Annotated in this window: 106 protein-coding genes and 3 pseudogenes (1 of these 109 only partly in view); 42 read left to right on the plus strand and 67 right to left on the minus strand. The window is 72.3% G+C overall.

Annotated features, from left to right (window positions below; translation table 11 throughout):
- Positions 1-108: 108 nt before the first annotated feature.
- From ACIQWX_RS45815 to ACIQWX_RS45845, 7 genes are all read right to left on the minus strand, one after another.
- Positions 109-1,224 carry a family 2 encapsulin nanocompartment cargo protein terpene cyclase gene (locus ACIQWX_RS45815; protein WP_400885368.1) on the minus strand — a complete coding sequence of 372 codons (1,116 nt, stop codon included), beginning with the start codon at positions 1,222-1,224 and terminating at the stop codon, positions 109-111.
- A 25-nt stretch (positions 1,225-1,249) separates the two neighbouring features.
- Positions 1,250-2,101 carry a geranyl diphosphate 2-C-methyltransferase gene (locus tag ACIQWX_RS45820; protein WP_400885370.1) on the minus strand — a complete coding sequence of 284 codons (852 nt, stop codon included), beginning with the start codon at positions 2,099-2,101 and terminating at the stop codon, positions 1,250-1,252.
- Between the two features lie 248 nt (positions 2,102-2,349).
- Complete coding sequence (locus tag ACIQWX_RS45825; RefSeq protein ID WP_400885372.1) at positions 2,350-3,174, minus strand: carbohydrate ABC transporter permease; 825 nt, start codon at positions 3,172-3,174, stop codon at positions 2,350-2,352.
- Complete coding sequence (locus ACIQWX_RS45830; protein ID WP_400885374.1) at positions 3,171-4,076, minus strand: carbohydrate ABC transporter permease; 906 nt, start codon at positions 4,074-4,076, stop codon at positions 3,171-3,173. The genes ACIQWX_RS45825 and ACIQWX_RS45830 overlap by 4 nt, the downstream gene beginning before the upstream one ends.
- Positions 4,073-5,401 carry an extracellular solute-binding protein gene (locus ACIQWX_RS45835; protein WP_400885375.1) on the minus strand — a complete coding sequence of 443 codons (1,329 nt, stop codon included), beginning with the start codon at positions 5,399-5,401 and terminating at the stop codon, positions 4,073-4,075. The genes ACIQWX_RS45830 and ACIQWX_RS45835 overlap by 4 nt, the downstream gene beginning before the upstream one ends.
- Before the next feature lie 63 nt (positions 5,402-5,464).
- Positions 5,465-6,241, minus strand: a complete 777-nt coding sequence (locus tag ACIQWX_RS45840) for a DUF3152 domain-containing protein (RefSeq protein WP_400885376.1) — start codon at positions 6,239-6,241, stop codon at positions 5,465-5,467.
- A gap of 973 nt (positions 6,242-7,214) precedes the next feature.
- A complete protein-coding gene (locus ACIQWX_RS45845) occupies positions 7,215-8,213 on the minus strand; it encodes a polysaccharide deacetylase family protein (RefSeq protein WP_400885378.1) in 999 nt (332 codons plus the stop codon).
- Positions 8,214-8,407: 194 nt separating this feature from the next.
- Between ACIQWX_RS45845 and ACIQWX_RS45850 the strand changes: the two genes are divergently transcribed.
- The gene (locus tag ACIQWX_RS45850; protein WP_400885380.1) at positions 8,408-9,343 is read left to right on the plus strand and encodes a hypothetical protein; all 936 of its coding nucleotides are present in this window, start codon (positions 8,408-8,410) and stop codon (positions 9,341-9,343) included.
- Between the two features lie 139 nt (positions 9,344-9,482).
- On the opposite strand, the gene ACIQWX_RS45855 is transcribed toward ACIQWX_RS45850, so the two are convergent.
- Together ACIQWX_RS45855 and ACIQWX_RS45860 are read right to left on the minus strand one after the other, a co-directional pair.
- On the minus strand, positions 9,483-9,953 hold the full coding sequence (locus ACIQWX_RS45855) for a hypothetical protein (RefSeq protein ID WP_400885382.1): 471 nt from the start codon (positions 9,951-9,953) through the stop codon (positions 9,483-9,485).
- A gap of 1,268 nt (positions 9,954-11,221) precedes the next feature.
- On the minus strand, positions 11,222-11,587 hold the full coding sequence (locus ACIQWX_RS45860) for a WGxxGxxG family protein (RefSeq protein ID WP_400885384.1): 366 nt from the start codon (positions 11,585-11,587) through the stop codon (positions 11,222-11,224).
- A gap of 267 nt (positions 11,588-11,854) precedes the next feature.
- Between ACIQWX_RS45860 and ACIQWX_RS45865 the strand changes: the two genes are divergently transcribed.
- The 3 genes from ACIQWX_RS45865 (at position 11,855) to ACIQWX_RS45875 (ending at position 13,528) form a co-directional block, all read left to right on the plus strand.
- Complete coding sequence (locus ACIQWX_RS45865; protein ID WP_400885386.1) at positions 11,855-12,181, plus strand: hypothetical protein; 327 nt, start codon at positions 11,855-11,857, stop codon at positions 12,179-12,181.
- Positions 12,182-12,486: 305 nt separating this feature from the next.
- A complete protein-coding gene (locus tag ACIQWX_RS45870; RefSeq protein WP_400885388.1) occupies positions 12,487-12,855 on the plus strand; it encodes a hypothetical protein in 369 nt (122 codons plus the stop codon).
- 322 nt (positions 12,856-13,177) lie between these two features.
- Positions 13,178-13,528 (plus strand): hypothetical protein, encoded by a 351-nt coding sequence (locus tag ACIQWX_RS45875; RefSeq protein ID WP_400885391.1) that lies wholly within the window; start codon positions 13,178-13,180, stop codon positions 13,526-13,528.
- Between the two features lie 47 nt (positions 13,529-13,575).
- On the opposite strand, the gene ACIQWX_RS45880 is transcribed toward ACIQWX_RS45875, so the two are convergent.
- Complete coding sequence (locus ACIQWX_RS45880) at positions 13,576-14,673, minus strand: AI-2E family transporter (RefSeq protein WP_400885394.1); 1,098 nt, start codon at positions 14,671-14,673, stop codon at positions 13,576-13,578.
- A gap of 129 nt (positions 14,674-14,802) precedes the next feature.
- Here ACIQWX_RS45880 and ACIQWX_RS45885 point away from each other — a divergent pair, with 129 nt between their 5' ends.
- Positions 14,803-15,744 carry a glycoside hydrolase family 43 protein gene (locus ACIQWX_RS45885; protein WP_400885397.1) on the plus strand — a complete coding sequence of 314 codons (942 nt, stop codon included), beginning with the start codon at positions 14,803-14,805 and terminating at the stop codon, positions 15,742-15,744.
- Between the two features lie 83 nt (positions 15,745-15,827).
- Positions 15,828-17,042 carry a hypothetical protein gene (locus tag ACIQWX_RS45890; protein ID WP_400885399.1) on the plus strand — a complete coding sequence of 405 codons (1,215 nt, stop codon included), beginning with the start codon at positions 15,828-15,830 and terminating at the stop codon, positions 17,040-17,042.
- Here ACIQWX_RS45890 and ligD read toward each other — a convergent pair.
- From ligD to ACIQWX_RS45905, 3 genes are all read right to left on the minus strand, one after another.
- The gene (gene ligD / locus ACIQWX_RS45895; RefSeq protein WP_400885401.1) at positions 17,039-19,021 is read right to left on the minus strand and encodes a DNA ligase D; all 1,983 of its coding nucleotides are present in this window, start codon (positions 19,019-19,021) and stop codon (positions 17,039-17,041) included. The genes ACIQWX_RS45890 and ligD overlap by 4 nt on opposite strands.
- A gap of 72 nt (positions 19,022-19,093) precedes the next feature.
- The gene (locus ACIQWX_RS45900; protein WP_400885404.1) at positions 19,094-20,626 is read right to left on the minus strand and encodes an FUSC family protein; all 1,533 of its coding nucleotides are present in this window, start codon (positions 20,624-20,626) and stop codon (positions 19,094-19,096) included.
- A 715-nt stretch (positions 20,627-21,341) separates the two neighbouring features.
- Positions 21,342-21,899: a TetR/AcrR family transcriptional regulator gene (locus ACIQWX_RS45905; protein ID WP_400885407.1), complete on the minus strand. Its 558-nt coding sequence runs from the start codon at positions 21,897-21,899 to the stop codon at positions 21,342-21,344.
- 123 nt (positions 21,900-22,022) lie between these two features.
- Between ACIQWX_RS45905 and ACIQWX_RS45910 the strand changes: the two genes are divergently transcribed.
- The gene (locus ACIQWX_RS45910) at positions 22,023-22,721 is read left to right on the plus strand and encodes an alpha/beta fold hydrolase (protein WP_400885409.1); all 699 of its coding nucleotides are present in this window, start codon (positions 22,023-22,025) and stop codon (positions 22,719-22,721) included.
- A 74-nt stretch (positions 22,722-22,795) separates the two neighbouring features.
- Here ACIQWX_RS45910 and ACIQWX_RS45915 read toward each other — a convergent pair whose 3' ends face one another.
- Genes ACIQWX_RS45915 through ACIQWX_RS45945 form a run of 7 tightly spaced genes read right to left on the minus strand, consistent with a single transcriptional unit; the run spans position 22,796 to position 29,439 of the window.
- Positions 22,796-23,752, minus strand: coding sequence for an NAD(P)H-dependent flavin oxidoreductase (locus ACIQWX_RS45915; RefSeq protein ID WP_400885411.1), 957 nt, complete (start codon positions 23,750-23,752; stop codon positions 22,796-22,798).
- A complete protein-coding gene (locus tag ACIQWX_RS45920; RefSeq protein ID WP_400885414.1) occupies positions 23,749-25,329 on the minus strand; it encodes an AMP-binding protein in 1,581 nt (526 codons plus the stop codon). The genes ACIQWX_RS45915 and ACIQWX_RS45920 overlap by 4 nt, the downstream gene beginning before the upstream one ends.
- Positions 25,326-26,072, minus strand: coding sequence for an enoyl-CoA hydratase/isomerase family protein (locus tag ACIQWX_RS45925; RefSeq protein ID WP_400885417.1), 747 nt, complete (start codon positions 26,070-26,072; stop codon positions 25,326-25,328). The genes ACIQWX_RS45920 and ACIQWX_RS45925 overlap by 4 nt, the downstream gene beginning before the upstream one ends.
- Positions 26,069-27,253 (minus strand): CaiB/BaiF CoA transferase family protein, encoded by a 1,185-nt coding sequence (locus ACIQWX_RS45930; protein WP_400885420.1) that lies wholly within the window; start codon positions 27,251-27,253, stop codon positions 26,069-26,071. Before ACIQWX_RS45930 ends, ACIQWX_RS45925 begins: the two co-directional genes overlap by 4 nt.
- Complete coding sequence (locus ACIQWX_RS45935) at positions 27,250-27,969, minus strand: enoyl-CoA hydratase/isomerase family protein (protein WP_400885421.1); 720 nt, start codon at positions 27,967-27,969, stop codon at positions 27,250-27,252. The genes ACIQWX_RS45930 and ACIQWX_RS45935 overlap by 4 nt, the downstream gene beginning before the upstream one ends.
- The gene (locus ACIQWX_RS45940) at positions 27,966-28,895 is read right to left on the minus strand and encodes a hydroxymethylglutaryl-CoA lyase (protein ID WP_400885423.1); all 930 of its coding nucleotides are present in this window, start codon (positions 28,893-28,895) and stop codon (positions 27,966-27,968) included. Before ACIQWX_RS45940 ends, ACIQWX_RS45935 begins: the two co-directional genes overlap by 4 nt.
- Before the next feature lie 52 nt (positions 28,896-28,947).
- The gene (locus tag ACIQWX_RS45945) at positions 28,948-29,439 is read right to left on the minus strand and encodes a MarR family winged helix-turn-helix transcriptional regulator (protein ID WP_400885424.1); all 492 of its coding nucleotides are present in this window, start codon (positions 29,437-29,439) and stop codon (positions 28,948-28,950) included.
- Between the two features lie 98 nt (positions 29,440-29,537).
- On the opposite strand from ACIQWX_RS45945, the gene ACIQWX_RS45950 reads away from it, so the two are divergent.
- Positions 29,538-30,872, plus strand: coding sequence for an MFS transporter (locus ACIQWX_RS45950; protein WP_400885425.1), 1,335 nt, complete (start codon positions 29,538-29,540; stop codon positions 30,870-30,872).
- Here the strand turns inward: ACIQWX_RS45950 and ACIQWX_RS45955 are convergent.
- Positions 30,869-31,747 carry an RNA polymerase sigma-70 factor gene (locus ACIQWX_RS45955; RefSeq protein ID WP_400885426.1) on the minus strand — a complete coding sequence of 293 codons (879 nt, stop codon included), beginning with the start codon at positions 31,745-31,747 and terminating at the stop codon, positions 30,869-30,871. The two genes, ACIQWX_RS45950 and ACIQWX_RS45955, sit on opposite strands and share 4 nt — an antisense overlap.
- A 146-nt stretch (positions 31,748-31,893) precedes the next feature.
- Here ACIQWX_RS45955 and ACIQWX_RS45960 point away from each other — a divergent pair, with 146 nt between their 5' ends.
- Together ACIQWX_RS45960 and ACIQWX_RS45965 are read left to right on the plus strand one after the other, a co-directional pair.
- A complete protein-coding gene (locus ACIQWX_RS45960; RefSeq protein WP_400885428.1) occupies positions 31,894-32,367 on the plus strand; it encodes a carboxymuconolactone decarboxylase family protein in 474 nt (157 codons plus the stop codon).
- Positions 32,368-32,423: 56 nt separating this feature from the next.
- The gene (locus ACIQWX_RS45965; protein ID WP_400885430.1) at positions 32,424-33,041 is read left to right on the plus strand and encodes a class I SAM-dependent methyltransferase; all 618 of its coding nucleotides are present in this window, start codon (positions 32,424-32,426) and stop codon (positions 33,039-33,041) included.
- On the opposite strand, the gene ACIQWX_RS45970 is transcribed toward ACIQWX_RS45965, so the two are convergent.
- The gene (locus ACIQWX_RS45970; protein WP_400886214.1) at positions 33,034-33,741 is read right to left on the minus strand and encodes an HAD family hydrolase; all 708 of its coding nucleotides are present in this window, start codon (positions 33,739-33,741) and stop codon (positions 33,034-33,036) included. The genes ACIQWX_RS45965 and ACIQWX_RS45970 overlap by 8 nt on opposite strands.
- An 89-nt stretch (positions 33,742-33,830) precedes the next feature.
- On the opposite strand from ACIQWX_RS45970, the gene ACIQWX_RS45975 reads away from it, so the two are divergent.
- Positions 33,831-34,472 carry a hypothetical protein gene (locus ACIQWX_RS45975; RefSeq protein WP_400885432.1) on the plus strand — a complete coding sequence of 214 codons (642 nt, stop codon included), beginning with the start codon at positions 33,831-33,833 and terminating at the stop codon, positions 34,470-34,472.
- Between the two features lie 22 nt (positions 34,473-34,494).
- Here the strand turns inward: ACIQWX_RS45975 and ACIQWX_RS45980 are convergent, their stop codons facing one another.
- The 3 genes and pseudogenes from ACIQWX_RS45980 to ACIQWX_RS45990 all read right to left on the minus strand — a co-directional run.
- Positions 34,495-34,950, minus strand: a complete 456-nt coding sequence (locus ACIQWX_RS45980) for a DUF4383 domain-containing protein (RefSeq protein WP_400885434.1) — start codon at positions 34,948-34,950, stop codon at positions 34,495-34,497.
- A gap of 225 nt (positions 34,951-35,175) precedes the next feature.
- Positions 35,176-35,346, minus strand: a pseudogene (locus ACIQWX_RS45985) (DUF2188 domain-containing protein); the annotation flags it as partial.
- 27 nt (positions 35,347-35,373) lie between these two features.
- Positions 35,374-36,201: pseudogene (locus ACIQWX_RS45990) on the minus strand (manganese catalase family protein); the annotation flags it as partial.
- Positions 36,202-36,323: 122 nt separating this feature from the next.
- Here ACIQWX_RS45990 and ACIQWX_RS45995 point away from each other — a divergent pair.
- Positions 36,324-37,049, plus strand: a complete 726-nt coding sequence (locus tag ACIQWX_RS45995; RefSeq protein WP_400885436.1) for an ATP-binding protein — start codon at positions 36,324-36,326, stop codon at positions 37,047-37,049.
- A gap of 114 nt (positions 37,050-37,163) precedes the next feature.
- On the opposite strand, the gene ACIQWX_RS46000 is transcribed toward ACIQWX_RS45995, so the two are convergent.
- The 6 genes from ACIQWX_RS46000 to ACIQWX_RS46025 form a co-directional block, all read right to left on the minus strand.
- A complete protein-coding gene (locus ACIQWX_RS46000; protein WP_400886215.1) occupies positions 37,164-37,385 on the minus strand; it encodes a DUF2188 domain-containing protein in 222 nt (73 codons plus the stop codon).
- Between the two features lie 66 nt (positions 37,386-37,451).
- A complete protein-coding gene (couO, locus tag ACIQWX_RS46005; RefSeq protein WP_400885438.1) occupies positions 37,452-38,318 on the minus strand; it encodes a 4-hydroxyphenyl-beta-ketoacyl-CoA hydrolase in 867 nt (288 codons plus the stop codon).
- Positions 38,319-38,333: 15 nt separating this feature from the next.
- Entirely contained in the window at positions 38,334-39,221 is an 888-nt protein-coding gene (locus ACIQWX_RS46010) for a 3-hydroxyacyl-CoA dehydrogenase NAD-binding domain-containing protein (RefSeq protein WP_400885440.1), read from the minus strand.
- Positions 39,218-41,098, minus strand: coding sequence for an acetoacetate--CoA ligase (locus ACIQWX_RS46015; protein ID WP_400885442.1), 1,881 nt, complete (start codon positions 41,096-41,098; stop codon positions 39,218-39,220). Before ACIQWX_RS46015 ends, ACIQWX_RS46010 begins: the two co-directional genes overlap by 4 nt.
- Positions 41,095-41,871, minus strand: a complete 777-nt coding sequence (locus ACIQWX_RS46020) for a crotonase/enoyl-CoA hydratase family protein (RefSeq protein ID WP_400885444.1) — start codon at positions 41,869-41,871, stop codon at positions 41,095-41,097. The genes ACIQWX_RS46015 and ACIQWX_RS46020 overlap by 4 nt, the downstream gene beginning before the upstream one ends.
- Positions 41,868-43,424 carry a long-chain fatty acid--CoA ligase gene (locus ACIQWX_RS46025; protein WP_400885447.1) on the minus strand — a complete coding sequence of 519 codons (1,557 nt, stop codon included), beginning with the start codon at positions 43,422-43,424 and terminating at the stop codon, positions 41,868-41,870. The genes ACIQWX_RS46020 and ACIQWX_RS46025 overlap by 4 nt, the downstream gene beginning before the upstream one ends.
- Before the next feature lie 295 nt (positions 43,425-43,719).
- Here ACIQWX_RS46025 and ACIQWX_RS46030 point away from each other — a divergent pair, with 295 nt between their 5' ends.
- Positions 43,720-44,136: an STAS domain-containing protein gene (locus ACIQWX_RS46030; protein WP_400885449.1), complete on the plus strand. Its 417-nt coding sequence runs from the start codon at positions 43,720-43,722 to the stop codon at positions 44,134-44,136.
- Here the strand turns inward: ACIQWX_RS46030 and ACIQWX_RS46035 are convergent.
- Both ACIQWX_RS46035 and ACIQWX_RS46040 read right to left on the minus strand, forming a co-directional pair.
- Positions 44,133-44,936, minus strand: coding sequence for a siderophore-interacting protein (locus ACIQWX_RS46035; protein ID WP_400885451.1), 804 nt, complete (start codon positions 44,934-44,936; stop codon positions 44,133-44,135). The two genes, ACIQWX_RS46030 and ACIQWX_RS46035, sit on opposite strands and share 4 nt — an antisense overlap.
- A 301-nt stretch (positions 44,937-45,237) precedes the next feature.
- On the minus strand, positions 45,238-46,185 hold the full coding sequence (locus ACIQWX_RS46040) for an NAD-dependent epimerase/dehydratase family protein (RefSeq protein WP_400885454.1): 948 nt from the start codon (positions 46,183-46,185) through the stop codon (positions 45,238-45,240).
- Positions 46,186-46,288: 103 nt separating this feature from the next.
- Here ACIQWX_RS46040 and ACIQWX_RS46045 point away from each other — a divergent pair, with 103 nt between their 5' ends.
- On the plus strand, positions 46,289-46,963 hold the full coding sequence (locus ACIQWX_RS46045; RefSeq protein WP_400885457.1) for a TetR/AcrR family transcriptional regulator: 675 nt from the start codon (positions 46,289-46,291) through the stop codon (positions 46,961-46,963).
- Positions 46,964-46,970: 7 nt separating this feature from the next.
- On the opposite strand, the gene ACIQWX_RS46050 is transcribed toward ACIQWX_RS46045, so the two are convergent.
- From ACIQWX_RS46050 to ACIQWX_RS46085, 8 genes and pseudogenes are all read right to left on the minus strand, one after another.
- Positions 46,971-47,900 (minus strand): anti-sigma factor RsbA family regulatory protein, encoded by a 930-nt coding sequence (locus tag ACIQWX_RS46050; RefSeq protein ID WP_400885458.1) that lies wholly within the window; start codon positions 47,898-47,900, stop codon positions 46,971-46,973.
- Positions 47,901-47,971: 71 nt separating this feature from the next.
- Positions 47,972-49,693, minus strand: a complete 1,722-nt coding sequence (locus ACIQWX_RS46055; RefSeq protein ID WP_400885461.1) for a glycoside hydrolase family 15 protein — start codon at positions 49,691-49,693, stop codon at positions 47,972-47,974.
- The gene (locus ACIQWX_RS46060) at positions 49,690-50,694 is read right to left on the minus strand and encodes an SDR family oxidoreductase (RefSeq protein ID WP_400885464.1); all 1,005 of its coding nucleotides are present in this window, start codon (positions 50,692-50,694) and stop codon (positions 49,690-49,692) included. The genes ACIQWX_RS46055 and ACIQWX_RS46060 overlap by 4 nt, the downstream gene beginning before the upstream one ends.
- A 2-nt stretch (positions 50,695-50,696) precedes the next feature.
- On the minus strand, positions 50,697-51,008 hold the full coding sequence (locus ACIQWX_RS46065; RefSeq protein WP_400885466.1) for a hypothetical protein: 312 nt from the start codon (positions 51,006-51,008) through the stop codon (positions 50,697-50,699).
- Complete coding sequence (locus ACIQWX_RS46070) at positions 51,005-54,070, minus strand: FAD-binding and (Fe-S)-binding domain-containing protein (protein WP_400885467.1); 3,066 nt, start codon at positions 54,068-54,070, stop codon at positions 51,005-51,007. Before ACIQWX_RS46070 ends, ACIQWX_RS46065 begins: the two co-directional genes overlap by 4 nt.
- A 13-nt stretch (positions 54,071-54,083) precedes the next feature.
- Positions 54,084-54,887: an enolase C-terminal domain-like protein gene (locus tag ACIQWX_RS46075; protein ID WP_400886217.1), complete on the minus strand. Its 804-nt coding sequence runs from the start codon at positions 54,885-54,887 to the stop codon at positions 54,084-54,086.
- Positions 54,866-55,171 (minus strand): annotated as a pseudogene (locus tag ACIQWX_RS46080) (mandelate racemase); the annotation flags it as partial. The pseudogene ACIQWX_RS46080 and the gene ACIQWX_RS46075, both read right to left, overlap by 22 nt.
- On the minus strand, positions 55,168-56,961 hold the full coding sequence (locus ACIQWX_RS46085) for a thiamine pyrophosphate-requiring protein (RefSeq protein WP_400885469.1): 1,794 nt from the start codon (positions 56,959-56,961) through the stop codon (positions 55,168-55,170). The pseudogene ACIQWX_RS46080 and the gene ACIQWX_RS46085, both read right to left, overlap by 4 nt.
- Positions 56,962-57,064: 103 nt before the next feature.
- On the opposite strand from ACIQWX_RS46085, the gene ACIQWX_RS46090 reads away from it, so the two are divergent.
- From ACIQWX_RS46090 to ACIQWX_RS46100, 3 genes are all read left to right on the plus strand, one after another.
- The gene (locus ACIQWX_RS46090) at positions 57,065-57,532 is read left to right on the plus strand and encodes a MarR family winged helix-turn-helix transcriptional regulator (RefSeq protein WP_400886219.1); all 468 of its coding nucleotides are present in this window, start codon (positions 57,065-57,067) and stop codon (positions 57,530-57,532) included.
- A 75-nt stretch (positions 57,533-57,607) separates the two neighbouring features.
- Positions 57,608-59,992: a molybdopterin oxidoreductase family protein gene (locus ACIQWX_RS46095; protein ID WP_400885472.1), complete on the plus strand. Its 2,385-nt coding sequence runs from the start codon at positions 57,608-57,610 to the stop codon at positions 59,990-59,992.
- Positions 59,989-60,438 (plus strand): hypothetical protein, encoded by a 450-nt coding sequence (locus ACIQWX_RS46100; protein ID WP_400885474.1) that lies wholly within the window; start codon positions 59,989-59,991, stop codon positions 60,436-60,438. The genes ACIQWX_RS46095 and ACIQWX_RS46100 overlap by 4 nt, the downstream gene beginning before the upstream one ends.
- 57 nt (positions 60,439-60,495) lie before the next feature.
- On the opposite strand, the gene ACIQWX_RS46105 is transcribed toward ACIQWX_RS46100, so the two are convergent.
- A complete protein-coding gene (locus tag ACIQWX_RS46105) occupies positions 60,496-61,806 on the minus strand; it encodes a low temperature requirement protein A (protein WP_400885476.1) in 1,311 nt (436 codons plus the stop codon).
- Positions 61,807-62,224: 418 nt separating this feature from the next.
- Here ACIQWX_RS46105 and ACIQWX_RS46110 point away from each other — a divergent pair, with 418 nt between their 5' ends.
- Genes ACIQWX_RS46110 through ACIQWX_RS46125 form a run of 4 tightly spaced genes read left to right on the plus strand, consistent with a single transcriptional unit; the run spans position 62,225 to position 66,452 of the window.
- Positions 62,225-64,777: a sensor histidine kinase gene (locus tag ACIQWX_RS46110; RefSeq protein ID WP_400885479.1), complete on the plus strand. Its 2,553-nt coding sequence runs from the start codon at positions 62,225-62,227 to the stop codon at positions 64,775-64,777.
- The gene (locus ACIQWX_RS46115) at positions 64,774-65,280 is read left to right on the plus strand and encodes a roadblock/LC7 domain-containing protein (protein WP_400885481.1); all 507 of its coding nucleotides are present in this window, start codon (positions 64,774-64,776) and stop codon (positions 65,278-65,280) included. Before ACIQWX_RS46110 ends, ACIQWX_RS46115 begins: the two co-directional genes overlap by 4 nt.
- Positions 65,277-65,669, plus strand: a complete 393-nt coding sequence (locus ACIQWX_RS46120) for a DUF742 domain-containing protein (protein ID WP_400885483.1) — start codon at positions 65,277-65,279, stop codon at positions 65,667-65,669. Before ACIQWX_RS46115 ends, ACIQWX_RS46120 begins: the two co-directional genes overlap by 4 nt.
- Positions 65,670-65,681: 12 nt before the next feature.
- Positions 65,682-66,452, plus strand: coding sequence for an MHYT domain-containing protein (locus ACIQWX_RS46125; RefSeq protein ID WP_400885485.1), 771 nt, complete (start codon positions 65,682-65,684; stop codon positions 66,450-66,452).
- Between the two features lie 55 nt (positions 66,453-66,507).
- On the opposite strand, the gene ACIQWX_RS46130 is transcribed toward ACIQWX_RS46125, so the two are convergent.
- The 8 genes from ACIQWX_RS46130 to ACIQWX_RS46165 all read right to left on the minus strand — a co-directional run bounded on the left by ACIQWX_RS46130 (position 66,508) and on the right by ACIQWX_RS46165 (position 76,338).
- Entirely contained in the window at positions 66,508-68,898 is a 2,391-nt protein-coding gene (locus ACIQWX_RS46130) for a hypothetical protein (protein ID WP_400885487.1), read from the minus strand.
- A 291-nt stretch (positions 68,899-69,189) separates the two neighbouring features.
- Positions 69,190-69,345, minus strand: a complete 156-nt coding sequence (locus tag ACIQWX_RS46135; RefSeq protein ID WP_400885489.1) for a hypothetical protein — start codon at positions 69,343-69,345, stop codon at positions 69,190-69,192.
- A gap of 72 nt (positions 69,346-69,417) precedes the next feature.
- The gene (locus ACIQWX_RS46140) at positions 69,418-70,116 is read right to left on the minus strand and encodes a GntR family transcriptional regulator (RefSeq protein WP_400885491.1); all 699 of its coding nucleotides are present in this window, start codon (positions 70,114-70,116) and stop codon (positions 69,418-69,420) included.
- Between the two features lie 221 nt (positions 70,117-70,337).
- Positions 70,338-71,861 (minus strand): beta-N-acetylhexosaminidase, encoded by a 1,524-nt coding sequence (locus ACIQWX_RS46145; protein ID WP_400885494.1) that lies wholly within the window; start codon positions 71,859-71,861, stop codon positions 70,338-70,340.
- On the minus strand, positions 71,861-72,679 hold the full coding sequence (locus ACIQWX_RS46150; RefSeq protein ID WP_400885497.1) for a carbohydrate ABC transporter permease: 819 nt from the start codon (positions 72,677-72,679) through the stop codon (positions 71,861-71,863). The genes ACIQWX_RS46145 and ACIQWX_RS46150 overlap by 1 nt, the downstream gene beginning before the upstream one ends.
- Complete coding sequence (locus tag ACIQWX_RS46155) at positions 72,676-73,617, minus strand: carbohydrate ABC transporter permease (protein ID WP_400885500.1); 942 nt, start codon at positions 73,615-73,617, stop codon at positions 72,676-72,678. Before ACIQWX_RS46155 ends, ACIQWX_RS46150 begins: the two co-directional genes overlap by 4 nt.
- Positions 73,618-73,687: 70 nt before the next feature.
- The gene (locus ACIQWX_RS46160; protein WP_400885503.1) at positions 73,688-74,968 is read right to left on the minus strand and encodes an extracellular solute-binding protein; all 1,281 of its coding nucleotides are present in this window, start codon (positions 74,966-74,968) and stop codon (positions 73,688-73,690) included.
- Between the two features lie 191 nt (positions 74,969-75,159).
- The gene (locus ACIQWX_RS46165; RefSeq protein WP_400885505.1) at positions 75,160-76,338 is read right to left on the minus strand and encodes a carbohydrate-binding protein; all 1,179 of its coding nucleotides are present in this window, start codon (positions 76,336-76,338) and stop codon (positions 75,160-75,162) included.
- Positions 76,339-76,560: 222 nt separating this feature from the next.
- Between ACIQWX_RS46165 and ACIQWX_RS46170 the strand changes: the two genes are divergently transcribed.
- From ACIQWX_RS46170 to ACIQWX_RS46180, 3 genes are read left to right on the plus strand one after another with little or no spacing between them, the layout of a single operon-like run.
- On the plus strand, positions 76,561-76,932 hold the full coding sequence (locus ACIQWX_RS46170) for a YciI family protein (protein ID WP_400885508.1): 372 nt from the start codon (positions 76,561-76,563) through the stop codon (positions 76,930-76,932).
- On the plus strand, positions 76,925-78,157 hold the full coding sequence (locus tag ACIQWX_RS46175; RefSeq protein ID WP_400885510.1) for an RNA polymerase sigma factor: 1,233 nt from the start codon (positions 76,925-76,927) through the stop codon (positions 78,155-78,157). Before ACIQWX_RS46170 ends, ACIQWX_RS46175 begins: the two co-directional genes overlap by 8 nt.
- A complete protein-coding gene (locus ACIQWX_RS46180) occupies positions 78,157-78,981 on the plus strand; it encodes a hypothetical protein (RefSeq protein WP_400885513.1) in 825 nt (274 codons plus the stop codon). Before ACIQWX_RS46175 ends, ACIQWX_RS46180 begins: the two co-directional genes overlap by 1 nt.
- Before the next feature lie 13 nt (positions 78,982-78,994).
- Here ACIQWX_RS46180 and ACIQWX_RS46185 read toward each other — a convergent pair whose 3' ends face one another.
- From ACIQWX_RS46185 to ACIQWX_RS46195, 3 genes are read right to left on the minus strand one after another with little or no spacing between them, the layout of a single operon-like run.
- A complete protein-coding gene (locus ACIQWX_RS46185; RefSeq protein ID WP_400885515.1) occupies positions 78,995-80,350 on the minus strand; it encodes an MFS transporter in 1,356 nt (451 codons plus the stop codon).
- Between the two features lie 19 nt (positions 80,351-80,369).
- Entirely contained in the window at positions 80,370-81,290 is a 921-nt protein-coding gene (locus ACIQWX_RS46190; protein WP_400885517.1) for an amidohydrolase family protein, read from the minus strand.
- Complete coding sequence (locus tag ACIQWX_RS46195; protein ID WP_400885520.1) at positions 81,287-82,312, minus strand: amidohydrolase family protein; 1,026 nt, start codon at positions 82,310-82,312, stop codon at positions 81,287-81,289. The genes ACIQWX_RS46190 and ACIQWX_RS46195 overlap by 4 nt, the downstream gene beginning before the upstream one ends.
- Positions 82,313-82,514: 202 nt before the next feature.
- On the opposite strand from ACIQWX_RS46195, the gene ACIQWX_RS46200 reads away from it, so the two are divergent.
- Positions 82,515-83,357: a hypothetical protein gene (locus ACIQWX_RS46200; protein ID WP_400885523.1), complete on the plus strand. Its 843-nt coding sequence runs from the start codon at positions 82,515-82,517 to the stop codon at positions 83,355-83,357.
- Here the strand turns inward: ACIQWX_RS46200 and ACIQWX_RS46205 are convergent.
- Positions 83,317-84,642: an MFS transporter gene (locus ACIQWX_RS46205; RefSeq protein ID WP_400885525.1), complete on the minus strand. Its 1,326-nt coding sequence runs from the start codon at positions 84,640-84,642 to the stop codon at positions 83,317-83,319. The two genes, ACIQWX_RS46200 and ACIQWX_RS46205, sit on opposite strands and share 41 nt — an antisense overlap.
- Before the next feature lie 84 nt (positions 84,643-84,726).
- A complete protein-coding gene (locus ACIQWX_RS46210; protein ID WP_400885527.1) occupies positions 84,727-85,503 on the minus strand; it encodes a DUF1932 domain-containing protein in 777 nt (258 codons plus the stop codon).
- A 93-nt stretch (positions 85,504-85,596) separates the two neighbouring features.
- Here ACIQWX_RS46210 and ACIQWX_RS46215 point away from each other — a divergent pair, with 93 nt between their 5' ends.
- The 4 genes from ACIQWX_RS46215 to ACIQWX_RS46230 all read left to right on the plus strand — a co-directional run bounded on the left by ACIQWX_RS46215 (position 85,597) and on the right by ACIQWX_RS46230 (position 89,510).
- Complete coding sequence (locus ACIQWX_RS46215; RefSeq protein WP_400885529.1) at positions 85,597-86,274, plus strand: GntR family transcriptional regulator; 678 nt, start codon at positions 85,597-85,599, stop codon at positions 86,272-86,274.
- Positions 86,275-86,822: 548 nt separating this feature from the next.
- On the plus strand, positions 86,823-87,527 hold the full coding sequence (locus tag ACIQWX_RS46220) for a 4-carboxy-4-hydroxy-2-oxoadipate aldolase/oxaloacetate decarboxylase (protein ID WP_400885531.1): 705 nt from the start codon (positions 86,823-86,825) through the stop codon (positions 87,525-87,527).
- Complete coding sequence (locus ACIQWX_RS46225) at positions 87,524-88,543, plus strand: 4-oxalomesaconate tautomerase (RefSeq protein ID WP_400885534.1); 1,020 nt, start codon at positions 87,524-87,526, stop codon at positions 88,541-88,543. Before ACIQWX_RS46220 ends, ACIQWX_RS46225 begins: the two co-directional genes overlap by 4 nt.
- Positions 88,544-88,553: 10 nt before the next feature.
- The gene (locus tag ACIQWX_RS46230; protein WP_400885536.1) at positions 88,554-89,510 is read left to right on the plus strand and encodes a catechol 2,3-dioxygenase; all 957 of its coding nucleotides are present in this window, start codon (positions 88,554-88,556) and stop codon (positions 89,508-89,510) included.
- On the opposite strand, the gene ACIQWX_RS46235 is transcribed toward ACIQWX_RS46230, so the two are convergent.
- The 3 genes from ACIQWX_RS46235 to ACIQWX_RS46245 are packed head-to-tail and all read right to left on the minus strand — an operon-like array spanning position 89,511 to position 91,515.
- Positions 89,511-90,533 carry an MAB_1171c family putative transporter gene (locus tag ACIQWX_RS46235; RefSeq protein ID WP_400885538.1) on the minus strand — a complete coding sequence of 341 codons (1,023 nt, stop codon included), beginning with the start codon at positions 90,531-90,533 and terminating at the stop codon, positions 89,511-89,513.
- Positions 90,534-90,580: 47 nt separating this feature from the next.
- Entirely contained in the window at positions 90,581-91,081 is a 501-nt protein-coding gene (locus tag ACIQWX_RS46240; RefSeq protein ID WP_400885540.1) for a hypothetical protein, read from the minus strand.
- Entirely contained in the window at positions 91,078-91,515 is a 438-nt protein-coding gene (locus ACIQWX_RS46245; protein ID WP_400885542.1) for a helix-turn-helix domain-containing protein, read from the minus strand. Before ACIQWX_RS46245 ends, ACIQWX_RS46240 begins: the two co-directional genes overlap by 4 nt.
- 417 nt (positions 91,516-91,932) lie before the next feature.
- Here ACIQWX_RS46245 and ACIQWX_RS46250 point away from each other — a divergent pair, with 417 nt between their 5' ends.
- The 4 genes from ACIQWX_RS46250 to ACIQWX_RS46265 all read left to right on the plus strand — a co-directional run bounded on the left by ACIQWX_RS46250 (position 91,933) and on the right by ACIQWX_RS46265 (position 94,881).
- Entirely contained in the window at positions 91,933-92,415 is a 483-nt protein-coding gene (locus ACIQWX_RS46250; RefSeq protein ID WP_400885544.1) for a MarR family winged helix-turn-helix transcriptional regulator, read from the plus strand.
- An 85-nt stretch (positions 92,416-92,500) separates the two neighbouring features.
- Positions 92,501-93,178 (plus strand): nitroreductase, encoded by a 678-nt coding sequence (locus tag ACIQWX_RS46255; protein WP_400885546.1) that lies wholly within the window; start codon positions 92,501-92,503, stop codon positions 93,176-93,178.
- A 42-nt stretch (positions 93,179-93,220) separates the two neighbouring features.
- A complete protein-coding gene (locus ACIQWX_RS46260; protein WP_400885548.1) occupies positions 93,221-93,868 on the plus strand; it encodes an FMN-dependent NADH-azoreductase in 648 nt (215 codons plus the stop codon).
- Between the two features lie 164 nt (positions 93,869-94,032).
- Positions 94,033-94,881: a carbohydrate-binding protein gene (locus tag ACIQWX_RS46265; protein ID WP_400885551.1), complete on the plus strand. Its 849-nt coding sequence runs from the start codon at positions 94,033-94,035 to the stop codon at positions 94,879-94,881.
- On the opposite strand, the gene ACIQWX_RS46270 is transcribed toward ACIQWX_RS46265, so the two are convergent.
- Genes ACIQWX_RS46270 through ACIQWX_RS46280 form a run of 3 tightly spaced genes read right to left on the minus strand, consistent with a single transcriptional unit; the run spans position 94,871 to position 96,759 of the window.
- The gene (locus tag ACIQWX_RS46270; RefSeq protein WP_400885554.1) at positions 94,871-95,836 is read right to left on the minus strand and encodes a LysR family transcriptional regulator; all 966 of its coding nucleotides are present in this window, start codon (positions 95,834-95,836) and stop codon (positions 94,871-94,873) included. The genes ACIQWX_RS46265 and ACIQWX_RS46270 overlap by 11 nt on opposite strands.
- Before the next feature lie 18 nt (positions 95,837-95,854).
- Positions 95,855-96,319: a hypothetical protein gene (locus ACIQWX_RS46275; RefSeq protein ID WP_400885557.1), complete on the minus strand. Its 465-nt coding sequence runs from the start codon at positions 96,317-96,319 to the stop codon at positions 95,855-95,857.
- 50 nt (positions 96,320-96,369) lie between these two features.
- Positions 96,370-96,759, minus strand: coding sequence for a helix-turn-helix transcriptional regulator (locus ACIQWX_RS46280; RefSeq protein ID WP_400885559.1), 390 nt, complete (start codon positions 96,757-96,759; stop codon positions 96,370-96,372).
- 54 nt (positions 96,760-96,813) lie between these two features.
- Here ACIQWX_RS46280 and ACIQWX_RS46285 point away from each other — a divergent pair, with 54 nt between their 5' ends.
- Positions 96,814-97,383, plus strand: a complete 570-nt coding sequence (locus ACIQWX_RS46285) for a GNAT family N-acetyltransferase (protein ID WP_400885562.1) — start codon at positions 96,814-96,816, stop codon at positions 97,381-97,383.
- Between the two features lie 2 nt (positions 97,384-97,385).
- Here ACIQWX_RS46285 and ACIQWX_RS46290 read toward each other — a convergent pair whose 3' ends face one another.
- Both ACIQWX_RS46290 and ACIQWX_RS46295 read right to left on the minus strand, forming a co-directional pair.
- Positions 97,386-99,068 (minus strand): MOSC domain-containing protein, encoded by a 1,683-nt coding sequence (locus ACIQWX_RS46290; protein WP_400885564.1) that lies wholly within the window; start codon positions 99,066-99,068, stop codon positions 97,386-97,388.
- An 11-nt stretch (positions 99,069-99,079) separates the two neighbouring features.
- Positions 99,080-99,598, minus strand: a complete 519-nt coding sequence (locus ACIQWX_RS46295) for a CGNR zinc finger domain-containing protein (protein WP_400885566.1) — start codon at positions 99,596-99,598, stop codon at positions 99,080-99,082.
- Between the two features lie 67 nt (positions 99,599-99,665).
- Between ACIQWX_RS46295 and ACIQWX_RS46300 the strand changes: the two genes are divergently transcribed.
- Genes ACIQWX_RS46300 through ACIQWX_RS46310 form a run of 3 tightly spaced genes read left to right on the plus strand, consistent with a single transcriptional unit; the run spans position 99,666 to position 101,674 of the window.
- Complete coding sequence (locus tag ACIQWX_RS46300) at positions 99,666-100,535, plus strand: DUF427 domain-containing protein (protein WP_400885568.1); 870 nt, start codon at positions 99,666-99,668, stop codon at positions 100,533-100,535.
- A 1-nt stretch (position 100,536) separates the two neighbouring features.
- Complete coding sequence (locus tag ACIQWX_RS46305; RefSeq protein ID WP_400885570.1) at positions 100,537-101,250, plus strand: SDR family oxidoreductase; 714 nt, start codon at positions 100,537-100,539, stop codon at positions 101,248-101,250.
- Complete coding sequence (locus ACIQWX_RS46310) at positions 101,234-101,674, plus strand: VOC family protein (protein WP_400885573.1); 441 nt, start codon at positions 101,234-101,236, stop codon at positions 101,672-101,674. Before ACIQWX_RS46305 ends, ACIQWX_RS46310 begins: the two co-directional genes overlap by 17 nt.
- Here ACIQWX_RS46310 and ACIQWX_RS46315 read toward each other — a convergent pair.
- The 4 genes from ACIQWX_RS46315 to ACIQWX_RS46330 form a co-directional block, all read right to left on the minus strand.
- On the minus strand, positions 101,659-102,438 hold the full coding sequence (locus tag ACIQWX_RS46315; protein WP_400886220.1) for a glycoside hydrolase family protein: 780 nt from the start codon (positions 102,436-102,438) through the stop codon (positions 101,659-101,661). The two genes, ACIQWX_RS46310 and ACIQWX_RS46315, sit on opposite strands and share 16 nt — an antisense overlap.
- Before the next feature lie 112 nt (positions 102,439-102,550).
- Positions 102,551-103,543 (minus strand): LuxR C-terminal-related transcriptional regulator, encoded by a 993-nt coding sequence (locus ACIQWX_RS46320; RefSeq protein ID WP_400885576.1) that lies wholly within the window; start codon positions 103,541-103,543, stop codon positions 102,551-102,553.
- 241 nt (positions 103,544-103,784) lie between these two features.
- On the minus strand, positions 103,785-104,471 hold the full coding sequence (locus ACIQWX_RS46325) for a BTAD domain-containing putative transcriptional regulator (protein ID WP_400885578.1): 687 nt from the start codon (positions 104,469-104,471) through the stop codon (positions 103,785-103,787).
- Between the two features lie 151 nt (positions 104,472-104,622).
- Entirely contained in the window at positions 104,623-104,829 is a 207-nt protein-coding gene (locus ACIQWX_RS46330) for a hypothetical protein (protein ID WP_400885581.1), read from the minus strand.
- A gap of 155 nt (positions 104,830-104,984) precedes the next feature.
- Between ACIQWX_RS46330 and ACIQWX_RS46335 the strand changes: the two genes are divergently transcribed.
- The 5 genes in view from ACIQWX_RS46335 to ACIQWX_RS46355 are tightly spaced (at most 19 nt apart) and all read left to right on the plus strand, a layout consistent with a single transcriptional unit that may run on beyond the window.
- Positions 104,985-105,557, plus strand: a complete 573-nt coding sequence (locus ACIQWX_RS46335) for a DUF4255 domain-containing protein (RefSeq protein ID WP_400885584.1) — start codon at positions 104,985-104,987, stop codon at positions 105,555-105,557.
- Positions 105,554-106,282, plus strand: coding sequence for a carboxypeptidase regulatory-like domain-containing protein (locus ACIQWX_RS46340; RefSeq protein WP_400885587.1), 729 nt, complete (start codon positions 105,554-105,556; stop codon positions 106,280-106,282). The genes ACIQWX_RS46335 and ACIQWX_RS46340 overlap by 4 nt, the downstream gene beginning before the upstream one ends.
- A 14-nt stretch (positions 106,283-106,296) precedes the next feature.
- Positions 106,297-108,564 (plus strand): phage tail sheath family protein, encoded by a 2,268-nt coding sequence (locus tag ACIQWX_RS46345; protein ID WP_400885589.1) that lies wholly within the window; start codon positions 106,297-106,299, stop codon positions 108,562-108,564.
- Positions 108,565-108,583: 19 nt separating this feature from the next.
- Entirely contained in the window at positions 108,584-109,042 is a 459-nt protein-coding gene (locus ACIQWX_RS46350; protein ID WP_400885591.1) for a phage tail protein, read from the plus strand.
- Positions 109,042-110,043: the 5' portion of a phage tail sheath family protein gene (locus ACIQWX_RS46355; RefSeq protein ID WP_400885593.1), read on the plus strand. It continues 471 nt past the right edge of the window; only the first 1,002 of its 1,473 coding nucleotides appear in the window; it begins with the start codon at positions 109,042-109,044; its stop codon lies off the right edge, out of view. Before ACIQWX_RS46350 ends, ACIQWX_RS46355 begins: the two co-directional genes overlap by 1 nt.

A 110,043-nucleotide genomic window follows, 5' to 3' on the forward strand; every position in this document is an offset into this window, starting at 1 on the left:
CGTGGTGGCCAGGGTCCGGGCCGCGGCCCGGCCGAGGCTCTGCGGTGCCTGGTCGGTGTCCACCGGGTCGGTGACGGTCACAGCGAAAACCACCCAATCATTTCTCGGTCAAGACTGGTAACGGGGATTGGTGGCGTGCCAGGTGAAGCCGCCGCCCATCCAGGAACGGACACCCACGAGGAAGCGCTGCAGTTCCGGCGACGGAACCGCCATCAGCTCCCGGTGGCCGTCCTCGAACTCGTGGACGATCTTGTTGTGCAGCTCGACGGTGGCCTCGACCGCCTCCTCGACCGAGCACCCCCGGTCGGCGGCGATCTGCAGCACCATGTTGCAGACCGGCTTCTCGTCGGCGGCATCCTTCGCCACCGAGTGCAGGTCGTTGACCAGCACCGACGCCGTCCCGGCCCGCATCATCGCCTCCCGCACACGCGGGTCGTAGTAGAACGGCGCGGCCAGCTCGTAGCCGCCGACGGCGTCGACGAGGGTCATCGACGTGTAGAAGCTGTCGTGCTGGCGGGCCGCCAGGTACTCCCACGCCGGCGGGTAGCGGCCCGTGTGGCGCCACGCCGCGTAGGCGTCCCAGCTGACGAACATCGAGAACGTCGCGTAGCAGACCCGCTGGACCAGCACGGGGGAGCCGTGCCGGCCCAGGTGGCCGACCGCCGAGTGCAGCCCGACGAGGATCGGGTCCGCCCGCAGCGCTTCTTCGAGGGGCGCCGAGAACTCCCCGGCCGGCGCGACCGGGTCCATGGCCGCCATGACGAGCGCCAGGCGTGGCGGCAGTTCGGTCGGCGCCGCGCCCAGCGTGCTGTCGTCGGCGTAGTAGTCGTCGGCCGCCCACCAGACCGCGTTCAGCTGCGCCGCGACGAGCAGCCGGTCCGGGTCGTCGCAGTCGGGGTGGGCGAGCATCGCCAGCCTGCCGAACCCCGCGTGGGCGATCTGGTCGAGGCCCGCGCCGGTGAACCCGCAGTCTTCGGCCCACGCGACCAGCCGCCGGTCCACCTCCCCGGCCAGGGCGTCGTCGACGCGACCGGCGACCGGGCAGTACAGCGGCGGCCCGCTGCCGTCTCCCCACGGCAGGTGGGCGTAGGCCGGGTCCTGCCCGGGCGCCGGCGCGAACTGCGTCGCGATCCGGGCCGCCGCCGTGCCGAGGCCGAACGGGCCCGCGAGCAGGCTCTCGGCGCCCCCGTTCGTCCACTGTGGACATTCGGTGCCGGTCGTCATGGGTGCTCTCCCTCGTCGCCCGGCCTCAGACGCGGTCGGCGGCGATGAGCAGGTAGTGGAAGCTGCCTTCGCGGTAGGCGGTCAGGAACGGCTTCTCGACGCCCGTGGCGACCGAGGACCGCTCCCGCAGCTCCCAGTAGGGGATCGTCGCGGCGGTCAGGTCGACGACGTTGATCGGCACGAACCCGTTGTCCGACAAGGCCTTGAAGTAGTCGCCGCGGGCGTGGATGTTGCAGATGTAGTGCTGGTCGATCTGGCTCACCGCCCGCGACCGGCCGCCGGTGACGTCGTTGTAGCACCCGGTGATGGTCACGTACCGGCCGCCGGGCTTGAGCTGCCGGGCGTGTTCGGCGAACAGCTCGTGCAGGTCGACGTACATCGTGCTCTCGTTATTCCAGATCCCCTGGAACACCCCGGATTCGAAGCCGGTGTCGAGCATGTTCTTCAGGTGGTAGCGCACCGAGCCGTCGATCCCGCGCTGCCGGACGTGGTCGTTGGCGAACGCCACCTGCTGCTCGGAGATGGAGATCCCGTCCACCTGGCAGCCGAAGCGCTGGTGCGCCATGACGCTCGTGCCGCCCCGGCCGCAGCCGGCGTCGAGCAGCCGGTCGGCGGGCCCGATCGGGCCGAGGTGGTCGAGGAGGACGTCGGCCTGCGCCGTCTCGAGCCGGTGCATCTCGGCGATGATCGCCTGGTCGCGCTGGGCCTCCGGGACCTCCAGCACGGCCGGGTCGTAGTCGCCGAGACCGTAGTGGTGGTGGTAGAGACCGTCGACATCGCCCAGCCGGAGGTTCACCGGGTCCTTCTCCGCGTTCCAGTAGTCGGCGACCGACTGCTGGTACGCGGTGCGGGTCACGGGCTGGTCGAGAGCCGTCATCGAAGAAACTCCTCGTTCGCGTTTTTCCCTGGTGTGCAAGGAACTCCCCGGACAGCCCGGTTTCGTCCCCTCCCCGTCGACGCTAGCGAGGAAAGATCCACCGGGACAAGGAGCTTCACTCGCGATACCCGGGCGTGGCCCGTCTGGCGCAGCGGCGGCCCTGCGTGGGGTGGTGGGCGGCGGGCGCGGAGGAACCCTATCGGGATCGGCCGTGACTCGTCCGGCTGACGAGACGCGACCCAGGGTCGTCAGGCCCGCCGGCTGTCGGTGGTGATCCCGGCGAGGAAGTGGCGCTGGGCGAAGAAGAAGACGATCACGAGCGGCACGGTCGTCAGGACGCTGCCGGCGAGGACGATCTCCCAGCGTTGTTCACCCGCCTGGCCGAACTGGTCGGACAGGGCCTTGAGCCCGCGCGGCAGCGTGTACAGCGCCGGGTCGCGCAGGTAGATCAGCGGCTTGAGCAGGTCCGACCAACTCGCCTTGAGCTCGAAGACGAAGCTGACGATCAGCGCCGGCCGGCACAGCGGCACCGCGATGCGCCAGAAGAGCGTCCAGTGGTTCGCGCCGTCGACCCGGGCCGCTTCGAACACTTCGCGCGGGAGCCCGAGGAAGAACTGGCGCAGCAGGAAGATGTAGAACGCGCTGCCGAACAGGTTGCCCGCCCACAGCGGAACCTGCGTGTGCGCGAGGCCGGCGCTGTTCCAGATCAGGTAGACCGGGATCATGGTCACCGCGGCGGGCAGCATCATCGTCGCGAGCACCAGGCCGAAGAGCGCGTTGCGGCCGGGGAACCGGAAGTACGCGAACCCGAACGCGACCAGCGAGCTGGTGAGCGTGACCGTCACGGCGGCGGCCAGCGACACCACCACGCTGTTGAGCAGCCAGGCCGCGACCGGCGCGGCCTGCCAGATGTCGGCGTAGTTGCGCCACGCCCACGTGTGCGGGACCAGCGCGTTGTCGAAGACCTGCCCGCCCGGCTTGAGCGACGCGCTGAGCAACCACACGAACGGGTAGAGGAACAGGACGGTCGCCGCGGCGAGCAGGGCCCACCGGACCACGCGCCGCGCGGTCACCGGTCGCCGCCTTCGTAGTAGACGAAGCGGCGGCTGAGCCGGACCTGCACCAGCGTGATCGCCAGGATGACCAAGAACAGCAGCCACGCCATCGCCGACGCGTACCCGAGGTGGAGGAATTCGAACGCTTGCCGGAACAGGTAGATGAGGTAGAACAACGCCGCGTCGCTGCTGTAGGTCGCCGAAGCCGCGGAGCCGTAGAAGGCCGTGTACGCCTCGTCGAACGACTGCAGCGCCGCGATCGTCTGGACGATGAGCGTGAAGAAGAGCGCGCCGCTGATCATCGGGACGGTGATCCGCCGGAACCGCTGCCACGCCGACGCGCCGTCGAGCTCGGCGGCCTCGTACAGCTCCCGCGGCACGCCGCGCAGCGCGGCCAGGTAGATCACCACCGTGCTGCCCACCGACCACAGGTGCATGAGCACCAGCCCCGGCTTGACCCACACCGGGTCGGTGCTCCACTGGGGTCCGTCGACGCCGAAGAAGCCCAGCACCGCGTTGACCAGGCCGGCCTGGCCGTTGAACAGGATGAGGAACAGCACGCCGACGGCGACCTTCGGCGTGATCTCGGGCAGGTAGAACACCGTGCGGAAGAAGCCGGCCGAGCGGCGCCCGGCCCGGCTGAGCAGCGCGGCGAGCGCGAGCGAGACGGCCATCGTCGACGGTACCGACAGCGCGGTGTACACGAGCGTGTTGACGAGGCTCTTGCGCACGGCCGGGTCCTCGAGCAGTTGCCGGTAGTTCGCCCAGCCGACCGCGTCCGGCGAGCGCAGCGCGTCGTAGTCGGTGAAGGACAGGACGAGGCTGGCGACCATCGGGACCGCCATGAAGACCACGAAACCGATCATCCACGGCGACAGGAACGCGTAGGCGGCCCAAGCTTCCTTCGTGCGCCGCCTCACCGGTGGGCCACCGCGGCGTCGAGCGCGCGCTGGGCCTCCTGCTGGGCTTGGCGCAACGCGTCGGCGGGCTGCTGCTCGCCGGACAGCACGCGGTTGACGGCGTTCTGCCAGGCCGTCTTGAACTCGGAGCCGGCCGGGGAGGCCGGCATGGTGAACGCGCTGTCCTGCGCGCGCAGCACGGCCTGCACGGCGGCGTCGAACGCGGGGCGGTCCTTCAACTGCACGATCGAGCCGAAGATCTCCTTGTCCGCGACGCGGTTGCCGGTGTAGACGCCGGTGAACGCCTTGCCGGCGGCGCGGCGCTTCTCCGCGCGCGCCTTCGCGGCGGCGACCCACGTCGGCGCGTCGGTCATCGTCTTGATCCAGGCGCAGGCCTGGTCCTTGTGGGTGCTGCCGGCGGGGATCACCCAGGCGCTGCCGGTGACCCAGTCGATCGGCGTGCCCGCGGTGTCGGTGAAGGGCTTGGCCGACATCCGCACGTCGGGGGAGTAGTTGGCGAGGACGTTGAGGTACCAGTCGTCCATCAGGGTCGAGGCCAGCTGCCCCTGCTCGAAGGGGTTCTTCTCGCCGAAGAAGTCGAACGAGTCGCGGAACGCCTTGACCGCGCCCCAGCCGCCCTGCGCGTCGATCAGCGACTTGGTGTACCCGAGGACCTCGGCCAGCCGCGGGTCGTCGAGGTGGGCGGTCCGGCCGTCGTCGCTCAGCATCCGCACGCCGTTCGCCTTGGCCCACAACGGGAGGAACTCGGGGATCTTCGGGTCGAACCCGATCCGCGTCAGCCCGCCGGCGGTGCGCGCGGTCAGCGTCCGGGCCGAGTCGGCGAGCTTGCCGCGGTCGGTCGTGGTGACGTCCTGCGGGCGCAGGCCGGCCGCTTCGACGGCGGCGTCGTTGACCAGCAGGACCCGGTTGTCGTAGAACTCGGGCAGGCCGTAGACGACGCCGTCGAGGGTGACCTCGCTCAGCGCGGCGGGCCGGTACTGCCCGACGTCGATGTGCTGCTTCGCGATGCAGTCCGTCAGCGGCTCGAGGGTGCCGCGGGCGGCGTAGGTGCCGAGCAGCTGCCGGTCGAGGTAGACGAGGTCGGGCGGGGTGTGCGAGGCGACGGCGGCCAGGAACTGCTGGGCGTCGAAGGCACTCCCGCCGATCTTGACCGTCGCCGGCGCGATGGCCTTCCCGGCCAGGTCGGCGCGGGTGGTGGCGATCTCGTCACCGAGGCCGAACCCCATGGTGGTCAACGAGGTTTCGCCGCCACCGCCCGACCCGACGCCGCCGCACCCGGCGAGCAGCAGGACGACCCCCGCACCGGCCAGAAGTTTCCGCACCATGGCACCCCTTCCCCGCGGCAGAGCCTGCGGTGGGTACCCGGCCGGGGGCGGTCCAAACCACGGTCAGCCGACCCAGGGGTTCGGCCGGCAGACGGCGCCGTCGGCGAGGATCTTGGTGGCGGCCCCGGGTTCGGCGCGGTTGAGCTCCGCGAGGTAGGTGTTCGAGAGACCGAAGGTCTGCTGCATCATCACCGGCGCGGGGGCGCCGGGTGCCGGGCAGCCGACGTGCCCGAAGCCGAGTGCGTGCCCCATCTCGTGGTTGACGGCGTAGGTGCGGTAGCCGGCGAGGTCGGTGCCGAAGGAGTGGGCGCCCCGGACCCACCGCGCGAGGTTGAGGACGATCCGGTGGGTCAGGTGGCACGACGAGTCGTAGGGGATGGCGAACCCGCAGAGCCGGCGGCTGGTGCCGGGGGTGGTGAGGCTGATCCGCACTTCCGGTTGCGCGTCGGCGGTGGTTTCCCGCCGGAAGGCGACTTTGCCCTGACCGATCCAGCCGCGGGGGTCGGTGAGGATGGTGTCGACCTGTTCGGCGAACCCGGGTGCGTCGACACCGTCTTCGACTTCGACGGTGTAGGTGAGTTCCTCGGCGCCTTTCCCCGCGCCGGCGAGGGTTTCGGGGCCGGGGAGGACGTGCCAGGTGCCGTCGCCGGTGGGCGTGACGGGAGGGCCGTCCGGGAGAGCGGCGGGCTCGGGTGGCCGGGTGGTGACCGGCGCGGCGGTCGGCGAGAGCGCGGTGGGAACGCCGGCGAGACGCCGCGGCTCGGCGGCGCGGGGGAGCAGGAGGAGGGCGACCGCGAGGGCGACGGCGAAGACGAGGACCGCGGGTGGCCACCACGCCATCGGTGCCGGGGATGGGGCGGGCGAGTCCAGGAGGTTCGCCGCGGTGATCTCCTTGCGCCGGGGTTTGGTCGCCAGGGGCAGGACGGTTGTGGTGGGTGGGGCGGGTTCCGGCCCGGACGGCCAGACGATGGGCGCGGGCTCCGGCGGACCGGCCGGATCGACCGGATCGGCCGCCGGTGCGACGGTGCGCGCCGAGGGTGGGTTCGTGGTCGGGAACAGCTCCGCTGTCGTCGGCGGTGGTTCGGTGGTGAGGCTCGCTCGTGCCTGCGGGGTGGGTGGTTCGGCCGCCGGAATCGGATCCGTGGGCGTGACTTCGAGCGCGGGACCCGGTTGTGCCGCTGCAGTTGGTGCGGCCGGGTGCGTGGCCGGCGGTTCGGTCGCTGGTTCAGTCCGCGTGGTTGGGTGCTCGGCCGGGGAGCCTGCTTCTTCTGCCGGCGTTCGCGGCTCAGCCGGCGCGGTCGGTTGCGCGAGTGGTGGTTCGGTGGCGAGGCTCGGTTGGGCCGCCGGGATTGGCGGCTCGACCGGCGCGGTCGGTTGCGCGAATGGTGGTTCGGTCGCGAGGCTCGGTTGAGCCGCCTGGGTCGGCGGCTCGACCGGCGCGATCGACTGAGCAGCCGGTGGTTCGGTGGCGAGGCTCACCTGCCAGACAGCTGGTTCCGCCACCGGGCTCGTCGAGGACTCCGGCCCCTCGCCCACTCCGAACAACGGCTGTCGCAGGGGTTCCGTCGGCGGCTCCGCGCGCGGGGGCACCTGCACCACCGTCGCGGGCGGCTCGGGCCGACGGGGTGCCGGGGCCTCCAGAACCACTTCGGCTTCGGGAGAACCCATGGGCCGGGGCGACCGCGGCCGGGGAACCGCACGACGGAACCGCGATCGCCGGCGGGCTCGCGGCACGCCCGCCGCCGGGGCTTCGTCCTCCACCGGGCGGCACTCCCGCGGCCGCGGCTGGGGCAGCCAATCGACGCGCGCCGGTTCAGTAGGCAAGGCCCACGCTCGCGCACGCCGGGCCCGGGGCCGTCGCCGATCGGGGGTACGACACCGTCGACGGGTCGCCGTCGGACGTGTAGCGGTGGCCGTGCGGGGTGGCCAGCACGTCGAGCCAGTGGGACGAGCCGTACTCCGCCTCCGTGCCGCTCGACTGCGACCGGATCCGCGGGATCGCCGCCGGGTCGAAGTCGTCCGAACACGGCGAAGGCGCCGGTCCCGCTCCCACCAGCAGCGCGCCCTCGTACGAATAACCCGGGCCCCGCAACGCCGACTCCGTCTGCCGCGGGCGGGTGCCGTACGGCAGCGCCAACGTCCGCGGCTGGTAACCCGTCGCGCGGATCGCCGCGTCCTCCTCCGTGATCGCCGCCGTCACCTCGCTCTCCGACGCCGTCCGCAGGTTCGTGTGGTGGCGCGTGTGGTTGCCGATCTCGAAGCCGTGGGAGGCCAGCCAGCGCAGCTCCGGCCCGTCGTCCGGCGCGCCGAACGGGTGCTCGTTGACGTACAGGCTCGCCACCGGGCGGAACCGCGGGTGCGCCGCCGCGACGTCCAGCAGGATCCGGATCGCCGTGCCCTCGGCCGGTTGTCCCTGCGGTGTCAGGGCGAACACGCTCGGGTCGCCGTCGTCGAAGGTCAGGACCACCGGGTGTGCGCCGGCGGGGAGGTCGAGCCGGCGGGACACCAGTTCGGCTGTCGTCACCGGGACGTAGTCCTCCGCCGCCAGCCGCTCGAGCTCCGCGGTGAAGTCGGCGGGCGTGCGGTCGTACACCGACCGCGGCCGCTCGACGATCCGGTGGTACATCAGGATCGGCACCCGCCCGAGCTCGTCGGCACCGACCTGGCTCGCGAGCGCGGGGGTGACGCGGCTGGGCGTGGCGGCGACGGGCGCGGGCCGGGGCGCCGGGGGTTCGACGGGCGCCGGCCCGCCGCACGCCGTCACGGCGGCCACCGCGGCGAACCCCGCGCCGAACCGGAAAAGGCTACGCATGCGGGAAGTGTGGGGGCGGGCCCGCCGCGGCGCGGCCCGGCCCACCGGGTCGGGTGAGCGCGGGTTTTCCCGCCACGGTCCGGAATTCGACGTTTCCGCAGGCCGCGGGCCTGGTCACGAAACGGCCTCGGGCACGATGCGGTGATCGTCGCGGATGGCGTTTGCCCGAAGATCACGGCGGGTATTTCCCTGCGATGGTCCCGAAAACGGCGTCCACCGCCGAACGCACCTTCGATCGACGTCTGGTCCTCCTCACCGCTCTCGCGGGTCTGGCGACGAGCGCGTGCGGCGCGCGCCGGGCGGGCCGGGCGCTCGCCGTCCCGGTCACCGCGACGCCGGCTCCGCCGACGCCGCCGCCGAACCCCCTGGAGAAGAACCTGCTCGTCGGCTTCTGCGGAGCGCCGGGCTCGCCGGCGCTCGGCCGGATGACCGGCGACCTGACGGCGGCGGGCCGCGAGCTGCGGCAACGGATCCGCGCCTTCCCGGCGGGCCGCCCGATCACCCCGGTCGTCGAGCTGATCGCGACCACCGTGCACCGCTCGCCCGGCGAGGACGGCATGTACCGCAGCCGCTGTTCGGAGGAGACCATCCGGGACTACCTCGACGCCGCCCGCGCCCTGAACGGCCTGCTGCTGCTGAACATCCAGCCCGGCCGCGCCGACTTCCTGCCCGAGGTGCAGGCGTACGAACGCTGGCTGACCGAGCCGGACGTCGGCGTCGCGCTCGATCCCGAGTGGGCCGTGGAACCGGGCGTGATCCCGGGGAAGAAGTTCGGCCGCACGACCGGTGACGAGCTCGACGGCGTCGCGCGCTACCTCGGCGGTCTGGCCGAAGCGCACCGCCTGCCCGCGAAGGTCATGGTGTACCACCAGGTGGCGTCGTCGGTGGTGCGCGACGAAGAGCTGCTGCTCGCCCACCCCGGGGTCGCGCCGGTGAAGGTCGTCGACGGGATAGGGTCGGCGTCGGCGAAGAAGGCGACGTGGAAGACGCTCATGACGACCCGGCCGGAGCACGTGCGGCCCGGGTTCAAGCTGTTCTTCGACGAGGACACCCGCCGCGGCGCGGCGCTGATGACCCCGGCGGACGTGCTGGCGCTGAGCCCGGTGCCCGCCTACGTCGTCTACGAATAGCGGCAGGCAGCGCGAAAGCCCGGTGCGGATCCGCACCGGGCTTCTTCGTGGGTCCGGCGGAAACGACGAAAGCCCGGTGCGGGGAGGTGAACCGCACCGGGCCATCGCCGGCTGTCCGTCCGGGGTCTCCGGTCGGTCCCTAACCGACCGGGACGGGCAGCCCGCCGAGAAGGTCGTTCACGAGAGCGGACAGCGAGATCAGCACGCGCTGCAGCAACGCGTTGAGGAGCGCGGAGACCGGCGGCAGGCTCTGGCGGGCCTTCAGGTCCGCGGCCAGCCGGTCGACGTCGTCGCGTGCTTCGGTGGTCTGTTGCTGGGCCGTCGCCGCCTTGTCGCGGGTTTCGGCCTGGATGGTGTACCGGTCGCCCTGGGCCAGGTCCGTGAGGACCGGGTCGAGGTTGGTCAGGGTGACCCGCGTGCCGGCGACGTCGCCGTTGTCCGCTCGCGAGACCAGCTGGTCGCGCAGGGATTGGACCTGGGCCGCGGCGCTCGTCGTGCTCGACGAGCCGCTGCCGCCGGGCCCGCCCGCCGACGCCACGCCCACCCCGGTCAGGGTCACCGCGGCCGCGGTGAGGAAAACCGTGACCGCCCGGGCCAGTGCACTTTTCATGTCGTACTCCTCCGGAATTCCGATACCGACTGGAGATCATGGTGATCTCCGCCGGCGATTACCGCGAGCGGATCCCCTGACCTCGGCGGACGCGCCGATTCCGCTCGGTGCACGGGCGCCCCGGGAACCGCGGGACAAACATCGAGTTCGCGTGAAGCCGGTGATCGACGAATCGGCACACTGGTTACTGATCGTGATCACATCACTCGGAAGTGAATGTCGATTACGATGAACGGCTGAAATGGGCCTGGTTTCTTCACGGAAGGTATGACTGGGGTGGTTCTCGCGTGGCACGTGGGTTTCACCCGATTGTGAAGTTTGTCGCGAGATTCAAGGGGTAACCATGCGCTTTTGCCTAGAGCCGGAAAGCCACTCTTAAGAAGGGTACGGCGCAAAACCACTTCTTGCGCGCTGAGCGTCTGGTTAATCTGGGTGGCGGCCGCCGGGTCCGGTTTCCGGTCCTCCGGTGGCTTCCTCGGTGCCGAGACCTGACAACTGGGCGCCTTTCGGAGAACACGAAAACGCAGAACGTCCCGGCGCCGCTGGCGCCGGGACGTTCTGTGCGGGAGAAGAGGGAACCAGGTGCGGCGCGCGAGGGCAACCCGGCCACCGGAAGCGGTGCGCGAGAAGGGTTCCACCGCGCCCGGCCGTGCCGACGCGCTTGGCGGCGCCGGCCCGGCCGACTGCGGTGGTGCACCTGGCCGGGTGGGGCCGAGCCCGCGGGAAGCCGGCGGGTCCAGTTGCGGCGGGCCGGCTGCGAGCGGGCCTCGCTGCGGTACCGCGCCTTGGTCGACACTTCGGGAAACGCGCAGCTTCGCCTGTGGCGCACGTGGCCGCGCACGGCCGAGACCTGGAGAAACAGGGGGGTTCGACTGCGTCCCGATGGCTGCGCACGCGGGCGCGATCGAGGCTGGCCGCAGTCCTGCTCTGCGGCCGAGACTGCGGGGAACCGGAGGATCCGGCCGCGGTGCGGTGATGGTCCGTGCGGTGGCTGGTGAGTGCGGCCGCAGTGCTGCTCCGCCGCCGAGACCTCGGGAAACCGGCGGATTCGACCGCGGTGCACTGATGGTCCGTGCGGTGGCTGGTGAGTGCGGCTGCTGGGTCGCACCGGGGCCGAGATCTCGGGAAACCGGCGGATCCGGCCACGGTGCAATGATCGTCCGCCCGGCGGCCAGTGAGTCCGGTTGCTGCGTCGCACCGGAGCCGAGACCTCGGGAAACCGGCGGGTCCAACCACCCCGCCGGGTCTCCCGGGTCCCGGCCCGGACCTCAGGCGCCCGGCGGGGTGCGTCGCGGCTCGGCGGGCGGGTACGTGTTCACCGGCGGCGCCTGTGCGGCCGGCGAAGTCCCCGCATGCGGTACCGCCTCCGGCCGCGCGGTCCCTCCCGCGGCGGGATACCCCGCCATCGCCCCGGTCTTCGGCCCGCGCCGCGCCAGGCCGGCCAAGCCCAGCAACCCGACCAGGCCGAGCAGGCCCCACAAACCGTTGTTGTCGTCGTTGTCGCTCCGGACGTTGTCGTCGTTGTCGGCCTGCGCCGCGACGGGCGATGCCGCCGGCGCCGCCGAAGCCGGGAATGCCCCGGTCACCGCGATGGCGGCCGCCGCGGCGGTGCCTGCCAAGAGGTTTCGAATCACTTTTCTTCCTTCCGTTCGGGCGGGCGGTCACCGGTCGCGTACCCCGGTCACCCGCGTTCACACCCGCAGTCACGGGAACGGGCGACACGACCCGGTTTCCGGGGCCCGGACGCCGTTTGTAGAATGGCCGTCGGTTCAAGCAGGAGCCGTGGAAGGACTTGTGCGTCCGCCACCGCCGTCCTTCCCCTTTTTCGCGCTGGTGCGCATCCGCATTCGGAAAACACCGTCCACTGCCGTGGACCCGGGGGAGTAATGAACAGTCAGCTCGTGGTCGCTCCGCTGGGCGCGACCTTCTCAGCCCGCTTGATCTGCACCACCGGCGACCGCCTGATCCACCCGGCGGACGGTCGCAACGACCTCGCCCGCATCGTCGTGCGCTGGGCCCGCGCCTGGGTCCCCGAAACCTGGCCCGCCCGCCAGTACTTCGCCGCGCTCGGCATCGGTGATGACGAAAACCCTTGCTACACCGACGAAGATGTCACAGGTTGGCACCTCCTCGAGCCTCGCCCCGGCTCGCTCGCGTGGCGGGTGCGGTCGGGCGAGATCGACGTGACGACCGCGCTCACCGCCGAAGCGGAGGCCTGGCCCGGCTGAGGAACACCGCGGACCAGCCCTGCGTCACCTCGAACCGAGGCGGCGCAGGGCTCTTCGTCGTGTCCGAGATCTTCCTTGCCCGACAAGCGATCCGGGCGCACCATGGAAGGCGAAGAGTTGCGGGAAAACAGGTCCGCGTAACCCGATCGGACCACTAGTAGGCCGGTCAGGGGCTTGCGGCAGCCACACGATGGTGGCATGGAGTGGAACCCGTGCGGCGACATCAGTACGTTTCCCTCACACCAGGCGGAGAACACACCTTCACTGCCGCCCATCCGACGCAATTGTCGATCGAGGAGAAATCCATGCTGAAGAAGCTCGGCTTCGTCACGGCCGCCGCCGCGGCGGGCGCTTTCCTGGCCGGGGGCGTCGCCGCCGCCGGGACCCCGGACGAGCACGACCACCACGGTCACCACCACGGCGCCTACGACTACTCGGGCCAGGTCGGCCTCGTGAACCTCAACAACACCGACGTGCTGCACAACGTCGACGTCACGCCGGGCCTCTGCGGCAACGACGTCAACGTGCTCGGCGTCCAGGTGCCGATCCGCGAGTCGCTCAACGGCATCGGGGTCCCGATCCTGTCGCCGGGCGAGCACGAGGCCGACGGCGACGCGCCCTACAACTGCGCCGCGAGCGCGTTGACCGACGGCGGCACCAGCCAGGGCAACTGAGTTTCCGTGCCGCCGCCGCCCGCTGTGTGTGCGGACGCCGGCGGCCGGCACGGAAATACGGCGATTCGCGTCGACGTCGTGACGCGGGCCCGGAACGCGGAGCGAGCTGCACACTCCGGTTCCGCGTTCCGGGACCGCCGCGACGACGGACGTCGCCGGCACGGGTGGGACCGGTCACGACCTGGAGAAGTGCGCCGGTCCCACCCGGCGTGAACCGCACCCTAACGGACTTGACGCCGCCCGGCGAACCGAAGCCGGGCGGCGGCGCCGTCCCCGATCTCCCACCGGACGGTCCGGTGGGTCGCTATAAGGAGTTCTTCAAGTGATCAAGCAGCTCGGCTTCGTCGCCACCGCTCTCGCCGCCGGTATGGCGGTGCTCGGCGGATCCGCGTCCGCGACCGGCATCACCGTCGCGGGCCAGCCGGTCGACCACAGCGACCAGGTCGGCCTCGGCAACGTGCAGAACCTCGACGCGGTGCACAACCTGAACGTGGTCGGCGGCGTCTGCGACGACAACGTCAACGTGCTCGGCGTCCAGGTGCCGGTCCAGCACGTCGCCGACGGCATCGGCGTGCCGGTGCTCTCCCCGGGCGAGCACGAGGCCGAGGGCGAGACCCCGTTCAACTGCGCCAGCGGTGCCATCTCCGACGGCGGGACCGCCCAGAACAACTGACCGGTCCTGGTCGAAGCCGCCGCGCGGTTGCCCCCCGCGCGGCGGTTTCACGTCCGGTCCAGCCGGTGCACGGCGACTTCCCGCACCACCAGGAGCACGGCGGCCGCGACCGGCACCGCCACGAACGCGCCGACCACGCCGAGCAGCTCGAAGCCGATCAGCACGGCGACGACCGTGACGAGCGCCGGGATCCGCACGGCCCGGCCGACGATCTTCGGCAGCAGCACGTAGTCCTCGAGCACGCGGTAGCCGACGAAGAAACCGGCGGTCGCGAGGCCGACGGGCACCGACACCGTCAGCGCGATGAGCGTGGTGCCGACGCCGGCCGCCACCGAACCCGCCACCGGCACCAGGTCGAGGACGGCGACGAGCAGGGCGAGCACCAGCGGGTACGGCACGCCGAAGCCCCAGAGCCAGGCGAACGTCAGGACGCCGGCGATGAGCGACACCACGACGTTGCCGACCAGGTACGCCCCCACCTTCCGGAAGACGGCGTCGCCGATCAGGATCACGCGCGGCCGCCGCGACCGGGGGGCCAGCCGGTAGAGCGCCGTGCGGACCCGCGGGAAGTCGGCGACGAAGTAGGTGCTGAGCACGACGACGATGGCGGCGTCGCCCAGCACGCCGGCGACCGACTTCGCGACGTCGGTCAGGTGGATGCTCCGGAAGGCGGCTTCGAGCCCGAACACCTCGTTGGCGCGGCCGATGAGCGTGGCGGGGTCGCGCAGCAGTGCCAGGTAGTGCGGAGCGCCGCCCCGCAACTGTCCGATCTGGTCGGACAGCGGAACGGCGGCGCCGGCGACGGCGGCGGCGAAGACGCCCAGCGCGGCGACGACGACCACGCCGGCGGCGAGCGCGCGGGGCATCCGGCGGGTGAGCCGGGCGGTCACCGGTTCCAGCCCGACCGCGATGAAGAACGCGATCCCGATCAGCAGCAGCACGTCGGACGCCGCGAGCACGACCTCGACGACCGCGACCGTGACGACCACCCCGGCCGCGGCGGTCAGCCCGGCGAAGAACGGCGACCGGCGGTCGAGCGGCTTTCCCGGTGTGCCCAGGGGTTTCTCCTGGCGGGTGGCCGCACCTTCGGCTTCCCCGACGGCGTGCCCGGCGCGGTAGGCGCCGCGGCCCTTCGTTGCGTGCATGGGACGGCGGCTACCCCCTGGTGGCCGGTCGAAATCCACCCGATCCGGGCGCGCGGGCAAGACCACGCTTCCCGGTGACCACACCCACTTGACATTGCCGTATTCCGTCTCCTGTCACCAGAATCTCCTATGAGGACCAAGCACTTCCTGTTCGCTCCGGTGATCGCGCTCGTGGCCGCGTTCGCGGTCTGCCCGGCCGCCTTGGCCGTCAGCGAACCGCGGCTGCTGATCAACCAGGACTTCCCCGACCCGGACGTCGTCAAGACCCCGGGCGGCTACTTCGCGTTCTCGACGAGCACCGGCTCGGGCCGGGTCCCGGTGGCGACCGCGACGGCGCCGGAGGGGCCGTGGCGCATCACCGGCGACGCGCTCGGCGCCGTTCCCGCGTGGGCGAAGCCGGACGGCGGCTTCTGGGCCCCGGACGTCACGCAGCTGCCGGACGGCACCTTCATCCTGTACTTCTCGGCGGCGAAGACGGCGGGCGGCGAGATGTGCCTCGGCGCGGCGACCGCGGCCAAGGCGGCCGGGCCGTACACCCCGGCCGGCGACCAGCCGCTGATCTGCGTGCCCGAGGACCACGGCGACATCGACCCGCAGACGTTCCTCGACGCGGACGGAACCCGGTACCTGCTCTACAAGAGCGACGGCGCCGCGACCGGCGCGCCGGCCGCGATCTGGTCGCAGAAGGTCGGAGCCGACGGGCGCACGCTGACCGGCCCGCGCACCGAGCTGTTGCGCGCGGACCTGAACGCGGAGAAGGCGGTCGTCGAGGCACCGTCGGTCGTGAAGACGGCGAGCCGCTTCCTGCTGTTCTATTCGGCGGACACGTTCCAGAGTTCGGGCTACCACACGTGCTACGCGTCGGCGCCGACGGTGAACGGGCCGTTCGTGAAGGCGGACGCGCAATTCCTGTCGACGGAGCTGCTCGCCCGCAAGGTGGACGCCCCGGGCGGCGCCGACGTCGTGGACGGCCACATCTACTTCCACGGCTGGCTGGGCGGCGCGCGCACGGCGCGGGGGATGTACGAGCTGCCGGTTTCGTTCCCGGGTGACGTGCCGCAGCTGGGCTGAGCTGTCACTCACACGGGTAGCGGTGGGGTTGGCGCGCGCGTGGCCGGTTATCCGAGGCGGGAGCGTGGAAAGGGAGGACGGTCATGACGGTGTTTTGGGGTCTGGTCGGCCTGATCGGGCTGCTGGGGTGCGTGGGGTTGCTGCGGAGCCGGGCGGTGCCGACGGAGACGGATCCGCTGGCCCGGTACCCGGAGGCGAAGGAACCGGCGCGGCCGAACGCGGACGCCGCGCACACGCCGCTCATGACGCCGGTGGTCACGCCGGAGATGCTCGGGTCGGAGCAGCCGGTGAACCAGGTCCGCGGGCGGTCGCCGCGGCGGGTGGAGCCGCGGGTGGAGGCGCGGGGCGAGGCCGAGTCGCAGGTGGAGGCGCGGTCCGAGGCGCAGCCGCGGGTGGAGGCGCAGCCGGAGGTGGAAGCGCAGCCCGTGCAGGTGCAGCCTGAGCCGCAAGCGCAGGCTCAGTCCCCTGCGCGGCACTATGTGCAGGCGCAGCCCGAGCCTCGAGTGCGGGCTCAGGCCGAGGCGCCGGTGCGGCCCGAGCCTCAGATGCAGGCTGAACCCCAGGCCGAGCCGCAGGTGCACGCCCGGCCCGAGCCACAGTCGTGGTTTGAGACGCGGCACGAGGTGGAGCCGGAGGTGGAGGCTCAACCCCAGGCCCAGCCTCACGTGCCGGTGCGGCCCGAGTCTCAAATGGAGGCTCAAGCTCTGCCCCAGCACCACATGCAGGTCCAGCCTGAGCCTCAACTGCAGGCTCAGCCCGAGGTGCCGGCTCAGCCCCAGCGACAGATGCAGACTGAACCCCAGGGGCGCGCGCAGCCCGAGCCTCGGTTCGCGGCCGAAGCTCAGCCGCAAGCCCAGCCTCCCACCGAGCCGCAGCCGCAACTCCACGCCCAGCCTCAGCCCGAGCCGGCCCTTCCGCCGCAGAGCTACCGAGCGGAGCCTCAGGCCGAGCCGGCCCTTCCGCCGCAGAGCTACCGAGCGGAGCCTCAGGCCGAGCCGGCCCTTCCGCCGCAGAGCCACCGAGCCAAGTCCCAGCCTGAGCCCGAACTTCCGCGACAGCCCCGTCATGCTCTGGCGCCCGCCGCCGTTCCCGCGCGGTCGGGAACCGCGCAAAGCCGCGCCGTCGAGCCGCACCCCACCCGACAGCCGGAACCCTCAGCGTCCGGGTCGGGATCCATCGCCGGTGAAATTCCCGCCCCGCGAACGGAATCCGTCGACGCCGAGCCGCCCGCGCCGAGCAAGACGAATGCCGTCCAGGGTTTGCTGACCCGGGCCAAGCGCGTCCTCAAGCGGCACTAAGGCAGCGGCGCCCGGTTCTCGGCCACGCCGGCGAGCAGGTCTCCGTGCTCGTCGACGCGGTCGAGGACCTCCTCCGCCGTGAACGTCAAGTGGTGCACGTGCCGGCACGCGCGGACTTCGTCCCACGTCAGCGGCGTCGAGACCGTCGGGTGGTCGCGGCCGCGCAGGGAATACGGCGCCACCGTCGTCTTCGCCGGGTTGTTCTGGCTCCAGTCGATGAACACCCGGCCGCCGCGCTGCGCCTTGGCCATCACCGCGGTCACCGTGCCGGGCGTTTCGCGCGCCAGTTGCTGCGCGAGCCGCTTGGCGTACGCCGACGGCGCCGCCGGGTCGTCGGTCCGGATTCCGCAGTACAGCTGCATTCCCTTCGAGCCCGACGTCTTCGCGAACGGCGTCAGGCCGTCGGTGACCAATAGGTCGTGGAGGCGTTCGGCGACGCGTGCGCAGTCGACGACCGTCGTGCCCGGCCCCGGATCGAGGTCGAACACCAGGCGGTCGGGCGGCTGCCGATCGGCGTCCACAGTGACCGTCCACTGTGGAACATGGAGTTCCAGTGCCGCCATGTTCGCCGACCAGACCAGCGCCGGGAGGTCGTCGAGGAGCGGGTAGTCGATCGTGTCGCCGCTGCCGCGCGAACCCGTGCTGGGCAGCCGGACCGTGCGCAACCACGGCGGCGCGCCGTTCGGGACGTTCTTCTCGAACCACTTTTCGCCGCCGACGCCGTTGGGGTAGCGGATGAACGTCACCGGACGACCGGCGAGGTGCGGCAGCAGGACCGGCGCGATCCGCGAGTAGTAGTTGATCACCTCGCCCTTGGTGAACCCGTCCGCCGGGTACAGCACCTTGTCCAAATTGGACAGAGTGAGCCGGCGATTGCCCGCCTGCACGGTGATCCGCTGGCCGACCGGTTCGGGAGGCGGGGGAGGCGCCGCGGCGGGTTCCGCCGCGCGCGGCGCGACGACGTCCGCCGGCTTCTTGTCGGCCCGCAGGCCGCGCCAGGCGGTGTGGCGGACGCGGCCGCCGCGCGTGAACTGCCGGTAGACGATCTCCCCGACGAGCCGCGGCTCGACCCACCGCGCGCGGACGGTGTCTTCGCGCGGCGGCGTCGTCGCGAACGGGTGGGTGCGGCGTTCGAGCGGCTGGAGCTGCGCCATCAGGTCGGCACGGGTGGCCTGGCTGAAGCCGGTGCCGACGTCGCCGATGTAGGCGAGGTCGCCGGTGCCGGGGTCGTGCGCGCCGAGCAGGAGCCCGCCGAGCGTGCCGGTGAAGCTGCGCTGGCCGGGGCGCCAGCCGCAGACGATCACCTCCTGGGTGCGGATCAACGGGTGCTTGAGCCAGGAGTCCGGCCGCTGCCCCGGCACGTAGGCGGCGCCGCGCAGCTTCGCGACGACGCCCTCGTAGCCGGCGGACGCGGCGTGGGCCAGGAAGTCCGCCGGTGTCCGGCGGTCGGCGGCGAGCTCGTCGAAGGTGACGGCGCGGACCACCGAGACCCGGTACGGATCGGGCATCGGCAGGTCGGCCAGCAGGCGGCGGCGCTCGTCGTAGGGCTCCTTCAGCAGGTCGCGGTCGCCGAGCCGCAGCAGGTCGAAGGCGAGGAACCGGACCGGGACGTCGTCGAACTCCCGTCCCTTGGGCCCGCTCTGGTGCCGGACCCAGCGGCCGCGGCGTTCCTGCATGAGCTCGAAGTCGATCCGGCCGTCCGCGCCGTAGGTGACGACCTCGCCGTCGAGGTAGGCGGCCCGGCCGTCGAGCGCGGGGGCGAGCACGCCCGCGAGTTCGGCGAACTCGGCGGTGAAGTCGATGTTGTTGCGGCTGGTGAGGACGGTGGTGCCGTCCGGCGCGATCCGCATGGCTGCGCGATAGCCGTCCAATTTGTACTCGTACGCCCACTCGGCGCCGCTGCGCAGCCGGCCGCCGTCGGCCTTGGCCAGCATCGGCTCGACCCACGCGGGGACCCCGGACGCGTCGTGAGCAGCCATGCCGAACCTCCGTGTGTGCCTTCCGAAGGTAACCCGATCGGCCTAGCCCCGCTGGGTTTGTGCAGGTGAAAGCTATCGGAACGCTTGTTCCCACTCCGGGGCGAGCGGCGTCGTCGACCAGCACGCGGCGAGCAGGTCGTAGCCGCGGTGGACGAGCTCCGCGTGCGCGGGCCAGTGCCGGCGCGTCCAGGCGAGGTCGTTGTGGGCCGAGTCGACCGCCGCGCGCGTCGTGCCTTCGAGCTCGAACTGCAGGTCGCGGCGGAGTTCCACGGCCGCCGGGCCGGCGGTGAGCAGCGTCAGCGCGGCGGTGCGGACGCGGGATCCGGTCCAGTGGAACGTCGCGCGGTGGGCGTGCGGGGCGAGCACGTATTGGGCGAGGACCGCGAGCGCGACGCCGATGAGCGTCTCGACCAGGCGGTCGCGGACGACCGGGCCGATCGCGCCGGCCGCGGCGGCGCCGCCGGCCAGCAGTGCCACCGGCGTGATGAAGACGACGGCCACCGCGTAATTGCGCGGGACGAACAGCTCGATGCAGAACTGCAGCACCGCGACGGCGGCGACCAGCGCGATCCCGGTGGGCGCGAGCAGGGAGAGGGCGGCGAAGAGAGCCAGGCCGAGGGCGGTGCCGGCGAAGCGCTGCAGGCCGCGGACGTTCGCGTGGAGGCGGTCGGTGCCCTGCTGCAGGACGACGAGCGCGCTGAGGATCGCCCAGTGCGGGCGCGCCAGGCCGAGGGAGGCGCTGAGGGTCCCGGCGATCACGCAGGTGGCGCCGACGCGCAGGGCCGTCACCGTGGCGTGGGAACGGAGGGACGCCGACCGTCGCAGCCGGTAACCGACGCTGGGCCGGGGGAGCGGCAGTGTCGCGGCTTCGTCGTCGGTCGCGGCGGTGAAGCGCCGGTGGGCGGTGATGAGGGTGGTGGCCAGGGTGGATTGCTCTTGGCCCGCGTCGTGGAGGGCGTTCCAGGCGGCCGAGATGGCCGAGCCGGCGGCGTGCCGGGTGGCGGCGCTGGGGTTTTCGGTGGTCAGGAAGGCGTCGACGGCGGTTACGGCCTTGTGGACGGCGGCGCGTTCGGGCTTGCCGCGGTCGGCGAGGGCACCGGCCATGGATACGACGGCGGAGGACGCGCCGCCGAGCGCGGTGCAGAGGAGGAGGGTGGCCGGCTGGGCGCCGCCTTCGGTGGCGATGAGCGCACCGCCGCAGACGAGGGCGAAGAAGAGGGCGCCGGGCGGCCCGAGCCGTAGGGCATCGACGGCGTAGACGGCGAGAACGGCGACGGCGGTGACGACGATGACGACGCCGGCTTGGGTACCGGTCGTACCGACGGCGGCCCCGAGCCCGGCGGCGGCGAGGAGGAGGGCGGCGGCGGTGAGGACTACGCGGGCCCGGACGCGGTAGGGGCGGCCTTCGCCGTAGAGGACGGCGAAGGCGCCGAAGGTGACGAAGAGGGCTTCGGTCGGATGGCCGACGAGGACGACGACGGTGCCGGGAAGAAGAACGGCGGCCGCGGCCCGGAGGCCGGCACTCCACCGCCGGCCGGCAGCGGGGAGAGCGAAGAGCAGCGCCCGGGGGTGGGCGATGCGGGGGAGCGGATCGTCGGGCGGCACGGCTTTCATTCCAGCACGCCGGGTGGGGTGGGATCGGGTGGACCGAGCGCTGGGGTGAGGTGCATCGCTCCGCGGGCGGGACGGGGGAGGGGGACGGGTGGCGGCGCGGAGGTGGCTGGTGCGGGGTGAGGTGCGCTGGGCGGTGGTGCGAAGGTGGCTGGTGCGGGGTGAGGTGCGCTGGGCGGTGGCGCGGAGGTGGCTGGTGCGGGGTGAGGTGCGCTGGGCGGTGGCGCGGAGGTGGCTGGTGCGGGGTGAGGTGCGCTGGGCGGTGGCGCGAAGGTGGCTCGCGCGAGGCGCGGTTCGCGGGTGCGCCGGGCTTGGTGGCGGGGCGCGGGGTGGCTGGGGTTCTGGTGATGGCAGCTCGCGGTGCGTGGCAGCGCGGGGTGTGGTGGGTTTGCGGGTGCGCCGGGGTGCGGCGGCGGGTGCGAGGGTGGCTCGCGGTTCTGGCGACAGTCGCCCGCGGGCTGCGGGCCGCGGGCCGGGCGGCGGCGGCTCGTGTGGGGTGTGGTGCGCGAGAGCGGCCGGCGTCGGGCTCCGGCTTCTGGCGATGGCGGCCGCGGCTTGTGGCGTGGTCGGCGGCGGGAGGTGGTTCGCGAGGCGTGCGATTCGCGGGTGCGCAGGGCTCTGATCGCCGGCGCGGTGGCTCGAGTTGCAACCCTCGGCGCGCGGATCGCAAGCGCCGGGCGCGCCGCCGCAGTGCGGGGCCGGATCCCGGTCAGGCCGGTAGGAACTCCTCGACCGCCCGCTGCAGCGTTGCCCGCACCGTCTCCGCGTCGTCCAGTTCGCCGCCGTGCAGAGCCCCGTCTCGTAGGAGCACCAACACTCGGGCCGCGTGGCTGGGTTCCGGGTGTCCCGCAGCCGCCGCCTCGGACCTCAGCACCTCGAAGAACCACCTGCGGTGGTCCTCGATCACCTGGCGAACGCGGCTGTCCGGGTCCGGGTACTCGGCCGCCGCGTTGAGGAACTGGCAGCCGCGGAAATCCTCTCCGCACGTTGCCTCTCCCACCACCGACAACGCCGCCGCCAGTGCCTCGCGCGGGGGCTTGCCCGCGCGGGCCGCATCGACCGCCTTGCGGATCTGGTGGCTCGTTTCCGTCAGGTACGCCGCCACCAGGTCGTCCTTCGTGGGGTAGTGCCGGTAGAACGTCGCCCGCGTCACCGATGCCTCGCCCACCAGCCGTTCCACCCCGACCGCGTGGATGCCCTCGGCGTAGAACAGCCGGGACGCGGTCGCCAGCAGCCGGTCCTTCGGGTGCACCTCGGCAGACTTCATCCCCTCAGCATAGAGAAAGACTGGTCGTTCTGCCAGGTCGGCTTCGTCACGTTGCCACGACGCCCGCCGGACAGCCAGAGTATGGAGACAGAAAGACCAGTCGTTCTTCCTGAGGAGCCAGTCATGAGCAAGCCCACCATCGTTCTGGTCCACGGCGCTTTCGCCGACTCGTCGAGCTGGACGGGCGTCGTCGCGAAGCTGCAGGAGCAGGGCTTCCCGGTCGTCGCGGTGGCGAACCCGCTGCGCGGCGTCGAGACCGACGCGGCCTACGTCGCGGACGTGGTCAAGGGCGTCGAAGGCCCCGTCGTCCTCGCCGGCCACTCCTACGGCGGCGCCCTGATCACGCGCGCCGCGACCGAGACGCCGAACGTCCGCGCCCTGGTCTACATCGCCGCCTTCCAGCCCGACGCGGGGGAGAGCGTCTTCGAGCTGTCCGGCCGCTACCCGGGCGCCAAGCTCGGCCCGGAGACCACGAACGTCCTGGTCCACGACGGCACGCCCGAGCTGTCCATCAAGCCGGCGGACTTCGCCGAGGTCTTCGCGGCCGACGTCCCGGCGGAGACGGCCGCGATCCTGGCCGTCACCCAGCGCCCGGTGGCGCAGCAGGCCCTCGCCGCCCCGTTCGAGGGGACGCCGGCCTGGTCGAAGCTCCCGTCGTGGACGCTGATCGCCAACCAGGACAACGCCATCCCGGCCGCGGCCCAGGAGTTCATGGCCGAGCGCGCGTCCTCGACGGTCCGGCGGATCGACGCCTCGCACGCCGTCGCGGTGTCGCAGCCCGGCGTCGTCGCCGAGGTGATCGCGGCGGCCGCGGCCGAGTGACCCTCCGTGCGGACCGGGCGCTGCGTTCCGGTCCGCACGCTCGGTCCGCGCCGCGGAACGCCGGGGCCGGCACCCTAACCGACCGGCGGCAGCCCCGCGCGTGCTTCGCCGTACTCGCGCACGATGTTCGCCACGATTTCGGCCGCCGGCAGCACCGAGTCGACCAGTCCGGCCGACTGGCCCGCCTCGACCTTCCCCTCCACGACGTCGCCGTGCAGTGCCGCGTCCTTCAGGGACGACGCCTGGAACGTCTTGCGCCGCAACGATTCCTCCGCGCCGGACGACTCCAAGGAAGCCATGCGTGAGGTGAAGTCGTTGGCCAGCGCCCGGATCACGCCCAGGCCGTTACCCACCGTGCGGGTCCCGTCCACATCGGACGCCACCACTGCCTCCTTGTACGCCGGGTGCACGGAAGCCTCGACGCTGGCCAGGAACCGCGTGCCGAACTGGGCCGCGCCCGCGCCGAGTGCCAGCGTCGCCGCCAGGCCGGCACCGTCGGCGATCCCGCCGGACGCGATCACCGGGAGCGAGACCGCCCGCGTCACGGCGCGCACCAGCACCGACGTCGTCACCATCGCGGGCGGCGGGTGCCCGCCGGCCTCGGCGCCGACGACCACCAAGCCATCGACGCCGGCCGAAGCGGCCTTGAGCGCATGCGAAACGCCGGCCACCACGTGCAGGCAGCGCGTCCCGATGTCGTGGAACCGGGCCAAGTAGCGCCGCGGCCCGCCTTGGGACGCGATCAGCACCGGCGGCCGGTGGCGCAGCACCAGGTCCATCACCTCGTCGATGCCGGCGCGGTACAGCGGCAGGTTGACCGCCCACGGCCGCGAAGTGCCCGCCGCCACCTCCGTCAGCACAGCGTCCAAATCGGACAGTCGCATCGGGCCCGCCGCCACGACGCCGAGGCCGCCCGCGTTCGACACCGCGAGCGGCAACGCCGAACACGACGAAGCCCACGACATGCCCGCCTGCACGATCGGCAGGTCGATCCCCAGCAGCTCGGTCACCGACGTCGGGATGCGGGTCATGCCTGCTCCAGCAGCGAACGCGCGTGGGACGCCAGCCGGTTCTTCTGCACCTTCGAGCTGGCCGTCATCCCGATGCCCTCGAAGCCGTCGACGATCCGCAGGTGCCGCGGCACCTTGAAACCCGCCATCCGTTCGCGTGTCCACGCCAGGAGTTCGGCCTCGGTGACGTCGGGCGAGGTCAGGACGACGAACGCGAACGGCACCTCGACCAGCCGCGCGTCCGGGACGCCGACGACGGCCGCCTGCCGGACCAGCGGGTGCCGGTGCAGTGTGTCCTCGATGTCCGCGGGCGCCACGTTTTCGCCGCCGACGCGGATGATGTCCTTGGTGCGGCCGGTGAAGTGGAACCGCCCCGAGTCGTCGAGCAGGCCGACGTCGCCGGTGGACAGCCAGCCGTCGGCGTCGATCGTCTCGGCTGTCTTCACGGGATCGTCGAGGTAGCCGACCATGACGTTCCAGCCGCGCACCAGCACCGCGCCCGGTTCGCCCGGGCCGCAGTCACGGTCGGCGTCGAACGCGCGGATCCGCACCTCGACCCCCGGCTGCACGGCCATCGCGCCGGACGCGCGAACCTCCGGAGGCTCCCACCACGCCGACTGCGCGACGTTCGGCGACGCCTCGGAAAGACCGTAGCCCGCAACGCATTCGGACGCGCCGAGTTCGTCGATCACCCGGCGGATCACGGTCGGCGACGCCGCCACCCACGCGCCGCGCAGGCACAATCGACGCTGAGCGCGCGAAGGGTGGTTGAGCAGCAGCAGGGCGATCGTGTCGTTGCCGGAGAAGTGCGTGCACCGCTCGGTTTCCAGCAGCCGCAACGCTTCCTCGGGCTCGAACTTCGGCATCGTCACGAGCGTCGTGGCGTGCTGGAGGGAGGAAAGCACCGACAGCGTGCTGCCGGCTACGTGGAAGAACGGCCGCGCCGAGTGGAACCGGTCGCCCGGCCGCAAGCCCATCCGCGCACCGGAGAAGAACGCGTCCGCGCACATGCTGCGGTGGGTGAGCAGGACGCCCTTCGGCCGCGACGTCGTGCCGGACGTGTACTGCACCAGCAGGATGTCGTCCGGTGAAGCGACAGCGGGAGGCGCCTCGGAAGAACCGGACAGGAAATCGTTCCACGAAGAAGCGAAGGTCGGGACATCGTCACCGAGCACGACGACCTTTTCGAGTGAAGGGATCGACGAAACGTCGAGTTCCCGCAGCATCGCCGCGAAGTCCACATTGAGCACTCGCGAGGCCACGAACAGCGTCCGCACGCGGGCGTGGTCGAGGGTGTAGCGCACTTCGTCGGCGGTGAACCGGGTGTTGACCGGCACGGCGACCGCGCCCGCCGCGCCGATCGCCAGGAACAGCGCCACCCAGTCGGGTCCGTTGCCGAGGCAGATCCCGACGCGGTCGCCGCGGCCAATCCCGGCGGCCGCGAGCCCGGCGCGGATCCGCGAAACACGTGCGGAAAGCTCGCCGTAGGTGATCCGCTCCGACGCCGTGACGACGGCTTCGACGTCCGGCGCGAGCAGGGCCGCGCGGGCGAGGACCTCGTGAGTGGTGAGGGGGCAGGCCGTGCGGAGGTCGGTCATCGTGGGTCTCCGTTGGTGAAGCGGGCGACACCGTCGCGCCAGCCGCCGTCGGCGAGGCACTGTTCGATCGCGGCCAGCTCGATCCGGATCCCGCGGTCCAGGTCGGTCTCCGAGCCGAGGTCGACCGCGCGCTTGGTGAGCGAAATGGCCAGCGGCGGCGCCTTCGCGATGCTCGCGGCCGTCTCGTCGCCGGCCTCGGCGAGCGAGCCGGCAGGCACGACTCGCGTGACAATGCCCAGGTTGGCGGCCTCGGCGGCGTCGAGCGCGCGGTTGGTGAACAGCAGCTCCTTGGCCCGGCGCTTGCCGATGGCGCGTTGCAGGCGCTGGGTCGCGCCGACGGTACCCCAGTGCGGCTCGGGGAACCGGAAGACCGTCCCCGAAGCAGCCAAGGCGAAGTCCGCGGCGAGGGTGATCTCGCCGCCCGAACCGACGACCGCGCCCTGCACCAGGGCGACGACCGGCACCGGGCACGCCTCGATGGCGGCGTAGGCGGCGAAGGACGCGAGACGGCGGCGGCGCACCCACGCCGCGTCCTTGCCCGTGCGCTCCTTGAGGTCGGCGCCCGCGCAGAAGACCGGCCCGCGCCCGCTGAGCAGCACCACGCGGACGTCGTCGGGCAGCGACTCGAACGCCTCCCGCAGCTGGTGGCACATCGGCAGGTCGAGGGCGTTGCGGGCCTCGGGCCGGGCCAGCTCGACCCGGGCGATGCCGTCGGCCACGGAAACGCACACGCGCTCGGTCATCGGATCACCCCTTCGGCGCGCAGGTCCCCGATCTCGGCCGGGGAGAGCCCGAGCTCCGCCAGGACGTCGTCGGTGTCGGCGCCGAGCAGCGGCGGCACGCCGAGGTCCGGTGGCTCACCCGCAGTCTCGCGCAACGGTGTCCGCAGGGCCGGGAACGTCCCCTCGACGGGGTGGGTGAACTCGCCGACGACCCCGCGCGCGGCGGCGTGCGGATCGGCCAGGGCTTCGCGCACCGAGCGGACCGCGCCGGCCGGGACGTCGGCGGTGCGCAGCTCCTTCACGAGCGGGTCGCGGTCGTGCTGGGCGATCGCACCACGCAGCGCCTTCATGACGCGGGCGCGCTGCTCGACGCGGCCGGAGTTGCCCTGCAGTGCGGGATCCGCGGCGAGATCGTCGAGGCCGAGGACCGTACACAAAGGACGCCAGTGCTGGTCGCTGCCGCTGATGTGCAGCCATTCCCCGTCGCCGGCCTGGAACGCCGCCGACGGCACCCGCCCGGGGTGCTCGGTGCCGGTGCGCACCGGGTCCTCGCCGAGCGCGAAGAGCCGGGCCGCGTTGAGCGCGTGCAGGCTCAATTGGACGTCCATCATGGACACGTCGAGGTGCCGGCCCCGCCCCGAAGCCGCGCGTCCGGCCAGCCCGGACAGCACCGCGATGACCACCCATAGCCCGGACGTCATGTCGGCCACGGGAATCCCGGTCTTCGACGGCGGCCCGTCCGGCTCGCCGGTCATCGCCATCACGCCGGACAGCGCCTGGAAGACGGTGTCGTAGCCCTTGCGGTCGCGGTTCGGGCCGGTCTGCCCGAACCCGGTGGCCGACACGTAGACCAGGTCCGGCCGCGCGAGATCCGCGTACCCGAGGCCCATGCGGTCCATCGCGCCGGGCAGGAAGTTCTCGACGACGACGTCGGCACGGGACGCCAACCGTCGCGCCACCTCTCGGCCGCGCGGATCCTTGAGATCCAGGGTCACGGACTTCTTGCCCCGGTTGAAGGCGAAGAAGTACGCGCTTTCGCCGTGGGGCAGGCGGGGTTCGAAGCCGCGGGTCTCGTCGCCGGACCCGGGCCGCTCGACCTTGACGACGGTGGCGCCCAGCTCGGCGAGGACCTGGGTCGCCAGGGGAGCGGCCAGGACGCGGGAGAAGTCCAGGACGGTGATCCCGGTGAGCGGGCCGGTCATGCGCGGAACCCCCGCATCAGCGCGTTGACGTCCTGCCCGGCGCGCATCGCGGCGCCGGTCGGCAGGTCGGCGACGCGGTAGAAGAGGTCTTTCGCGGCGGCGATCGCGCGCGGCTCGACCTTCGCCCAGTGCTCGGCGATCTCCAGCGCGGCCGGCAGCACCTCCTCGGGGGCGACGACCCGGTTGACCAGGCCGTGTTCGAAGGCTTCGGCGGCGGTGAGCAGCCGTCCGGTGCTGACCAGCTCGAACGCGAGCTTGCGGCCGAGGTGCTGGACGAGCCCGGTCATCACCAGCGCGGGGACGATCGAGTGCTTCAGCTCGGGGTAGCCGAACTTCAGGTCCGTGCCGGCGACGACCATGTCCGCGCCGATCGCCAGCCCCGCGCCGCCCCCCACGGCCGCGCCGCGCACGGCACTGACCACGGGGATCCGCAGCTGCCGCGCCTGAACCTGCAGTTTCGCGGTCAGCGCGGCCCGCTCGAGGACGGCGTCGGCGTGGCCGGGCGTCAGGTCGGCGAACTCGCCGAGGTCCGCTCCCGCGCAGAAGCCGCGGCCAGCGCCGGTGAGCACCAGCGCGCGGACGTCGCGGTCGGCGTCGGCCGCGGTGAACGCGTCGCTGAGCGCGCGGGTCAGCGCGGTGTTCAGGGCGTTGAGCTTGTCGGGCCGGTTCAGCGTCAGGACGCGGACGGGGCCGTGGTCCTCGGCGATGACGGTCACGGGGTCTCCTGGTTCGGGGTCGGGGTGAAGCCGGCGCGGGCCACCATGCTGTGCAGGGGACGGCCGAGCGCGTCCTCGCAGGCGGCCGAAGCCTTGGCGAGCAGGTCCAGGTCGAGGCCGGTGTCGACGCCCATCGCGGCGAAGAGGCTGACCAGGTCCTCGGTGCAGACATTTCCGGTCAGGCCGGCGCCGTACTGGATGGTCGAGGGGTGGCCACCGACGCCGCCCATGGCGGTGTCGAAGTTCCGGCAGCCGGCGTCGAGGGCGGCGACGGCGTTGGCGATGCCGGTGCCGCGGGTGTTGTGGAAGTGCGCGACGACGGGGACTTCGGTGTTCAGCCGCTTGAACAGTGCCTTGACCGAGCGCGGAGTGGCGACGCCAGTCGTGTCGCCCAGGGTGACGAGGCCGGCGCCGAGGTCGGCGAAGCGGGCGACGTCCTCGGCGACGCGGCCGGGGTCGACCACGCCCTCGAACGGGCAGCCGAACGCCACGGAAACGACGCCGACCAGCTTGAACCGGCCGCCGGCCAGCCGGACCATCTCCTCGACCCGCTCCCACTGCCCGGCTCTGGACGTCCGCAGGTTGCGTTCGGTGTGGGACTCGCTGGCCGAGACCAGCAGGCTCAGCTCGTCGGCGCCGTGGCCGGCGTCGAGGTCGGCCAGCGCCCGCTGCACGGCACGCGGGTTGGGGCAGGTCGCCTTGAACGCGACGCCCGGGCGGCGGCCGACTTGCGCCAGCACCTCGGACGCGTCGGAGAAACCGGGCACGCGCTCCGGGTGGCTGTAGCTGGTCGCCTCGATCCGCCGGAACCCCGCGTCCGCGAAGGCGTCCAGCAGCGCGACCTTCGTCGCGGTCGGCACGAACTCCGGCTCGTGCTGCAGCCCGTCGCGGGCGAAGCACTCGCAGATCGTGACGGCGTCGGGCATCGGGCCACCTCCTGTTCGGTGGCTCCAGAACTACGCGGCTCTGTTGATAAAGTCAACAGCCATCGGTAGCGGGGTGGGCGCGCTCACGTTCCTCGACGGTCAGCGCCAGGTCGGCGAGCTTGTCCAGCGCCCCGCTGAGCGTCGCCGCCTCTTCCGGGGTCAACGCGGCCAGGAACTCGGCGTCGCGTTCGTTGGCCGCGGCGATCAGGCCCCGGTAGACGCGGGTGCCCTCGGTGGTCAGGGCGAGCTGCGAGGTGCGGCCCGAGCCGGCCGTCCGGTCGACCAGCCCGCGCTCGGTCAGCCGGGTGACCACCCGGCTCATCTGCGCTTTGTCCAGGCCGGCGCGGCGGGCGAGCCGGTTGAGTGTGAGGGTGGGGTCGGCGGCGATGAGCGAGATCGCCCGCCATTCGCCGAGGCTGACGTCGAACTCCCGCCGGTAGCGCAGCGCGGCGCTGCGCGACATCGCCGACGACGTGCGGGAGAGCCGGTAGGAGAGGAGTCCGGAGATGGGCACCAGGTCCCGGCCGTCCGCGCGTTCCGCCATGCCGGTCATCGTAGCCGTTGCCGAACCGGTGTTGACAAACTCAACACCGGATGCCGAGACTGACGCCGCACGCCCCGCCGGACGAAGGAGTCGCAGCCGTGGCCGAACACCCTGCCGTCACCGGACGGCCACCCGCGGTCGGCGGCGCCGACCGCGCGTCGACCTACCGGACCATCGCGCTGCGGGTCATGCCGCTGCTGGTGGTCTGCTACGTCGTCAGCTTCATCGACCGGACGAACATCGGCATCGCGCAGCAGGGCCTCAAGCGCGACCTCGGCTTCGGGTCGGCGGTCTACGGGCTCGGCGTCACGCTGTTCTTCGTCGGGTTCATCCTCTTCGAGGTCCCGAGCAACGCACTGCTGGCCAAGATCGGCGCCCGCAAGACGCTGGTCCGGATCATGGCGACCTGGGGCGTCGTCACGATCGCGACCCTGTTCGTGCAGGACGAGTTCACGTTCTACGTCGCCCGGTTCCTGCTCGGCGTGGCCGAAGCGGGCTTCTTCCCGGGCGCGTTGTACCTGCTGTCGCGGTGGTTCCCGTCCGCGCGCCGGACGCGCATGACGGCGGTGTTCTTCATCGGCGTCCCGGTGTCCGGCGTGCTCGGCTCGCTGGTGTCGGGCTGGATCATGCACGCGCTCGGCGGCGTCGCCGGCCTGGCCGACTGGCAGTGGCTGTTCCTCATCGAGGGGATCCCGCCGATCCTGCTGGCGGTGCTGGTGGCGTTCTTCCTCGTGGACGAGCCGGAGCAGGCGAAGTGGCTGACGCCGGCGCAGAAGGCTTTGGTCCGGACCGATCTGGAGGCGGAGCGGTCGTCGAAACCCGATGTCCGGCACGGCGGCATGCTTTCGGCGTTGCGTGACCCGAAGGTGTGGATCCTCGGCCTGTGCGCGTGCGGGGCGTACACGCTGGCCAACGCCGTCTCGTACTGGACACCGCGGATCATCGCCGAGGCCGGGGTCGGCGACGTGCTGAACCTCGGGTTCTTCTCGGCGATCCCGCCGCTGCTCGGCATCGCGGTGATGCTCCTGGTCGGCCGCCACTCCGACCGCACGCTGGAACGCCGCTGGCACGCGGCGATCAGCTGGCTGGTGGCGGCGGTGGCGATGCTGGCACTGGCGTTCTCGGGCGGCAGCGTGTTGGTGGTGGTGGTTCTGCTGGCGGTGATGGCGGCGGCGCACTACTCGGGGTTGACGGTGTTCTACTCGATCCCGTCGATCTACTTGAGCGAAAGCGCGGCGGCGACGGGCATCGCGGTGGTGACGTCGATGGGCTCGTTCGCGGCGGCGGCTTCGCCTTCGTTGCTGGGGTTCATCCAGTCGGCGACGGGGAGCTTGTCGCTGGGGCTGGTGATCAGCTCGGGGATCGTGCTGGTGGCCGTGGTGGTGCTGCTGGTCGGGGTGAAAGCCAAGGACCTGAAAGAGAAGCACGACTAACGCCGCAGGGGCGTCTCTTCGTCCAAACGCGACAGTTTCTCCGGGTTCCGTACCGCATACAACCCGGTGACGAGCCCATCGTCGATGCGCAACGCCACCACCGTGTCGACCCCGCCGTCGCGGCGCAGGATCAACGCCGGGTACCCGTTGACCTGCGCCGCCGACAGGGATCCCGTCGCGAAGTTGCCCACGCCGGCCGTCAGCAGACCCGCCACCGCCCGGGACCCCACCACCGGTTCCAGGACGGCCTGGACCACTCCGCCGCCGTCGCCGAGGAACACCACGTCCGGGGCCAGGATGTCCAGCAGTTCCCGCAGGTCGCCCGTTTCGACCGCGCGCCGGAACGCCACCAGTGCGTCGCGGGACGTTGCCGGGGACACGTCGCCGCGTGGCCGGCGCGCGGCGACGTGGGAACGGGCCCGGTGGGCGATCTGGCGGCAGGCCGAAGAGGTCTTGCCGACCGCCTCGGCGATCTCGTCGTAGTCCAGCGCGAACACCTCGCGCAGCACGAACACCGCGCGCTCGGCCGGGGTCAGCGTCTCCAGCACCAGCAGCATCGCCATCGAGACGCTCTCGGCCAGCTCGACGTCCTCGGCGACGTCCGGTGCGGTCAGCAACGGCTCGGGCAGCCACGGCCCGACGTAGGACTCCTTGCGCCGGCCCAGGGTCCGCAGCCGCATCAGCGCCAGGCGCGTCGTGATCCGGACCAGGTACGCCCGCTCGTCGCGCACGGCGGCGCGGTCCACGCCCGCCCAGCGCAGCCACGTCTCCTGCAGGACGTCTTCGGCGTCGGCGGCCGAGCCGAGCATCTGGTAGGCGACGGTGAACAGCAGGTTCCGGTGGGCGAGGAACGCCTCGGTCGCGGGGTCGGCCATGGGGGCTCCTCAAGCAGCGTCGGATGGAGTTTCCCACCAGATGCCGGCCGCGGCCCGCGTGTGACCGTGACGGTGGTCACTGTCACGGGACCGGGGTCCGCCGGCATCTCCTGGCCGACCGTTCCGCGACCCCGAAGTGAGGAACCATGGAACCCCGTTTCGCCCTGACCGACAACGAGATCGGCGCGAAGTTCGCCAAGCGGTTCGGCACCGCGAGCCTGGCGATCGTCCAGTCGCCGCTGCCGAAGGTCACGCAGGAGCTGGTGTCGCTGCGCGTCAGCCAGATCAACGGCTGCGGGTGGTGCGTCGACATCCACACGAAGGAGCTGGCCGCCGCCGGGGAGTCCGCCGTGCGGATCAACCTCGTCGCCGCCTGGCGCGAGGCCACCGTGTTCGGCGAGGCCGAGCGGGCCGCGCTGGCGCTGGCCGAGGAGGGCACCCGCATCGCCGACGGCGCCCCGGGCGTCTCCGACGAAACCTGGGCGGCGGTGCGCGAGCACTACGACGACGACCGGACCGCCGCGCTGGTCGCGCTGGTCGCCCAGATGAACTCGGCGAACCGGCTCGCGGTGATCGTGCACCAGAAGGGCGGCTCCTACGAGCCCGGCATGTTCGGCTGAGCGGGACCGGCCCGGGAGCACCCGATCCCGGGCCGGTTCGTGCTTCGCTGGGGGGCATGACGAAGGCGCAGCGGTGGAACCGGTACTGGGACCGCAAGTCGGCGACCTACGACGCGGAGATGGGCGTCTGGGACCGCCGCCTCTTCGGCGACTCGCGGGAGTGGGCCTGCGGGCAGGCGACCGGCGAGGTGCTGGAGGTCGCCGTCGGCACCGGGCTCAACCTGCCCTGGTACCCGGCCGGGGTGACGCTCACCGGGCTGGACCTCAGCGCCGGGATGCTGGAGATCGCCCGGGCACGCGCTCGCGAACTCGGCCGCGAGGTGACGTTGCGGCAGGGCAGCGCGCACGAGCTGCCGTTCGCGGACGCGTCGTTCGACACGACGGTGTGCACGTTCGGCCTCTGCGCGATCCCCGACCCCGCGGCGGCGGTTGCGCAGATGCGCCGCGTCCTGCGCCCGGGCGGCCGGCTGATCCTGGTCGACCACGTGGCCGGCTCGGCCGCCGTGGTCCGGGCGGCTCAGTGGCTGGTCGAGCTGGCGAGCGTCCCACTGGCGGGCGAGCACTTCCGGCGCCGCCCGCTGAAGCTGGTGGAGGCGCTCGGGATGCCGATCGAGCGGCAGGAGCGGTTCAAGCTGGGGCTGGTCGAACGGCTGGTGGCGCGCAAGGTCAGCTGAACAGCTTCGCCAACGGGCTCTTCTCGAGGTCGGCCAGCAGCGCGGCGACGTCGTCGTACGTCGCGATCGCGCCCGCTTCTTCGAGTTCGGCCGCGCTGACCCCGCCCGACAGCACGCCGATCGTGCGCACACCGGCCTTCGTCGCGGCCCGGACGTCCCAGACCGCGTCGCCGACGAAGATCGTGTCCTCCGGTGTCGTGCCCGCCTTCTCCAGGGCCACCTGCACCGGTTCCGGGTCCGGCTTCGTCGATTCGACGTCCGAACCGGCGACGATGTCCTTCACGACGTCGTCGACGTCGAGGGTCTTGCGGAGCACATCCAGCTCGTCCGGACCCGCCGACGTCGCCAAGACCACCCGCACGCCCTTCGCGGCCAGCGCCCGCACCAGCTCCGGGGCCTGGGCGAACGGCCGCAGCAGCTCGGCGGTCTCCAGGTAGAAGCGGCTGTGCAGGTCCTTCGCCTCGTCACCGACGCGCTCGGCGTCCTCGTCGCCCAGCAGGGTGCTCAGCAGCTTGCCGGAGCCCTTGCCGATCGCGCGGTGCACGCGCCAGGAGTCGACCTTCCGGTCCAGCTCGTGGAAGGCCCGCCGCCAGGCGTGGACGTGGAGGTAGTTGGAGTCGACGAGCGTGCCGTCGACGTCGAACAGGACCGCGGTGGCGATGGTGGGCTCCTCGGGTTTCGGCGGGTGCCGGGTGGGTATCGCCGTTGCGGGTACCCGAGGTGAAAGGACCTACACATGACGACGCCGGACGACCGCGACGCGGCCGAGCGCGAAGCGACCGAAGACCGTTGACCGGTCTGGTGGCGCTCGGCTTCCGGGGGCTGGCCTCCCTGCGCCGCGCCCGCGCGTTCCACCCGGCCGGACTGGTACTGCGCGGCGAACTGCGTCCTGTCGACGACGACCTGCCGTGGCCGGCCGAACCGACGGCCGTCGTCGCGCGGCTGTCCAAGGGCGCGGGCACGCCGGGCCGGCTCCCGGACGCGCTCGGTCTGGCGGTGCGCGTCCCCGGCGCGGGCCGCGGCGGCGGGCCGTGGGACCTCACCCTGACGACGTCCGGCAGCGGCCACGTCGGCCGGATGCTGCCCCGCCCGGCGGCGACGTGGACCGGCGGCGCCTACAGCAGCCTGGTGCCGTACCGCCGCGCGGACCGGCTGATCTGGCTGGGGGCGTGGGCGTCGGCGGATTCGCCGCGGCTGGACGCGTCACTCGAAGCGGTGGTGGCGGCGGGCGGCCTGGAGTTCGTGCTGCGGACCGGCCGGGAGGACGGTCGGTGGTGCGACAGCGCGGAGCTGACCCTCTCGGAGGTCGGGGGAGACGCGCCGGCGTTCGATCCGATGCTCAACCGGCCCGAGGGGCTCGAGGTGGCGCCGGAGTGGCTGGCGGCGGTGCGGGAACGGGCTTACGCGGGCAGCCGGGCCGGGCGGCCGTGAAGCCCGCCCGGCCCCGGCGGCCTCACCGCGAGTCGGCGATCGGGCTGCGGGTCGCGCGCAGCGGGATCAGGCCGAGCGCGATCATGCCGACGCCCAGGCCGAAGTGCAGCCAGTTGTCGGCCGTGTTGACCGGGACGAAGTTGGCCGCGCTGTCCTGGTCGATCACCAGGCCGTAGAGCCACAGCACCAGGTAGATCACGCCGCCGCCGACGAGGAACGCCCGGGCGCCGCTCGCGGTCCGCGCCAGCGCGAGCCCGGCCACGCCGAACGCCAGGTGGACGATGTTGTGCAGGATCGAGACGTTGAAGATCCCGAGCAGCAGCGCCCCGGAGTGGTGCCCGGCGCCGGTGAGCATGTCGTAGTTCGTCGTCACGCCGGGGATGAACCCCAGCACGCCGACCAGCAGGAAAACCACTCCCACGATCGCCGCGAGCAGCTGGCGCGGGGTCCGCCGGACGGCGGTCTCCGTCGATGCCATGGTGGTTCCTCCGATTCGGATGGGACGGGCCCTCGGCCGGGGGCCGCGCCCGGGCGGCATGCCCTTTGCCGGGCCCGGCAAACGCGGTTCCCCGCACCGGCTGCCGGGTTTGCCCGGGTTTCGCCCGAACGGAGGAAGCGCCCCGGGCCGAGCACCGTCCTGAACGACTCGTTCAGGACGTCCGGCGCGCTGAACGAGTCGTTCACGTCGTCGAGCCCGCGCCGGTCAGTGGGCGCGCGGGTAGGTGCGGCGCTCGCCGATCCGGCCGTCCTTCGTGTGGATGAAGTGGGCCGTGCCGCGCTTGATCGCCAGCTTCCGGGCCGCCGCCACCGCGTCCGCCTTCTTCTCGGCGCTGCCCGACGCCCGCGAGTTGCCGACGACCTTGTTCTTCCAGACTTCCCCGTCGTAGAACGTCTCGACGTCGCCGTCGGCCGGTGCGTGCGCCGACGATTCCGCCGTGGCGGTGGCGTACAGCGCGGGATCCGGCTTCGGCGCGGTTCCCGGGCCGCCCAGCGGTTCCGGGTCCACGAGGTACTCGAGGTCGGCGGTCCAGGCCGCGCCCTTGGCGCCGTCCGGGCCGTCGGACAGGTGCCAGATCGTCCGGTTGTGCGTCTGGTCCTCTTCGTCGAACAACGCGGTCGGCGCGATCGGGCCTTCGAGCCCGTCGGCTTCCAGCTCTTCGATGGCCGCCAGCCACTGCTTCTGGTGCACGGTGTCGCGGGCCAGGTTGAACTTCAGCATCGCCTTGACGCCCGGGTCGTCGGTCATGTTGTACAACCGCGCGGTCTGCAGGCGGCCCTGTGCTTCGGCGGCGGCGTTCGCGCGGAAGTCGGCGAGCAGGTTGCCGGACGCGACGATGTACTTGCCGTTCCACGGGGTGCCGTTGCTGTCGGCCGGGAGCGCGCCGCCGCCGGCGACGATGGCCTGCTGGACGTCCATCCCGCCGATCGTCGCGGCCAGCACCGGGTCCTTGACGGCTTCGGCGGTGACCGTCGCCGGAGCGCCTTCGAGCAACCGCGCGACCATGGTGGCGAGCATTTCGACGTGCCCGATCTCCTCGGTCGCCGTGTCCATGATCAGGTCCTTGTACTTGCCTTCGACGCGGCAGTTCCAGCCCTGGAACAGGTACTGCATCGTCACGCTCATTTCGCCGAACGCGCCGCCGATGAGCTCCTGCAGCTTGTGGGCGTACACGGGGTCCGGCTTCTCGGGTTTGGCTTCGAACTGCAGCAGTTTCGTGTGACGGAACAAGGTCGTCTCCCTTCCGGTCCGCGCGGGTTCCCCCGTGCGGCCCGGTCAACCGGAAATCCGCCGTTTGAGTGCTCCGTGACCGGATATCCGATCCGGAGTCCTTTCACCAGGAGGTGGTCCCGGTGCTCGCCCGGCACAATTCCGTGTGGCTGGTTTCCCCGGCGGGCTCGGCCGCCACCGCTTCCGTCCTCGGCGTGCTCGACCGGACGACCTACCCGCGGCTGCGCGACAGCCTGCTCGAGCTCGCCGCCGACGCCGAGGGCGCCGTGCTCGTCGACATCGAGCGCCTCGCACTGGGCGACCCCGAGCTGCTGCGGGTGTTCGCGCTGGTCGCGCTGCGGGTCGGCGACTGGCCCGCGGTGCCCTTCGCCCTCGTGACCGCGCGGCCCGAGCAGCGGGCGGTGCTGGCCGGCGCGCGGGTTCCCGTGTACGCCGACGTCGCCGCGGCCGAAGCCGCGTTGAGGCGCCCCGCGGGGAAACGGGCGCGGCGGGTGCTGGTCCGGTCCGCGCACACCTCCGCGCTCGCCCGCGAGTTCGTCCGGGGCACCTGCGCCGAGTGGCGCGTGCCCGAACTCGCCGAGGACGCCGAGCTGATCGCGAACGAGCTCGTCGAAAACACGCTGCGGCACACGGATTCGGCGCCCCGGCTGCGGCTGGAGCTGCGCCGCGGGCGGCTGTCGGTCGAGGTGACCGACGAGAGCTCGCGCCCCGCCGTCGTCCGGGAAGGGCTGGACCTCACCGAGACGGGACTCGGCCTGCGGATGGTCGCCAAGGTCGCGAAGACGTGGGGGAGCAGCCGGTGCCGGTCCGGCGGCAAGACCGTGTGGGCCGTGCTGGCCCGCCGCTGAGGCCCGCGTCACGTCGGGGAACACCACTGTTTCCCCTGCGTTGTAACGGGTACAGGCTCCCGCCTCCGCTCGCAGGTCACCCCCAGCCTTCGCCGGGCGGAGGCGGGTCTTCGTCTAATGTGGACGCTTGACGCGCGGCCGGAAGTCGCGCTCGGTCTCCACGTCGCCCTCGGGCGTGTGGACCACGTGCCCGACTTTCCGCTTCTTCGCGATCAGCCGGCCGGAGAGCACGGCGTCGGTCCGGCGGGGCGAGGTGTTGGATGCCCGGGTGCCACCTTCGACGCGGTTCTTCCACAGCCCGTCCTCGAAGTAGGTGTGCACGTCACCCTCCGCCACGACGTCCGCCTCCGTCCGCAAGTCCGCCAGAACCTGCGGGTGCCCGGGGACGGACCGGACAAACGTTCAGCCCAGGCCGAGTACCCGGACGGCGTTGTCCTTCAGGATCAGCGGGCGCACCTCGTCCTTCAGGTCGAGGGCCGCGAAGTCGGCGAGCCACCGGTCCGGGGTGATCACCGGGAAGTCCGAGCCGAACAGCACCTTGCGCTTCAGCAGCGAGTTGGCCGCGCGGACCAGCTGCGGCGGGAAGTACTTCGGCGACCAGCCGGAGAGGTCGATGTACACGTTCGCCTTGTGCGTCGCGACCGAGATCGCCTCGTCCTGCCACGGCACCGACGGGTGGGCCAGGATGATCGTCAGGCCGGGGAAGTCCGCGGCGACGTCGTCGAGGAGCATCGGGTTCGAGTAGCGCAGCTTGATGCCGTGCCCGCCCGGCAGGCCGGCGCCGATCCCGGTCTGCCCGGTGTGGAACAGCGCCGGGACGCCCAGCTCCTGGATCGCCTCGTACAGCGGGTAGTACCGGACGTCGTTCGGCTCGAACGCCTGCAGGCTCGGGTGGAACTTGAAGCCGCGGACACCGTGCTCGGCGACCAGGCGCCGCGCGCGGTGCACGGCGGCCTTGCCGGCGTGCGGGTCGACCGAGCCGAACGGGATGAGCACGTCGGCGTGCTCGGCCGCCGCGTCGGCGATCTCCTCGCTCGAGAGCGCGGGGTGCCCGGTCGCGGCCGGTGCTTCGACCGTGAAGACGACGGCGGCCATGTTCCGCGCCCGGTAGTGCTCGGCGATCGAGGCCACCGTCGGCGTGCGGTCCTGGTCGGCGCGGAAGTACTTCGCCGAGGCGTCCAGCAGCTCCTGGTCGAGGGCGAAGCAGCCGTGCCCGTCCTGTTCGACGTGGGTGTGGACGTCGATGGCGGTCAGTGCGGAAAGGTCCACGGGGGTCTCCGGTGCTCAGGGCAGGTCGGGCTGCGCGGCCTTGGCGGCCAGCAGCTGGTTCAGGACGGCGTCGCGGGCGGCGGCCAGGGATCGGTCGTCGGTGCCTGCCAGTTCGGCGTCGACGCCGGCGACGAGCGTTTCGGCCAGTTCCGGGGTCAGGTGGACGCGGCCGAGGTCGCGCCACCACTCTTCCGTCGGCGGCCCGAGGTGCGCGAGGACGTGCGCGAGCCCGCCCGCGCCGCCGGAGAGGTGCTGGTTGACGAACGGGCCGAGCACCGCCCAGCGCAGGCCGGGCCCGTTGGCGATGGCGGTGTCGATGTCGGCGACCGTCGCGATGCCGCGTTCCACCAGCGAGTACGCCTCCTGCCAGAGCGCGGCCTGCAGCCGGTTCGCGACGTGGCCGGGCACCTCGCGCGCCAGGCGGATCGGCCGCTTCCCGACCGAGGTGTAGAACGCCACGGCCCGGTCGACGACCCCGGGCGCGGTGTCGCGGCCGGGCACGACCTCGACGAGCGGGATCAGGTGCGGCGGGTTGAACGGGTGCCCGACGACGACCCGCTCGGGGTGGCGCGGGCAGCCGCGGGCGATGGCGCTGGGCAGCAGGCCGGACGAGCTGCTCGCCAGGACCACGTCCGGCCGCGCGGCCTCGTCGAGGACGGCGAACAGGGTGTGCTTGACGTCTTCGCGCTCGGGACCGTTCTCCTGCACGAAGTCCGCGGCGGCGGCCGCTTCGCCGGGCTCGGCGACGAACCGCAGCCGTTCCGTGTCGTCGAGTGCACTTCGCAACCGCTCCTCGGCACCGGGTGCCGGATCGGTGGCGACGACGTCGAGACCGTGGGCGAGGAAGAGCTTCGCCCAGCTCACGCCGATCACGCCGGTGCCGACGACCGCGACGGTGCTCATGCCCGGAAGTGGTCGAGCGCGGTGGGATCGGCCAGGACGCCGGTGCCGACGACGTCCTCGGCCCGGGCGCCGAGCAGCAGTTTCTTCACGGGCAGCTCCAGTTTCTTCCCGGTGCGGTTGCGCGGGATCACCGGGACGGCGGTGATCGCGTCCGGCACGTGCCGTGGGGACAGCGCGCTCTTCAACGCCGCCACGATCTTCTCGCGCAGCGGTGCGTCCAGGACGGCGTCCCGGAGGACGACGTAGAGGCGGAGGTCGCCGTTGCCGCCCGCCGGGTCTTCCAGGTGCACGACGAGCGAGTCGTCGACCTCCGGCAGCTCCTCGACGACGGCGTAGAACTCGGCGGTGCCGAGCCGGACGCCGCCGCGGTTGAGGGTGGCGTCCGAGCGGCCGGCGATCACGCAGCTGCCTTCGGGGGAGAACCGGATCCAGTCGCCGTGGCGCCAGACGCCCGGATACGTGGCGAAGTACGTGTCGCGGTAGCGCGCACCGGTGTCGTCGCCCCAGAACCCGATCGGCATCGACGGCATCGGCGCGGTGATCACCAGTTCGCCCAGCTCGCCGACGACCTCGGTGCCGTGCTCGTCGAACGCCTTCGCGTCGACCCCGAGGCAGGGCCCGGAGATTTCGCCGGCGACGACCGGCTGCAGCGGGCCGCCCTGCACGATCCCGCTGCAGACGTCGGTGCCGCCGCTGCCGACGTTGAGCAGGACGTCCGGCCCGAAGACGTCCCGCACCCAGTGGTAGCCCTCGGCGGGCAGCGGGCTGCCGGCCGCGCCGAGCTGGCGCAGCGCGGAGAGGTCGTAGGACGCGGCCGGGTCGAGGCCCGCCTTCCGGCACGCCATCAGGAAGCCGGGGCTCGCACCCATCAGCGTCGCGCGGGTCTCGGCGGCCAGGCGCCACTGCCAGCCGAGGTCCGGGTGCAGCGGGTTGCCGTCGACCAGCACGATCGACGCGCCGGTGAGCAGCCCCGAGACCAGCGCGTTCCACATCATCCAGGCGGTGGTGGAGAACCACAGGATCCGGTCGCCGGGGCGCAGGTCCCAGCTGAGGCCGTGGTTCTTGAGGTGTTCGAGGAGGATCCCGCCGTGGCCGTGCACGATCGCCTTCGGCTTGCCGGTGGTGCCGGAGGAGAACAGCACGCACAGCGGGTGGGCGAAGCCGACCGGCTCGAACCCGGGCTCGCTCTCGGTCAACAGCTCGTTCCAGGCGAGGGTGTCCGGGAGGTCGTGCTCGCCGTAGGGGACGTGGACGACGTGCTCGACGGTCGGCAGGCCGGCCCGGATCTCGGCGACTTCGGCGCGGCGGTCGACGTCCTTGGTGCCGTAGCGGTAGCCGGACACGGTCAGCAGCACACGCGGCTCGATCTGCCCGAACCGGTCGACGACCGAGCGGGCGCCGAACTCGGGCGCGCAGGACGCCCAGACCGCGCCGAGGCTCGCGGCCGCCAGGTGGGCGACGACGGTTTCGGGGATGTTCGGCAGGTACGCGACGACCCGGTCACCCCGTCCGACGCCGAGCCGGCGCAGGCCCGCGCGGGCCCTCGCCACCTGGTCGCGCAGCTCGTCCCAGGTCAGCTCGACGCGGTCCCGCGTCTGGGAACACGCGATGACGGCGACCTCGTCCGGCGGGCCGCCGAGGGCGTGTTCGGCGTAGTTGAGGGTCGCGCCGGGGAACCACTCGGTGCCCGGCATCCGCCGGTCCGGCACGACCGCGCTCTCCGGGGAGTGGAAGCGGACGCCGAAGAAGTCCTTGATCGACGCCCAGAAGCCGTCGAGGTCGGTCACCGACCAGCGGTGCAGCGAGGCGTAGCCGTCGAAGACGTGGCCGCGCTCTCGGGCGAGCCACTCCAGGTACCGGCCGATTTCGGACGTCATCGGCCGACCTTCCCGGCGCGCTTGTCCAGGAACGCCTGCATCCGTTCCTTGGCTTCGGCGCTGCCGCCGGCGACGGCGGCCATCAGCGCCTCCAGGAGGTAGCCCTCGGCCGGGTTGGCCTCGGCGATGCGAGGAAGCGCCTGCAGGACGGCGAAGTTCGTGATCGGGGAGTTCCCGGCGATCTTGCGGGCCAGGCCGAGCGCGTGCGCGGAGCCGTCGTCGACGCGGTAGTGCGACAGCCCGGCGGCGTGGCCTTCGTCGGCGTCGAGGACGCGGCCCGTGAGCATCATGTCGGCCATCCGGTGCGCGCCGATCAGCCGCGGCACCCGCACCGACGCGCCGCCGCCGACGAACAGGCCGCGCTGGCCTTCGGGCAGCGCGTAGAACGCCGAGGGCTCGGCGACGCGGATGTGCGCGGCCGCCGCCAGTTCCAGGCCGCCGCCGACGACCGCGCCCCGGAGCACGGCGACGACCGGGACGCGCCCGCGTTCGAGCCGCTCGAAGGCGCGGTGCCACATCATCGAGTGCTCCAGGCCTTCGAACGTGTCGCGCTCGGTCAGCTCGGACAGGTCCAGCCCGGCGGAGAAGTGCTCGCCCACGCAGTCGAGCACGACGGCCTTGATCCCGCGGGGCGGGGCGCCGAAGAACGCTTCGAGCCCGAGCACGGTGGCGTCGTCGAGGGCGTTGCGCTTTTCGGGCCGGGCCAGCCGCAGCACGGCGACGTCGTCGTGCAGCTCGAGGCGCAGGGACGGGGGCAGCAGAGCGGTGGTCATGCGGGTCCGTTCGGGAAGGCTTCGGCGGCCCGCGCGCGGAGTTCGACGCGGCGGATCTTGCCGGTGGCGTTGCGGGGCAGGGCGTCGGTGAACCGGATGTGCTTCGGGATCTTGTAGCGGGCGAGGTGCTGTTCGAGGTGGGCGCGGAAGGCGGCTTCGTCGAGTTCCGCGCCGGCCCGGCGGACGACGAAGGCCGCGCCGACCTCGCCCCAGCGCTCGTCGGGCACGCCCACGACCGCGCAGTCGCCGACCGCGTCGAGCCGGACCGCGACGGCTTCGATCTCGGCCGGGTACACGTTCTCGCCGCCGGAGATGATCATGTCCTTGACGCGGTCGACGACGTGGGCCCAGCCGTCCTCGTCGACCTTGACGACGTCTCCGGTCCGGAACCAGCCGTCGTCGACGAAGCTCGCTTTCGATTCTTCCGGCCGGTTCCAGTAGCCGCCGAAGACGTGCGGGCCGCGCACCAGCAGCTCCGCGGGCGTCCCGGACAGCGGCTCGGGGGTGAGGTCGGGGCTCAAGCCGGCCACGTCGGTGAAGAAATGCGGCACGCCGGCGGCGACGGGGTGGTCGAGCGTGCCCTCGTGGGTCGCCATCGAGACGCCGGGGGCGGCCTCGGTCATGCCGTAGCCCTGGAGGAGTTTCACGCCGCGGTCGAGCCACGCGCGGGCGACGCGTTCGGCGACCGGCGAGCCGCCGTAGAGCACGCACGTCAGCGAGCTCAGGTCCGTGCGCTCCCAGTCTTCGTGGCGGCACAGCAGTTCCAGCATGGTGGGGACGGCGGAGAAGCTCGTGATGCCCGCCTCGCCGATCCGGCCGAGGATCGTGCCGGGGTCGAACTTCGCCACCGGTTCCACGCTGCCGCCCTTGAGCAGCGTCGGCAGCGTGATCTGGCCCAGCCCGACGCAGTGGAACAGCGGCGCGATGCACAGCGCCCGGTCGGTGCCGAGGACGTCGAGGTGGGCGAGCTGGTTGACGGTGTTCCAGGTGAGGTTCCCGTGGGTGAGGACCGCGGCCTTCGGCCGGCCGGTGGTGCCGGAGGTGTAGAGCAGCAGGCACGGGTCGTCGAGCTGGATCCCGGCGATCGGCGGATCCCCGGCGGCGGCCAGTTCGGCTTCGTAGTCCAGCCCGCCCGCCGGGCACGTCGCCGGGTCCGTCGCGACGACGTGCCGCAACGTTTCCGGCAGCGGGCCGTCGACCAGGGCGTCGGTGTCGGGGCTGTGCACGAGCACCGAAGCGCCGCTGTCTTCGAGCATGTAGCGGATCTCGGCGGGGGAGAGCCGGTAGTTGAGCGGCACGAAGAGCGCGCCCAGGCGGGCGGTGGCGAAGAGCGTCTCGAAGACGGTGACGTCGTTGACACCGAGGTACGCGACGCGGTCACCGGGCCGGATACCGAGCCGGGCGAGCGCGCCGGCCAGCCGTTCGAGGCGCTCGGCGAGCCCGGCGTAGGTGCGCGTGCGGCCGGGCTGGACGAGCGCGGTGCGCCCGGGGGAGATCCGGGCCCGGCGCGCGGGCCAGCTGCCGAGGCCGAAGTCGGCCGGGCCGAGGGTCATGCCGCGCACCTCCTATGTCAGGAACCCTGAGATACCCCCGAGCATGACCGTCACCCGCACGGGCTGTCAAGGGCGGGCCGCCCGGAAGCGGGTTTTGGTGCCTACGCCGGGAAGACGCGCTTTCGGCCGACAGTCGTTCACCTTCGGTTCGGCCGTTGGCGGGGTTGCGCCGTTTGGATCAAGTACTAGGCTGCGTAGGTGCGGTTCAGGAGCAGCCGCCCTTCCCCCAGACTTGCCGGCGTTCGAGCGGGCAGTGGACACCGCTCGAACGCCATCCGCGACTGAAGGCGTAGAGATGTTGGTCGTGCAGCACCCCGCGACGGCGATTCCCGTGCCGTCTCAACGCGAGGAACGCAGTTCCTCCGCCATCAAGGTCATCCGGCCGTACTTCGGAGCGGTGATGGTCCGGATCAGCGGCGCGCTCGACGAGGACAGCGCCGCCGAGCTCGGTTCCGTCCTCGCCACCTGGGCGCACCGGCGGTTCCCGACGCTGGTGCTCGACCTCTCCGAGGTCGACTTCCTGGACTCGGCCGGGCTTTCCGTGCTCGCGGACATCCACGTCCGGACGGTCCGCGAGAACACCACCCTCCGGATCGTCACCGGCGACAACCGCGTGGTGCGCCGGGCCCTGGCGGGCAGTGGCCTCGACCACGCGCTGAACCTGAGCCCGCTGCCGTCGGGCTGGGAGCGGGCGACGGAGATCCCGAACTAGCGGGCCTTCCAGTACCCGCAGAACATGATGTCGTTCTTCGGGATCCCGGCGCGCACCCAGTGCCGGCGGAGGTTCACGGCCAGGCCGGACTCGCCGACGACCCAGGCGTGTGTCGGTTCTTCGGGCGTGCGCAGAGCTTGAGCGGCGGCGAGGGCGGTGTGCCCGGGCGCGGTTCCGCGCGCCCGCGGAAGCCAGGTGACCTCGACCCCCGGCGGGGCCTCGAGGTCCTGCCGGTCTTCGTCGCCGGGGAGTTCGATGAGGGCGTGCCCGGTGGCGGCGTGTGGCAGCGACTTGAGGACGCCGGCGATGGCCGGCAGCCCGGATTCGTCGGCGACGAGCAGGAAGTGGTTCTTGCCGGGGGCCGGGTTGAAGCCGATCCCTTCGTCGAGGACGGCGACGGCGTCCCCGCGTGCGCACTTCTGCGCCCAGGTCCCCGCCGGTCCCTCGCCGTGGAGGACGAAGTCGACGTCGAGTTCGGGACCGTCCGGCCCGAGCGGCCGGTAGGCGCGGACGGTGTAGTTGCGCAGCACGGGCCGGCTGGTCTTGGCGATGGTCAGGTACTTGGCGTAGGAGAGGGCGTTGAGCGTCCGCGGGAGCCGGGACAGCGAGTTCTCGGCGACCGGGATGAAGAGGCGGAACCACTGGTCGAAACCCATGGGGGTGAAGGCTTGGACATCGTCCTGCCCGAGGGTGACGCGCGAGAAGTGCGGGGAGATCCGTTCCCGGCGCAGGACGCGGAGGGTGAGCAGCTCGGCGGTGTCGGGCTTGATCCGCGTGGCGGTCAGGTTCTGCCGGGCCATCGATCCTCCAGTTAGGTGAGGCTCGCCTAAGGTGTGGAGGGTAGCAGGCTGAGCGGCGTGCGATGGGGCAGTGGAACGTCTTCGCACTGCAGCTCGCCTCGGCGGCTGATCCGGCGCTGCCCGGGAGCCGGGTGTGGAAGGCCGCGCCGAGCAGATCCCGCGGCCGGCCCGGCAGCTCCCTGTTCACGCCGCGCCTACCTCGGACCGGATCAGGGTGCGAACCGGAGATGGCTCACCCCGTTCGGCCCGCATTCGACCGCATCGGATTGCTCGCCACCGCGCGGGTGACTGGTCTCGACCGTCATCGCGTCGCGACACTTTCGCCGGTCACGCCGCGCAAGCCTTCGATCGTCTCCCGCAGGGCGGCGTCCGTCGATGTCGGCTCGATGCCGAACTTCGCCGTCGCCGCCGAGGAATCCAGCACGAACGGTCCCCTCAGCTGGTACTCGACCTCCGGCATCTCCCGCGCCGTCGCGTCGAACACCCCCGCCAGCCGCAGCGCGATCCGGGGCATCGTCGTCACGCGGGCCGCCGGGACTCCCGCCAGCTCCGCCGCCCGCGTCGCCAAGTCGCGCACCGACATCGGTGGTGGCGTCGGTGCGTGCCACGGCCTGCCCCACGCGCTCTCGTCCCCCGCGACCGCCACCAGCGCGCGGGCGACGTCGCCGACGTACGTCCAGCTGTGCGGTGCGTCGAGGTCGGCCGGGGCCGCCGCGCGCTTGCCGGCCAGGACCTTCGGCAGTACCAGCGCCGTGAACGCCGAGAGCGCGCCCGCGCCGAGGTAGTCCGATCCGCGGACCTCGGCCGTGCGGAGCCGGCCCGCTTCGTGCGCCGCCAGCGCGTCGGTCCAGAGCTTCGCCCGCACCTCGCCCTTCACCGAATTCGGGCGCAGGGGGAACTGCTCGGTCATCGGGGCGTCGACCGCGCCGTACGCGTACAGGTTTCCCGTCGTGACCAGCACCGCGCCGCTCGCTTCGGCCGCGTGCAGCAGCGCCGCGCCCAGCGGGGGCCAGTCGGTGGGCCAGCGGTGGTACGCCGGCCCGGCGCAGCTGTAGAGCGCGGCCGCGCCGGCCGTGTGCCGCGCGAGCGTGGCGGCGTCGGTCGCGTCCGCGGCCACGAGCCGGACGCCTTCGACGGCCGAGCCGCCGCCACGCCGGCTGAGCAAGCGGACCTCGTCGCCCCGGGCGGCGAGCAGGCGCGCGGTGGCCGCGCCGACCGGACCGGCGCCGACGATGACGTGCAGAGCCATGAAAACCCCCAGTGAGAGAACACTGTTCTCGGATGAGAACACCGTACGAGATCCGGCGTCGCCGAGTCAAGAACAGTGTTCTCGCCTGTGCGACACTGGGGCCGTGTCCGCCTCGTCGCTGCGTGCCCGGGTCCGCTCGGAGATGCACCAGGAGATCAAGGAAGTCGCCCGCCGGCGCCTCGCCGAAGAGGGCGCGAACCTGTCGCTGCGGGCCGTGGCGCGGGACATGGGCATCGTCGCTTCGGCGCTGTACCGGTACTTCCCGAGCCGCGACGCGCTGCTGACGGCGTTGATCATCGACGCCTACGACGGGCTGGGCGACGCGGCGGCCGCCGCCGAAGCCGCGCTCCCGCGCGAGGACCTGCGCGGCCGGTGGCTGGCGACGTGCCACGCGGTCCGGTCGTGGGCGCTCGCGCACCCGGCCGAGTACGGCCTGCTCTACGGCAACCCCGTCCCCGGCTACGCGGCACCGCCGGACACCGTGGCCCCCGCGTCGAAAGTGATCCTCCTGCTCGCGGCCATCGTCGCCGAGGCGCCGGACGTCCCGGCCGGGCCGCCGGTGCCGGGCCCGGTCCGCGCCGACCTGCGCCGCCTGGTCGACGAGCAGGCGGGCGACCTCTCGGAGGAGCGCCTGGACCGGGCGCTGCTGGCCTGGACGCACCTGTTCGGCCAGGTCAACTTCGAGGTCTTCCACCGCCTCGACGACATGGTCCGGGCGCGTGCGGAGTACTTCGAGCACCACATGACGCTGCTGGCCGAGCTCGCCGGCCTGCCCTGACCGCCGCTCAGGCGCGGAAGTACGCGCGGAACGTGGTGCCGTGGTCGCCGGTGTGCAGGCGGACCAGGTCGGCCAGGTAGTTGACCAGCAGCAGCCCGCGGCCTCGGGGCTGCTCGGGCGTGGCCGGGTGGCGGCCCGCCAGCGGGTCGGCCAGGGTGCCGCTGTCCTGGACCTCGCAGACGAACTCGCCGTCTTCGCTCCACAGCCGGACCGTGCCCGTGCCGCCGCCGTGCTCGACGCAGTTGGACAGCAGCTCCGTCACGACCACCTCGACGTCGGCGATCTGGTCGTCGGTCAGCCCGCCGGCCGCGGCCTGGGCGTGGGCCACGGCCCGGGCCGCCGCAAGGTCCGTCGTATTCGGCAACTCGACCACGCGGTCCGCCGGGGGACCCGGTGGCAGCGGCCGGTTGTAGCGCGCGAGGACGTCGTCCGGCGCGTACGCGGTGCTGGCGCGGTGGCCCGCGCCGTCGATCAGGACCGGGTGCGTCGCCTCGGCGTCGGCCAGCGCGGCGGGGTCGAGCCGCGAGACGTCGTACGGGCACAGGATCGTCGCGTCCCGGCCGGTGAACGCGTGGTTGATCAGCGCTTCGTGCTGCACGCACGCGGGGTACTCGACGGCCGACCGGCCGGCCCAGATCGGCTCGCCGATGATGCGCACCGCGCCGTCCGGGTGAGCGTCGGCGAAGGCCCGCAGCACCCGCGGGATGATCCGGCCGGGGTTGCGCCCGGCTTCGGTCATGTCCAGCAGCCGGACCCGGCCGGCGTCCGCGCCGAGCTCGCGGCGCAGCAGCTCGAGGTTGCGGCCCGGCACGGCGACGGCGACCGGCTCGCCGGCCGCGAGCCCGGACCACACGAACGGAACGGTTCCGGCCAGGTACTCGGCGTCGTCGCGGTAGAACAGCGCGGGGTGCGCGAAGGGATCCGCGGGTGCGCTCAACTGGCCTCCTCCGGGTGCCGAGGACGCCTTCCAGTATGCGCGAACCGCGTCACCGGTTCGGGGGAGCCCCGTCAGGTGAGCCGCTGGGCCGCCTCGAGGAGCATGGCGTGGACGAACGCCTGGGGCAGGTTCCCCCGCAGCTGCCGCTGCCGCACGTCGTACTCCTCGGCGAACAGCCCCGGCGGCCCGCACGCGGCCCGGTTGCGTTCGAACCAGCGGAACGCCTCGGCCCGCTCACCCTGGTGCGCGCAAGCCAGCGCCATCGTGAACCCGCACAGCAGGAACGCGCCTTCGGCCTCGCCGAGGGGCCGCCCGTCGGGGGCGAACCGGTAGACGTACCCGTCTTCGGTCAGGTTTTCGCGGACCGCGTCGAGGGTCGCGCGCGTCCGCGGGTCGTCGGCGGGCAGGCCGCCGCGCACCGGGGGCAGCAGCAGCGCCGCGTCGGTCCCGGGGTGCGCAGGGCTGCGCCGCCAGAACCCGCGTGCGTCGAGGCACCGGGACGTCGTCTCGGCCAGCAGCTTGTCGGCCAGCCCGGACAGCTCGCCGCCGCGGTGCGCCGGCACCTCCCGCGCCAGCGCGTGCAGCCCCGCGACGCAGGCCAGCCGCGAGTGGGTCCACCAGTCGTCGTCCAGCTCCCAGACGCCGGCTTCCGGCCGGTCCCAGCGTTCGGTGACGAGCCGGACGACGACGTCGGAGGCGCGCTGGACGTCGCCGTCGAAGCGGCCGTGGCGGGCCGCGGCGGCGTGCAGCTGCAACAGCTCGCCGAGGGCGTCCAGCTGGAACTGGTGGGCGACGTGGTTGCCGACGACGTCCGAGCCGCCGGGGTAGCCGGGCAGCTTCAACGTCGTCTCGTCGGGCGGCGGGGTCCCGTCGGCGCGGTAGGCGGGCAGCAGCCGGTCGCCGTGGTCGAGGACGCGGGCGGTGCTGAACCGCAGCGCGTCGTCGAGCAGCGGGTGCGGGTCGTCGACGGACGCGGCGAGCCCGGCGTAGCACTGGTCGCGCAGCCAGACGTACCGGTAGTCGTAGTTGCGGCCGGCCTCCGAGCGTTCCGGCAGGCCGAGCGTGGCCGCGGCGACCATGCCGCCCGCGCCGGTGGTCAGGCCGCGCAGGACCGCGTACGCGTGCCGCGCGTCGCGGGGCGCGACGGTGCCGGCCAGCTCGGGAACCGCCCGGTGCCAGGCGGTTTCGGTCGCGAGCCACGCGGATTCGACGTCGACCGGTTGCGGCAGGCGGCCGTCGCCGAGTTCGAGGACGAGGTCGTGGTGCCCGCCGGCGGGCACGGTCAGCTCGAAGCCCAGCCCGCCGTCGCCGGGCACCGCGTCGCCGCCGCCGGTCCACCGCACCCGCAGGTCGCCGGTGCGGCCGGTCCAGACGCCGTCGTCGTGACGGCGGAGTTCACGCAGCGACCGGCGGCCGAAGCCGTCGGCGAGGTCGAGCCGGACGCGCACCCGGACGTCCCGCTCGACCGCCTCCACCCGGCGCAGCAGGACGACGTGGTGCGGATCCCCGGGGTAGGCCAAGGCGTCCCGGCACTCGACGGCGGTCGACGTCGTCACCCAGCGGTTGCGCCAGATCAGCGTGCCGGGCTCGTAGAAGCCGCCCCAGACGCAGGTTTCGGCCGGGCTCACGGTGTAGCTGCCGGTGCCGCCGATCAGCGAGGACAGCACCGCGCTGTCGGACCAGCCGGGCGCGCAGAGCCACGCGACGTCGCCGCGCGGGCCGCAGAGGGCACCGCGCTCGCCGTCGGCCAGCAGGGCGTACTCCCGCAGGACGTGCGGGGCGAAGCCGGTCACGACCGCGCTCGGCGCCACACCGCCAGCGCCGTCGCGGCGAGCGCGCTCCCGCCGGCGGCGAGCAGGCCGTGGTGGCGGCTCGCCCACAGCTGGAAGCTGCGCGGAGTGGCCTCGTCGTCGAACTCGCCGTGCGCGCCGAAGTCCCGGGTCCGGTCGGCCGGGGCCCAGAGGTTGGCGGGTTGGCCGGCGGGCTTCGCGTCGCCGGTTTGCTGGGACTGGTAGCCGGTCTTGGCGAGGTAGCGGTCGAGGATGCCGGGGGCGACGGCGTTGGCGACGAGCGTCCCGACGGTGCTGCCACCGACCCAGTACTCGCGCCGGCGAGGGTGGTCGGCGGCGTGCACGACGGCCCGCGCGGCGACTTCCGGCTGGTAGATCGGCGGCACGGGCTGCGCGTGGTCGGGCAGTTTCGAGAGGACCCACGAGAACTGCGGCGTGTTGACGGCCGGCATCTGCACCATGGTCGTCCGGACGTGGCTGCCTTCGTGCAGGAGCTCGCAGCGGAGGGATTCGTTGAAGCCCTGGATGGCGTGCTTCGCGCCGCAATAGGCGCTTTGCAAGGGGATTCCGCGGTAGGCGAGTGCCGAGCCGACCTGGACGACGGTGCCGCGGTCGCGCGGTTTCATGTGCTTGAGGGCGGCCATGGTGCCGTGGACGTAGCCGAGGTAGCTGACTTCGGTGACGCGGCGGAACTCGTCGGGCTCGATTTCGGCGAAGGGCGCGAAGACCGAGGTGAAGGCGACGTTGACCCAGACATCGATGGGGCCGAGCTCCTTTTCGGCCCGTTCGGCGGCGGCTTCGACCTGAGCGAAATCGGCGACGTCGGTGGGGATTTCGAGGGCGGTGCCACCATTGCCGGTGACGTCGGCTGCGGCTTCTTGCAGGCCTTTTTCGCCACGGGCCAGGAGGGCGACGCGGGCGTGCCGGGCCCCGAAGGCCCGCGCGACGGCCCGGCCGATGCCGCCGCTGGCTCCGGTCACGACGACGACTTGGGTGCTGGACATGACTACCTCCGTTCTCCGGTGTGGATTCGGGCCGCACGAGCCCACACGGCCGCGACGACCGCGTTCGCCAAGGCCGCGGCCCGCCATCGGGGTGACACCGCGGCCAGACCGAGCATGCTCGCGCTGTGGGCGGCGTCGGCCGTCCAGCCCCACCGCGCGACCACGCCGTCCGGGCGCCGCAGCGTGGCCGCGCCCTGTGCGAGGTGGCGAGCGGCGAGCGCCACCGCGAGTTTCCGCGGAACCGGCAGGTAACGCGAGGCGATCAGCACTCCGCTACCCCAGACCATTCGCGCCGCTGCGATCCCACGCGTCATCGGGACCTCCGTCGCGCCATCGCAATGCCCGCCGCCGCGGCCAGTCCGACCGCCGCGATCGCCGCCTTTCCGCGCCGCGGCCGGGGGACATCGTCCGCCCCTGCCAATCCGCTCGCGAGCAGCTCCGCCAGATGCATCCCTTCCCGGCCCCCGCTGTCCAGCTGGTGCAGCTGGGTCCGGCAGCTGAACCCGTCGGCCAGCACCGCCGTCTCCGGATCCGCCGACCGCACCCGCGGCAGCAACACGCGTTCCGCGCAAGCCTCCGACACCCCCAAATGTCCCTTCTCGAACCCGAAGTTCCCCGCCAGCCCGCAACACCCGGAATCCAGCTGCTCGGCATCGACCCCGGCGGCGGATAGCAACCGCGCGTCGGCGTCCCACCCCATCACCGCGTGCTGATGACAATGCACTTGGGCGATCGCCTTGGCCGCGACCCGCGGCGGCCGGTAACCGGGGGAATGCTCAGTCAACAGCTCGGCCAGCGTCACCGTCTGCGCACTCAACCGCCGCACGTCCTGATCACCCGGGAACAGCTCGGCCGCGTCCGAGCGGAACACCGCCGTGCAGCCGGGTTCCAGCCCCACCACCAGCCCGCCGCTGTGCAAGTGCGGTGCCAGCGAACGGACCGTGCGCGCCAGGATGTGCTTGGCCACGCCCAGCTGTCCGGTCGAGATCCACGTCAGCCCGCAGCACGACTCCGCCGGCGGCATCGTCACCCGCCAGCCCGCGTCCTCCATGACCCGGACCGCCGCCTGACCCACGTGCGGGTGGAACGAGTTGGTGAACGTGTCCGGCCACAGCACCACCGTGCCGCGGGCCCCCGTGCCGGACGGCCCGCCCCGGGCGAACCACTGCCGCAGTGTTTCCCCGGCGAACAAGGGAACTTCGCGGTTCTCGACGCCCGCCGCGAGCGTCGCCAGCCGGGACAGCCCCGGCGCGTGCGTCAACGCGTTCACGACTCGCCCGGCGCGGAACCGGCCCACCAGCGAAGCGAACGCGGGCAGCCAGCCCATCGTGAAGTCCGACCGCGGCCGCCGCCACGGGCGGCCCTCGTAGTGGTGCGCCAGGAACTCCGCCTTGTACGTCGCCATGTCCACATTGGCCGGACAGTCCGTCTTGCACCCCTTGCACGCCAGGCACAAGTCGAGCGCTTCGCGAACCTCCGAAGAACGCCAGCCGTCGGAGACGGGACTGTCGCCGTGCCCGTCCAGCATCTCGAACAGCAGCCGCGCGCGGCCCCGCGTCGAGTGCTCTTCCTCGCCGGTCACCTGGTACGACGGGCACATCACCTGACCGCCGCTCGTGGTGTGCTGCCGGCACCGCCCGACCCCGACGCAGCGGTTGGTCGCCTGGGCGAACGAGCCGCCGTCGTGGGGGAACCGGAAGTGCAGGTCCTGCGGGTCGGCCGGGCTCCAGTCGCTGCCGAGGCGCAGGTGCTCGTCCAGCCGCGCCGGCGCGACGACCTTGCCGGGGTTCATCCGGTTCCCGGGGTCGAAGACGGCCTTGAGCTGCCCGAACGCCCGCACCAGGTCGGTGCCGAACATCTTCGGCAGCAGCTCGCCGCGGGACTGCCCGTCGCCGTGCTCGCCGGAGAACGAGCCGCCCAGCGAGGCGACGAGGTCGGCGGCGCGCTCCATGAACCGGCGGTAGGTCGCGACGCCGTCGGCGCTGTAGAGGTCGAACGGGATCCGCGTGTGCACGCAGCCCTGGCCGAAGTGGCCGTACAGGCTCGGCCCGGTGTCGCCGGCGTACCCGAACTCCCGGTAGAGCGCGGTCAGCTTCCGCAGGTACTCGCCGAGCCGCTCGGGCGCGACGGCGGAGTCCTCCCAGCCCTCGAACGTGTCGGCTTTGCCGGGCACGTGCGCGGTGGCGCCGAGCCCGGCTTCACGGACCTGCCACAGCTCGTTCTCGCGCGCGGGGTCGTCCAGGAATTCGACGTCGGCTTCGTGCTCGGTGTCGCGCAGCGCCTCCAGCATCTTGTGGGCCTGGCGCTCGGCTTCGTCGTGCGTCGACGCGGCGAACTGGACCATCAGGAACGCGCGGCCCTCCGGCATTTCCCGCAGTGCCTGCGGGTTCATGTCCTTGATCTGCTGGTCGCGGATCAGCTTGTGGTCGACGCCTTCCAGCGCGACGGGCTCGTGCGGAAGGATCGCCGGCACGGCGTCGGCCGCCTTCGCGATGTCCGGGTAGCCGAGCACCACCAGCGTCCGCTCGGGCAGCACGGGCACCAGCTCCAGCTCGGCCCGCAGCACGGTGACCAAAGTGGACTCGCTGCCGACGAGCAGCCCGGCGACGTCGAAACCGTGCTCCGGCAACAGGGAATCGAGGTTGTAGCCCGACACGCGACGCGGGATGTCCGGGTACCGGCGGCGGACCTCGTCGGCGTACTCCTCGCGCAGCCGCCGCAGCTGCCGGTAGATCGCCGCGCGCGGGTCGCCGCGGCGCTCGATGCCGGCGTACTCCTCGTCGGTCGTTTCCCCGCACCAGAACCGGGTTCCGTCGTAGGTGAGCACCTCCAGCCGCCGGATGTTGTCGACGACCTTGCCGGTCCGCTGGGCCGTCGCGCCGCAGGAGTTGTTGCCGATCATGCCGCCGAGCGTGCAGTTCATGTGCGTCGCCGGTTCCGGGCCGAACCGCAGGCCGGTGCCGGCCAGCTGCCGGTTCAGCTCGTCGAGGACGATCCCGGGCTGCACGACGCACGTGCGCGCTTCGGCGTCGACCGACTCGAGTTCCGTGCAGTACTTGGAGAAGTCGAGCACGACCGCGGTGTTCGTGCACTGCCCGGCGAGACTCGTGCCGCCGCCGCGGGACAGCACCGGTGCCCCGAACTCCCGCGCCGCCGCGATCGCCGCCACGGCGTCCTCCGGTGTCTTCGGCACGACGACGCCGATCGGCACCTGGCGGAAGTTGGACGCGTCGGTCGAGTAGGCCGCGCGCGTCCCGCGGTCGAAGCGCACTTCGCCGGCGACCCGCTCGCGCAGGGCCGCGGCGAGCGCGCCGGCGTCGAGGTCTTCGTGGCCGGCGTGGTGCACGACGGGGTCGGGGAGCTGGACGGTGCCCATCGCGGATCCTCCTTCAGGCTGCGTACTCGGCGGCGGCTTCGGCCCGGAACACCAGCCCGTGGCCGGGCGCGGTCAGGTCGGGGGCGACGGTGCCGCCCGCCGGGTCGAGGCAGCCGTCGAAGAACCGCCGTTCGATCCGGTCGTGGTCGGCGAACCACTCGATGTGCCGGAAGTTCTGCGTGGCCGCGGCGGCGTGCGCGGAGAGGTTCGGCGCGCAGTGCGCCGAGACGTCCCGGTTCACCGCGGCCGCCAGCGCCGCGGCCCGCTGCCATTCGGTGTAGCCACCGCAGCGGGTGACGTCGACCTGGAGGCAGTCGACCGAGGGCAGCATGCGCGCGAAGTAGGGCAGGTCGTAGCCGTACTCCCCGGCGGCGATGTCCGGGCCGCCGGGGAAGCGCGTCGCCGCGAGCCCGGGCAGGTCGTCGCTGGAGACGGGTTCCTCGAACCACGTGACGCCCCACTCCAGCAGCCGCTCCGCGACCCGGCGGGCCTGGCCGGGGGAGTAGGCGCCGTTGGCGTCCACGAAGACGTCGACGTCGTCGCGACCTTGTCCCGCGTCACGGCCACCCGGTCCAGGTCGCGGGCCACGCGGGTGCCCGCCGCCTCGCCGATCTTGATCTTCACGCGCGGGATGCGCTGCCGCCGCACCCAGTGGTCGAGCTGCGCGACCAGTTCGCCGTCGGTGAGCGTGGTGAAGCCGCCGCTGCCGTAGACGGCGACCTCGTCGTGCACCCGGCCGAGCAGCCGGACGACCGGCAGGTCGAGCGAGCGGGCGGCGGCGTCCCACAACGCGATGTCGACGGCGGACATCGCGCACGAGACCAGGCCGGGCCGCCCGAGGTTGCGGACGGCGTGCCGCATGGCCGCCCAGCAGGCGGGGACGTCGAGCACCGGGCGGCCGCGGACGGCGTCCCCGAGCATGCCTTCGATCAATGGCACGCAGGCCGCGTCGGCGTAGGTCCAGCCGAGCCCGCGGATCCCGCCGGCTTCGGCGTGCACGACGACGATCGTGGTGGCGTCCCACGCCAGGGTTCCGTCGGCCTCGGGCGCGGGGGTCGGCACCCGGTAGGCCCGGGCGCCGACCCGCTCGACCGTCGTCATCGGTTCTTCCCGGGCAGGAACTCCTGCAGCTTCGTCTTGACCCCCTGCGCCACGAGGTGGAACGCGTCGGGGTCGCCCTTCAGCACCGCCTGCGCGGCCGACTTGACCTGCTCGAACGTCGCGTGCGGCGGGATCGGCGGCACCTCGGGGTCGCAGCGGACGTCCAGCACCGCCGGCTTCCCCGCGGACAGCGCGGTGTCCCAAGCGGACGCGAGCTGGTCCGGCTTGTCGACGGTGATGGCCGTGAGGCCCAGCGAAAGCGCGAAGCCGGCGTAGTCGACCTCCGGCAGGCTCTGGGACTCCTCGAACTTCGGCGCCCCGCCCATCGCGCGCAGCTCCCACGTGACCTGGTTCAGGTCGTTGTTGTGGAACACGCAGACCACGCAGCGCGGGTCGCTCCACAGGTGCTGGTAACGCGCGATGGTGATCAGCTCGGCGAGGCCGTTCATCTGCATGGCGCCGTCGCCGACGAGGGCGATCACCGGCCGGTCGGGGTGGGCGAACTTCGCGCCGATGGCGTAGGGCACGCCCGGTCCCATGGTCGCCAGCGTCCCCGACAGCGACCCGCGGATGTCGCCGCGGATGCGGAGGTTGCGGGCGTACCAGTTGGTCGACGAGCCGGAGTCCGCGGTGACGATGGCGTTCTCCGGGATCCGCTTCGACAGCTCCGACACGATGGCCATCGGGTTGACCGGCTCGGCGTCGACCGCGGCTTCCTTTTCGACGGTCTCCCACCAGGAAGCGACGTTCTTCTCGATCGTCTCGCGCCACGACCGGTCCGGCTTGCTCGTGAGCCTCGGCAGCAGCGCGCGCAGCGTGGCCGCGCTGTCGCCGACGAGGTTGACCTCGGTCGGGTAGCGCATCCCGATGAACCGGCCGTCGAGGTCGATCTGCACCGCCCGCGCCTGGCCGAAGTCCGGCAGGAACTGGCTGTACGGGAAGTTCGAGCCGACGATCAGCAGCGTGTCGCAGTCGCGCATCAGCTCGTAGCTCGGCCGGGTGCCGAGCAGCCCGATCGAGCCGGTCACGTACGGCAGCTCGTCGGACAGGACGTCCTTGCCCAGCAACGCTTTCGCGATGCCGGCACCGGTGACCTCGGCGAGCTGCTTGACTTCTTCGGCCGCGCCGCGCGCGCCCTGCCCGACCAGGACGGCGACCTTCTCGCCCGCGTTGAGCACCTCCGCGGCCGCGTCGAGGTCCGCTTCGGGCGGGACCGGCGCGGGCCACGAGGTGCCCGGCCGGCTGGACGGCACCTGCTTGAAGGCGTGCTTCGGCGCTTCGTACGGTTCTTCCTGCAGGTCGGCGGGGATGATCAGCGCGGTCGGGCAGCGGCCCGCCTCGGCCGTGCGAATCGCCCGGTCGAGCGCGTTCGGCAGCTGCTCGGCGACGTTGACCTCGACGAGGTATTCGCTCGCGACGTCCTTGTAGAGCGCCTGCAGGTCGATCTCCTGCTGGTAGCTGCCGCCCATCGCGCTGCGCGCGGTCTGCCCGACGATCGCCACGACCGGGACGTGGTCGAGCTTGGCGTCGTAGAGCCCGTTGAGCAGGTGGATCGCACCCGGGCCGGACGTCGCCATGCAGACGCCGACCTTCCCGCTGAACTTCGCGTAGCCGACCGCCGAGAAGGCGGCCATCTCTTCGTGCCGCGCCTGGACGAAACGCGGCTGGTTGTCCGCTTTGCCGAACGAGGCGACGAGGCCGTTGATCCCGTCGCCGGGGTAGGCGAAGACCTGCTCGACACCCCACTCGCGCAAGCGCTGGAGGAGGTGGTCGCCGACTGTCTGAGCCATGAGTACTCCCTGTGCGTCTGGGCTTCCGGTGGTCGGTTACCCGTACGGCGCCCGTGGAATCGCAGTACCCGCTTTCGGGTCGTACCATTCTTGCGTGACGCAAATGTCCTCCGAGTCCGATGCGACCGGTGCCGCGCTGGCCGTGCTCCGGGCCATGGTGACCATCGCCGACGCGACGGTCGGGCGGAACACCGAGCAGCTGACGCTCACACAGTTCCGCGCCCTGCGCGTGGTGGCCGACCGGACGCCCGTCACCGTGGGCAAGGTGGCTCGCGAGCTGGCGCTGAACCCGTCGTCGGTCACCCGGGCGTGTGATCGGCTGGTGACGCTGAACCTGCTGGAAAAGGCCACCAACCCGCTCAACCGGCGGGAGACCCTGCTCGCTCCGACAGCCCAGGGTCGCCGGCTGGTGGACCGCGTCGACCGCGACCGGCGGCAGGTGCTGGCGGCCGTGCTCGACCGGCTCGACGCCGACGACCGCGCTGCGGCGGAGGCCGCTTTCGCCCGGTTCGCCGACGCTGTCAAAGCGTACGAAACGGATTTCCATCCACTGTTGCGCGACGCAACTTAGTTCGGCTTCGCTCGTTTGAGCGTGGCGGGGTCCGGGTAACCGCGCGGCAACTCGATCTCCGGGAGGTGTTTCGCGGTGGCGCAACGTGACGGGATCACCGAACCGTGGGGAACCAGGACGCCCTACGGACCGGGGGACCCGTGGCCGGTCCGCGTCGACACCCGGCTGGCCGACGGCGTGCGTCCCGAAGACGTCGACCGCTGGGTGCGCAGCGCCGCCGTGCTGCACTCCAACGGCGACGGGCTGGACATCGCGGTCGCCGGCGGCCGCATCGCCGGCGTCCGCGGGCGTGCCGACGACCGCGTCAACCGCGGGCGCCTCGACCCGAAGGACCTGTTCGGCTGGCAGGCCAACTCCGCGGCCGACCGGCTGACGACGCCGCTGGTGCGCAAGCACGGCGAACTCGTCGAGGCGAGCTGGGACGAGGCGATGGACCTGATCGTCCGGCGCAGCGGGGAACTGCTCGACGAGCAGGGCCCGGGCGCGCTCGGCTTCTACACCAGCGGCCAGCTGTTCGCCGAGGAGTACTACACGCTCGCCGCGATCGCACGCGGCGGCCTCGGCACCAACCACCTCGACGGCAACACGCGGCTCTGCACGGCGACGGCGGCCGCGGCCCTGAAGGAGTCCTTCGGCTGCGACGGCCAGCCGGCGTCCTACGCGGACGTCGACCACGCCGACGTCATCGCGCTCTTCGGGCACAACGTGGCCGAGACGCAGGCGGTGCTGTGGTCGCGGATGCTCGACCGGCTCGCCGGGCCGAACCCGCCGGCGCTGCTGTGCGTCGACCCGCGCGACACCCCGGTCGCCCGCCTGTCGACACTGCACCTCGCGCCGCTTCCCGGGACCAACCTCGCGCTGATGAACGGGATCCTGCACGAGGTCGTCGAAAACGGCTGGGTCGACCGCGAGTACGTCGAACGCAGCACCGTCGGCTACGACGACCTCGTGGCGACGGTCGCGGACTACCCGCCCGAGCGCGCCGCGGAGATCTGTGGCCTCGAAGCGCGGGAGATCCGCGAAGCCGCCCGGCTGCTCGGGACGGCTTCCCGGTTGCTGTGCACGGTGTTGCAGGGGTTCTACCAGTCGCACCAGGCGTCCGCGGCCGCCGTGCAGGTCAACAACCTCGTCCTGCTGCGCGGCATGCTCGGCAAGCCGGGCGCCGGTGTCCTCCAGATGAACGGCCAGCCCACCGCGGAGAACACCCGCGAATGCGGCGCCGACGGCGACCTGACCGGCTTCCGCAACTGGGCCAACGACTCCCACGTCGAGGAGCTGGCTTCGCTGTGGAACGTCGACGTCGGCACGATCCCGCACTTCGGGCCGCCGACGCACCTGATGCAGATGCTGCGCTACGCGGAGACCGGCACGCTGCAGTTCCTTTGGGTGTCGGCGACCAACCCGGCCGTCTCGCTGCCCGAGCTGTCACGAATCCGGTCCATTTTGGACTCGACCGGACTGTTCCTGGTGGTGCAGGACGCGTTCCGCACGGAGACGGCGGAGTTCGCCGACGTCGTGCTGCCCGCGGCGCTGTGGGGCGAGAAGACGGGGACGTTCACCAACGCCGACCGCACGGTGCACCTGTCGGAGAAGGCGGTCGACCCGCCCGGCCGGGCGCGGCCGGACCTCGACATCTTCCTGGACTACGCGCGGCGGATGGACTTCCGGGACCGCGACGGCGAGCCGTTCCCGCAGTGGCACGACGCCGAGACCGCGTTCGAGGCGTGGAGACGCGCTTCCGCGGGGCGGCCCTGCGACTACAGTGGACTGAGCTACGCGAAGCTGCGCGAGGTGAGCGGCGTCCAGTGGCCGTGCACTTCGGACCGTCCTGACGGGACTGAACGGCTGTACGTCGACGGGAAGTTCTTCGCCCAGCCCGATTACTGCGAAAGCTACGGCCGAGACCTCGTCACGGGCGCGCCGATGGAGCCCGACGAGTACCGGGCGATGAACCCGGCCGGGAAGGCGATGCTGAAGGCCGCGGGGTACCTCCCGCCGCACGAGACGCCGGATCGTGATCACCCGTTCTTCCTGATCAACGGCCGGACGATCCACCACTTCCACACGCGGACGAAGACCGGCCGGGCGCCGGAGCTGCAGGCGGCGGCCCCGGAGGTGTGGCTCGAAGTGTCCGAACGGGACGCGGCCGCCGCCGGGCTCGCTCCGGGCGACCTCGCGGAGGTGTCGACGCCGCGGGGGAATGTCCGCGCCCGCGTCCGGATCGGCGGCATCCGCGACGGCGTGCTGTTCCTGCCGTTCCACTACGGCTACTGGGACGTCGACCACCCGGCGGGCAAGGACGGCGACCGCGCGGCCAACGAGCTGACGTTCACCGACTGGGACCCGGTGTCGAAGCAGCCGCTGTTCAAGACGGCGGCGGCCGCGTTGCGCAGGATCGGCCCGGTCTCGGCACCGGCCGTGGAGCGGGTGCCGTCGCTGGTGGAGGAGGATGTCCGATGAAGCTCGACCTCGTGCTGCGCGAGCTGCACCGCGCGGAGAAGGCGCTGGCCAGGGACTTGCTGACGACGTCGGACCGCCACCACGCGGAGCACGAGGTCCACCACCTCGCGCGCGATCTGGCGGCGTGGTCGGCGGAGCACGTCCGGGAGGTCGCTCGCGCCGGACGGGCGTTCGACTTGGAGCTGACCGAGGACGTCCCGGGCCCGGCCCCGGCCGGTTCGCCGGGCCCCGACCCGGGGGTGCGGCTGCTGGCGGACTTGCGCCGGCTGCACCGCCGGGCCGCGGGCGTATCGCTGGATTGGGAGCTGCTGGCGCAGGGCGCGCAGGCGGCTCGCGACGATGGGCTGCTCGGGTTGGCGAGCCGGTGCCACCCGCGGACGTTGCGGCAGCTGAAGTGGACGAACGCGATGCTGAAGGTGCTCTCGCCGCAGATCCTGACCAGCTAGGTCGGCCTCGGCTGGGCGGGTGCCCGGCTCGCGAATCCGACCGGCTCAGCCGCTCGGCTAGTCAGCCCGCTCGGCCCCACCCGGCGCGCCCGATTCGCGGAGGTTGGTCGCCGGCCGCGTCTCGCGGTCGTGGGCGTTCCGACGGGCCGCCTCGATGCTCCGCAAGAACGCCACCGGGTCCGCCCCGAACCGATCGAGCGCCCGGTGCCGGATCCCCGCGGCCACCACCGTCGCACCGACCGCCCACGCCGCCACCACCACGACCACCGCGGGCGCCGGGAGCACCCGGCCCAAGAACGCCAAGCACACCGTCGCCGCCAGTACCGCGACCCGGGCCACTCCGCCGTACCAGCGACCGGCCGGGCCCGCCGAAAACACCCGCGTCCCCGACAGGTACAACGTCAACCCCACCGTCGTGAACCACCCCGCCGCCTGGGGCGGGGACTCGTGCAGCGACAAGTTCACCCCCGCCGCGATCAGCAGCAGCGCGAACGCCGGGAACAGGTGGCCGCCCGCGTACAGCGAATACGCCAGCGCCGGGTTCCCGCCCGACAGGTCCAGCATCCGCTCGTACATCCGGGCCGCCGACGTGAAGTACAGCCACCACAGCGCTCCCGCCATCACCAACCCGGCGACGAGGGACGCCCAGTACGCGAGGTCGTCGGCCGGTCGCTCGAGGGCCGCCGTGCCGACCGTGATCACCAGCTCGCCCAGCAGCAGGATCATGAACAGCCCGAACCGCTCCGCCAGGTGCGCCGAGTCGACCGCCAGGTTCGGGTCGCGCGGCGGTGCCCACATGCTCCGCCACCTCGCCTCGCGCGTCGGCCGCTCGCGGCGCTCGGCGCGGTGCCGGTCGCCGAGGAGCAGGAAGCCCGCCTCCTGCAGCAGCGCGAACACCCACAGCGCCCACGAGAACGGGACCACCGCCGACACTCCGAACAGGACCGCCGACACCGTGTAGCCCCAGCTGATCCGCCGCTGGTCCAGGCCGTCGCGCGCCGGCCAGCGGTGCGCGGCCGCCAAGATGAGGCGGACCCCGGCCATGGCCGCCGCGAAGATCGCCGGGTGCCCTTCGAAGACGTGGTGCGCCTGCGTGGCGGCGATCCCGCAGGGGATCGTGCCGGCGAGCACGAACAGGCGGTCGGCGACGCGGCTGTCGTCGCCGCGGCGGTTGTACAGCACGGCGAAGCCGATCCACGTCCACCACAGCGTCGCGAACAGCCCGAGCGCGGCCGCCACGCGCGCCCAGTGCGGGTCCGCGACGACGCCGTGCGCCACCTGGCCCACCGCGAACACGAAGACCAGGTCGAAGTACAGCTCGACCCAGCCGACGCGCTTGCCGGCGCCGGTTTCGTCCACATCGGTCACGACGGCGATTCTGCCGGGTCCGCGGCGGGGCCCCGCGGCCGGGCGTCGCGGGAATTAATAACACACCATTCGAACAATGGCGGAATTCGCCCCGGCAACTGCTGTGGGTAATTCTGCCGCCAATCCGACGCGGGGGGTCGTTTACCGCCCGGGAGGCCCTGGAGCTGCACGAACACGCTTGTACGGTGTACAAGCAGCGATCATCGGGACACGGTGGGTGAACCGCGCGATCAATTCGTTCCCCGCGTTCCGAAACGCCGCTGCTTAGGGTTGACAAGGATGCCGGGGGTGTTGTTCTCTGCTGGTCGGCTCGATCAACGCCAGTCCGCCGGGGACCTCCGTGATCGGCCCTGGGGCCCTCGTCCTGTCCGAGTTCGACGTCAGCCGTGCGCGCGGCTGGGAATCGAGCGATTCCGCCATGCACGAAAGCAGACCCACGCCCCGCCTGCCAGTGGACGCCGCGTGGTGGCCGGCGCACTGGAGCGTCCGCACCAAGATCAGCGTCGTCCTACTGCTGCCGGTCCTGGTCGCGGTGGCGCTCGCGGAGGTCCGGATCCAGGGCGAGCTCGACCGCGCGACCGCGCTCAGCGCGGCCCGCGACCGGCTGCCGGTGCTGCGCGACACGATCGACCTGACGGCCTCGCTGGGCGAGGAGATGGTCGCCGCGGTGGCGGTCCCGGCCGGCGCGCCGAACACGCTGACCGCGGCCGTCGACGCGAAGGTGGCCGCCGTCCAGCGCGACACCGGGTTCGCGCCGCTGCCCGCCGACACCGGCCGCGCGCTGAACACCGCGCTGGGCAAGCTCGCCGGCATCCGCGCGGCCGGCGCCGGCGGCGGTGACGTGCGCACGAAGGCCGCCGGCTACAACGACATCATCGCCACCCTCGGCGACCTCGTGCCCTCCTTCGTCCCGTCCGACGCCGGCGACGAAACCGCGGCCGGCGCGGACACCACCCGGCTGCTGGTGCACCTGCGCGCCGAGCTGGCCACCGAGGAGACCTACGCGCGGGCGGCGCAGAACAGCCCGGACGACGCGTCGCTGCGCCCGGCCGTCGTGCAGGCCGCCGCCGAGCAGGAGGTGCTCGCCGAACAGGCCGAGCACCAGCTCACCGGCGACGTGCTGAACCGGTTCAAGGCGGCGACGAGCTCCGCCGAAGAGCGCCTCGACACGCTGCAGGACCCCGGCAACGGCGGCACCGCGGCGCTCGCGTCGTTCGCCCCCTCGATCGCCGCCGAAACGACCGGCGTGACGGCCGTGCTCAAGGACGTCTCGGCGAAGCTGGCCGACGACGTTTCGGCCGCGGCCGACCGGGCCCGGTCCGACTCGCTGCGCGACACGGCGCTGGTCCTCGGCGCCCTGCTCGGCGCGCTCGCGATCGCGCTGCTGGTGGTGCGCTCGCTGGTGACGCCGGTGCGGCGGCTGCGCGCGGCCGCCCTGCGCGCGGCGAACGAACAGCTCCCGGAGACCGTCCGGCAGGTCCGCGAGGGCCACGACGTCGACTGGCGCGCGGTGCCCGACTCCGGCGTCGAGACCGAGGAGGAGATCGGGCAGCTGGCCCGGGCGTTCGACGACATGCACCGGCAGGCGGTCCGGCTCGCCGTCGAACAGGCCGAGCTGCGCAAGCAGGTCAGCGAGATGTTCATGACGCTGTCGCGGCGCAGCCAGTCGCTGGTCGAGCAGCAGCTGTCGATCATCGAAGACCTCGAGGCGGGGGAGCAGAACCCGAAGCGGCTCGACGAGCTGTTCCGGATCGACCACATCGCGACCCGCCTGCGCCGCAACGGCGAGAACCTGCACGTCCTGGCGGGCGGCCGCCCGGTCCGGCACGGCCGCGAACCGGTCCCGACGCGCGACCTGCTGCGCGCGGCGACGTCGGAGGTCAAGGACTACCGGCGGGTGGCGCTGGGCAACGCGCCGCGCAGCTCGGTGCAGCCCGAGGCGGCGGCGGACGTGGTGCACATCCTCGCGGAGCTGCTGGAGAACGCGACGCGGTTTTCGCCGCCGGAGCACAAGGTGGCGCTGACGGCCGACCGCGGCGCCGACGGCGGGCTGCTCATCGAGGTCGTCGACCAGGGGCTGGGCATGACGCCGGCCGAGCTCGCGGCGGTGAACGAGCGGCTGGCGGCGGCCGGGACGGTCGGCCCGGAGACGACCCGCCGGATGGGGTTGTTCGTGGTCGGCAGGCTGGCGTCCCTGCACGGGGTGACGGTCCGGCTGCGCGCGACCGGCACGGGCGCGCGCCACGCGGGCGTGACGGCGAGCGTCCACGTCCCGGGCGCGCTGGTGATCGCGGACCTGGCCCGGCCGATCGGCGCGGGGAGGCTGGTGACCGCGGGCGCGAGCCGCAACGGCCACACCCGGCAGGCGGAGGTGCCGGCGCAGGCTTCGACGCCGATCTTCGAGCAGGTCGTGACGAGCTGGTTCACCGAGCCGGCCGCGAAGCCGGTGGTCCGGCGGAACGGCTCGGCGAGCCCTGGCGAGTGGCCGTCGGTGGGGAAGAAGCCCGCCGCGGAGTCCACAGTGGACTGGCCGCCCGCCGAAACGCCGGAGAAGGCCGAAACCCCGGTGGCGAACCGGCATGCCGCCCCGGAGACCGCACCCGCGCCGCCGTCCACCCCGGCCGCCGACTGGCCCGCCACCGTCGAAAAGCCGGTTGCGCGTGACGAAAAGCCCGTCGTCGGCGAGTGGGACACCCCGGCCGACCGCGCGCGGCAAGCCGCCGAAAGCGCTCTCAAGCCCGCCGCGGCGCAGCGGCTCACCGATGCCGGCCTGCCCACCCGGCGGCCCGGCGCCCAGCTCGCGCCCGGTGCGGCCGTCCCGCGCGTGCGCGAGCAGAACGGCGGGTCCTTCCGCGACGCCGCCGCCGTCCGCAGCAGTCTCTCCCGCCACTACCAGGGCATGCGCGCGGCCCGGCAGGAGACCGCCGCCCGCGCCGAAGAACCCCGAAAGGACGAAGTGGATCCGCGATGACCGAACTTCCCGACGTGCCGCGCCGCTCCGGCACCGAACCGGCGGCCCGGTCCCTCAGCGGGACACTGGCCTTCCCCGGTTCCGCCGCGCCGCCCGAGCGGACGGCGACGCTGAACTGGCTGGTCAACGGGTTCGTCCAGGACGTGTCGGGGGTCGCGCACGCCGTGCTGGTCTCCGCCGACGGCCTGCTCGTGGCCGCCGACGAGACGCTGCCCCGCGAGCGCGCCGACCAGCTGGCGGCCATCGCGGCCGGCCTGTCCAGCCTGTCGCTGGGCACCGCCGAGCTGTTCACCGCCGGGCGGGTGGTGCAGTCGGTCATCGAGATGGAGCAGGGGTTCCTGCTGTTGATGAGCGTGGGCGACGGCTCGAACCTCGTCGTGCTCGCCTCGACCGGCTGCGACATCGGGCTGGTCGGCTACGAGATGACGATGCTGGTCGAGCGGGTGGGGCAGAAGGTCGACGTGCCCGCGCGCGAGATACCGGTGGCCCAGGACCACCGGTGATCGACGACCCGCCGCCCGGGCCGTACGGGGAGGAGCCGCGGCGCAGCGCGTCGCTGGCCCGCCCGTACGCCTGGACGGAAGGCCGGACGGCACCGGCGGTCGAGATCGCCGTCGAGGCGCTGGTCGAGACGACGGCGGCGGGCCGCGCCGAAGCCGGCTACCTCGGGTCGAGCGCGCTGGCGGAGGTCACCGAGCTGTGCCTGCGGCCGCGGTCGCTGATGGAGATCGCCGCGCTGCTGTCGCTGCCGCTCGGCGTGGTCCGCGTGCTCGTGTCGGACCTGATGCAGGACCACCTGGTGATCGTCCGCGACACGCTGTCGGACACCTCCACCTGGGACGAGCGCCACGACCTGATGGAGCGCGTGCTGTACGGGCTGCGCGACCTGTAGGAAGGATTTGCGATGGAGCACTTCGCGCTCGGGCACTGGCTGCTCGTGCTCGCGTACCTGACGTCGGTGGTGGGCTGCGCGCTCGGGCTGGCGTGCGCGGTGCAGGCCCGCCACGCGGCGAACCCCCGGCACCGCATGCGGTGGCTGGTGCTGGCGGCGGTCTCGATCGGCGGCGTCGGCATCTGGCTGATGCACTTCGTGGCGATGCTCGGGTTCAGCACGCCGGGGATGCCGGTCCGCTACGACGTCTTCCGCACGGTGCTGTCGGCGATCCTCGCGGTGGCGGCGGTGTTCGCGGGCCTGCTGGTGGTGGGCGGCCGCGCGAAGTTCGGCTGGTGGCGCCTCGCGCTCGGCGGCGTGATCACGGGCCTGGCGGTGAACGTCATGCACTACACGGGGATGTCGGCGCTGAGGGTCAAGGGCGACTTCGGCTACGACGGCGGTCTGGTGGCGCTGTCGGTGGTGATCGCGGTGGTGGCGGCGACGGCGGCGCTGTGGTTCGCGGTGTTCCTGGACCGCCTGTCGCTGCGGTTGCTGGCGGGGTTCGTGATGGGCGCGGCGGTGACGGGCATGCACTACACGGGCATGGCGGCGGTCCGGATGGAGATGGACATGAGCGCCCCGGACCCGGCGGGCGTGGAGGTGTTTTCGTTCCTGTTCCCGGTGTTCGTCGTGGCGGCGATCGCGATGGCGGTCCCGCTGTGCGCGGTGCTGATGGCGCCGCCGGTGAGGTCCGGAGCCGCGGAGGTGTCGGCTTCGGAGGGCGAAGTCGTCACGGTGTGAGCCGGGTGTGACCGGCCCGCGGGGGAACTTCCCCGCGGGCCGTCACCTCAACCCCCTACAGGATGCACAACAGCGAACACGCGGTCGCCGACGACCACCCCGTGTGCGACGGCGGCGTCCCCGGCGGAACGTTCACCGGCACATAACTCACCTTCGCCTGGTTGGTGATCGGGAACAGGCTCAGCAACGCGTACGTCGAGCAGTACACCTGCTTCGTCTGGTTCGCCGCCAACGTGAAGTCGCCGGTCTGGCACGACGGCTCCACGCTGTCCACCACGTGCGCGGACGTGATGCCGACCGGGCCGAGGTTCGTCACCGTGATCCGCCAGTACGCCGTCGCGTTCAGCAGGCCGAGGAGACCGACCCCCGTCTGCTTCACCCACGGCCCGGCGCCACCCGGCCCGCACTTCGCCGGTGTCGACGACTTGCAGATCTCCTTCTCCACCTTGACGTTCGGCGTGCACGACGCGCCCGGCGCCACCGGGAGCGTCACCGTGTTCGACGTGAACGAGCCTGTCGAGTCCGTGCCGGACGCCGTGTTCGCCACCGACGACACCGCGCAGTCCGCCGAGATCGTCGTGCGGAAGCACAGCTGCGGCGCGTCGCCCGCGTAGTCCACCACCAGCCGGCCGGCGAACCCGGCCGCGGAGTGCAGGACCAGCGTGGTCGTCACCGTGATCGACGGGTGCGCCGCCACGGAGACCCCGCTCAGGTCGACCGAGCCGTCCGGGGCGAAGCCCGGCGTCGGCACCGTCGCGCCGTCCTGGTCGACCACCGTCACCCGGGACGCCGCGAAGTCGACGTTCGCCGGGTCGACGCCCGTCAGCCGCGCCGCCGTGTAGCCCTGGACGTGCGAGCCGCCGTCGCAGTAGAAGTCACCCGGCTTCAGCGTCACCTGCCCGCCCGACCGGACGCACGGAGTGGCCCCGGTCGTGGGGTCCATCGAGAACAGCACGCCCGCGTCGCCGAGGCCGATCAAGCAGCCGGACGGCGGGTCGTAGGTGTACCCGTAGTCCCGGGTGGCCCCGCCGTTGACCGTCGGGTGCGAGATCGGGCCGGGCAGGCCCGCGCACGCCGTTCCCGTCGTCCAGTCGTGGCAGAGCGCCGCACCCGCGTAGCCGCCGTTCCAGATCGGCAGGTAGCTGCGCACGTGCCCGGCGGGATCGGTGACGACCTCCGGCGGGAAGGCGTAGACGCCGGCCGGCAGGGCGGCCGGGCCCGGCGGGGCCGCGAGCGTGGACCCGTCCAGCGCGTAGCACGTCGTGACGTCCGGGCTGCCGGTCGTCGTCGCGCACGCGCCCACCGCGGCGCCGCTCGTGTCGAACGCCGTGTAGTCGTTGTAGTTGTAGTTGCCCGCGGGACCGGTCGGCCGCGAGGACGCCCAGTTCGCGCACGCCGTGGCCGTCGCCGGGTCGAAGCAGCCGAGCGCCGGCTGCTGCCCGGTGCCCGGGTTCGACGTCGACGCGAACACCTTGCCCGCCACGACCGTCACCCCGCCGTAGACGTACGGCTGGTTGGCCGCCGGCACGATCGGCGCGTACGGCTGGCCGCCGCAGGCGCTCTGCGTGGCGATCGTCCAGCACACCACGGCACCGGAGCTGACGATGCCGTACAGGTTGCCGCCGGTCGCCACGAAGCCGCCGATGCTGCTCACCGGCGGGGAGCCGCCGGTGGGGGACAGCGCCCAGTACCCGCAGTTGGCGGTGGCGGCCATGTCGAGGCAGCCGACGCCGACCGAGGACGCGGTGACGGCGGGGTAGTAGACCTTCGCCGGCGCGGCGGGGTCGTGCACGTACTGCTCGACCATGGTGCTCGCGATGTCGCCGGCCCCCAGCGTGCCGAGCGGGCCCACCGCGGTGTTGAGCACCTTCGGCCACGGGCCGCCCGGGCAGCGCTGCCCGGTGGCGAGGTCGGTGCAGACCACCTTCGGCGAAGTGGCCCCCAGGTGGTGGTAGATGTTCCAGGCCTGCAGCACACCGCCCGGCGTGCGGTACAGGATCGGGCTGAAGCCGTCGCCGCCGGTCGCCGTCGTGACCGCCTGCACGGGCGGGGTGAGGGCGCCGGACAGCGAGGTCGCGTCCGGCCCGGCGTCGGGGTTGGTCGCCCGGACGGCGGTGACACCGGACGCGGGTTCGGTGCCGGTGAAGGTGGTGCCGTCGGTGGACCACGACGGCGTCCAGCCGGGCGGGGCGTGCAGCGAACCGGACTGGAACGCCTGGCCCGCGCCTATGGCGTCGGTGATGGTGGCGGCGCCGGCCCCGGTGGCCTGGTCGTCGTAGCCGATGACCCAGTTCGCGGTGGCACCGTGGTCGGCGGGCGATCCGGTGCCCTGCACGGACTTCGTGAGCCCGGAGACGGCGGCGGCCTCGGCGGCGACGGGCAGCGCGACGGCGGAGGCCGCGACGAGCACGAGGGGCAGCGCGGCACCCAGCATGCGTCTTCGCATGAATGGTCCTCGATTCTTTCGCGAGAGCGGATTCCGGGAATCGTTTTCCCGGCCGAAGGAAAATCCTATGCCGTGCCGGGAGTGCGTTGAAGCGCTCTCACCCGGGCGCCAGAAAGGCGATGCCAACAGCGCAATTCGTTACCGATGCGAAACAACGGGCACCTGCTGGGCCAAGGGGTTTTCCTGCGGGCGGTCACCCGGATGCCGTCGTGGTGTCACCCGATCGGGTAATGAGTGGACGCTAAAAATGGTGCGTTTCCGCTCCGGTGATGATCTATTTTCCGAATGCGGTCAGCCCGATTCGGCGTCGAAGCGGAGTTTCGACGTGATCCGGTACCGGTCGCCGCGGTAGACCGAGCGGGTCAGCTCGACCGCCCGGTCGGTCCGCCGGCAGGTCGCGCAGGGATCCGCTCCCGGCGACCGCGGGCCGAGTTTGCGCCTGCGCACCGGTACTGCGGGCCGCGCGTCCTTTGGCGTCGGTGGGCGCGGCTCGGCGGAGGGTGGGCACCATCCCGCCGTTCAGCCGGATTCGGCGTCGAAGCGGAGTTTCGACGTGATCCGGTACCGGTCGCCCCGGTACACCGAGCGCGTCAGCTCGACCGCCCGGCCCGTCGTGTCGCGGGTGAGCCGCTCGATGTGGAGGATCGGCGCGTACACCGCGATCTCGAGCAGCTCGGCCTGTTCCGGGTTGGTCACCGCCGGCTCGATCGTCTGCACCGCGTCCGCCACCACGATCCCGAACCGCTCCCGCAGCAGCCGGTAGAAGTTGCCCGACTCCAGGTCCGCGACGGCCAGCCCGGGGACCACCGACGCCGGCAGCGCCAGCTGCTCGATCGCGATCGGCTCGTCGTCGACGTGCCGGACCCGCGTCACGCGCAGCACCGGCGTTCCTGAGGTGAGTTCCAGGTCGGCCGCCAGGGACCGCGGGGCGGGGGAAACCGCGAACGCCACCACCCGGCTCGTCCAATGCCCTTCCGCGGGCGGGACGGCGAGGCCCGTCGCCAGTTCCTGGGTCACCTTGTGCGGGCTGGTGAACGTCCCCCGCCCGCGCTGGCGCACCAGCAGCCCGGTGCGGGTCAGCTCGTCGATCGCCGCCCGGACGGTCGGGCGGGACACGCCCAGCTCCGCGGCCAGGTCGCGTTCCGACGCCAGCCCGGTGCCGGGGCCGGCGTTCTCGATCACCTTCAGCAGGTGCCGCCGGACGCGGTCGCGCTTCACGGTGGGCGGGCGGTCCGCCGGCTCGACACCTTCTTGTCGGGGGCTCCGGGTGGCGGAGCGCCCGGCCTGGGGCGAGGCCCCGGATGGCTCGCCTTCTTTTCGGGGGCTCCGGGTGGCGGGGCCCCCGGCCTGGGGTGAAGCCCCGGATGGCTCACCTTCTTTTCGGGGGCTCCGGGTGGGGGAGCCCCCGGCCTGGGGCGAGGCCCCCGATGACACAGCGGTCAAGGCACCGTCTTCCCGGGTACTCCGAGCGCGCCGGCGAACCGGACGCGCTCCTTGGGCAGGGCGTCGAGGGCGCGCAGCCGCTCGAGGTGACCGGCCAGGCGCTCCTGGAATTCAGCATAACCGCGGGCCGCCGGCGTCCACGCGCGCTCGGCCAGCGCGCACAGCCGCGGGAACGCCAGGTGCCGCACGTGGTCGGGGGTCGGCGCGTGCTCGGTCCACAGCTGGGCCTGCGTGCCGAGCACGCCGGGCCGGGCTCCGTCGCTGACCGGGAGCCCGCCTTCGAGGGGGTCGAAGCGGTAGACGTCCCGGAGTGTCGTGACGTCCGCGCGCGGCGGTTCGTCCGGTTCCTCGCTCTGCCGGTAGTCGAAGTAGGTCGAGGTGTGCGGCGCCATGATCACCTGGTGCCCGCGGGCCACGGCCAGTGCCCCGTGCGCGGCGTCGCGCCAGGCCGTGACGACCAGGTCCGGCGGCAGCCGGCCCGCGGCGTGGCCGGTTTCGTCCCAGCAGACGGCCTGCCTGCCGAGGCCCGCCACGAACCGGTGCAGCTCGCCCAGGAACCACGGGTGCAGCTCGGCGGTATCGCTCAGCTCGAGCTCGGCCGCCTTCGCCCGCGCGACCGGGTTCGCCGCCCACTGCGTCGTCGGGCACTCGTCGCCGCCGATGTGCAGGTGCGGGGCCGGGAAGACGTCCGCGACCTGCGTGAGGACCTCGCGGCAGAAGGCGAACGCGCCGTCGTGGACGCCGAGGATGTCCGGGCTGATGCCCCACGCCGTCCACACCGGCAGCCGGACGTCCGGGCGGTTGCCGAGGTCGGGGTAGGCGGCCAGCGCCGAGCGGACGTGCCCGGGCAGGTCGATCTCGGGCACGATCCGCACGCCGCGCTCGGCCGCGAAGGCGACCAGGTCGCGCAGCTCGCGCTGGGTGTAGAAGCCGCCGTGGGGAACGCCGTCGTACACGTCGCTGCCGGCCGCCCCGACCATCGACTCCGTGCGCCACGCGCCGATCTCGGTGAGCCGCGGCCAGCCGTCGATTTCGATCCGCCAGCCCTGGTCGTCGGTCAGGTGCAGGTGCAGGACGTTGTACTTGTGCAGCGCCAGCAGGTCGACGAACTCGCGCAGGAACTCCAGCGGCAGGAAGTGCCGGGCGACGTCGAGCAGCACGCCGCGCCACGGCAGCCGCGGCGCGTCGCGGACGTGCAGGCACGGCAGCCGCGGCGGGCCGTGCAGCGGCACCAGCTGGCGGACCGTCTGCACGCCGTTGCGCAGCCCCGCTTCGGTCGACGCGGTCAGGAGCGCCCCCGTGGGCGTGACGTCGAGTTCGTAGCCCTCGGGCCCGTGGTTCCCTTGGGGCGCCAGGTCGAGGCGGATCGCCGGTCCATTGTGGATCGTCGGCCGGGGCAGGTAGCCGGCGAGGAGCCGCGCCGCGCGTTCGGCACCGCGGCCCGCCAGGACGCGCAGGCCGCCGGCCGGCGCGAAGGAGCCGGCGCGGCGGGTCAGCCGCGCGGGGGCGGGGATGATCATCAGCCCTTCACCGCGCCCGCGGTCATGCCTTCGACCAGGTGGCGCTGCACGAGCGCGAAGAAGACGACGACGGGCAGCGCGAACAGCGTCGAGGCCGCGATCAGGCCGCCGTAGTCGGTGCCGGTGCTCGTGCTGAACGACACCAGCCACACCGGCAGCGTGTAGCCCGAACTGTCCTTCATGATCACGTACGCGAAGAGGAAGTCGTTCCACGCCGTGATGAACGCGAACACGCTGGTCGCGATCAGCCCGGGCAGCACGAGCGGCAGCAGGACCGAGCGCATGACGCGTCCGCGCGTCGCGCCGTCGACCATCGCCGCCTCCTCGAGCTCGACCGGGATGCCGTGCAGGAAGCCGCGCAACGTCCAGATCGTGAACGGCAGCACGAGCGCCACGTACGTCAGGACCAGCCCGAGCAGCGTGTCGAGCAGGTGCGCGCTCTTGAGGCCGAGGAACAGGGGGATGACCAGCGCGGGCACCGGCACCATCTGCAGCACGAGCACGCCGATCAGGAAGCTGCGGCGCCCGAAGAACCGGAAGCGCGTCAACGCCGTCGCCGCGAGGAAGGCGACCACAATGGACAGTGCGACGACCGCGACGACGACCACGACGCTGTTGACGAGGTCCTGGACGAACCCCGGCTTGGCGAGGGCGTCGGCGAAGTTGTCGAAGGTGACGTCGAACGGCAGGAACTCCGGTGTCGGCTGGAGGATCTTGCCCGCCGGCTTGAACGCCGTGAGCACCATCCAGTAGACCGGGAAGATCCACACCAGGCAGAAGATCGTCGCGATGGCGTTGCGGCCGATGCGCCGGATCACAGGTCCTCCCCGGAGCGGACGAGCCGGCGCACGTAGACGGCCGTCATGCCGACCAGCAGCGCGACCGAGACGACGGCGATCGCCGCGCCCTGCCCGAAGTCGTTGCGGCTGAACGCCCGGGTGAACGTCCAGATGCCCAGGGTCGTCGTGCCGTCGTTCGGCCCGCCCTGGGTCAGGATCCAGATCTGGTTGAACACGGTGAAGTCCCAGATCACCGAGAGGATGGTGACCAGGCCGAGGATCGGCTGCAGGAACGGGAAGGTGATGGTGCGGTGCACCCGCCACGGCCCGGCGCCGTCCAGCGCGGCGGCTTCGTAGTAGGAGCGCGGGATCTGCGACAGGCCCGCGTACAGCGTGAGCGCGACGAACGGCACGGACTGCCAGACGACGAGCAGCCAGACGAGCGTGAACGCCGACGCCGGGGATGTCGTCCAGTCGTGCTGGGTGAGGTCGCCGAAGCCGGCCTGGGTGAGCAGCCAGTTGACGACGCCGTAGCCGGGCTGGAAAAGCCACTGCCAGACCAAAGTGGACGCCACGTTCGGCAGTGCCCACGCGGCGATCAGGCAGAGCGTGACAGCGGTGCGCATCCCTTTGCCCAGCCGTTGCAGCAGCAGCGCGACGCCGAACCCGATGACCAGGGTGCCGAGCACGAGCGCCGCGCAAAACCCGATGCTGCGTGCGAGAACCGGGAGGAGCTGGTCGTCGCCGAGGACCGCGGCGTAGTTGTCCAGGCCGGCGAAGGACGTCGTGCCGGTGAACAGGGACCGGAGGCTGTACTTCTGCGTCGAGATGACGACCAGGCGCACCAGCGGGTAGCCCAGCACGAGTCCCAGGAGGACGGTCGCGGGCAGCAGCAGGCCGTAGGGCAGCAGCGAACGACGGCGGCGTGGCGCGGCTGGTCTCGGCGGGGCTTCGGGCGGCGCTTTCTCCAGCAACACGAGGACTCCTTCGCGGAAAGGGGCGGGGCGGCCCGGTTGGGGACGGCAGTCGGCCGGGCCACCCCGCCGGTCAGCGGGCGTTGAGCGCCTCGGTCAGGTGAGCGTCGAAGTCCTTGGCGGCGTCGGCGATCGACCGGCGCCCGGTGGCGATGTCCGCGAAGAAGGTGTTGATCGACTTGTCACTCTCGATCGTCGCCCAGCCGGGCGCGGCCGGGGTGGCGACGCTCGTCTTGGCCGCGGTGGCGAAGGCGGCGTTGAGCGGCGGCAGGGTCGGCGTGATCTGGTCGATGAGCTGGGTGGAGATGGGCGTCCAGCCGTCGATCCCGACGATCGCGTCGCGCTGGACGGCGGGGTCGGTCGCGGCCTTGAGGTAGGCGAGGGCGAGGTCCTGGTTGCGGCTCTTGGCGGCGACGGCGAGGTCGGATCCGCCGAGGAACACCGGCTGCGTCCTGCCGGGCGTGGCGCTGGGGAACGGGAAGGTGCCCAGGCGGTCCTTCAGTTCAGGCTTGTTCTTGACGACGGTGTTGACGCTCGTGTCGAGGATCGCCCCGGCGCCGCCCGAGGAGAAGATCGCGGCCTGGTCGGGGGCCTTGGTGTCGACGTTGCGGGACGCGGCCGAGGAGTAGGCGTTCTGGAAGTCTTTCCACGCCTGCAGACCCTTTTGCGCCTCGGGGCTTTCGAGCGCGCCGGCCCACTTGCCGTCCTTCTGGGTGGCGATTTGGCCGCCGGCGTCCCAGACGAACTGCAGCGCACCGAACCAGTACTTGCCGGGGAAGTGGAAGGCCGAGTAGTCGGCGGCGGGGTGCTTGGCCTTGATCTTGTCGAGGTCCTGGGTGAGTTCTTGGAACGTCGTCGGGGGAGCGGTGATCCCGGCTTCGGCCCAGACCTGCCTGTCGTAGATGACCGCGCGGTTGCCGGCGAAGAGCGGGGCGCCGTAGACCTGTCCGTCCACAGTGGCCGGGCCGGCGAGACCGTCCAGCCAGGTCTGGCCGGCGGCGAGCTCGTCGCGGTGCGGGCTGAGGTCGGTGAGGGCGCCGTTGGCGGCGAAGAGCGGGACGTTCGTGTTGCCGATCTCGATGACGTCGGGTGTGTTGTCCTGGGCCAGCGCGGTGCTGATCTTGGTGTTGATGTTGTCCCACTCCTGGATCTGCACGGCGACCTTCGCGCCGGTGGCCTTCTCGAACGCGGCGTTGATGGCCGCGGTGGCCTTGTCGGACAGGTCGCCGTTCATCAGCCAGACGGTCAGCTGCCCGCCTGGCGCGGCAGCGGGAGCGGGGGCGTCGGAACCGCAGGCGGCGGTAGCGGTCACGGCGGCGACGGCCAGGGCGGCGGCGAAGGTGCGTCTGCGCATGGGGATTCCCGGGAGTGAGGTGGTGGGGGTGAGGGCGAGCGCCCCAAGGTGGCCTTCGGTGCGTCTGACGCACCGAAGGCCACATTGGGTGCGTGTGACGCAACCAAGGCCACATTGGGGCGCTTGGGTGGCCGCGGCCCGGGGTGGTCCCTGTGACCCGGGCCGCGGCCGGACTTCGGCAGTGCCGGATTTCAGCAGTGGCCGAGGTCGGCCCACTGGGCGGTGAGCCCCGGTTCGGACCCCTGGGTCCACCAGTTGGCCTGCCACAGGTGCGCGTTGTGCTTCACCCGCTGGCCGCCGAGGTACACCGTGCCCCAGTCCCACTCCGCCGCCGTCGAGCAGTTCGCCGGCTGCGAAGGCGTCGTGGGCGTGGTCGGGGTGGTGGGTGTGGTCGGCTTGGTCGTCGTGGTCGCCGGCGGGGTGGTCGGCGTCGTGCAGCCGGTCACCGTGTCCACATGGGACGTTCCGGCCGTCCGGTACGAACCCGCGCGGGCGACGGCGTCCGCGGGCGAGACCACCTGGTTGCCCGCGTAGTACGTCCAGTCGACCTGTTCGGTGTAGACGCTGTTGCCGCTCGTGTGCCCGGCCGTGTCGATGAACCACATGTTGTAGTTGATCGACATCGGCGTCCGCGGGTACACCGGGTTGCCCTGCGCGTCGGTCGTGTGGTCCGCGGTGAGCACGCCGTCGATGTAGTACTTCACGTGCCCGCCCGACACCTGCGTGACGATGTCGTGCCAGCCCGCGAAACTGCGGTTCTGCGCGGTGGACGTGCGCAGGCCGTCCCACGTCGGGCTGTTCCAGTACGTGTACCAGCTGGTCTGGTAGTTGGCGGTCGGGCCGCCCCAGCCGCCGTTGGGCAGGTACTCCGAGAAGTCCAGCTCGCTGTAGAGCGGGTCGCGGTCGTACCGCAGCGGCGAGATCGTGAAGTACGTTTCGTTGACGTGGTCGCCGTCCGTGCCGCTGTCCGGCGCGTCGGTGAAGCGGACCCGGCTCGCGTACGTGCCTTCGAAGAACCGCAGCTGGTTCTGGTACATCTCGGAATGGGTGGTGCCGGCCGCGCTGCCGTCGGTGCTGGCGGCGAGCTGGGCGACGCGCTCGCCGTTCACGGTCGGGAAGCTGACGTTGCTGGTGAGCCACCGCGCGCCGGCGACGCCGGGGCTGCCGACGTCGTTGCGCGTGGTCCAGCCGGCGCCGCCGAACGCGGAGTCGGTGGGGGAGTTGTAGTGGAAGTCGTCGAACAGCACGCCGCAGTCGGCCGCCGCGGCCGTCGGGCTCGCGATGGCCCCGCCGGTGAGGATCAGGGCCGTGGCGGCCACGGTCGCGGCGCTCGTCAGGACTGCTGTGGTGGTCCGGGTTCTGCGGGACATGGGTCTCCTCCTGAGGATGGCCGTCCGCCGGAGCTCGCTGATTGGTCTAGACGAATCAGGTGGCGAGGACTCTCCTCCTGACCATTGGTAAAGTCAAGACGGCGCCAGAACTTACCTTTGGTAATTTCCGGGACCGGTTTCCGGCGGGTCCCGCTGCGCCTGTCGAGTTACCGTCGTCCCGTTCGTCATCCTCTTCGACCGACGCCGGACGAAGGAGCGCACGTGCTCTACATGCTGCTGATCTACAACTGCGAACGGCCCGAGCCGGGCGACGCCGGGTTCGAGGAGGCCCTCGCCGCCGTCAACGCCTTCGCCGACGAGTGCCGCCGCCGCGGCGTCTTCGTCTCCGGCCACCCGCTGCAGGGCGAGCACACCGCCACGACGGTGACCGTGCAGGAAGGCCGGACGATCGTCACCGACGGGCCCTTCACCGAGACCCACGAGCACCTCGGCGGGGTGTACGTCTTCGACTGCCGCGACCTCGACGAAGCCCTGGAGCTGGCCGCCCTGTGCCCGATGGCCTCGCAGGGTTCGATCGAGGTCCGCCCGATCGCCGGCGTGCCCGGGCTGGACCACCGCGCCGCCCGTGGCTGACCGGGCGGCCGGCGCCGTCGAACGCGTCTACCGCGCGGACCGCGCCCGGCTGCTCGCCGCGCTGGTCCGGGTGCTCGGCGACTTCGAGCTCGCCGAAGACGCCCTGCAGGACGCCGTCGCGCGGGCGCTGCGGACGTGGGACGACGCCCTCCCGGACGACCCCGCGGCCTGGCTGCTGACCGCGGCGCGCAACAGCGCCGTCGACCGGATCCGCCGCGCCCGCGTCGGCGAGGCCAAGCTGGCCCGGGTCGCGGCCGGGGAGAGCGGGGTGACCACCGTGCGCCTGCCCGACGACCGGCTCGCGGAGGTCGGCGACGACCGGCTGAGCCTGCTCTTCACCTGCTGCCACCCGGCACTGGCCGAAGACGCCAGGGTCGCGCTGACGCTGCAGGCGGTCGCGGGCCTGACCGCCGCCCAGATCGCCCGGCTGTTCCTCGTCGCCGAACCGGCGCTGGCGCAGCGGCTCGTGCGCGCGAAACGCAAGATCCGCGACGCGGGCATCTCGCTGAGCGTCCCGCCGGACCACCTGCTGCCCGACCGCCTCGCCGGCGTCCTCGCGGTCGTCTACCTCGTCTTCACGCGCGGGTACGCGTCGCCGTCCGGCCGGGACGAGCCGGCGGAGCTGCGGCGCGAGGCGATCCGGCTGGCGAAGCTGCTGGCCGCGCTGATGCCGGACGAGCCGGAAGCGCTCGGCCTGCTCGCGCTGCTCCTGCTGCAGGACTCGCGCTCGGCCGCCCGCTACACCGCCGACGGCGACGTCGTCCTGCTGGAGGACCAGGACCGCGAGCAGTGGGACCGCGCCGGAATCGCCGAAGCGTTCGGCGTGCTCGGGCGGGCGCTGCGCCACGGGCGGGTCGGCCAATACCAGTTGCAGGCGGCGATCGCGGCCCAGCACGCGCAGGCCCGCGCGGCGGCCGACACCGACTGGACGCGGATCGCCGCGCTCTACGCGCAGCTTCGGACGCTCGCGCCGTCACCCGTGGTCGCGCTCAACCACGCCGTGGCCGTCGCGATGGTGTCCGGTCCCGAACACGGCTTGGCTCTGGTCGAGGCCGTCGAGGGGCTCGACCGCTACCACCTCTGGCACGCCGCCCGCGCGGACCTGCTGCGCCGCCTCGGCCGCCGCGAAGACGCCACCGCCGCGTACCGGCGGGCGCGTGAGCTGGCCGAAGCCCCGGCCGACCACCGTTTCCTCGACCGCCGCCTGCACGAACTGGAGTCCTGATGCGACTGTCCGTTCTGGACACCGGCCACCGCCGCCGGGCCCGCGTCTTCATGGCCGTCACCGGAAAGCTGTCCGGCGTCACCAGCCCCGACATCGTCAAGCTGCTGCTGTACCGGCCCGGTTTCCTGACCCGGCCGCTGCTGGAGCTGACCGCGCCCGCGATGCGCGGTGAGTCGTACTGGACCGCCGCCGAGCGCGAGTACCTCGCGATGAGCACGGCGAAGGTGCACGAGTGCCCGTTCTGCGTCGTCACGCACGCGGAGCTGGTGCGGATCGCGGGCGACGGCGACCTCGACCCCCGGCCGGAACTGCTTGCCGTGCAACGGTTCCTCGAGGACGTCTCGCGCGACGCCGACCTCGACCCCGCGCCGCTGCGCGCCTTGCCCGCGCACGCCGTGTCGGAGGCGCTGGACGTCAACCTGGTGTGGAACATCGTCAACCGCCTCGCGAACGCGTTCGGCTTCGAGCTGCTCGACGGGCAGCTGAAGGCGGGCACGCAGGCGCTGCACCGCGCCGGCTACCGGTTCCCGGGCTTCTTGCTCGCCGGCGGTCCGGACGGCCTCCGGGCGAGCGTCTTCGGCCAGCCGGCGCACACGAGTCCTGAACTCCGACGGGCGGCCGGTACGGGGGAAGGGCTGCCTCCGCCGTGGGGCGATTACGCGGCGCTGGTCCGCGACGCGTCCCACCGGGTGAGCGACGACGACGTCCGCGCGTTGCTCGCCGCCGGGTGCAGCGAGGACGAGGTCTTCGAGGTCACGGTGGCCGCGGCGGTGGGCGCGGCACTGCGCAGCTTCGACGCCGGCCACGCCGCGCTCGGGGCGTGACCGGCGTCGTGGCTCAGACCCCGGCCGGCTTGGGTTCGGGTGTCTCCTGGAGCCGCGCCGCTCGGGTCTTCGGGCCGAACAGCGCCAGCACCACCGCGCCCACCAGCCACGTGCCCGCGATGAACAGGAACACGCTCTGGTACCCGCTGCCGTTGTACAACGCGGCCACGATCAGCGGGCCCACCGCGTTCGACAGCCGGCCGAGGCCGTACGACACTCCCGTGCCCAGCGAGCGGCCGCGCGTGTCGAACAGCTCCGGCGAGTACGCGTACCCCAGCGCCGTGTAGCCGCGCTCGAACAGGTTCACCAGGAAGCCGAACACCACGATGAGGATCGGGTTGAACGTCAGCCCGTAGAACAGGCCGCACAGCGCGATCACCGTGCCGAACGCGACCAGGCACCACTTGCGCTCGAAGCGGTCCGTCACCAGCGCCGCCAGGTACGAGCCCAGCGGTGCGCCCACCGTCGTCAGCGCCACGTAGAACACCGACTTCTCGACGCTGAAGCCCTCCTTGGCCAGCAGCGTCGGCGCCCAGCTCGAGTAGCCGAAGAAGCCGATCGTCTGCGTCACCCACAGGACCGTCAGCAGCAGCGTCGGCATCAGGTACTTCTTCTGCAGCAGCAACCGCAGCGGCGCCTTGGCGACCGGTGCCTCGTCGACCGGCGGCGCCGGCTCCGGCAGCGGGCCCTTCTCCGCCGCGACGCGCTCTTCGATCTCCCGCAGCACCGCGTCCGCCTTGGCGTGCTCGCCCCGGCTCTCGTACCAGCGCGGCGACTCCTTCAGCTGCCGCGTGAACAGCACCAGCAGCACGCCGAGCGCGCCCCACAGGTACACCAGCCGCCACGACCAGGAGTTGATCGGCACCACCGCGCTCGCGATCAGGTTCGTCACCGGCGTGCCGCAGATGCCGATCACGATCGCGTACGCCTGGTACTTGCCGCGGCTCGCCGCCGGGTACAGCTCGCTGACGTAGATGACCGCGACGACCGTCATCGCCGAGAGCCCGGCCGAGGTCAGGATGCGGAACACGCCGAGCGAGACGATGTCCCAGGAGAACACCGCCGCGAACGAGAAGACGCCGAACCACACGGTGGTCCACATCAGCGCGTTCTTCCGGCCCCAGCGGTCGGCGAGCTTGCTCGCGACGATCGAGCCGAAGAACATGCCGACGAACGACAGCGAGGTCACGTACGCGACCTGGTTGACCGTCACGCCCCACAGCTTGATCAGCTTGGGCGCGGTGGTGGCGAAGCTGTTGATGTCCGCGAACTCGAAGAAGTACGCGAACGAGACGGCGAGCAGGGTGATCTTGTGGAACCGCGAAATCGGCAGTCTGTTCAGCCGGTTGTACGCGTTGGCGTGCTGCATTGCATGCCCTTCAGGGGTTTCAGGCGGTTTCGCCGGGCCAGTAGAGGCGCATCGGGTTGTCGACGAGCAGCTTCCGCTGCAGCTCATGCGTTTCCGCGATGTGCGGGACGTGGTCGACGAGCAGCCCGTCGTCGGGCATGTGGTGCTTCAGGTTCGGGTGGGGCCAGTCGGTGCCCCACAGGACGCGGTCCGGGAACTCCGTCACGACGCGCCGGGCGAAGGGCACGACATCGGTGTACGCGTGCCGTTCGCCGTCGAGGGCCGGTGGCCCGGTGACGGTGAGGCGCTCGGGGCAGCTCACCTTCACGTGGACATCGTTGCGGTCGACGAACCGCAGGAACCGCGCGAACTCCGGGCCGTCGACGGGTTTCGTGACGTCCGGGCGTCCCATGTGGTCGATCACCAGGGGTGCGGGCAGCTCGCCGAAGAAGTCCTCGAGCTCGGGCAGGTCGGCGGCTTCGAAGTAGAGCACCACGTGCCAGCCGAGCGGCGCGATCTTCTTCGCGATGGTGCTCAGGTCCTCTTTGGGCGAAGCGTCGACGAGCCGTTTCACGAAGTTGAACCGGACGCCTTTGACGCCCGCCTCGTCGAGTCGACGGAGTTCTTCGTCGCCGACATCCGGACGGACGGTCGCGATCCCGCGCGCCCGGCCGTCCGCCGCCTCCACGGCGTCGACCATGGCCGAGTTGTCCGCGCCGTGGCAGGTGGCCTGCACGATGACGTTCCGCGTGACGCCGAGGTGGTCCCGCAGCGCGAAGAGCTGGTCCTTGCTCGCGTCGCAGGGCGTGTACTTGCGTTCGGGCGCGAACGGGAAGTCGTTCTGGGGACCGAAAACGTGGCAGTGGGCGTCCACAGTGCCCTCGGGCAGCCGGAAGTCCGGTGTGGACGGATTCGCGTACCAGTCCAGCCAGCCCGGCGTCTTCGGCGCGCGCGCGATCATCGGCCCTGTCCTTTGAGGAGGGTGTCCAGCCGAGGGTAGACGGCGCGGGTGTTGTGCTCCCGGATCGCGGCCCAGTCCTCTTCGGACAGTTTGGCGGCTTCGGCGTACCGGCGGGTGTCGTCGAAGTGGTGGCCGGTGCGCGGGTCGACGCTGCGGACGGCGCCGATCATCTCGGAGGCGAACAGGATGTTGCGCGCCGGCACGACGTCGAAGAGCAGGTCCGACCCCGGCTGGTGGTAGACGCAGGTGTCGAAGAAGACGTTGTTCAGGACGTGCTCTTCCAGCTCGGGCTTGCCCAGCGCCATCGCGAGGCCGCGGAACCGGCCCCAGTGGTAGGGCACCGCGCCGCCGCCGTGCGGGATGACCAGCCGCAGCGTCGGGAAGTCGGCGAAGAGGTCGCCCTGCACGAGCTGCATGAACGCGGTCGTGTCGGCGTTGAGGTAGTGCGCGCCGGTGGTGTGGAACGCGGGGTTGACGCTGGTGCTGACGTGCACCATCGCCGGGATGTCGTACTCGACCATCTTTTCGTAGATCGGGTACCACGACCGGTCGGTGAGCGGCGGCGCGGTCCAGTGGCCGCCGCTGGGGTCGGGGTTGAGGTTGAGCGCGACGGCGCCGTACTCCTCGACGCAGCGGGTCAGCTCGGGCAGGCAGGTGGCCGGGTCGACGCCCGGCGACTGCGGGAGCATCGCGGCCGGCGCGAACCGCTCCGGGTAGAGCGTGCTGACGCGGTAGCAGAGCTCGTTGCAGATGGCGGCCCACTCGGCCGACGTCTCGAAGCCGCCGACGTGGTGGGCCATGAACGACGCGCGCGGCGAGAAGATGGTGAGGTCGATGCCGCGTTCGTCCATCAGCCGCAGCTGGTTCGGCTCGATCGTCTCGCGCAGTTCGTCGTCGCTGATCCGCAGGTCCGCCCGCTTCGGCGGGGCGGCGTCCCCGGTCAGGGCCGCGACCTGCTGGTCGCGCCACGCCGCGAGGGCGGGCGGGGCGGTGGTGTAGTGGCCGTGGCAGTCGATGATCAAGGTGGTTCCTCGTCGCTTCTGGGCTTCGATACTCGCACACTAATCGTCGATGAAATTGTTGACAATATCTACGACGAGATTGACCGGATCGAGATGCTTCCACCTGGCCGGGGTGGGTGAGGTCCCCGTGAGAGACTGCGGGCGAACCGCCGGGGCCGGAGTCGGCGCACCGTGGGGGCGGTCGGCCGAGACCGAGGACGCCATGACGAATCCGCAGAACCCGGGACCGCAGGGGCAGCAGCCGTACGCCGGGCCGGCTGGGGCTGGGCAGCCGTATGGCGTGCCGTCGGGCGGGTTTCCGGCGCAGCCGGAGGTGGGGCAGGAGTCGGATGGCGCGCCTTCGGGCGGGTTCCCTGCGCAGGCGGGCACGGGCCAGCAGCCGTTTGGTGCGCCTTCGGGCGGGTTCCCGGCGCAGCCGGCCCCGGGCCAGCAGCCATATCCGGCGCCGTCGGGCGGGTTTCCGGCGCCGCCGCCCCCGGGCCAGCAGCCCTACCCCGCGCCCACGGGAGGTTTCCCAGCGCGGCAGCCGTATCCCGGCCACCCGTCCTACCCCGGCGGGTACCCCGGCCAGCCCTACGCCGCCGCGCCCTATCCCATGACCGGCTACGGCATGCGGCCGCCGCAACCCAACGGTGTCACCGCCATCATCGCCGGTGTTCTCGCCGTGCTCGGCGGGCTCGTCTCCCTGCTCGGCCTCATCGGCGGCGTCATCGGGGTCTCGAGCCTCGGGTTCCTGCACTGGCTCTTCGTCGTCGCCCTGGTCGAAGACCTCATCCTCGTCGGCACGCTGCTGCCCGGCGGCATCCTGCTCTTCCTGCGCAAACCGGCAGGCCGCCTGCTCACCATCGTCGGCAGCGGGTTCGCCATCTTCGTGGCCGTCGCGACGCTCGTCTTCGACATCGTCGGCGTCGGGCACTACGGCGCGGGCGTGTTCCCCGGCGGGACCGCACTCGGGTTGCTGCTGACCTTCGTTCCCGCCGGGGCGACGCTCGTCCTCGCGATCGTCAAGCCGACCGCGCTGTGGTGCGCCCCCCGTCCACGCTGACCGGGTTCGCGGCGCGGCGCACCAGGCTCACCATCGCCGCGCCGAGGACGCCCGCGATCGCGAACACGACGAAGCCCAAAGAGGACAGTCCACTCGCGACCAGGATCCCACCGAGCCACGGCCCGAACACCGCGCCCAGCCTGCCGACGCCCGACACCCAGCCGAGCGCCGTGGCGCGGCTGTCCGCCGGGTAGTAGGCGCCGACCGCCGCGTAGATGAGCGTCTGCGCGCTGAACAGCCACGCGCCGGTGAGGAACACGACCACGTACGTCACCGCCAGTGGCATGTGCAGCGCCAGCAGCCCGACGCCGCACGCGGTCAGCGCGAACCAGATGATCGCGACCGGCCGGGCGCCGAACCGGTCGGCGAGCCGTCCGGCGACGAGCATGCCCGCGATCCCGCCCAGGTTGATCACCAGCAGGAAGCTGATCGCGGAACCGAGGTTGTAGCCGCTGCCGCGCATCATCGTCGGCAGCCAGGTGTTGACGCCGTACACCAGCAGCAGGCCGGCGAACGAGGCGATCCAGAACAGCAGCGTCGTCATCCGCACCGAGGGCGTGAACAGGCCGCGCAGGCCGCCGCGCCGGTCTTCCGCCGGTTCGGGCGCGAACGTGTCGAGGGAGACCGCGTACTTGTCCGCGATGGCCTGCGCGCGCTCGGTCTTCCCCTTGGCCAGCAGGAACGTCAGCGACTCCGGCAGCAGGAGGACGACCACCGGCAGCACCACCACGAGCAGCAGCGCGCCGATCCAGTACACCGAGCGCCAGCCGAGCGACTGCACGAGCGTCATCCCCAGCGCGCCGGCCAGCGCGCCACCCGCCTGGTGGGCCGTCATCACCGTGGTGACGGCGAGGTTCTTCCGCCACGCCGGCGCGTACTCCATGACCATCGCGATCGCCGACGGCAGCAGGCCGCCGAGCCCGATGCCGGCGACGAACCGCGCCGCGCCGAAGAACTCGACCGTCGGCGCGGCGGCGCACGCGGCCGCGGCCAGCGAGAACACGGTGACGCCGGTGATGATGATCTTCCGGCGGCCGGTGCGGTCGGTGAGGATCCCGGACGCGAGCGCGCCGAGCATCATCCCGAACGTCGTCAGGCTGCCGATGGTGCCGCCGGTGACCGCCGTCAGGCCGAAGCTCTTGTCGGCCAGCACGCCCGGCAGCGTCGCCCCGTAGACGAACAGGTCCAGGCCGTCGAGCAGGACGAGGACCCAGCACAACGCGGTCACCCTGATGGACAGCCGGACCGTGGCGGCGGTCGTGCCGCCGAGTTCTCGTGTGGACATCCTCGTCCCTTTCGTTCCTGGGCGGCGAAGGTGTCCGAAGTTACATCGGCTGAGATATTGAACACAAGACTCGCGGCAAGATTGTTAACAATCCTGTGAATCAGCTATGTGTGCGAGCTGGTCGCGGGAGGCGCCGGCGACGTCGGCCCGCACGCCCAGCTCGGCCAGCATCTCCGCGGCCGCCGCCATCTCGGCGGTGCGCCGGACGGCGTGCTTGTACGAGCCGTCGACGAGCCGGTCGACGGTCGCCGCGCCCGCCGCGGTGAGCTCGTCGACGATGATCTTGCGCAGCCAGTCTTCGCAGCCCGCGGCGCGTGCGGCGGTCAGCGCCTCGACCACGGCGGCCGACATGCCCTTGAAGAACACGCTGCGCAGCAGCTTGCGCTCGGCGGCGAGCCCGGCGTCACCGGGCATGACCTCGACCGCGGCACCGAACCCGTTCAGCGCACCGGCGACGGCCTCGGCGGCGGGGCCGGTGGCAAGCATCGGGACGCGCAGGCCGCGGCCCGGCACCGGCGCCATGATCGCGATGTCGGCGAACGGCACGCCGTGCCCGGCGGCGATGCGGGCGAGTTCGCGCTTGGTGCCGGGGGAGGCGGTGTTCAGGTCGGCCCAGGCGGCGCCGTCCTTCACGCCGGCCAAGCCGGCTTCGAGCGCCTCGACGGCCGCGTGTGCGCTGTTCACGCTGAGCACCAGGTCGGCGCCCTCGGCGGCGTCGGCTTCGGAGCCGGTGGCGACGACCCCTTCGGCGGCGGGAACGGCGGGGTCGTAGCCGCGCACGACGGCGCCGGCGGCGATCAGGTCGCGGGCGAGCGCGCTGCCCGCCTCGCCGAGTCCCAGTACCGCGATGGTTCCGGACATAGCAGAATCCTCTCGACAAGCTACGATCGAGTACACGATGTGCTCGACAAAATTGTCAACAAAAGTCGTCTTCACAACAAACGGAGTCGGGGTATGACGGAGAGTGCTGCGGATCGGCAGCCGGGGGAGCGTTCCGTGGTGGCGGCCATTCGCGACGCGATCGTCCGCGGTGAGTTCGTGCCCAACCAGCGACTGGTGGAGGCGGACCTGTCCGGCCAGTTCGCCGCGAGCCGCGCGACGGTGCGCGCGGCGCTGATCGAGCTGACGAACGAGGGGCTCGTCGAGCGCGTGCAGAACCGCGGTGCCCGGGTGCGCGCGGTGTCGCTGGAGGAGGCCGTCGAGATCTCCGAGGTCCGCATGATGCTGGAGTCGCTGTGCGCGGCGAAGGCGGCGGAGCGCGTTTCCGACGCCGAGGTCGGCGAGCTGAAGGAGCTCGGCGAGCTGATGCACCAGGCGGTCGCGGCCGGCGACGTCGTCGGGTACTCGGGGCTCAACCAGCGGCTGCACCGCAGGGTCCGCGAGATCAGCGGCCAGCACACGGCGGCGCAGGTGCTGGAGCGGCTGCGGGGGCAGAGCGTGCGCCACCAGTTCCGGCTGGCGATGCGCCCGGGACGGCCGCAGGTGTCGTTGCCGGAGCACCTGGCGATCATCGACGCGATCTGCGCGCACGACGCGGAGCGGGCGGCGGAGGCGGCGCAGGTGCACCTGGGGAGCGTGATCGAGGCGCTCAAGGCCGCCGATGCGGCGGAGGTGTCGCACCTGCGCCCGTGAGGTGATGCGATGAACGACCCTTTCATGGCGTTTGACGCCATGGTTCCGGCGAAGTCGCGCGACTCAACTGTCCCGGCGCCGCGGCCGACCGACCTACGCTCGCCGAAATACCCGCCGGGTCCTGAACGGCGCGATCCAGCCCTGGCCGCAGCCAGGACGTGAAGGTCGCGAATGTCGCATTCGGGACGTGGGAGGTCTCGAATGAGGCATTCGCGGCACGGCCGCGTCCTCCGGGCGGCCGGCGACGATCGCCGTTCCGGCTTGAAGCCCGAGCTGGAGAGGACCGTCCACCTTCCAGTGCGCCCTGGGCAGAGACAGGAATGAGCACGCGCGACTTTGCCGAGCCCCTGGCGTCCGACGCCATGAACGACTCTTTCATGGCGTTTGACGGCCTGAACGACCCTTTCATGGCGTCGCGTCCGGCCTGATGGCATGAACGACCCGTTCATGCCATCGCGCGCGGCTCGCCTCCGTGCCACCGTTCACCTCGCCAACTTGCGCGCCAAGATTGTTGACAATTTCGTCAACCGAACCGTATCGTAGCCGGTATGAAGCCCGTCATCGTCACCGATCCGCCGCGCGCCGACCTCGCGCAGGTCGCGCAGCTGGCCGACTACGGCGTCGCCACCGTTCACGAGGCTCTCGGGCGCTCCGGGCTGCTCGGCCCCGACCTCCGCCCGATCCAGGACGGCGCGCGGATCGGCGGCACCGCCGTCACCGCGCTCTGCTGGCCCGGGGACAACCTCATGATCCACGCCGCCGTCGAGCAGTGCCGTGAAGGCGATGTCCTCGTCGTCACCACCACTTCCCCCTGCCGCGACGGGCTTTTCGGCGAGCTGTTCGCCACCGCGCTGCGGTACCGCGGCGTGAAGGGCCTCGTCATCAACACCGGCGTCCGCGACGTCACCGACCTGCGCGCGCTCGGCTTCCCCGTGTGGTCGGCCGCCGTCAGCGCGCAGGGCACCGTCAAGGCGACCGCCGGGGCCGTCAACGTGCCCGTCGTCATCGGCGGCCAGGTCATCCGCCCGGGCGACGCCGTCCTCGCCGACGACGACGGTGTCATGCGCGTGCGCCGCGAGGACGTCCAAATCGGACTCGAAGCCTCGCAAGCCCGGCTGGAAAAGGAAGCCGCCGCGCGGGAAGCGTTCGCCCAGGGGCAGCTCGGCCTGGACCGCTACGGGCTGCGCGAAAAGCTCGACGCCCTCGGCGTCCGGTACCTGACCGCCGAGGAGTACGAGAAGGAGCAGGCATGACCGGCGTGCGCTGCATGCTCATGCGCGGCGGCACCTCCAAGGGCGCCTACTTCCTCGCCGAGGACCTCCCGTCGGACCCGCGGACCCGCGACGACCTCCTGATGCGGATCATGGGCACTCCCGATCCGCGCCAGATCGACGGCCTCGGCGGTGCCCAGCCCGTCACCAGCAAGGTCGCCATCGTGTCCGAAGTGGACGCCGAGGACCGCGACATCGACTACCTGTTCCTGCAGCTCGGTGTCGAAGAGCCGACCGTCTCCGACCGGCAGACCTGCGGCAACCTCCTGGCCGGCGTCGGGCAGTTCGCCGTCGAACGCGGGCTCGTGCCCGCCGGGCCCGAACGCACCACCGTGCGCATCCGGCTGGTCAACACCGGCAGCATCGCCGTTTCGACGTTCGCCACCCCCGGCGGCGAAGTCGACTACAGCGGTGACACGGCCATCTCCGGCGTCCCCGGCACCGCCGCCCCGGTCGAACTGGACTTCACCGATACCGAAGGATCGGTCTGCGGCAGCCTGCTGCCCACCGGCAACGTCCGCGACGACATCGGCGGCATCGCGGTCACCTGCGTGGACAACGGGATGCCGGTCGTCGTGGCCCGCGCCGAGGACCTCGGCGAGGAGCCGGGGCTCGCCGACCGGATCGACGCGCTGCGCATCGAAGCCGGGAAGCTGATGGGCCTCGGCGACGTCCGCGGCTCGTCGGTCCCCAAGACGACGCTCGTTTCCGCGCCGCGCGACGGCGGCGCCATCGCCACCCGCACGTTCATCCCGGTCAAGCAGCACCCGTCGATCGGCGTGCTCGGTGGGGTCAGCGTCGTGACGGCGTTGCTGCTCGAAGGTGCCGTAGGAGCCGAACTCCTCCGGAAGCCGGCGGACGGCGAGCCCGTCCAGATCGAGCACCCGAGCGGCAAGCTCGCCGTGGCGATCGAGTTCGAAGACTCCCGCGTCCGCCGGTCGACGGTGATCCGCACCGCGCGGAAGCTGTTCGACGGCACCGTTTTCCCGCGCCCCTGAGGAGAGATCCATGCCCGACCCCTCGCCGCGTCACGAAATCGCCCACCTCGGCCACGTCGAGCTGCTGACCCCGGAGCCGGAGAAGAGCCTGGACTTCTTCGTCCGCGTGCTCGGGCTGACCGAGAACGGCACCGACGGCGACTCCGTCTACCTGCGCACGTGGGACGACTACGAGCACCACAGCCTGAAGCTGACCGCGGCGAAGACGTCGGGGGTCGGGCGGACGGCGTTGCGCGCGTCGAGCGAAGAGGCCCTCAAACGGCGCGTCGTCGCCCTCGAGGAACGCGGGCTCGGCGTCGGCTGGGTGGACGGCGACACCGGGATCGGCGCGACCTACCTGTTCCGCGACCCGGACGGCCACGAGCTCGAGGTCTACTGGGAATCCGAGCGCTACCAGCCGCCGGAGCACCTGCGGCCGGCGTTGAAGAACCAGGCGCAGGCGTACCCGGGACGCGGGGTGGGCGTCCGGCGCCTCGACCACGTCAACTACCTGGCGCGGGAGGCCGAAGCCAACGGCCGGTTCATCTGCGACGCGCTCGGCGGCCGGGTCACCGAACAGATCCAGCTCGACAGCGGCGTGATTTCGGGGCAGTGGACGCACTTCGCGCAGAAGTCCTACGACCTCGTGTACACGAACGACTGGACGAAGTCGAACGGGCGCCTGCACCACATCGCGTTCGCCACCGACACGCGCGAGGACATCCTGCGCGCGGCGGACATCGCGCTCGACAACGACGTCCACATCGAGACCGGGCCGCACAAGCACGCGATCCAGCAGACGTTCTTCCTCTACCTCTACGAGCCCGGCGGCAACCGGATCGAGCTGTGCAACCCGACGGGGCGGCTGATCTTCGCGCCGGACTGGGAGCCGGTCACCTGGACCGAGGCCGAGCGCGCGAAGGGGCAGGCGTGGGGGTTGAAGACGATCGAGTCGTTCCACACGCACGGGACGCCGCCGGTGGCGTGATCAGCGCGTGAGCTCGCGGTAGGCGTCGGCGACGCGGCAGAGGTACTCGGTGTCGCTGCCGAGATCCTGTCCACCTTGGACGGTCGGGTCGGTCGCGAGCGGTGGCTTGCCTTCCTCGCGGGCGTGCAGGGCGGCGGCGATCTCGGCGGCCTCCTGGTGTTCGCCGGTGCCGGAACCGGTGCGGTACGGGCGGATGGCGAGCAGGCCGTCGCGGATCTCGATGACCCGGCGGTAGAGGTGCAGCCGCGTCGGGAAGAGCGTGGTGCGCGGTGGTTCGAGCGCGATCGCGGGCTCGGCGCGGTAGAGGGCGAGCCAGAGCGGGCCGAGCCGGCGGTACTGGCGGTGGTGGCGCAGCCAGCCGGCCGCCGCGGGCACGCCGACGCCGACGAGCACGAGCACGTGGGCCGCCGTCGGAAGGGCCTTGCTCAGCAGGAAACCGCGGCCGTACTCGAAGGTGAAGGGAGCGCGGGCGGTGACGGCGATGACGGTCCGGATCACCATGTAGCCCGCCGCGGCGACGACCCCGGCGACGACCAGCCCGAAGCCGGCGCGCACGACGCGGTCGGCCGTGCGGCGCGCGTCCTGCAGGCACAGCGCGGCGATGACCGCGAGTTCGGGCAGGAGCGCGAGGGCGTAGGCGATGCAGTACTCCATGACGAACGGCGACTGCGGCATCATGTTCGGCGCCAGCGCGAAGAACGCGATCATCACGGCACCGCCGGTGGCGGCCCAGGCGGTGTGCCGCCGGGCGCTTTCGCGGAGCCCGTGCACGGTGAGGAGGAGCTGCGCGCCGGCCCAGACGGCACCGACCATGGCGAGGTGGGCGACGAGCAGTTCGACGTTGGGGGCACCGAGTTCGCGGGTGAAGGCGCGGACGGCGGGGGTGAGCGCGGTCTGCGAGACGGCCAGGCCGAGCACGCAGAACCGCACCAGCCGGCGGCCGGGGGTGGGGCTCGGGCGGAGCCAGAGGAGGAGGGCCCAGGCGAAGACGGCCGGGCCGTAGCGGCGGATCAGTTCAGCCACGGGTGCCGCGCTTCTCCACGGCGACCGAGCCCATCCGGCCGCTCACTTCACCCACGGTCGCCGCCGTCCTCCAACGCCGAACGCAGCCGGTCCGCCGCCGAATCGCCTTGCCGCGCGAAACCCGTGTGCTGGCCCAGCATCGACGCGAACAGCTCCGCCTCCCGCTCCTCCTCGCTCGAATACCCCGCGCGCCCCAGTACCCTCCGGACCATCGCCGGGTCCAGGTTGGGGAGCAGGACGTGGGCCTGCTCGGCCGGGGTGAGCGTCGCCGGGTAGTGGTCGCACAGCATGTGGCCGATCTCGTGCAGCACGATGTGGTCCTGGTGCGGTGCGCTCGTGTGCTTCTCGTACGCGATCAGGTCCGTCGTCGCCGTCGCGATCCACAGGCCGCACACCTCCGACAGCCCGGGCAGGGGCAGCAGCCGGATCGGGCGGCCGCGGCGCTCGCCCAGCGCCGCGCACAGCGTCCGCACGTCGAACCTGGCCGGCAGGCTCAGCTCGCGCAGCACCGCGGTGAACTGGTGCCGGAGCCGGCGCCGCGAGGTCATCGTTCGGCGTCGCTCGCCGGTTCGGGGAGGCCCTCGAGCTCGCGGACCCGGTCGACCATGTCGCTGATCGCTTCCAAGCTCTTCGCCGACAACCCGCGCGCGCGAAGGGCGATCTGCCGGACCGGAGCGTCCCGCAGCGCGCTGAGCAGCGTCAGCTCCGCGTCGATGCGCTCGGCTTCGGCGTCGTCGAAGAAGTACGCGGGGGGCACGCCGAAGAACCCCGCGAGCGCTTCGAGGTGCCGCTTGGTCGGGTTGTCGCGCAGGCCCTTGCGCAGCTGCCACAGGTAGGTGGCCGAAATCGTCGGGCCGCCTTGCGCGCGGATGGACTCGGCGACCTCGTCGAAGGTGTACTCGTCGCCGTCGGCCGGGCGCACGACGCTGAACAGGTGGTTCAGCTTCGCGGAGAGGGTTCCCGCGGCGATCTCCTCCGGCATGGCGCGGAGTCTACCGTTGACCACGTCGGCCACGTCAGTTTACGATCACGGCCGAGTTCACCAACTGATGTGAATGGGCGAGGGGGCGGTTCACATTCCGAGGAAGCACCCGAGGACGACGATCACCGGACGGCTGGCCGTGGTGGGGGCCGCCGCACTGCTCTACGCCCACTGCATCGGAGGCGCCGGCTGCCCTGCGGGGCAGCGAACCTGAACCTCCGACGAACCCGTGGCGCTCACCGCGGTTTCGACCGCGGCCTGCGGAACGGCGCCCCTCGTGCACTTGACGCGTATAACGGTCTATACGACGATGCTCGGCCGAGCCGGACCGGTCGCGTTGACGCGGGTCGTCCCGGTCGTCCGCAGGGGACCGGGCACGTGCCGCGGAACCAGCCAGTAGCCGGATAGTGTGGGCCCGTGGCCGATGTTCCTCGCAGGACCAGTGCCCCGCGGGCGACCGACCGCCCCGGGGACGTCTCGCCGTTCGCCCTCGGCCTGCTGCTGCGCCGGGCGCACTGGCGCGCCGCCGCCGTGATGACCGAGGCGCTGCGGCCGCTCGGGATCGAACTGCGGCACTTCGCCGTGCTGATCGTGCTCGCCGACCGCGGGCCCACCGTGCAGCGGGACCTGGCGGAGGCGGCCGGGTCCGACAAGGCCGGGATCATGCGGGTCGTGGACGACCTGGAACGGCTGGGGCTGGCCGTGCGCAAGCCCGTGCCGGGGGACCGGCGGGTGCGGGCGGTCGAGATCACCCAGCGGGGCACGGACCTGTTCGACGCGGCTCACCTCCAGGCGGAGCCGGTGGCCGAACGGCTCGTCTCCGACCTCGACGCCGAAGAAACCGCCCGGCTGACGGACCTGCTGACCCGGCTCGCCCATCCTCCCGGCAGCCGGGCTTAAGCCGCTTGCTGAGATCTCGCCGACATTCGTGTGGCCGAGAAACAGTATCGAATGATACTTTCTCGTTCGTAACGAAGTCTGCGAGGTGAGTTCGGTGCTAGACGTCTACGAAGCGGTCACCAGCCGCCGGGCGGTGCGGTCGTTCAGCGATCGGCCGGTGCCACGGGAGGTACTGGAACGCGTGCTGGCCGCGGCCGGCCACGCGCCTTCGGGGTCGAACATCCAGCCGTGGCACGCCTTCGTGGTCACCGGCGCGCCGCTGGCCGACCTCAAGAAGCGCGCCGGGGAACGCCTGGCCACCGGCGATCCCTGGGACGAGCCGGAGTACGAGATGTACCCGTCCGCGCTGCGGTCCCCCTACCGCGAGCGCCGAGCCGCCTTCGGCGAACAGCGCTACGGTGCGCTCGGCATCGCGCGCGACGACCTGGAGGCGCGCCAGCGGGCCGCGGCCGGCAACTGGGACTGCTTCGGCGCGCCCGCCGCCTTGTTCTGCTACCTCGACCGCGGCCTGTGCCGGCCCCAGTGGTCCGACGCCGGCATGTTCCTGCAGACCGTCATGCTGCTGCTGCGTGCCGAAGGGCTGCACAGCTGCCCGCAGATGGCGTGGGCGAAGGTGCACCGGACCGTCGCGGAGATCGTGGCGCCGCCGCCGGAGCTGCTGCTGTTCTGCGGCATGTCGATCGGGTACGAGGACACCGCGGCGGACCGGTCCCGCACCGGCCGGGCGCCGCTCGCGGAGACCGTCACGTTCCTCGGCTGCTGAGCCGGGCCTTTTCCCTTCACCGACGAGAAACCGGAGTCCGTCATGGCCACCTTGCTGCACCTGGACACGTCCCTTTGGCCGGCGCCTGCGTCCGCCTCCCGCCCGGTCACGGCGGCCTTCCGCGCTGCCTGGGAGGAACAGCACCCCGGCGGCACGGTCGTCCACCGCGACCTCGCCGCCGACCCCGTGCCCCACCTCGGCACCGCCGGGGCCGCGGCCGGGTTCGCCGATCCGGCGACGCACGACCCCGAGCAGGCCGCCGCGTTCGCCCGGCGGGTCGAGCTGCTCGAAGAGCTGGAGCGCGCCGACGTCGTCCTCATCGGCGCGCCGATGTACAACCTCACCATCCCGTCGAGCCTGAAGGCGTGGCTGGACCACGTCGTCATCGCGGGCCGGAGCGCGGGGCCGGAATCGTCGGTCGCCGGCACGCCGGTCTACGTCGTGGCCAGCCGCGGTGGCTCGTACGAACCGGGTACGCCGCGGGCGGGCTCGGACTACGTCCGGAACTACTTGACGGCCGTCCTCGGCGGCACGATGGGGATGGAAGTCGACTTCATCGTCCCCGAACTCACCCGCGCCCACCTGCACCCGGCGATGGCCGGACTGGTCCCGAAAGCCGAGGCATCCCGGTTGAAGGCGCTCGAAGACGCCGCCGCCAAAGGGAAGGCGGCCGCGCGGCGGGTCGCTTGAGCCGGACGGCGGCATAACACCGCCGCGCCGGGAATCGCATCCCCGCGCCGGCCTGGCGCGATCCCGGCCGCCCGACGAAAGTCGGTGCCCCGCAACGGAAACCGCGGCTTAGCCTCCGGGTCCCGTGGGCGGCCCTCGTCCGCCGAGGACGAGGAGACGCGCCGATGCGGAAACTGCTTGCCGTCCTGTGCTGTGCCGTCGCCGCCACGACCGTGGTGGCGAGGCCGGCGTCCGCCGCGGGGACCGTTCCCGGCCTCACCGGTGCCGCCGCACAGGCCGCCGCCGGGCCGATGGCCGATCGGTTCCTCCAAGCACGCCAAGGGAAAGCCGTCGCGCAACGGCACACCTTCTGGGGGCCCGAACCCCAGCTCGCCACCGGTGCGGACGGGCTGGTCGTCACCCAGAGCGTCACGCCGTCGCTGCGCATCTCCAACCGCAACGACGTCGTCTACGCGCCCACGATGAAACCCACCGGGCACTCGTGCGTCGAGGTCGTGACCGCGTACGGCCTCGGCGGGGCGGCGCAGGTCTGGGCGTGGGACTGGTGCCGCTCGGTGTCGCCCGCCAAGGTCGTGCCGATCGACAGCGCTTTCCTGGCCACCTACACCAGCACCGTGAACGGGCACCCCGCCTACACCGTGCAGGAGGTCCGGACCAGCGCGGCGGCCAACACCTGGACGGCCTCGCTCCGCAACGTGCGGACCGGCGCGTGGGACACGCTGTTCACCCAGAGCGGCAGCGACCAGAGCTCGCTGGACGAAGGCTGGGACATCTTCGAGCTGTACTCGACGCGCAACCCGGCGACGGGCAACGCGTACTACTGCTCGGACGCCCGCGGCGCGGTGTTCGAGTCCAGTTCGCTGCAGCTGCGCGTCGCCGGGCGGTGGGTGAGCGCTTCGCCGGCGAACTCGCCGCTGCGCCCGACCGCGAACCCGCGGCCGGCCGACCACGACTGCTCGACGCTGCGCTTCGACGTCCCGGCGCCGAACAGCACCTGGCGGGTCACCGTGTGAGCAGCAGCTCGCGGCCGCGTTCGTGCCACCAGGTGTCGAACGCGGCGCTGCAGCCCCGCCGGCCGGCGTAGCTCGCGACGACGGCGGCGTGGATCTCTTCGGCGTGCGCCGCGACCGGGGTGCCCGGCCGGTAGCAGAGCCGCAGCTCCTGCCACAGCGGCGCGCCTTCGATCGCGCGCACGGCGATGCTCGCGGGCCGGTCTTCGCGCGTCGCCAGCGCCGGGGCGACCGCCATGCCCGCGCGGACGAGGTCCAGCAGCGTCGCCAGGCACTGCGGGCGGTGCGGCTGGTCGAGCGCGACGCCGTGGCGGCGGCAGACGCGCTGGAGGTACGCCGACCAGCGCGTCGTGCCCGGCGGGTCGTCCGCCCACGGGTGCCCGGCGAGCGCGGCGAAGGGGACGGTGCGGTGCGGGGCGAGCGGGTGGTCGGGCGCGAGGATCACGAACACCGGCTCGCGCGGGTGCACGACGAGGCTTTCGATGCCTTCCGGGACGACGGGATCGGGCAGCGGCGGCAGGTAGACCAGCGCCAGGTCGAGGTCGCCCGCGGCGAGGCGGGCGAGGGTGGCCGTCTCGTCCTGGTCCTCGTGGACGCTCACGCCGTGGCTCCACGGCCGGTCGCGCAGCCAGCGCGACACCGCGAGGTGCAGGAAGCCGCAGTAGCCGCCGACGCGCAGCGGCCCGGAGGGCGCGCGCCGTTCGCCGAGCCGCTCGGTCAGGGCGGAGACGCCGGCGAGCACGGTCCGCGCGTCGGCGACGACGTCCGCGCCGAGCCGGGTGGGCACGCAGCCGGTGGGGGAGCGGACGAACAGCGGCCCGCCGACGGACCGTTCGACGCGGCGCAGGAGCGTGGACAGCGAGGGCTGCGAGACGTGCAGCACGCGGGCGGCGCGGGTGAGGCTGCGGGTGTCGGCGACGGTCACGAGCGCGCGCAGGTGGCGCAGTTCCAGGTCCACGACGCCTCCCGGGGGCACTCAGCCGGCTCCAGGGTAGGCCGGGTGATCACGCGGGACATCCGACCTGAGTCGGGCGGTGGCGGCCAGTGCCGCGGCGGCCACCGCGAGGCCGGTCCGCACCCAGTTCACCGCGTTCCACGTCGTCAGCGCGGAGGCGACTTCGCCTTGCGGGAACGCGGGGTCGAGCAGCGCGCTGTTGGCGGGGACGAAGTAGAACAGCAGCGCGAAGGTCCCGGCGACGCAGCAGGCCGCCGCCGTCCAGAGGCGGGCCGGGTAGTGGTGCTTCGCGGTGGCGACACCCAGGAGGATCAGCGAAGCCAGCTCGAACGGGAACACGGTCAGGCCGGTGACCGGTCCTTCGGTCGCGAAGCGGGCCAGAAACACCTCCGGCGGCGCGGCCCGCCAGGACGGGACGATGACGGTCTGGCTCAGCAGGGCACCACCGGCGAACGCCGCGGTGGTGGCCGTCGCGAGAGTTCTCATGCCCCTTCGACGGGACGGCGACCGGCGGTGTGACGGGAGTCGACAAATCGTCAGCGAAAAGCAGTGATCAGCTTGTTCAGCGCACTGCACGCGGTCGCCGACGTGTAGGGACCGAGGGCGACGAGCGACGCGACGAGGGCGGCGACCTCGCCCGGGGTGAAGCTCACCGGCGGGACCTGCGTCAGCATGGTCAACCGGTAGCCGCCGCCGGCGCCGCGCTTCACCTCGACCGGGATGCCCGCCGCGCGCATGCGAGTGACGTCGCGTTCGATCGTCCGGACCGTCGTGCCGGTGCGCTCGGCCAGCACCCGGCCGGTGACGAACCGGGGCGCGCGGGCGCGCATCTCCTCGATCAGCGCGTGCTGGCGCTCCACGAGCGGCACGGCCTGGTGCAGCTGGACCATCCCCGGGTAGCGGCCGGAACCGACGAGCCGGTCCATGCGGGTCCCCCTAACCGACGTGGCTGTGTCGGGAATCGATCCTACGGTGAGCTCATGTTCTCGATCCGTCCCGCTACGCGCTTCGAAGACGTCGCCGCGATCCTCAACCCCGGCGGCAACGACCGGGCCTGCTGGTGCCTCGCCTACCGGATCACCTCAGGCGAGTACAACGCGCTGCGCGGCGAGCAGCGGGCCGAGCGCGTCCGCGGGCTCTGCGCGGGTGAACCGGCGCCGGGCGTGCTCGCCTACGACGGCGAGACGCCGGCCGGGTGGTGCGGCATCTCGCCGCGGTCGGGCATGGAACGGCTGAAGCGGTCGCGGACGATGCCCCCGCTCGACGACCTGCCGGTGTGGAGCGTCGTGTGCTTCGTGGTCCGGGCGCCCTACCGGCGGCGCGGGGCGTCCGCGGCCTTGCTCGACGGCGCGGTGGCGTACGCGCGCGAGTGCGGCGCGCCGGCGGTGGAGGGCTACCCGGTCGACACCGAGGGCGAGCGGATCTCGTCGAGCGCGGCCCACGTCGGCACGACGACGCTGTTCGAGGCGGCGGGCTTCGAGCGCGTCCGGCCGACCGCCGCCCGCGCCGACCGCCGCGTCCGCTGGCTCATGCGGCTTGACCTCGGCTGACTTCAGAGATCCAGGACGACGTCCTCGCGCGGTCGTGCGCAGCAGACGAGCGCCTCGCCCGGGGCGGGGGGTTCGAGCGGCTCGGGGGAGTACTCCACCTCACCCGACAGCACCGGTGTCACGCACGTGTGACACACGCCCGTCCGGCACGACCAGCGCGTAGGCACATCGCACGCCTCCGCGAACTCCAGCAGGCTCGGGTACCGCTCGCTCCACGGCACCGTGAGCCCGCTGCGCGCGAACGTCACCGCCGGCCCGGTCCCCGCCGCACCCTCCGGCGCGTGCGGGGTCTTCCGGACGACGCCGGTCAGTCCCGGGTTGATCGCCGACACGCCGCCGAACAGTTCACTGTGGACGCGAGCCGCGTCGAAACCCAGTGACACCAGGGCTTCCCGCATCGACGTCATGAACGCGTCCGGACCGCAGAGGTACGCCGTCGCGTCGATCGGCAGGTCCAAAGTGGACAGTGTGTCGAGCGTCAGCCGGCCGGTCGACGCCGTGTGGAAGACGTGCTCGTGACCGTGGGGCAGGCTCGCCAGCAGCCCGTGCGCCTCGGCCGCGAACGCCTGCTCGGCGGCGGTCCGGGCGGTGTGCACCCACCAGACCTCCCGCGGGCTCCGGCGGGCGGCCAACGCGTGCAGCATCGCCAAGACCGGCGTGACGCCGATGCCCGCCGACAGCAGCACCACCGGCCGGTCGTCCTCGGCCAGCACGAAGTCGCCGCGCGGCGCCGCGACGTCCACCACCGCGCCGGGCGCCAGCCGCGCGTGGAGGTAGCTGCTGACCACGCCGTCCCGCTTCACGCTGATGCGGTACTCGCGGTCCGACGGCGCCGCCGACAGCGAGTAGCTGCGGACCGGCGCGGGGTCGCCGGCGCCGGGGACGCGCAGCGTGAGGTACTGGCCCGGCTCGGGCCGGGGGAGCGGGGCGCCGTCGTCGGCGGCCAGGTGGATCGACGCGACCGTCGTGCTCTCGGGCACCACCCGGGCCACGCGCAGCGGCCGGAAGCCGCGCCACCCGCTCGGCGAGGGCACGGGCGCGGGCGGGGCCGCGAGGAGGTCGCGGAACGACGCCTGCCAGCCGGGGCTGAGCGCGGGGATGTCGACGGCCTTGCGAAGCGTGTCGCGGTCGTGTCCCGGCAGGTAGAGCAGCGCGTCGACGTCCGCGACGCTCAGTTCGTGGCGGCCGGTCCGGGTGCGGACGATCTCGTCGCCGGCCTGGACGTGGCCTTCGGTGATCACCCGCAGGTAGAAGCCGGGCCGGTGGTGCGCGACCAGCAGCGACGGCATCCGCGGCTCGCCCAGGCGCATGCCGACGCGGAAGCACGTCACCCGCGGCTGGGTGACCTCGAACTCGGCCTCGCCGATCCGGTACCGGTCGCCGATGTGCACCTCGTCGTCGGGCAGGCCGTCGACGGTGAAGTTCTCACCGAACTGGCCGTCTTCGAGGTCGTCGCGGCCGAGGAACCGCCGCCAGTGCTCGTAGGACTGGCGCTGGTAGACCATCACCGCGCGGTTCTCGCCGCCGTGGCCGCCCAGGTCGCCCTGGCCGTCGCCGTCGACGTTGAGCCGGCGGACCAGCCGGGGGCCCGCGACCGGGTACTTGAAGATTCCCGTGTGGACGGTCCGCCCCTCCCAGGGCACGTCCTTCGGCATCCCGACGTTGAGCGACACCAGCCGCGCCATGGGTTTCTCCTTCACTCGGCCGAGCGGGACCGCTGGTAGTGGCGCCGGGCCTTCATGCGGTTGCCGCACACGGCCATCGAACACCAGCGGGCGCTGTTGGGCTTGCTGTGGTCGATCAGGAACAGCCGGCACTCCGGGTTGGCGCACGGGCGCAGCCGGCCGGGGCTCGACTTGGCGAGCGCGTCCCAGGCGAGGACGGCCCGCGCGGCGGCCGACCGCCCGGCCGGGATGTCGAGGACCCACTCGACGCCGTCGTCGCCGAAGGCCGCCCGGTAGCTCACGTCGTCGACGAACCGGGCCGCGGCCGCCGGCGCGTCCCGGCCCCGCACGATCGCCTGCAGCACGGCCCGCGCTTCGAGCAGCGCGCGGTGCTCGTCGCCGGTGGCCGGCTGCCCGTGGGCGGCGAGCCACTCCCGGGCCGCCCCGGCGTCGGCCAGGTCGTCCTCGGGGACGCCGTCGCGGATCGGGGTCGTGTTGAGCAGGTCCAGGAGCAGTGTCTCGTCGGCCATCGACCTAACCTCCAAACTCATGCTTGACAGGTTACAGTACCGGTGCTTCCATGTCTAACCATCAAAGTCAATCAGAAAGGTTAGATCGATGGGACTGTCCTGGCAGCAAGGACCACTGGCCACGCGGGCGGTGGGGCACTTCCTGGTCGAGCAGCCGCTGCCCGAGCGGCTGCTGTTCGCCGAGCCGCTGCGGCGGCGGATGCGCGTGCGGTTCGGCGGCGAGTGGGTGGCCGACAGCGAGGACGTCGTCCTGCTGCACGAACCCGGCCGCTACCCGGTCGCGTACTTCCCGCTGGCTGACGTCCGCGAAGGCGTGCTCACCGCCGAGAACCGGACGACGACGCACCGCGAGCTCGGCCCCACCGAGTGGTTCACCGTCCGGGCGGGCGACCGCGAGACGTCGCGCGCGGCCTGGCGGTACACCGGCCTCCCCGGCCACGCGGACGTCCTGCGCGACCGCGTCGCCTTCGCCTGGCGGGCGATGGACGCCTTCTACGAGGAGGACGAGCGGATCGTCGGGCACGCGGCCGACCCGTACCACCGCATCGACATCCGGCAGACCTCGCGACACCTCGTCGTGCGCGAGGGCGACCGCGTCGTCGCCGAGACCCGGCGCCCGGTCGTGCTCTACGAATCCGGCTTCGCGCCCCGCTGGTACGTGCCGCGCGAAGACATCGACATGACGGCGCTGACGCCGGTCGAGGGGGAGACGTTCTGCCCGTACAAGGGGCTGGCCGGCTACTTCGACATCGGCTCCGGCAAGCGCGCGGCCTGGTCGTACCCCGAGGCGTGGCCCGAGGTCGAGAGGGTGTCCGGTTTCGTGTCGTTCGAGCCCGACGTCGTCGACGTGACCCTCGACGGCCGCAAGCTCGCGCTCGAACCGGGCCAGACCGTCACCCCGCACGGCATCGACCGCGGACTGGACCCCGACGAACTGCTGACCCGGAAGGGGAACTGAGATGACCGCCTTGAAGGACCGCACGGTGCTCGTCGTCGGCCGCGGCAGCGGCATCGCCCGCGCGGTGACGCTCGCCGTCCGCGAGGCCGGGGCCACCGTCGTGGTCGCCGGGCGCGACGAGAACGCCTTGGCCGCGGCCTACGACGACCCGGGCGTCACGGCGGCCACCGTCGACCTGACCGACGAAGCCTCCGTCGCCGCGCTGGCCGAACGGCTCGGCCGGGTCGACCACGTCGTCTCGACGGCGTCGGCCCGGGCCCGCGGCGCGGTCGGCGACCTCGCCCACGACGTCGTGCTCCGGTCGTTCGACGTCAAGGTGCTCGGTCCGCTGCTGCTGGCCAAGCACTTCGCGCCACGGCTGCCCGAAGACGGCTCGTTCGTGTTCTTCTCGGGCTCGTCGGCGCGCAAGCCCGCTGCCGGCATGCTCGCCGTCGGCGCCACGAACGCCGCGGTCGACGCGCTGACCCGCGGCCTCGCGGTGGAGCTGGCGCCGATCCGGGTGAACGCGGTGTCGCCGGGCACGATCGACACCGGGGCTTACGACGCTCTCGGTGACGAGAAGAAGGCAGCGCTGTTCGCGTCCCGCGCGGCGACCAGCCCGGCACGGCGGGTCGGACGGCCTGAAGAGATCGCCGAAGCCGTGGTGTTCGCGCTCGGCAGCACGTTCCTGACCGGGGTTTCGCTCGGCGTCGACGGCGGTGAGTCCCTTGTCTGAGTTCCTCCTGGAAGTGCTCACGCTGCCGGTCGCCGACGTCGACCGGGCCGTGCGGTTCTACACCGAGCAGCTGGGCTTCGGCCTCGACGTCGACTACGCGCCGAACGACGGCTTCCGGGTCGTCCAGCTGACCCCGCCCGGCTCGGCGGCGTCGATCCAGCTCGGCGTCGGCCTGACCGCCGCGGCTCCCGGCTCGGCGCGGGACCACTACCTGGTGGTCGCCGACCTCGAGGCGGCCCACGCGGAACTGGCCGCACGCGGTGTCCCGGTGGGCGAGCCGCGGCACAAGAAGTCCGCGGACTGGCAAGGCGACTTCGCGCCCGGCGTCGACCCGGACCGGCGTGACTACGCGAGCTTCTTCGGCTTCGCCGACCCGGACGGCAACACCTGGATCGTCCAGGAACGCGGCTACCGAGCCCGGTAGGCGACGCCGCTCGCGTTCGGCGTCGTCCCCGAGTAGAGCCCGGTCGGCGACGTCGACGTCGAGAGCGAGAACCACGCGTACCGCTCGACGTAGGACTGTCCTTCCAGCATCGCCGTCGAGCGGGTGACGAAGTCGGTCTGCTGCGCGGACGACGGGTAGCGCGGGGACGGGCCGGAGAAGTCGATGAACGCGTACTCGGTCAGCCAGATCGGGAGGTGGTAGCGGTCGGGCACCTTCTGCAGGTACGACTGCAGCTGACCGGTCGCCGCCGTGGAGAAGTCGCCGCCGTACCAGTGCAGCGGGATGAAGTCGACGCGGTAGCCGCGCGCTGCCGCGCCACTCAGGAAGCGGTCGAGCCAGCCGCCCGCGACGTCGCCGCCGTAGGCCACCGCGGGCGCGCCGAGCCGCATGCCGGTCGACTGCAGCCGCGGCCACAGGTCGAGCGCCGTTTCGACGGACATGCTCGCCTGACCCGCCAGGTCGGGTTCGTTGAAGGCCAGCAGGGTGCTGCCCGACGCCTTCGCGCGGTCGAGCTGGTCCTGCGTGACCGAGTCCCGGCCCCAGATCATCGGCACGAACTCGGTCCCGCCCGGCACCGCGATCCCCTGTGGATCCGCCGCCCAGGTGTAGAACCACTTCGCCCCGACGTCCGCGAGCGCGCCGGCGGCTCCGGGGTACGGGTTGGCGCTGACGCCCTTCTTGCCGCCGGCCGCGGACGCGGGCACGGCGAGGGCGAGCAGGAGGACGGCCACGACGGCGAGCATCTTCTTCACGAGCGCTCCTCGGTCGGCGGAACGTCCTGCATAACGCCGTCCGGGAGCGGGCGGCAAGATCGCGGCGGGCCCTGGGGCGCGAAGGGGAAGCGGCCGTGCCCGATCAGCGGCCCAGGTGCTTGCGGACGTCGTCGGCCACGGCCGCGCGGCCGCTCATCCGGTACTTCGCCAGGATGTTGCGGACGTGCGTCTTGACGGTGTGCGGGCTGATGCCCAGCTCGCGGGCGATCCGCTCGTTCGGCAGGTCGCTGCCGAGCAGGACCGCGACCCCCTGTTCGGCGGCGGTGAGCGACCGGAACCGTTCCTCGGGCCCGTTGTCGATGTTGAGCGTCAGCTCGACGAGGTCCGACTGGAGCTGCTGGCAGTCGGTGACGATCCGCTGCAGGGCCTCGCGCAAGGCCTCCGCGTCCGGGACGGCCAGGGCGTCCTGGGCCCGCTGCCGGACGTCGGCCACCCGCGACGACAGGAACTCGACGATGTGGTCCGCGGTGACCAGCGGCGGTGCGCCGGCGACGTCGGCGGGCAGCCGGCGCAGCGCGTCGAGGTTCTCGGCTTCCGCGGTCAGCACGCGGGCGACCAGGTCGGCCAGCCACTCGAACGCCCGGACCGAGTTGTCGTCGAAGGTGCCCGGCCGGTAGCTCTGCATGGACATCATGCCGAACACCACCGGCTCGCCCGCGCGGCCGCGGCGGAACAGCGGCGTGGTGACGGCGTCGGCGGACATCCGGCTGGTGTCGCCCGAGGCGACGCCGGCGTTGAGCGCGGCCCCGTTGTCGTACTGCATGCGGTAGGTCTGGCGGTGCTTGAGCAGCCAGGCGGCCTGGCCGTGCGGGCCGTAGATGTGCGACGCCGGGTCGGTGTACATGCCGCCGTCGTAGCCGTACGGGTAGCGGACGCGGTTCGCGCCGTGGAAGAACCCGATGTAGAAGTGGTCGAGGGGCACGATCTTGCTCATCACCGCGCGGGCGTAGTCGTAGAGGCCGTAGTGGTCGCTGCGGTAGTTGGCGTCGATCTTGTGGAACGCCTCCCGCAGGATCAGCGTCGTCTCGGCGTCGACGCGCAGCCGGGCCGGCGCGTCCGGGTCGTCGGGAGGCACCCGGCCATCATCCTCCCGGTGCGCCCGCGCGATGACGCTCCGCCCGGAATCCGTCACCCCGCGAGCGATGGAACCGCGGCCGCCGCGCTGCCACCGTGGACGGGTTCCGACGAGGACGGAGGAGTTCCATGGAGACCCATTCAATGCGGATCCGGCACACGCCGAGCCGATTCCCTGCGAATTCGCCGTGAATCGGCGACCGGCCTGACCGGAATGGGGTTCGCCATTCGAAGAATCACGGTCAGTGCGCGGTCGTGTGCGGAAGGAGGTGGCGCAGGGACTCGGACGGTTCCAGTCCCAGTTCCTCGCGCAGCGTTCCGCGGCACTGCTCGTACTGGTGCCGGGCCGCGGCGCGGTTGCCCGCCGCGAGGTGGGCGTCGATCAGCACGCGGTGTGCGCTCTCCCGCAACGGTTCCGCGCGCACCGCGGCCAGGCCGGCCGCCACCGCCTCGCCGTGGCGGCCCGCCGTGGTGAGCCGTTTCGCCATGGCCTCCAACGCGTACAGCCGCAGCTGGTGGTACTGCTCCTGCTCGATCAGCACCCACTCGTTGTCCGACCACTCGGGCAGCAGGTCGGCCGACAGGTCGTCGCGGGTCCGGCGGTCGAGGATGTCGTCGCACCCGCAGGACTTGTCGAGCAGGCGGTGCGCGCGGGCGACGGCGTCGTGGATGTCGACGCTGATGTTGGCCGCCAGCGCCATTTCGTGCACCGAAGCATCGATCACCTGGTAGCCGCTGCGCGAGGCTCGCCACAGCGACGAGCGCAGGTTCGCGTTGGCGCGGCTCGTCGTCGCCTCCGGCCACAGCGTTCTCGCCACGTACGTGCGGGTTCTCGGCCGGTCCTGCAGCGCGAGGAACGCGAGCAGCCGCTGCGCGCTGAACGACAGCGTCACCGGGTCGTCCTCGACGAGCAGCGTGAATCCCTTCAACAGCCTCAGTGTCACGATCTCTGTCACGTCAGTGCGCATCGGCTCCCCAACCTACGCCCGCCACCGATCGGATCGACCCCACCGCACAGCAATTCGCGACCCGTGTGGGAAACGTTACGCGAATTATCGATCGAGTGGCGTCAACAGGGCGTCACGGAAACGTCATCGGGCCTGATCCGAGCTCGTCCAGCCAGTTCTGCACGGCCTCGAGCACCGCTTCGGGGGACGTCACCGCGAGCGGTTTCGGCTCGGCCGTGCCGACGGTGGAGAGGATGCGCACGCGCAGCGCGCCGGGCTGGCCGCCCTCCAGCCAGGCACGCAGGACCATGCTGCCGGATCGTTCCTCGGGAGCCTCCACCGACGCAGCATGCGCGCGCGCCTGTCACCGCCGCGTCGCCACCGCGTCAACGCGGGATCCGGGAACGCCGTGGTGACGCCGGGGCGACGCGTTGATCGCGGCCCCGCCACGCCACCCCTGCGATGCTGCGCCGCGGCAGGCAGGGGAGGACTGGCATGGGCGATTTCGGCGTCGTCGCCGACGTTTCGACGATCATCGTGAACCGGCTCACCGAGGCGTTGCGGCCCCTGGATCCGGTCGAGCCGCCGACCGCGCGGCTGAGCGACCTCGAGGACCGGCCGAGCAACGCGACGCTCACGGTGTTCCTGTACGAGATCGCCGAGGACCCGACCTCGCGCAACCGGCCGCCGGTCCGGTCGCTGCCGCCGGACGCGCCCACGAGCCGCAAGCCGCCGATGGCGCTGCTGCTGCGGTACCTGATCACGCCGTGGGGCGGCAGCCAGGAGACCCAGCACCAGATGATCGGCCGCGCCCTGCAGGTGTTCTACGACGACGCGATCTGGACCGGCGAGGAGCTGACCGGCAGCATGGCCGGCACCACCGAGGCACTGCAGTTCACGCTGACCCCGCTGACGCTCGACCAGAAGTCGTGGATCTGGTACGCGATCCAGAAGCCCTACCGGCTGTCGCTGAACTACGAGGTCCGGGTCGTCAACCTCGACTCCCTCGACGTCTCCGAGCTGCGGCTCGTGCGCAGCCGGACGATCACCGGGGCGCCGCTGCCATGACCCGCTTCTACCCCGTCGAGACCTCCGTCCTGCACAGCCCGGCGTGGTTCGTGCCGTTCGACGAGTTCGCCCAGCGCCCGCGCGCGGCCGGTGTCGGCGTCGAGCTGGACCGCTTCGACCCGGACGCGAACGTCTGGGTGCCGCAGGACACGCCGGCGATCCGCACGCCGAGCGCCGCGATCGCCTACCCGGAGCTGGGCCGCCGCCGCGTCGCGGGCGCCGAGCCCGAACGGTTCCGCGTCCGGTTCGCCGCCATCGGGCTCGCGCCGCTGTACCCGGCCGACGGCGAAGACTTCGACGCGGCCGTGGCCGGGATCGAGTTCGTCGCCGCCCCGTACGACGACACCACGCCGCCGGCCGTGGAGAGCGAGCCGCGCGTGGTGCGGCTGCTGCCGGGCACCGCGTTCCCGTACGGGCCCGGCGTCCGCACGGTGTACGGCGTCGTCGTCGACGCGGCCACCCGGGCGCCGGTCGCGAACGCCCTCGTCGAGGCCCGGGGCGTCACGGTCCGCGACGGGATCGCGTGGCTCGAGCGGACGCTGACCGACGCGGCGGGCGCGTTCCGGCTCGCGCTGCGCTGGGAAGGCGAGGCGGTCGCCGGACCGCCGCCCGTGCAGGTCTTCCACCTCACCGCCACCGAACGGCCGGGGCGGGCCGGCGCACTCGACGTCCGGCTGCCCACCGACCGGGACGTCCGGCACGTCATCGAAATCGTCCAGCAGTAGAAGGAGCTGAAACCATGCCCGAATACCTGAGCCCCGGCGTCTACGTCGAGGAGGTCGACGCGGGGCCGCGGCCGATCGCGGGGGTGAGCACCAGCACGGCGGGCATGGTCGGGGTCACCCAGCGCGGCCCGACCGACGGCAAACCGAAGCTGGTGACCAACTTCCTGGAGTTCCAGACGACCTTCGGCGGGTTCCTGCCCGAGCCCGACCCGGCGATCCGGGACGCCTGGGCGAACAACCCCACCGAGGGTGGCCGCTGGTGGCTGTTCCCCTTGGCGGTCAAGGGGTTCTTCGACAACGGCGGCCAGCGCCTCTACGTCAAGCGGGTCGCCAGCCAGACCGCCGACGCCGCGTCCGGCACCCTCGGCACGGGCCTGGTCAGCGCGATCACGCAGGACGCCGCGGCCGGGGCGACCTCCCTGCAGCTCGGGCACGTGGTCGGGTTCACCGGGACGGACGAGGTCGCCGTGTTCCGGGGCAGCGACAACGTCGAAATCGGCCGCACGACGATCACCGCGTACAACGCCACCACCGGCCGGGTCACCGTCGGCACCCCGCTGACGGCGGAGGTCAAGGCGGCGCGCGGGGACTACGTGCAGAAGGGCGACCGCGTCGCCACGCCGAGCCTGCGGTTCGCCGCGTCGAGCCCCGGCTCCTGGGGCAAGGCGGTCCAGGTGCGGATCCAGCCGTCGGTGAGCGCGTCGCTCCCGGCGCTGCCCGACCCGAACGAGGGCCCGCTGTTCATCACCGCGCTCGCCGCCGACGCCGACCGCGACGCCACGTCGATCGAGGTGAACGCGGTGCCCGGCCTCGACCCGGGCCCGCTGCCGGACGACGTCTGGATCCTGATCAACAACCGGCGCTTCCCGGTCACCGTCGCGCAGCCGGCCGACGGCAAGGTGACGTTGACCTTCCCCGACGGCACCGCCCACGCGCCCTGGAAGACCGGCCTCACCGTGCGCCGGGTGCGCCTGTCCAACGCCGGCGCCGGCACTCAGCTGCGGGTCAGCGGCTCGAGCCGGCTGTACGAGGGCGCGGCCACGCAGCTCGACACCGGTGACCGGCTGAGCACCCTGAACGTCGTCTCGGTCGGCCCGGACGACGTCGTCACGTTCGACGCCGACACCCCGGAGCAGGTGTTCGAGACCGCGCGCCTCCGGCTGGTCGAGTCCACTGTGGACACGCGGTTCGCCGACCCGGGCGGCGTCGCGGTGACCGAGACGTTCCGCAACCTGCGCCTGACCGGCACCGCACCCGGCAGCGTCGTGGGCACCCTGGCGAGCCAGTCGCGGCTGGTGCGCGCCACCGCGCTCGACGGCGTCAGCACCGACCCCGCCGAGTTCCCGACACCCGGCGCCGGCTCCTGGATCAGCCTCGCCGACGACGGGGACGACGCGTTCGACGGCCTCGACGTCGGCGACTTCGTCGGCACCGACGGCGGGAGCGGCAAGCGCACCGGCATCGTGGCACTGGAGGACATCGACGAGATCGCGATCTGCGCGGTGCCCGGCGTGTGGGCCGGCACCGTCGAGTCGGCGCTGGTCACCCACTGCGAGCAGCTCAAGGACCGCTTCGCCGTCCTCGACCCGCAGGACGGCCTCGACATCGAGGGGATCCAGGCGTTCCGTGAGCCGTTCGACACCAAATACGCGGCGCTGTACTACCCGTGGCTCGTCGTCAACGACCCGTCGACCAACCAGTTCGTCGAAGCACCGCCGTCCGGGCACATCATCGGCATCTACGCCCGCACCGACGTCGAGCGGGGCGTGCACAAGGCACCGGCCAACGCGGTCATCCGCGGCATCCGGCTGACCGACGGCATCGCCCAGGACGTCACCAAGCGCCACCAGGACGTGCTGAACCCGCGCGGGATCAACGCGCTGCGGTTCTTCCCCGGCCTCGGCCAGCGGGTCTGGGGCGCGCGCACGCTGTCTTCGGACACGTCGTGGAAGTACGTCAACGTGCGCCGGCTCTTCCTGTTCCTCGAGGAGTCGATCGACGAGGGCACGCAGTGGGTCGTGTTCGAGCCGAACGACGAGTCGCTGTGGGCGCTGGTGCGCCAGACGGTCACGAACTTCCTCACCACCGTCTGGCGCAGCGGGGCGCTCGCCGGCACCACCGCGGACGAGGCGTTCTTCGTCCAGTGCGACCGCTCCACCATGACCGACGACGACATCGCCAACGGCAGGCTCATCTGCGTGATCGGGGTGGCGCCCGTGTTCCCGGCGGAGTTCGTGATCTTCCGGATCCAGCAGAAGACCCGCGAGCCCCAGCTCGTCTGACCACTGAAAGGCAAGGGACATGCCACCTGTGACGCGGGACGACCCGTACGCCGCGTATAACTTCCTGGTCATCGTGACCAACGTCAGCGATGACGGCGTCGCGGTGAGCGGGTCGTTCACCGAAGCCAGCGGGTTCGACATCGAAATGCCGGTGATCGAATACCGGACCGGCAGCGAGGACATCACGGTTCGCAAGCTCGTGGGACTGAAGAAATTCCCGAGCGCCCTGACGTTCAAGCGCGGGGTCACCGGCCACATCGGCTTCTGGAACTGGGTGAAGGAGGCCCTCGACGGCCGGGTGCGGCGCACGTCCGGCTCGATCGTCATGCTCGACGAGAACCGCCAGGAGGTCATGCGCTGGAACTTCGACCGGGCCTGGCCGACGAAGTACACCGGACCGTCGTTCAACGCGACCAAGAACGAGATCGCCATGGAGACGCTCGTGCTGGCCGTCGAGAGCTTCGGCATCGACGCGTGATGGCCGCCTCGGCGCTTCCCGGCGTCTCCCTGACCTTCGAGCGCGCGGGCTCGGAAAGCGAACCGCTGCGCACGGACGTGGCCGTGTTCCTCGGCCGCACCCGGCGCGGCCCGGTCGGCAGGCCCGTGCGCGTCGAAAGCTGGAACGACGTCGTCGGCGAGTTCGGGCCCCCGGACGGCACGTCGGCGACGCCGTACGCGCTGCGCGGGTTCTTCGAAAACGAGGGCGCCGCGGCGTGGGTGCTGCGGGTGTCCGGGCCCGCCGAGCCGGCGAGTGCACTGTGGACGGACGGCTTCCTCGTGGTGGCCGCCAGTCCCGGTGCGTGGGCGAACGGCGGCCGGGTCGCCGTGCGGTACCGGGCCAGCAGCGTCGCGGGCCCGCCGACGGTCACCGTCCGGGTGCTCGTGCCGGGCGAGCCGGCGGAGGTCTTCGCCGGCATGGCCCCCGGCGAGGTGGTCGACCGGGTCGCCGCGTCCCGGCTGATCCGGGTCGTCCCGGTGGGCGGGGCGGACCCGATCCCGCCGGACGCGCCGCTCTCGCTGTCGTGGGACCTGACGCTCACCGGGGGCACGGACAACCCGCCCGGCCGCGCCGACTACGCGGAGGCCGTCACCACGCAGGCCGCGCTGCCGGAGCCGGCGCTGGTGGCCCTGCCGGACCTGGGCACCGACCTCACCGGCGACGACCACACGGGCTTCGTGCTGGACCTGCTGGGCACCGTGGCGCCGCTGCTGGACCGGCTGGTGCTGCTCGACGTCCCGCCGGCGAAGTCCACAGTGGACGACGTGCTGGCCTGGGCCGGTGCGCTGGCGGACTTCGGCGACGAGGCGCTGCTCGCCGCGGCGGCGGTGTACCACCCGCCGCTGCGGGCGCCGTCGCTCGAGGGCACCGGGCTGCGGACGGTCCCGGCCTCCGGGCACGTCGCCGGGCTGGTCGCGCGGCTCGACGCCGAGCGGGGCGCCGCCGAGACCCCGGCGAACGCCACGCTGCTGGACGCCGTC

Origin of the sequence: Amycolatopsis sp. NPDC098790 (assembly GCF_044759945.1) — a bacterium.
Classification (GTDB): Bacteria; Actinomycetota; Actinomycetes; order Mycobacteriales; family Pseudonocardiaceae; genus Amycolatopsis.

Excerpts from the sequence above, each read along its gene's own strand:
- ACIQWX_RS45815 (WP_400885368.1), bottom strand. The coding sequence starts at position 1,224 with ATGACGACCGGCACCGAATGTCCACAGTGGACGAACGGGGGCGCCGAG.
- ACIQWX_RS45820 (WP_400885370.1), bottom strand. The coding sequence starts at position 2,101 with ATGACGGCTCTCGACCAGCCCGTGACCCGCACCGCGTACCAGCAGTCG.
- ACIQWX_RS45835 (WP_400885375.1), bottom strand. The coding sequence starts at position 5,401 with ATGGTGCGGAAACTTCTGGCCGGTGCGGGGGTCGTCCTGCTGCTCGCC.
- ACIQWX_RS45840 (WP_400885376.1), bottom strand. The coding sequence starts at position 6,241 with ATGGCGTGGTGGCCACCCGCGGTCCTCGTCTTCGCCGTCGCCCTCGCG.
- ACIQWX_RS45845 (WP_400885378.1), bottom strand. The coding sequence starts at position 8,213 with ATGCGTAGCCTTTTCCGGTTCGGCGCGGGGTTCGCCGCGGTGGCCGCC.
- ACIQWX_RS45850 (WP_400885380.1), top strand. The coding sequence starts at position 8,408 with ATGGTCCCGAAAACGGCGTCCACCGCCGAACGCACCTTCGATCGACGT.
- ACIQWX_RS45855 (WP_400885382.1), bottom strand. The coding sequence starts at position 9,953 with ATGAAAAGTGCACTGGCCCGGGCGGTCACGGTTTTCCTCACCGCGGCC.
- ACIQWX_RS45870 (WP_400885388.1), top strand. The coding sequence starts at position 12,487 with ATGCTGAAGAAGCTCGGCTTCGTCACGGCCGCCGCCGCGGCGGGCGCT.
- ACIQWX_RS45880 (WP_400885394.1), bottom strand. The coding sequence starts at position 14,673 with ATGCACGCAACGAAGGGCCGCGGCGCCTACCGCGCCGGGCACGCCGTC.
- ACIQWX_RS45885 (WP_400885397.1), top strand. The coding sequence starts at position 14,803 with ATGAGGACCAAGCACTTCCTGTTCGCTCCGGTGATCGCGCTCGTGGCC.
- ACIQWX_RS45890 (WP_400885399.1), top strand. The coding sequence starts at position 15,828 with ATGACGGTGTTTTGGGGTCTGGTCGGCCTGATCGGGCTGCTGGGGTGC.
- ligD (WP_400885401.1), bottom strand. The coding sequence starts at position 19,021 with ATGGCTGCTCACGACGCGTCCGGGGTCCCCGCGTGGGTCGAGCCGATG.
- ACIQWX_RS45905 (WP_400885407.1), bottom strand. The coding sequence starts at position 21,899 with ATGAAGTCTGCCGAGGTGCACCCGAAGGACCGGCTGCTGGCGACCGCG.
- ACIQWX_RS45910 (WP_400885409.1), top strand. The coding sequence starts at position 22,023 with ATGAGCAAGCCCACCATCGTTCTGGTCCACGGCGCTTTCGCCGACTCG.
- ACIQWX_RS45915 (WP_400885411.1), bottom strand. The coding sequence starts at position 23,752 with ATGACCCGCATCCCGACGTCGGTGACCGAGCTGCTGGGGATCGACCTG.
- ACIQWX_RS45920 (WP_400885414.1), bottom strand. The coding sequence starts at position 25,329 with ATGACCGACCTCCGCACGGCCTGCCCCCTCACCACTCACGAGGTCCTC.
- ACIQWX_RS45925 (WP_400885417.1), bottom strand. The coding sequence starts at position 26,072 with ATGACCGAGCGCGTGTGCGTTTCCGTGGCCGACGGCATCGCCCGGGTC.
- ACIQWX_RS45930 (WP_400885420.1), bottom strand. The coding sequence starts at position 27,253 with ATGACCGGCCCGCTCACCGGGATCACCGTCCTGGACTTCTCCCGCGTC.
- ACIQWX_RS45940 (WP_400885423.1), bottom strand. The coding sequence starts at position 28,895 with ATGCCCGACGCCGTCACGATCTGCGAGTGCTTCGCCCGCGACGGGCTG.
- ACIQWX_RS45945 (WP_400885424.1), bottom strand. The coding sequence starts at position 29,439 with ATGGCGGAACGCGCGGACGGCCGGGACCTGGTGCCCATCTCCGGACTC.
- ACIQWX_RS45955 (WP_400885426.1), bottom strand. The coding sequence starts at position 31,747 with ATGGCCGACCCCGCGACCGAGGCGTTCCTCGCCCACCGGAACCTGCTG.
- ACIQWX_RS45960 (WP_400885428.1), top strand. The coding sequence starts at position 31,894 with ATGGAACCCCGTTTCGCCCTGACCGACAACGAGATCGGCGCGAAGTTC.
- ACIQWX_RS45965 (WP_400885430.1), top strand. The coding sequence starts at position 32,424 with ATGACGAAGGCGCAGCGGTGGAACCGGTACTGGGACCGCAAGTCGGCG.
- ACIQWX_RS45980 (WP_400885434.1), bottom strand. The coding sequence starts at position 34,950 with ATGGCATCGACGGAGACCGCCGTCCGGCGGACCCCGCGCCAGCTGCTC.
- ACIQWX_RS46010 (WP_400885440.1), bottom strand. The coding sequence starts at position 39,221 with ATGAGCACCGTCGCGGTCGTCGGCACCGGCGTGATCGGCGTGAGCTGG.
- ACIQWX_RS46015 (WP_400885442.1), bottom strand. The coding sequence starts at position 41,098 with ATGACGTCCGAAATCGGCCGGTACCTGGAGTGGCTCGCCCGAGAGCGC.
- ACIQWX_RS46020 (WP_400885444.1), bottom strand. The coding sequence starts at position 41,871 with ATGACCACCGCTCTGCTGCCCCCGTCCCTGCGCCTCGAGCTGCACGAC.
- ACIQWX_RS46025 (WP_400885447.1), bottom strand. The coding sequence starts at position 43,424 with ATGACCCTCGGCCCGGCCGACTTCGGCCTCGGCAGCTGGCCCGCGCGC.
- ACIQWX_RS46030 (WP_400885449.1), top strand. The coding sequence starts at position 43,720 with ATGTTGGTCGTGCAGCACCCCGCGACGGCGATTCCCGTGCCGTCTCAA.
- ACIQWX_RS46035 (WP_400885451.1), bottom strand. The coding sequence starts at position 44,936 with ATGGCCCGGCAGAACCTGACCGCCACGCGGATCAAGCCCGACACCGCC.
- ACIQWX_RS46040 (WP_400885454.1), bottom strand. The coding sequence starts at position 46,185 with ATGGCTCTGCACGTCATCGTCGGCGCCGGTCCGGTCGGCGCGGCCACC.
- ACIQWX_RS46060 (WP_400885464.1), bottom strand. The coding sequence starts at position 50,694 with ATGTCCAGCACCCAAGTCGTCGTCGTGACCGGAGCCAGCGGCGGCATC.
- ACIQWX_RS46065 (WP_400885466.1), bottom strand. The coding sequence starts at position 51,008 with ATGACGCGTGGGATCGCAGCGGCGCGAATGGTCTGGGGTAGCGGAGTG.
- ACIQWX_RS46070 (WP_400885467.1), bottom strand. The coding sequence starts at position 54,070 with ATGGGCACCGTCCAGCTCCCCGACCCCGTCGTGCACCACGCCGGCCAC.
- ACIQWX_RS46085 (WP_400885469.1), bottom strand. The coding sequence starts at position 56,961 with ATGGCTCAGACAGTCGGCGACCACCTCCTCCAGCGCTTGCGCGAGTGG.
- ACIQWX_RS46090 (WP_400886219.1), top strand. The coding sequence starts at position 57,065 with ATGTCCTCCGAGTCCGATGCGACCGGTGCCGCGCTGGCCGTGCTCCGG.
- ACIQWX_RS46100 (WP_400885474.1), top strand. The coding sequence starts at position 59,989 with ATGAAGCTCGACCTCGTGCTGCGCGAGCTGCACCGCGCGGAGAAGGCG.
- ACIQWX_RS46110 (WP_400885479.1), top strand. The coding sequence starts at position 62,225 with ATGCACGAAAGCAGACCCACGCCCCGCCTGCCAGTGGACGCCGCGTGG.
- ACIQWX_RS46115 (WP_400885481.1), top strand. The coding sequence starts at position 64,774 with ATGACCGAACTTCCCGACGTGCCGCGCCGCTCCGGCACCGAACCGGCG.
- ACIQWX_RS46125 (WP_400885485.1), top strand. The coding sequence starts at position 65,682 with ATGGAGCACTTCGCGCTCGGGCACTGGCTGCTCGTGCTCGCGTACCTG.
- ACIQWX_RS46130 (WP_400885487.1), bottom strand. The coding sequence starts at position 68,898 with ATGCGAAGACGCATGCTGGGTGCCGCGCTGCCCCTCGTGCTCGTCGCG.
- ACIQWX_RS46145 (WP_400885494.1), bottom strand. The coding sequence starts at position 71,861 with ATGATCATCCCCGCCCCCGCGCGGCTGACCCGCCGCGCCGGCTCCTTC.
- ACIQWX_RS46160 (WP_400885503.1), bottom strand. The coding sequence starts at position 74,968 with ATGCGCAGACGCACCTTCGCCGCCGCCCTGGCCGTCGCCGCCGTGACC.
- ACIQWX_RS46165 (WP_400885505.1), bottom strand. The coding sequence starts at position 76,338 with ATGTCCCGCAGAACCCGGACCACCACAGCAGTCCTGACGAGCGCCGCG.
- ACIQWX_RS46180 (WP_400885513.1), top strand. The coding sequence starts at position 78,157 with ATGCGACTGTCCGTTCTGGACACCGGCCACCGCCGCCGGGCCCGCGTC.
- ACIQWX_RS46185 (WP_400885515.1), bottom strand. The coding sequence starts at position 80,350 with ATGCAGCACGCCAACGCGTACAACCGGCTGAACAGACTGCCGATTTCG.
- ACIQWX_RS46190 (WP_400885517.1), bottom strand. The coding sequence starts at position 81,290 with ATGATCGCGCGCGCGCCGAAGACGCCGGGCTGGCTGGACTGGTACGCG.
- ACIQWX_RS46200 (WP_400885523.1), top strand. The coding sequence starts at position 82,515 with ATGACGAATCCGCAGAACCCGGGACCGCAGGGGCAGCAGCCGTACGCC.
- ACIQWX_RS46205 (WP_400885525.1), bottom strand. The coding sequence starts at position 84,642 with ATGTCCACACGAGAACTCGGCGGCACGACCGCCGCCACGGTCCGGCTG.
- ACIQWX_RS46210 (WP_400885527.1), bottom strand. The coding sequence starts at position 85,503 with ATGTCCGGAACCATCGCGGTACTGGGACTCGGCGAGGCGGGCAGCGCG.
- ACIQWX_RS46215 (WP_400885529.1), top strand. The coding sequence starts at position 85,597 with ATGACGGAGAGTGCTGCGGATCGGCAGCCGGGGGAGCGTTCCGTGGTG.
- ACIQWX_RS46220 (WP_400885531.1), top strand. The coding sequence starts at position 86,823 with ATGAAGCCCGTCATCGTCACCGATCCGCCGCGCGCCGACCTCGCGCAG.
- ACIQWX_RS46225 (WP_400885534.1), top strand. The coding sequence starts at position 87,524 with ATGACCGGCGTGCGCTGCATGCTCATGCGCGGCGGCACCTCCAAGGGC.
- ACIQWX_RS46230 (WP_400885536.1), top strand. The coding sequence starts at position 88,554 with ATGCCCGACCCCTCGCCGCGTCACGAAATCGCCCACCTCGGCCACGTC.
- ACIQWX_RS46240 (WP_400885540.1), bottom strand. The coding sequence starts at position 91,081 with ATGACCTCGCGGCGCCGGCTCCGGCACCAGTTCACCGCGGTGCTGCGC.
- ACIQWX_RS46245 (WP_400885542.1), bottom strand. The coding sequence starts at position 91,515 with ATGCCGGAGGAGATCGCCGCGGGAACCCTCTCCGCGAAGCTGAACCAC.
- ACIQWX_RS46260 (WP_400885548.1), top strand. The coding sequence starts at position 93,221 with ATGGCCACCTTGCTGCACCTGGACACGTCCCTTTGGCCGGCGCCTGCG.
- ACIQWX_RS46265 (WP_400885551.1), top strand. The coding sequence starts at position 94,033 with ATGCGGAAACTGCTTGCCGTCCTGTGCTGTGCCGTCGCCGCCACGACC.
- ACIQWX_RS46275 (WP_400885557.1), bottom strand. The coding sequence starts at position 96,319 with ATGAGAACTCTCGCGACGGCCACCACCGCGGCGTTCGCCGGTGGTGCC.
- ACIQWX_RS46280 (WP_400885559.1), bottom strand. The coding sequence starts at position 96,759 with ATGGACCGGCTCGTCGGTTCCGGCCGCTACCCGGGGATGGTCCAGCTG.
- ACIQWX_RS46285 (WP_400885562.1), top strand. The coding sequence starts at position 96,814 with ATGTTCTCGATCCGTCCCGCTACGCGCTTCGAAGACGTCGCCGCGATC.
- ACIQWX_RS46290 (WP_400885564.1), bottom strand. The coding sequence starts at position 99,068 with ATGGCGCGGCTGGTGTCGCTCAACGTCGGGATGCCGAAGGACGTGCCC.
- ACIQWX_RS46295 (WP_400885566.1), bottom strand. The coding sequence starts at position 99,598 with ATGAGTTTGGAGGTTAGGTCGATGGCCGACGAGACACTGCTCCTGGAC.
- ACIQWX_RS46300 (WP_400885568.1), top strand. The coding sequence starts at position 99,666 with ATGGGACTGTCCTGGCAGCAAGGACCACTGGCCACGCGGGCGGTGGGG.
- ACIQWX_RS46305 (WP_400885570.1), top strand. The coding sequence starts at position 100,537 with ATGACCGCCTTGAAGGACCGCACGGTGCTCGTCGTCGGCCGCGGCAGC.
- ACIQWX_RS46315 (WP_400886220.1), bottom strand. The coding sequence starts at position 102,438 with ATGCTCGCCGTCGTGGCCGTCCTCCTGCTCGCCCTCGCCGTGCCCGCG.
- ACIQWX_RS46335 (WP_400885584.1), top strand. The coding sequence starts at position 104,985 with ATGGGCGATTTCGGCGTCGTCGCCGACGTTTCGACGATCATCGTGAAC.
- ACIQWX_RS46340 (WP_400885587.1), top strand. The coding sequence starts at position 105,554 with ATGACCCGCTTCTACCCCGTCGAGACCTCCGTCCTGCACAGCCCGGCG.
- ACIQWX_RS46345 (WP_400885589.1), top strand. The coding sequence starts at position 106,297 with ATGCCCGAATACCTGAGCCCCGGCGTCTACGTCGAGGAGGTCGACGCG.
- ACIQWX_RS46350 (WP_400885591.1), top strand. The coding sequence starts at position 108,584 with ATGCCACCTGTGACGCGGGACGACCCGTACGCCGCGTATAACTTCCTG.